At 67.9% G+C, this 115,343-nt stretch carries 101 protein-coding genes (1 of these 101 cut by a window edge); 57 read left to right on the forward strand and 44 right to left on the reverse strand.

Annotated features, from left to right (window positions below):
- The 7 genes from AB0269_RS01000 to AB0269_RS01030 form a co-directional block, all read left to right on the forward strand.
- Nucleotides 1-268 (forward strand): hypothetical protein (locus AB0269_RS01000; RefSeq protein WP_366209319.1); only part of this gene is annotated, 268 nt, incomplete at its 5' end.
- Nucleotides 269-311: 43 nt separating this feature from the next.
- On the forward strand, nucleotides 312-1,436 hold the full coding sequence (locus tag AB0269_RS01005) for a glycosyltransferase (RefSeq protein WP_366209320.1): 1,125 nt from the start codon (nucleotides 312-314) through the stop codon (nucleotides 1,434-1,436).
- Nucleotides 1,433-2,536 (forward strand): glycosyltransferase family 4 protein, encoded by a 1,104-nt coding sequence (locus AB0269_RS01010; protein ID WP_366209321.1) that lies wholly within the window; start codon nucleotides 1,433-1,435, stop codon nucleotides 2,534-2,536. Before AB0269_RS01005 ends, AB0269_RS01010 begins: the two co-directional genes overlap by 4 nt.
- A gap of 34 nt (nucleotides 2,537-2,570) precedes the next feature.
- A complete protein-coding gene (locus AB0269_RS01015) occupies nucleotides 2,571-3,254 on the forward strand; it encodes a hypothetical protein (RefSeq protein WP_366209322.1) in 684 nt (227 codons plus the stop codon).
- 1 nt (nucleotide 3,255) lies between these two features.
- Nucleotides 3,256-4,131, forward strand: coding sequence for a hypothetical protein (locus AB0269_RS01020; RefSeq protein WP_366209323.1), 876 nt, complete (start codon nucleotides 3,256-3,258; stop codon nucleotides 4,129-4,131).
- Nucleotides 4,128-5,558 carry an O-antigen ligase family protein gene (locus AB0269_RS01025; RefSeq protein WP_366209324.1) on the forward strand — a complete coding sequence of 477 codons (1,431 nt, stop codon included), beginning with the start codon at nucleotides 4,128-4,130 and terminating at the stop codon, nucleotides 5,556-5,558. The genes AB0269_RS01020 and AB0269_RS01025 overlap by 4 nt, the downstream gene beginning before the upstream one ends.
- Before the next feature lie 275 nt (nucleotides 5,559-5,833).
- Nucleotides 5,834-6,719, forward strand: a protein-coding gene (locus tag AB0269_RS01030) for an IS5 family transposase (RefSeq protein WP_366209325.1) whose coding sequence is annotated in 2 segments (ribosomal slippage) — nucleotides 5,834-6,178 and nucleotides 6,180-6,719 — 885 coding nt in all. Because the reading frame shifts where the segments join, the coding sequence is not laid out codon by codon here.
- On the opposite strand, the gene AB0269_RS01035 is transcribed toward AB0269_RS01030, so the two are convergent.
- The 8 genes from AB0269_RS01035 to AB0269_RS01070 all read right to left on the reverse strand — a co-directional run bounded on the left by AB0269_RS01035 (nucleotide 6,700) and on the right by AB0269_RS01070 (nucleotide 13,044).
- Nucleotides 6,700-7,029, reverse strand: coding sequence for a hypothetical protein (locus AB0269_RS01035; RefSeq protein WP_026095586.1), 330 nt, complete (start codon nucleotides 7,027-7,029; stop codon nucleotides 6,700-6,702). The genes AB0269_RS01030 and AB0269_RS01035 overlap by 20 nt on opposite strands.
- Before the next feature lie 63 nt (nucleotides 7,030-7,092).
- The gene (locus tag AB0269_RS01040) at nucleotides 7,093-7,425 is read right to left on the reverse strand and encodes a GIY-YIG nuclease family protein (protein WP_366209326.1); all 333 of its coding nucleotides are present in this window, start codon (nucleotides 7,423-7,425) and stop codon (nucleotides 7,093-7,095) included.
- A gap of 291 nt (nucleotides 7,426-7,716) precedes the next feature.
- Entirely contained in the window at nucleotides 7,717-8,577 is an 861-nt protein-coding gene (locus tag AB0269_RS01045) for a glycosyltransferase (protein WP_366209327.1), read from the reverse strand.
- On the reverse strand, nucleotides 8,574-9,338 hold the full coding sequence (locus tag AB0269_RS01050; protein ID WP_366209328.1) for a hypothetical protein: 765 nt from the start codon (nucleotides 9,336-9,338) through the stop codon (nucleotides 8,574-8,576). Before AB0269_RS01050 ends, AB0269_RS01045 begins: the two co-directional genes overlap by 4 nt.
- Complete coding sequence (locus AB0269_RS01055; RefSeq protein ID WP_366209329.1) at nucleotides 9,335-10,525, reverse strand: hypothetical protein; 1,191 nt, start codon at nucleotides 10,523-10,525, stop codon at nucleotides 9,335-9,337. The genes AB0269_RS01050 and AB0269_RS01055 overlap by 4 nt, the downstream gene beginning before the upstream one ends.
- Nucleotides 10,522-11,217: a polysaccharide deacetylase family protein gene (locus AB0269_RS01060; protein ID WP_247962591.1), complete on the reverse strand. Its 696-nt coding sequence runs from the start codon at nucleotides 11,215-11,217 to the stop codon at nucleotides 10,522-10,524. The genes AB0269_RS01055 and AB0269_RS01060 overlap by 4 nt, the downstream gene beginning before the upstream one ends.
- Nucleotides 11,214-12,200, reverse strand: a complete 987-nt coding sequence (locus tag AB0269_RS01065; protein ID WP_366210471.1) for a glycosyltransferase family 2 protein — start codon at nucleotides 12,198-12,200, stop codon at nucleotides 11,214-11,216. The genes AB0269_RS01060 and AB0269_RS01065 overlap by 4 nt, the downstream gene beginning before the upstream one ends.
- The gene (locus AB0269_RS01070) at nucleotides 12,181-13,044 is read right to left on the reverse strand and encodes a glycosyltransferase (RefSeq protein ID WP_366209330.1); all 864 of its coding nucleotides are present in this window, start codon (nucleotides 13,042-13,044) and stop codon (nucleotides 12,181-12,183) included. The genes AB0269_RS01065 and AB0269_RS01070 overlap by 20 nt, the downstream gene beginning before the upstream one ends.
- Nucleotides 13,045-13,053: 9 nt before the next feature.
- On the opposite strand from AB0269_RS01070, the gene AB0269_RS01075 reads away from it, so the two are divergent.
- A complete protein-coding gene (locus AB0269_RS01075) occupies nucleotides 13,054-13,485 on the forward strand; it encodes a VanZ family protein (RefSeq protein ID WP_366209331.1) in 432 nt (143 codons plus the stop codon).
- On the opposite strand, the gene AB0269_RS01080 is transcribed toward AB0269_RS01075, so the two are convergent.
- From AB0269_RS01080 to AB0269_RS01095, 4 genes are all read right to left on the reverse strand, one after another.
- Nucleotides 13,464-14,315: a WecB/TagA/CpsF family glycosyltransferase gene (locus AB0269_RS01080; protein ID WP_366209332.1), complete on the reverse strand. Its 852-nt coding sequence runs from the start codon at nucleotides 14,313-14,315 to the stop codon at nucleotides 13,464-13,466. The two genes, AB0269_RS01075 and AB0269_RS01080, sit on opposite strands and share 22 nt — an antisense overlap.
- The gene (locus AB0269_RS01085) at nucleotides 14,315-15,841 is read right to left on the reverse strand and encodes a sugar transferase (RefSeq protein ID WP_366209333.1); all 1,527 of its coding nucleotides are present in this window, start codon (nucleotides 15,839-15,841) and stop codon (nucleotides 14,315-14,317) included. Before AB0269_RS01085 ends, AB0269_RS01080 begins: the two co-directional genes overlap by 1 nt.
- 340 nt (nucleotides 15,842-16,181) lie before the next feature.
- Nucleotides 16,182-17,633 (reverse strand): hypothetical protein, encoded by a 1,452-nt coding sequence (locus AB0269_RS01090; protein WP_366209334.1) that lies wholly within the window; start codon nucleotides 17,631-17,633, stop codon nucleotides 16,182-16,184.
- Nucleotides 17,634-17,636: 3 nt separating this feature from the next.
- Nucleotides 17,637-18,419 carry a glycosyltransferase family 2 protein gene (locus tag AB0269_RS01095; protein ID WP_366209335.1) on the reverse strand — a complete coding sequence of 261 codons (783 nt, stop codon included), beginning with the start codon at nucleotides 18,417-18,419 and terminating at the stop codon, nucleotides 17,637-17,639.
- A 61-nt stretch (nucleotides 18,420-18,480) separates the two neighbouring features.
- On the opposite strand from AB0269_RS01095, the gene AB0269_RS01100 reads away from it, so the two are divergent.
- Complete coding sequence (locus AB0269_RS01100; protein ID WP_366209336.1) at nucleotides 18,481-18,927, forward strand: GtrA family protein; 447 nt, start codon at nucleotides 18,481-18,483, stop codon at nucleotides 18,925-18,927.
- A 139-nt stretch (nucleotides 18,928-19,066) separates the two neighbouring features.
- On the opposite strand, the gene AB0269_RS01105 is transcribed toward AB0269_RS01100, so the two are convergent.
- Together AB0269_RS01105 and AB0269_RS01110 are read right to left on the reverse strand one after the other, a co-directional pair.
- Nucleotides 19,067-20,518 carry a polysaccharide biosynthesis tyrosine autokinase gene (locus tag AB0269_RS01105; protein WP_366209337.1) on the reverse strand — a complete coding sequence of 484 codons (1,452 nt, stop codon included), beginning with the start codon at nucleotides 20,516-20,518 and terminating at the stop codon, nucleotides 19,067-19,069.
- A 104-nt stretch (nucleotides 20,519-20,622) separates the two neighbouring features.
- Entirely contained in the window at nucleotides 20,623-21,993 is a 1,371-nt protein-coding gene (locus AB0269_RS01110) for a polysaccharide biosynthesis tyrosine autokinase (protein WP_366209338.1), read from the reverse strand.
- Nucleotides 21,994-22,099: 106 nt separating this feature from the next.
- Between AB0269_RS01110 and AB0269_RS01115 the strand changes: the two genes are divergently transcribed.
- The 8 genes from AB0269_RS01115 to AB0269_RS01150 all read left to right on the forward strand — a co-directional run bounded on the left by AB0269_RS01115 (nucleotide 22,100) and on the right by AB0269_RS01150 (nucleotide 31,253).
- The gene (locus tag AB0269_RS01115; protein WP_366209339.1) at nucleotides 22,100-23,173 is read left to right on the forward strand and encodes a hypothetical protein; all 1,074 of its coding nucleotides are present in this window, start codon (nucleotides 22,100-22,102) and stop codon (nucleotides 23,171-23,173) included.
- Nucleotides 23,174-23,426: 253 nt separating this feature from the next.
- Nucleotides 23,427-25,244, forward strand: a complete 1,818-nt coding sequence (locus AB0269_RS01120; RefSeq protein ID WP_366209340.1) for a nucleoside-diphosphate sugar epimerase/dehydratase — start codon at nucleotides 23,427-23,429, stop codon at nucleotides 25,242-25,244.
- Complete coding sequence (locus AB0269_RS01125; RefSeq protein WP_366209341.1) at nucleotides 25,154-26,374, forward strand: aminotransferase class I/II-fold pyridoxal phosphate-dependent enzyme; 1,221 nt, start codon at nucleotides 25,154-25,156, stop codon at nucleotides 26,372-26,374. Before AB0269_RS01120 ends, AB0269_RS01125 begins: the two co-directional genes overlap by 91 nt.
- 1 nt (nucleotide 26,375) lies before the next feature.
- Nucleotides 26,376-26,999, forward strand: coding sequence for a sugar transferase (locus AB0269_RS01130; protein WP_366209342.1), 624 nt, complete (start codon nucleotides 26,376-26,378; stop codon nucleotides 26,997-26,999).
- Complete coding sequence (locus AB0269_RS01135) at nucleotides 26,992-27,630, forward strand: acetyltransferase (RefSeq protein ID WP_366209343.1); 639 nt, start codon at nucleotides 26,992-26,994, stop codon at nucleotides 27,628-27,630. Before AB0269_RS01130 ends, AB0269_RS01135 begins: the two co-directional genes overlap by 8 nt.
- A complete protein-coding gene (locus tag AB0269_RS01140) occupies nucleotides 27,627-28,760 on the forward strand; it encodes a glycosyltransferase family 4 protein (RefSeq protein WP_366209344.1) in 1,134 nt (377 codons plus the stop codon). The genes AB0269_RS01135 and AB0269_RS01140 overlap by 4 nt, the downstream gene beginning before the upstream one ends.
- Before the next feature lie 208 nt (nucleotides 28,761-28,968).
- The gene (locus tag AB0269_RS01145) at nucleotides 28,969-30,156 is read left to right on the forward strand and encodes a hypothetical protein (protein WP_366209345.1); all 1,188 of its coding nucleotides are present in this window, start codon (nucleotides 28,969-28,971) and stop codon (nucleotides 30,154-30,156) included.
- Nucleotides 30,153-31,253, forward strand: coding sequence for a glycosyltransferase family 4 protein (locus AB0269_RS01150; protein WP_366209346.1), 1,101 nt, complete (start codon nucleotides 30,153-30,155; stop codon nucleotides 31,251-31,253). The genes AB0269_RS01145 and AB0269_RS01150 overlap by 4 nt, the downstream gene beginning before the upstream one ends.
- Before the next feature lie 596 nt (nucleotides 31,254-31,849).
- Here AB0269_RS01150 and AB0269_RS01155 read toward each other — a convergent pair.
- Entirely contained in the window at nucleotides 31,850-33,031 is a 1,182-nt protein-coding gene (locus AB0269_RS01155) for a hypothetical protein (RefSeq protein ID WP_366209347.1), read from the reverse strand.
- Between the two features lie 239 nt (nucleotides 33,032-33,270).
- On the opposite strand from AB0269_RS01155, the gene AB0269_RS01160 reads away from it, so the two are divergent.
- Together AB0269_RS01160 and galE are read left to right on the forward strand one after the other, a co-directional pair.
- Nucleotides 33,271-34,434: a polysaccharide pyruvyl transferase family protein gene (locus AB0269_RS01160; protein ID WP_366210472.1), complete on the forward strand. Its 1,164-nt coding sequence runs from the start codon at nucleotides 33,271-33,273 to the stop codon at nucleotides 34,432-34,434.
- Nucleotides 34,431-35,447: a UDP-glucose 4-epimerase GalE gene (galE, locus tag AB0269_RS01165; protein WP_366209348.1), complete on the forward strand. Its 1,017-nt coding sequence runs from the start codon at nucleotides 34,431-34,433 to the stop codon at nucleotides 35,445-35,447. The genes AB0269_RS01160 and galE overlap by 4 nt, the downstream gene beginning before the upstream one ends.
- A 55-nt stretch (nucleotides 35,448-35,502) precedes the next feature.
- On the opposite strand, the gene AB0269_RS01170 is transcribed toward galE, so the two are convergent.
- On the reverse strand, nucleotides 35,503-37,032 hold the full coding sequence (locus tag AB0269_RS01170; RefSeq protein WP_366209349.1) for a DUF4012 domain-containing protein: 1,530 nt from the start codon (nucleotides 37,030-37,032) through the stop codon (nucleotides 35,503-35,505).
- Between the two features lie 19 nt (nucleotides 37,033-37,051).
- On the opposite strand from AB0269_RS01170, the gene AB0269_RS01175 reads away from it, so the two are divergent.
- Nucleotides 37,052-37,216, forward strand: a complete 165-nt coding sequence (locus AB0269_RS01175; protein WP_366209350.1) for a hypothetical protein — start codon at nucleotides 37,052-37,054, stop codon at nucleotides 37,214-37,216.
- Nucleotides 37,217-37,408: 192 nt separating this feature from the next.
- Here AB0269_RS01175 and AB0269_RS01180 read toward each other — a convergent pair whose 3' ends face one another.
- The 7 genes from AB0269_RS01180 to AB0269_RS01210 all read right to left on the reverse strand — a co-directional run bounded on the left by AB0269_RS01180 (nucleotide 37,409) and on the right by AB0269_RS01210 (nucleotide 44,382).
- A complete protein-coding gene (locus tag AB0269_RS01180; RefSeq protein WP_366209351.1) occupies nucleotides 37,409-38,188 on the reverse strand; it encodes a low molecular weight phosphatase family protein in 780 nt (259 codons plus the stop codon).
- Between the two features lie 105 nt (nucleotides 38,189-38,293).
- On the reverse strand, nucleotides 38,294-39,520 hold the full coding sequence (locus AB0269_RS01185; protein WP_366209352.1) for a HipA domain-containing protein: 1,227 nt from the start codon (nucleotides 39,518-39,520) through the stop codon (nucleotides 38,294-38,296).
- The gene (locus AB0269_RS01190; RefSeq protein ID WP_366209353.1) at nucleotides 39,517-39,756 is read right to left on the reverse strand and encodes a helix-turn-helix domain-containing protein; all 240 of its coding nucleotides are present in this window, start codon (nucleotides 39,754-39,756) and stop codon (nucleotides 39,517-39,519) included. Before AB0269_RS01190 ends, AB0269_RS01185 begins: the two co-directional genes overlap by 4 nt.
- Before the next feature lie 72 nt (nucleotides 39,757-39,828).
- Nucleotides 39,829-40,329, reverse strand: coding sequence for a VanZ family protein (locus AB0269_RS01195; protein WP_366209354.1), 501 nt, complete (start codon nucleotides 40,327-40,329; stop codon nucleotides 39,829-39,831).
- 89 nt (nucleotides 40,330-40,418) lie between these two features.
- Entirely contained in the window at nucleotides 40,419-41,729 is a 1,311-nt protein-coding gene (locus AB0269_RS01200; protein WP_366209355.1) for a UDP-glucose/GDP-mannose dehydrogenase family protein, read from the reverse strand.
- Nucleotides 41,730-41,956: 227 nt separating this feature from the next.
- Complete coding sequence (locus AB0269_RS01205) at nucleotides 41,957-42,337, reverse strand: helix-turn-helix transcriptional regulator (RefSeq protein WP_366209356.1); 381 nt, start codon at nucleotides 42,335-42,337, stop codon at nucleotides 41,957-41,959.
- Nucleotides 42,334-44,382: a hypothetical protein gene (locus tag AB0269_RS01210; protein WP_366209357.1), complete on the reverse strand. Its 2,049-nt coding sequence runs from the start codon at nucleotides 44,380-44,382 to the stop codon at nucleotides 42,334-42,336. Before AB0269_RS01210 ends, AB0269_RS01205 begins: the two co-directional genes overlap by 4 nt.
- 316 nt (nucleotides 44,383-44,698) lie before the next feature.
- Between AB0269_RS01210 and AB0269_RS01215 the strand changes: the two genes are divergently transcribed.
- Nucleotides 44,699-49,834, forward strand: coding sequence for an isopeptide-forming domain-containing fimbrial protein (locus tag AB0269_RS01215; protein WP_366209358.1), 5,136 nt, complete (start codon nucleotides 44,699-44,701; stop codon nucleotides 49,832-49,834).
- A gap of 279 nt (nucleotides 49,835-50,113) precedes the next feature.
- On the opposite strand, the gene AB0269_RS01220 is transcribed toward AB0269_RS01215, so the two are convergent.
- Complete coding sequence (locus AB0269_RS01220) at nucleotides 50,114-51,964, reverse strand: DUF4012 domain-containing protein (protein WP_366209359.1); 1,851 nt, start codon at nucleotides 51,962-51,964, stop codon at nucleotides 50,114-50,116.
- A gap of 383 nt (nucleotides 51,965-52,347) precedes the next feature.
- Here AB0269_RS01220 and AB0269_RS01225 point away from each other — a divergent pair, with 383 nt between their 5' ends.
- The 4 genes from AB0269_RS01225 to AB0269_RS01240 all read left to right on the forward strand — a co-directional run bounded on the left by AB0269_RS01225 (nucleotide 52,348) and on the right by AB0269_RS01240 (nucleotide 57,019).
- The gene (locus AB0269_RS01225; protein ID WP_366209360.1) at nucleotides 52,348-53,898 is read left to right on the forward strand and encodes an HNH endonuclease signature motif containing protein; all 1,551 of its coding nucleotides are present in this window, start codon (nucleotides 52,348-52,350) and stop codon (nucleotides 53,896-53,898) included.
- A gap of 50 nt (nucleotides 53,899-53,948) precedes the next feature.
- The gene (locus AB0269_RS01230) at nucleotides 53,949-54,548 is read left to right on the forward strand and encodes a hypothetical protein (RefSeq protein WP_247962401.1); all 600 of its coding nucleotides are present in this window, start codon (nucleotides 53,949-53,951) and stop codon (nucleotides 54,546-54,548) included.
- Nucleotides 54,549-54,682: 134 nt separating this feature from the next.
- On the forward strand, nucleotides 54,683-55,414 hold the full coding sequence (locus tag AB0269_RS01235; protein ID WP_366209361.1) for a fructose 1,6-bisphosphatase: 732 nt from the start codon (nucleotides 54,683-54,685) through the stop codon (nucleotides 55,412-55,414).
- Nucleotides 55,415-55,486: 72 nt separating this feature from the next.
- On the forward strand, nucleotides 55,487-57,019 hold the full coding sequence (locus AB0269_RS01240) for a glycosyltransferase family 2 protein (RefSeq protein WP_366209362.1): 1,533 nt from the start codon (nucleotides 55,487-55,489) through the stop codon (nucleotides 57,017-57,019).
- Between the two features lie 109 nt (nucleotides 57,020-57,128).
- On the opposite strand, the gene AB0269_RS01245 is transcribed toward AB0269_RS01240, so the two are convergent.
- The 7 genes from AB0269_RS01245 to AB0269_RS01275 form a co-directional block, all read right to left on the reverse strand.
- Complete coding sequence (locus tag AB0269_RS01245) at nucleotides 57,129-58,166, reverse strand: response regulator transcription factor (RefSeq protein ID WP_366209363.1); 1,038 nt, start codon at nucleotides 58,164-58,166, stop codon at nucleotides 57,129-57,131.
- A 92-nt stretch (nucleotides 58,167-58,258) separates the two neighbouring features.
- On the reverse strand, nucleotides 58,259-59,272 hold the full coding sequence (locus AB0269_RS01250) for a glycoside hydrolase family 6 protein (protein WP_366209364.1): 1,014 nt from the start codon (nucleotides 59,270-59,272) through the stop codon (nucleotides 58,259-58,261).
- On the reverse strand, nucleotides 59,256-60,377 hold the full coding sequence (locus AB0269_RS01255; protein WP_366209365.1) for a GGDEF domain-containing protein: 1,122 nt from the start codon (nucleotides 60,375-60,377) through the stop codon (nucleotides 59,256-59,258). Before AB0269_RS01255 ends, AB0269_RS01250 begins: the two co-directional genes overlap by 17 nt.
- Nucleotides 60,374-62,065, reverse strand: coding sequence for a HAMP domain-containing sensor histidine kinase (locus tag AB0269_RS01260; RefSeq protein ID WP_366209366.1), 1,692 nt, complete (start codon nucleotides 62,063-62,065; stop codon nucleotides 60,374-60,376). The genes AB0269_RS01255 and AB0269_RS01260 overlap by 4 nt, the downstream gene beginning before the upstream one ends.
- A 7-nt stretch (nucleotides 62,066-62,072) precedes the next feature.
- Entirely contained in the window at nucleotides 62,073-62,762 is a 690-nt protein-coding gene (locus AB0269_RS01265; protein ID WP_366209367.1) for an aquaporin, read from the reverse strand.
- Complete coding sequence (locus tag AB0269_RS01270) at nucleotides 62,759-63,157, reverse strand: arsenate reductase ArsC (RefSeq protein WP_366209368.1); 399 nt, start codon at nucleotides 63,155-63,157, stop codon at nucleotides 62,759-62,761. Before AB0269_RS01270 ends, AB0269_RS01265 begins: the two co-directional genes overlap by 4 nt.
- Before the next feature lie 21 nt (nucleotides 63,158-63,178).
- Nucleotides 63,179-64,072, reverse strand: coding sequence for a metalloregulator ArsR/SmtB family transcription factor (locus AB0269_RS01275; protein WP_366209369.1), 894 nt, complete (start codon nucleotides 64,070-64,072; stop codon nucleotides 63,179-63,181).
- Between the two features lie 92 nt (nucleotides 64,073-64,164).
- Here AB0269_RS01275 and AB0269_RS01280 point away from each other — a divergent pair, with 92 nt between their 5' ends.
- A complete protein-coding gene (locus AB0269_RS01280) occupies nucleotides 64,165-66,273 on the forward strand; it encodes a heavy metal translocating P-type ATPase (protein WP_366209370.1) in 2,109 nt (702 codons plus the stop codon).
- 123 nt (nucleotides 66,274-66,396) lie between these two features.
- Here the strand turns inward: AB0269_RS01280 and AB0269_RS01285 are convergent, their stop codons facing one another.
- On the reverse strand, nucleotides 66,397-67,338 hold the full coding sequence (locus AB0269_RS01285) for a Ppx/GppA phosphatase family protein (RefSeq protein ID WP_366209371.1): 942 nt from the start codon (nucleotides 67,336-67,338) through the stop codon (nucleotides 66,397-66,399).
- A gap of 35 nt (nucleotides 67,339-67,373) precedes the next feature.
- On the opposite strand from AB0269_RS01285, the gene coaA reads away from it, so the two are divergent.
- The 7 genes from coaA to tsaE all read left to right on the forward strand — a co-directional run bounded on the left by coaA (nucleotide 67,374) and on the right by tsaE (nucleotide 73,476).
- Nucleotides 67,374-68,327, forward strand: a complete 954-nt coding sequence (gene coaA, locus AB0269_RS01290; protein ID WP_366209372.1) for a type I pantothenate kinase — start codon at nucleotides 67,374-67,376, stop codon at nucleotides 68,325-68,327.
- 251 nt (nucleotides 68,328-68,578) lie between these two features.
- The gene (glmS, locus tag AB0269_RS01295; RefSeq protein WP_366209373.1) at nucleotides 68,579-70,420 is read left to right on the forward strand and encodes a glutamine--fructose-6-phosphate transaminase (isomerizing); all 1,842 of its coding nucleotides are present in this window, start codon (nucleotides 68,579-68,581) and stop codon (nucleotides 70,418-70,420) included.
- A 171-nt stretch (nucleotides 70,421-70,591) separates the two neighbouring features.
- Complete coding sequence (locus AB0269_RS01300) at nucleotides 70,592-71,002, forward strand: metalloregulator ArsR/SmtB family transcription factor (RefSeq protein ID WP_366209374.1); 411 nt, start codon at nucleotides 70,592-70,594, stop codon at nucleotides 71,000-71,002.
- Nucleotides 70,999-71,490, forward strand: coding sequence for an SRPBCC family protein (locus tag AB0269_RS01305; protein WP_366209375.1), 492 nt, complete (start codon nucleotides 70,999-71,001; stop codon nucleotides 71,488-71,490). Before AB0269_RS01300 ends, AB0269_RS01305 begins: the two co-directional genes overlap by 4 nt.
- A gap of 44 nt (nucleotides 71,491-71,534) precedes the next feature.
- Nucleotides 71,535-71,900, forward strand: a complete 366-nt coding sequence (locus AB0269_RS01310; RefSeq protein ID WP_366209376.1) for a holo-ACP synthase — start codon at nucleotides 71,535-71,537, stop codon at nucleotides 71,898-71,900.
- Complete coding sequence (alr, locus tag AB0269_RS01315) at nucleotides 71,897-72,997, forward strand: alanine racemase (RefSeq protein ID WP_366209377.1); 1,101 nt, start codon at nucleotides 71,897-71,899, stop codon at nucleotides 72,995-72,997. The genes AB0269_RS01310 and alr overlap by 4 nt, the downstream gene beginning before the upstream one ends.
- Nucleotides 72,994-73,476, forward strand: coding sequence for a tRNA (adenosine(37)-N6)-threonylcarbamoyltransferase complex ATPase subunit type 1 TsaE (tsaE, locus tag AB0269_RS01320; RefSeq protein WP_366209378.1), 483 nt, complete (start codon nucleotides 72,994-72,996; stop codon nucleotides 73,474-73,476). The genes alr and tsaE overlap by 4 nt, the downstream gene beginning before the upstream one ends.
- Before the next feature lie 160 nt (nucleotides 73,477-73,636).
- Here tsaE and AB0269_RS01325 read toward each other — a convergent pair whose 3' ends face one another.
- Nucleotides 73,637-74,599, reverse strand: a complete 963-nt coding sequence (locus AB0269_RS01325) for a bile acid:sodium symporter (RefSeq protein ID WP_366209379.1) — start codon at nucleotides 74,597-74,599, stop codon at nucleotides 73,637-73,639.
- A gap of 47 nt (nucleotides 74,600-74,646) precedes the next feature.
- Between AB0269_RS01325 and tsaB the strand changes: the two genes are divergently transcribed.
- Genes tsaB through AB0269_RS01350 form a run of 5 tightly spaced genes read left to right on the forward strand, consistent with a single transcriptional unit; the run spans nucleotide 74,647 to nucleotide 78,601 of the window.
- Complete coding sequence (gene tsaB, locus AB0269_RS01330) at nucleotides 74,647-75,261, forward strand: tRNA (adenosine(37)-N6)-threonylcarbamoyltransferase complex dimerization subunit type 1 TsaB (protein ID WP_366209380.1); 615 nt, start codon at nucleotides 74,647-74,649, stop codon at nucleotides 75,259-75,261.
- Nucleotides 75,261-75,704, forward strand: a complete 444-nt coding sequence (gene rimI, locus AB0269_RS01335; protein WP_366209381.1) for a ribosomal protein S18-alanine N-acetyltransferase — start codon at nucleotides 75,261-75,263, stop codon at nucleotides 75,702-75,704. Before tsaB ends, rimI begins: the two co-directional genes overlap by 1 nt.
- Nucleotides 75,701-76,795 (forward strand): tRNA (adenosine(37)-N6)-threonylcarbamoyltransferase complex transferase subunit TsaD, encoded by a 1,095-nt coding sequence (gene tsaD / locus AB0269_RS01340; RefSeq protein ID WP_366209382.1) that lies wholly within the window; start codon nucleotides 75,701-75,703, stop codon nucleotides 76,793-76,795. Before rimI ends, tsaD begins: the two co-directional genes overlap by 4 nt.
- Nucleotides 76,792-77,337, forward strand: coding sequence for a hypothetical protein (locus AB0269_RS01345; protein ID WP_366209383.1), 546 nt, complete (start codon nucleotides 76,792-76,794; stop codon nucleotides 77,335-77,337). The genes tsaD and AB0269_RS01345 overlap by 4 nt, the downstream gene beginning before the upstream one ends.
- Before the next feature lie 4 nt (nucleotides 77,338-77,341).
- Nucleotides 77,342-78,601 (forward strand): hypothetical protein, encoded by a 1,260-nt coding sequence (locus tag AB0269_RS01350; protein ID WP_366209384.1) that lies wholly within the window; start codon nucleotides 77,342-77,344, stop codon nucleotides 78,599-78,601.
- A gap of 3 nt (nucleotides 78,602-78,604) precedes the next feature.
- On the opposite strand, the gene AB0269_RS01355 is transcribed toward AB0269_RS01350, so the two are convergent.
- Entirely contained in the window at nucleotides 78,605-79,864 is a 1,260-nt protein-coding gene (locus AB0269_RS01355) for an SAM-dependent methyltransferase (protein ID WP_366209385.1), read from the reverse strand.
- A 130-nt stretch (nucleotides 79,865-79,994) separates the two neighbouring features.
- Here AB0269_RS01355 and groES point away from each other — a divergent pair, with 130 nt between their 5' ends.
- The 5 genes from groES to AB0269_RS01380 all read left to right on the forward strand — a co-directional run bounded on the left by groES (nucleotide 79,995) and on the right by AB0269_RS01380 (nucleotide 85,467).
- A complete protein-coding gene (gene groES, locus AB0269_RS01360) occupies nucleotides 79,995-80,291 on the forward strand; it encodes a co-chaperone GroES (protein ID WP_017203655.1) in 297 nt (98 codons plus the stop codon).
- A 222-nt stretch (nucleotides 80,292-80,513) separates the two neighbouring features.
- Entirely contained in the window at nucleotides 80,514-81,554 is a 1,041-nt protein-coding gene (locus AB0269_RS01365) for a hypothetical protein (protein WP_366209386.1), read from the forward strand.
- A gap of 88 nt (nucleotides 81,555-81,642) precedes the next feature.
- A complete protein-coding gene (locus tag AB0269_RS01370; protein ID WP_366209387.1) occupies nucleotides 81,643-81,885 on the forward strand; it encodes a hypothetical protein in 243 nt (80 codons plus the stop codon).
- A 64-nt stretch (nucleotides 81,886-81,949) separates the two neighbouring features.
- The gene (locus AB0269_RS01375) at nucleotides 81,950-83,833 is read left to right on the forward strand and encodes a dynamin family protein (RefSeq protein ID WP_366209388.1); all 1,884 of its coding nucleotides are present in this window, start codon (nucleotides 81,950-81,952) and stop codon (nucleotides 83,831-83,833) included.
- Nucleotides 83,830-85,467 carry a dynamin family protein gene (locus AB0269_RS01380; protein WP_366209389.1) on the forward strand — a complete coding sequence of 546 codons (1,638 nt, stop codon included), beginning with the start codon at nucleotides 83,830-83,832 and terminating at the stop codon, nucleotides 85,465-85,467. The genes AB0269_RS01375 and AB0269_RS01380 overlap by 4 nt, the downstream gene beginning before the upstream one ends.
- Before the next feature lie 421 nt (nucleotides 85,468-85,888).
- Here AB0269_RS01380 and AB0269_RS01385 read toward each other — a convergent pair whose 3' ends face one another.
- From AB0269_RS01385 to AB0269_RS01395, 3 genes are all read right to left on the reverse strand, one after another.
- Nucleotides 85,889-86,629, reverse strand: coding sequence for an IniB N-terminal domain-containing protein (locus AB0269_RS01385; protein ID WP_366209390.1), 741 nt, complete (start codon nucleotides 86,627-86,629; stop codon nucleotides 85,889-85,891).
- Nucleotides 86,630-86,760: 131 nt separating this feature from the next.
- The gene (locus AB0269_RS01390; RefSeq protein ID WP_366209391.1) at nucleotides 86,761-89,226 is read right to left on the reverse strand and encodes a LuxR C-terminal-related transcriptional regulator; all 2,466 of its coding nucleotides are present in this window, start codon (nucleotides 89,224-89,226) and stop codon (nucleotides 86,761-86,763) included.
- Nucleotides 89,227-89,237: 11 nt separating this feature from the next.
- Nucleotides 89,238-91,208 (reverse strand): Hsp70 family protein, encoded by a 1,971-nt coding sequence (locus AB0269_RS01395; RefSeq protein ID WP_366209392.1) that lies wholly within the window; start codon nucleotides 91,206-91,208, stop codon nucleotides 89,238-89,240.
- A gap of 107 nt (nucleotides 91,209-91,315) precedes the next feature.
- Here AB0269_RS01395 and rarD point away from each other — a divergent pair, with 107 nt between their 5' ends.
- Nucleotides 91,316-92,245, forward strand: coding sequence for an EamA family transporter RarD (rarD, locus tag AB0269_RS01400; RefSeq protein WP_366209393.1), 930 nt, complete (start codon nucleotides 91,316-91,318; stop codon nucleotides 92,243-92,245).
- A gap of 50 nt (nucleotides 92,246-92,295) precedes the next feature.
- Entirely contained in the window at nucleotides 92,296-93,552 is a 1,257-nt protein-coding gene (locus AB0269_RS01405; protein WP_366209394.1) for an ABC transporter substrate-binding protein, read from the forward strand.
- Nucleotides 93,553-93,653: 101 nt separating this feature from the next.
- Here the strand turns inward: AB0269_RS01405 and AB0269_RS01410 are convergent, their stop codons facing one another.
- Genes AB0269_RS01410 through AB0269_RS01430 form a run of 5 tightly spaced genes read right to left on the reverse strand, consistent with a single transcriptional unit; the run spans nucleotide 93,654 to nucleotide 98,698 of the window.
- Nucleotides 93,654-94,640, reverse strand: a complete 987-nt coding sequence (locus tag AB0269_RS01410; RefSeq protein ID WP_366209395.1) for an NAD-dependent epimerase/dehydratase family protein — start codon at nucleotides 94,638-94,640, stop codon at nucleotides 93,654-93,656.
- 30 nt (nucleotides 94,641-94,670) lie between these two features.
- A complete protein-coding gene (locus AB0269_RS01415; RefSeq protein WP_366210473.1) occupies nucleotides 94,671-95,381 on the reverse strand; it encodes an ABC transporter ATP-binding protein in 711 nt (236 codons plus the stop codon).
- Between the two features lie 26 nt (nucleotides 95,382-95,407).
- Nucleotides 95,408-96,361: an ABC transporter ATP-binding protein gene (locus tag AB0269_RS01420; protein ID WP_366210474.1), complete on the reverse strand. Its 954-nt coding sequence runs from the start codon at nucleotides 96,359-96,361 to the stop codon at nucleotides 95,408-95,410.
- A 43-nt stretch (nucleotides 96,362-96,404) separates the two neighbouring features.
- Complete coding sequence (locus tag AB0269_RS01425) at nucleotides 96,405-97,382, reverse strand: branched-chain amino acid ABC transporter permease (RefSeq protein ID WP_366209396.1); 978 nt, start codon at nucleotides 97,380-97,382, stop codon at nucleotides 96,405-96,407.
- A gap of 2 nt (nucleotides 97,383-97,384) precedes the next feature.
- Nucleotides 97,385-98,698 carry a branched-chain amino acid ABC transporter permease gene (locus AB0269_RS01430; RefSeq protein WP_366209397.1) on the reverse strand — a complete coding sequence of 438 codons (1,314 nt, stop codon included), beginning with the start codon at nucleotides 98,696-98,698 and terminating at the stop codon, nucleotides 97,385-97,387.
- 172 nt (nucleotides 98,699-98,870) lie between these two features.
- Here AB0269_RS01430 and guaB point away from each other — a divergent pair, with 172 nt between their 5' ends.
- From guaB to AB0269_RS01475, 9 genes are all read left to right on the forward strand, one after another.
- Nucleotides 98,871-100,373: an IMP dehydrogenase gene (gene guaB / locus AB0269_RS01435; RefSeq protein ID WP_366209398.1), complete on the forward strand. Its 1,503-nt coding sequence runs from the start codon at nucleotides 98,871-98,873 to the stop codon at nucleotides 100,371-100,373.
- Between the two features lie 229 nt (nucleotides 100,374-100,602).
- On the forward strand, nucleotides 100,603-100,917 hold the full coding sequence (locus AB0269_RS01440; RefSeq protein ID WP_366209399.1) for a DUF2277 domain-containing protein: 315 nt from the start codon (nucleotides 100,603-100,605) through the stop codon (nucleotides 100,915-100,917).
- A gap of 115 nt (nucleotides 100,918-101,032) precedes the next feature.
- Nucleotides 101,033-102,148, forward strand: a complete 1,116-nt coding sequence (locus AB0269_RS01445) for a GuaB3 family IMP dehydrogenase-related protein (protein ID WP_366210475.1) — start codon at nucleotides 101,033-101,035, stop codon at nucleotides 102,146-102,148.
- A 73-nt stretch (nucleotides 102,149-102,221) separates the two neighbouring features.
- Entirely contained in the window at nucleotides 102,222-102,977 is a 756-nt protein-coding gene (locus AB0269_RS01450; protein WP_366210476.1) for an SURF1 family protein, read from the forward strand.
- 247 nt (nucleotides 102,978-103,224) lie between these two features.
- Nucleotides 103,225-107,847, forward strand: coding sequence for an ExeM/NucH family extracellular endonuclease (locus tag AB0269_RS01455; protein WP_366209400.1), 4,623 nt, complete (start codon nucleotides 103,225-103,227; stop codon nucleotides 107,845-107,847).
- 82 nt (nucleotides 107,848-107,929) lie between these two features.
- Complete coding sequence (locus tag AB0269_RS01460; protein ID WP_366209401.1) at nucleotides 107,930-108,454, forward strand: DUF3817 domain-containing protein; 525 nt, start codon at nucleotides 107,930-107,932, stop codon at nucleotides 108,452-108,454.
- Complete coding sequence (gene guaA / locus AB0269_RS01465; protein WP_175985710.1) at nucleotides 108,451-110,028, forward strand: glutamine-hydrolyzing GMP synthase; 1,578 nt, start codon at nucleotides 108,451-108,453, stop codon at nucleotides 110,026-110,028. Before AB0269_RS01460 ends, guaA begins: the two co-directional genes overlap by 4 nt.
- Before the next feature lie 110 nt (nucleotides 110,029-110,138).
- Nucleotides 110,139-110,567: a YciI family protein gene (locus AB0269_RS01470; RefSeq protein ID WP_366209402.1), complete on the forward strand. Its 429-nt coding sequence runs from the start codon at nucleotides 110,139-110,141 to the stop codon at nucleotides 110,565-110,567.
- 12 nt (nucleotides 110,568-110,579) lie between these two features.
- Nucleotides 110,580-111,860: an RNA polymerase sigma factor gene (locus AB0269_RS01475; RefSeq protein WP_366209403.1), complete on the forward strand. Its 1,281-nt coding sequence runs from the start codon at nucleotides 110,580-110,582 to the stop codon at nucleotides 111,858-111,860.
- Between the two features lie 7 nt (nucleotides 111,861-111,867).
- Here AB0269_RS01475 and AB0269_RS01480 read toward each other — a convergent pair whose 3' ends face one another.
- Both AB0269_RS01480 and AB0269_RS01485 read right to left on the reverse strand, forming a co-directional pair.
- The gene (locus AB0269_RS01480; RefSeq protein WP_366209404.1) at nucleotides 111,868-112,134 is read right to left on the reverse strand and encodes a GlsB/YeaQ/YmgE family stress response membrane protein; all 267 of its coding nucleotides are present in this window, start codon (nucleotides 112,132-112,134) and stop codon (nucleotides 111,868-111,870) included.
- Between the two features lie 134 nt (nucleotides 112,135-112,268).
- Nucleotides 112,269-113,198: a Bax inhibitor-1/YccA family protein gene (locus tag AB0269_RS01485; RefSeq protein WP_366209405.1), complete on the reverse strand. Its 930-nt coding sequence runs from the start codon at nucleotides 113,196-113,198 to the stop codon at nucleotides 112,269-112,271.
- An 88-nt stretch (nucleotides 113,199-113,286) separates the two neighbouring features.
- On the opposite strand from AB0269_RS01485, the gene AB0269_RS01490 reads away from it, so the two are divergent.
- The 3 genes in view from AB0269_RS01490 to AB0269_RS01500 are tightly spaced (at most 20 nt apart) and all read left to right on the forward strand, a layout consistent with a single transcriptional unit that may run on beyond the window.
- The gene (locus AB0269_RS01490) at nucleotides 113,287-114,273 is read left to right on the forward strand and encodes a glycerophosphodiester phosphodiesterase family protein (RefSeq protein ID WP_366209406.1); all 987 of its coding nucleotides are present in this window, start codon (nucleotides 113,287-113,289) and stop codon (nucleotides 114,271-114,273) included.
- 20 nt (nucleotides 114,274-114,293) lie between these two features.
- Entirely contained in the window at nucleotides 114,294-115,226 is a 933-nt protein-coding gene (locus AB0269_RS01495) for an ABC transporter ATP-binding protein (protein ID WP_366209407.1), read from the forward strand.
- Nucleotides 115,223-115,343, forward strand: partial view of an ABC transporter permease gene (locus tag AB0269_RS01500; protein WP_366209408.1) — the 5' portion only. The gene runs 905 nt beyond the window's last position; 121 of the gene's 1,026 nt are visible here — the first part of the coding sequence; it begins with the start codon at nucleotides 115,223-115,225; the stop codon falls past the right edge of the window. The genes AB0269_RS01495 and AB0269_RS01500 overlap by 4 nt, the downstream gene beginning before the upstream one ends.

A 115,343-nucleotide genomic window follows, 5' to 3' on the forward strand; every position in this document is an offset into this window, starting at 1 on the left:
GTGGCTGCTGTTGTCGTGGTCGTCGTCGCAGATCATCGACAGGGTGGTGCTATACGACCGGCCGAACGAGTCCGATCACATCACAGGCGGTGTTCTAACGCTCTCGGACGGCTCGACGGTTGAGGTTCCGGCGCTGAACAACGACGGGTCGGCGACGGTAGTGGCGTTCCCGGCGCGGGCGACGACGTCGTTGTTGTTCACAGTGACCGCGGTATCGGACAGCACCCGCAACGTCGGACTCGCCGAGATCGAGACATCCAACGGCTGAACCCGCTCGCGCTGACCGGAACTGGGGAGGAACGGTGGCACACGTGCTGAACAACAGAGACGACGTCGTGGTGATCACCGCGTCGAACAGCTGGTCCGACAAGCGAATGGCGGACCACCAGCTTGCGGCGGCCCTCTCCACGCGCGTGCGGGTCGTCTTCGTCGATCCATCCGGATTCAGGCGCCCGACCATCGACGAAGATGATGTGCAGGTGATCGTGATCCGCCCGATCCGGCTTCCGTTCGTCCGGCTGGCGTTGATGACACTCCTGAGTCGCCGTCTCATCGCCTGGCAGATCCGACGCGTGCTGCGCCGCTTGGAAGCCACTCGAGTCGTGCTGCTCGAGGGGAACGTGCTGTACCCGGTCTCCGGTCTCATCGGTGAGGACGCGACGGTCTACTGGGCTCAGGACGACTGGCAGGGGCTCGCTCCGATGATGGGTCTCGACCCTGCCGTCCTCGCACGGAACGAACAGATGCTACTGGGACGCAGCCGTTCGGTTGTCGCGGCGAACCCTCTGGTCGCAGAGCGACTGAAGGACCGACACGACAAGGTCAGCCTGATTCCGTTCGGTGCCAGCACCGAGCTGTTCGCCGGCGCAGTCGGGGAGGCTCCCGGCGACGATCACCCGGTCGTTCTGATGGGAACGCTCAACTCGCGGATCGACTACGGCATCCTGGATAGCATCGTCCGGTCCGGGGTGCCGTTGCTCATCGCCGGGCAGATCGACACCGCCGAAGCGCGCGACGCGCTGACCGCCCTGCAGGATGCCGGTCGAGTCGAGTATCTGGGAGCCGTCGACTTCGACCAGCTCCCGCCAGTGCTCGCACGATGCTCCGCAGGGATCGTGCCCTACACCCACTCGCAGTTCAACCGGGGAAGCTTCCCCCTCAAGACGGTCGAGTATCTGGCGGCCGGCCTGCCGGTAGTCGCGACGGATCTGCCGGCGATTCGGTGGCTCGACTGCGACGACGTCCGCATCGAAGACGATCCGGCGGCGTTCGCCGACGTGACGCGCGACCTATGGCAGCAGGGTCGACCTGCGGCCGCGGACAGGATGCGCCGCACAGGATTCGCCCGCGATCACGACTGGAGCGAACGGGCCGCGCAGTTCTTCGATGTGCTCGACGAGGCCGGGCTCGCGAGCCGGGAACGGGCGCTGCGATGACCGGCCAGGCTCAGGATGCGCCGCGCGTGCTCTACGTCCGCACCGAGGGGAACTCGTCCCTGCCGCGCGTGATGCGAAGAGAACGTGAGCTCGAAGGGGCAGCCCCACGCCGTGTGCTCATCGAGGAAGCATTCGGATTCGACCTGCTCGGGGAATCGGACATCGCCGGCATCCCCGGATTGCGCGGTGCGATCCTGCGCCGGCTGCCGACGTTCATCGCCCTCGCCCTTGAGGTCATGCGGCGCCGACGCGACTACGAGATCGTCGTTTCATGGGCCGAGAAGTACAGTGTCGCGATCGCCGGGATCCTGCTCCTGTGCCGGCGCCGCCCGCTGCACGTCGCAATCATGGACTGGATCTCGAAGCCGATCGTACGGGTGCCCTTGCGTGTCGTGAGGGGCGGCATCGATCGGATACTGACCTGGAGCTCCGTGCAGGGCGAGTTCGCCATCGCTCGTATCGGTTTTTCTCCCGAGCAAGTCCGCTTCATCGAGCATCCCGTCGACGACGAGTTCTTCGCCCCGATGACGGCGGACCGCACGATCCTGTTCTCGGCCGGCGAGACCCAGCGCGACTTCGAGACGCTGATCGACGGGGTGGACGGCCTCGCGATCCCGACGGTGATCGCGGCATCGCGGATCGGCGTGTTCAACGGATTCCGCACGCGGCTCGCAGACGCACAGGAGCTGTCGCTGCCGCAGGGCGTGACGGTGGAATCGTTGGATCCGACTGACCTTCGACGCGCCTACGCGAGGGCGGCGGTGGTCGTGGTTCCGCTGACCCCTGCAGAGAACAACGCCGGCATCAGCGTGCTGCTCGAGGCGATGTCGATGGCTCGTCCCGTCATCGTCACGCGGACCGAAGGGCAGGTCGACGTGGTACGGGACGGCGAGAACGGGCTGTACGTGCCCGCGCAGGACTCCCGTGCGCTGAGGGATGCCGTCGAACGACTGCTCGCCGATCCGGAGTACGCGGAAAGGCTCGGGCGTGCAGGGCGCGATGACGTCGTCGCGAAGCATCGGGCCGATGATTTCGCCGCCACGGTCAGGGAAGCCGTGCACGCGATGGTGCGTCAAGGGGGTGAGATCTCCGTCGAGTAGTCCGCGAAGACCGATCAGACCTGGGGAGGAATCAATGATCATTCGCGACCTGTTGCAGATGTTGCGCAGGGGATGGGCGATCGTCATCGTCATGCTCGTCGCCACCGTGACGGCGGCGGTGTTCCTCCTGTCCACCTCCGGGGTGTACACGACTCGGACGTTGATCGCCTTCACACTGCCGGACGGGACGGATCTCACCGACGACGGCTCATCGGAACCCGGGATCATCACGTTCGCGGCGACGGTCGCCGGTGAGGTCGCAGGAAACGTCGAACGTCCGCAGTACTCCGACGCCGATGCGCGGGCATACGGAATCGGCGTGCGGCAGGGGGTCTTCGTCGGGGTGCCCGACGTCGGCGGTCAATGGAACGTCGTGTACCGGCGGGCGGAGGTCACCGTCGAGGTGGTCGGACCGACGTACGAATGGGTGGAGAAAACGCGGGACTCCACGGTTGCGCGCGTGTTCGACGCCGCTGACGCGCAGCAGGAGGCCATCGGCATCCCGGAAGCGTCGCATCTGGTCTACACGGTCGAGCCCCTGTCGGAGCAGATCGAGCACATCGTCCCCAGCCGGTCATCTCAGATCATCGCTCTCGCGGCGCTAGCCGTCGCGGGGGCCATGGTGGCGGTGTTCGCAGCCGCGTGGTGGGACAGAAGACATAGGAGACATCGATTCACGGCGGCGCGATCTCATCGTTCCGCGGAGGAGGTTGTGTGACATGAACGTCGCGGACATGATGGGGGCCCTCGGGCGACGATGGTACGTGCTGGTGGCGGGACTCGTCATCGCCGGGCTGGCAGCGTTTGGCGCGTGGACCCTGGTGAAGGTCGAGTACGTGCGTACTGCGACACAGCTGATGCTTCCGGGATCGGGCACGATCCCCGAGGACGCCAATCCGTTCCTGTATGTCGGCGGCCTCTCTCAGGCAGCGGATGTGCTGGTGCGCAAGATGGGTTCACCGGATGTGCTCGCCGCTGTGCAGGACGACTACCCGGACATGGAGATCGTGATCACGCGCGACCCTTACAGCTCCGGCCCGGTCCTGCTGATCTCGGTCACCTCGTCGAACGATGCCGACGCCGCGGACGTCGTCGAGGATCTGCTCAGGCTGACGGAGGAGACTCTGCTCGACGTGCAGCGCACCGAGAACATCGCGGCGGCTGATCGGATCACATTGGTGACGCTGACGACCGACGACAAGGGGGCCGTCGAGCAGAAGAGCCGTCTGATCGCAGCGGGAGCCGCCGGCGCGGGGACGGTTGCGCTCACCCTGCTGGCGATCGCCCTCATCGACGGTCTCGCACGCTCGCGCGCGCAACGCCGTGGACGATCGACATCGGCCGCGGAGCGCAGGAGCGCGAGCGGCACGACAGAGGACGCTGAGTTCGATGACATCACGCTCGACGCCGACGCGCTCGACGGCGAGGACGAGCTTCATGGGGATGCCGTGTCAGACACCGCTGCGCTCGACGAGGACGTTGACGCGACCACCGACACAGATGTGGACGCAGATGACGATGCGGAGGGAGCGGAGCTCGAGTCGGGCACGAAGAAGGGGCGTCCTCGCAGGGCTCCCGCCGCGAGCAGATCATGAGCGTGAACGTGGCGGTGCCGTCGCCGATCCCCGCAGTCGCGCATCGCGGGATGCGTCAGAGCGGGGTCTCTGCGGTCACGATGCTCACGATCTACCTCGTCCTGCTCGTCGGATTCCCCTCCAATATGGCGATCAGCGCGCTCGGCGCGTACGGCCGGCCGCAATTCCTCTGGGGGATCGTGCTCTTCATCTGGTGGGTCTTCTCACAGTTGCAGGTTCAGCGCCGGACGGTCGAGATGATCGGTCAGCCCGTGCGTATCGCACTGGGTGTCTTCCTCATGATCGCCCTGGTGGGTTTCGCGGTCGCACTGCTGCGGGGGCAACCGAGTGACCAGGTCAGCCCGGCGATCTCCGCCATCCTGAGATTCGTGTCATGGACCGGGGTGATGCTCGTCGCGATCGACGGGATCCGGTCGATGACGGAACTGCTCACGATCGTCCGTCGCATCGTGATCGCCTGCGCGTTGCTCGCGATGCTCGGCATCGTGCAGTTCATCTCCGGGCAGAGCTTCCTCGAGGTGTTCAGCGGCATCCCGGGGCTCTCCGAATCCGCGGGCGGTATCGACACTCGGGGCATGTTCCTGCGCTCATCCGGCACGGCGACCCACCCGCTCGAGTACGGAACGGCGCTGTCCATCGCCGTTCCTCTGGCGCTGGCGGTGGCGATCCTGCGGATGGGGCATAGGCACGAGTCGCGGCGGTTGCGCTGGTGGATCTTCCTCGCGGCCTTGGCGATGGCGTCCTTCCTGGCGGTGTCACGATCGACGCTGATCGGATTCGCCGTCGCGGTGGTCCTGATGATTCCCGCACTGCCTCGCCGGTATCGTGCGCTCATCATCGTCGGGGGCGCGGTTCTAGCCGTCGTCGTCGTGATCGCGACTCCGGGACTGTATGGCACGATCCTCGGCATGTTCCTCGGAGTGGGGAAGGACTCGAGCACTCAGTCGAGGCAGGCAGGAATGGCTCTTGCTCCTGTTTTCCTCAGCGCCTCGCCGTTCGTCGGAGTGGGTGTGGGGACGCTCCTGCCCCGCTACTTCATCTTCGACAATCAGTGGCTCGGCATCCTGATCGAGACGGGGATTCTGGGAACGCTCGTATTCGCGGCGATCTTCGTCACGGCGATCTGGAGCGCGGCGGCGGCTGCTCATCGCTCGCAGCGTGAGGACATCCGGCTCATGGGGCGGGCACTCGCCGCATCAACGGCGGTCGCAGGGCTCCTGCTGGCCTTCTTCGACGGCCTGGCATTCCCGATCGCGGCGGGCCTCATGTTCCTCGTGTTCGGCCTGTGCGGTGCGATCCGCACGGTGAGCTGGGCCGAATCGCGGGGTGCGATGATCGCTCCGTCGACCCTGCAATGGGCAGGTTCCGGTGACGGACGTACCGCGGCGTTCGCCGGCCCGAAGCGGGCGAGCAGCGCCGTGCGATGAGTCCGGCGCGCGTCGTGCGACCCTTCGGCGGGCTCAGGGATCGAGCACGCGGCTAGGGATCGCGTGGGCGTGGGCGACCCTTCGACGGGCTCAGGGATCGAACAGGCGGCTAGGGCTCGCGTGGATGTGGGCGACCCTTCGACAGGCTCAGGGATCGAACGCGCGGCTAGGGCTCGCGTGGATGTGGGCGACCCTTCGACAGGCTCAGGGATCGAACGCGCGGCTAGGGCGTGTTGATCAAGAGGTTCCGCTCCTCGGTGGGTGAGTCTTGAACGGTGACGCGACAGGAGATCTCTGACGAGGTGTGGGCCGTGATGGAGCCGTTGATGCCGACGGTGACCGGTCGGTCGCGGCCGTGGACGGATCACCGGCTCGCTATCGAGGGGATGGCGTGGAAGTACCGGACCGGTGCGCCGTGGCGTGACGTTCCGGAACGGTTCGGGAAGTGGAACTCGATCTACAAGCGGTTCAACCTGTGGGCCGGGGACGGCACCTGGCAGAAGCTGCTCACCGAGGTGCAGAAGCAGGCCGACGCCGCTGGGGAAATCGACTGGGTCGTCTCGATCGACTCCACGATCGCGCGCGTGCATCAGCACGGCGCGACCCTCGCCCGGGACACAGGGGGCTGTGCCGAATCACAAGAATCCGTGGTCCGAGCCGCCTGATCACGGGATCGGACGCTCCCGCGGCGGGCTGACGACCAAACTGCACCTGGTCTGCGACGGCCGCGGCCGGCCGCTGAGCATGATGATCACCGCCGGGAACATCAACGACACCACGATGATGAGCGCGGTGCTGGAGAACATCCGCGTTCCCCGCGACGGGAAGGGCCGCCCCCGCACCCGCCCCGACCGGGTGCTCGCCGACAAGGGGTACCCCTCAAGGGCGAACCGCGCCTGGCTCCGCGACCGGAGGATCGCGGCGACCATCCCCGAGCGGGACGACCAGATCGCGCACCGCCGCAAGAAGCCGGGCCGGCCGATCGCTTTCGGCGACAAGCAGAAGGAACGCTACAAGGGACGCAACGTCGTAGAACGCTGCTTCAACCGTCTCAAGCAGTGGCGCGGCATCGCGATGCGCTCGGACAAACTCGCCCGCAACTACCGAGCCGCCGTCAGCCTCGCCGCGGCGCTGATCTGGATCAAGACCGATCTCCGCTGAGCGCTTCGCGCTCCTGCAGCGTGCGCTCAAGCTGTCCCACCGTCGGCGCACCCGCAAAGCCGCGCTCGGTCAGATAGACCCTGCACGCCAAGTCGGCAGTGTTCCCCTGGGACGGGAACAAGTCCTGACCGTCCAGAAGAATCGTGGGCGAGCCCGCGAAACCAGAGCTCACCGCCTCAGCCTCGGTGCGGATCAACACGAACTCCACCGGAACATCGCCCCGTCCGATCGAGTCGAGCACCAGCCGTACTCGATCGCCCGCCTCCTGCCAATTCGGGCAATCCTCGATATGCAGCACCTGGATCTTCACACGCCCATTCTCCCGCGCAACTCGCGGCGGCTGGCCACCCCGCACCTTCTTGATCAACACGCCCTAGGGATCGCGTGGGCGTGGGCCGGTCGCTGAGCCTGTCGAAGCGCCCGGCGGGGCCGATCGATTCTTGGACAGACGCGGAAGGTCTTCACCGCGCAGGGCGATCAGAGCCTCCTTCTTCTGACGCGACCAGCCCTGGACCTGCTTCTCGCGGAAGTACGCCTCATCGACGCGATCGAACTCTTCGGCGTAGACGAGGACCACCGGCCGACGCTTTCGCGTGTACGCGGCAGCCTTCTCGTCGACGTGGTTGTGTTCCCAGACGCGGGCTACGACATCGGGACCCGTGCTGCCGGTGTAGTACGAACCGTCAGCGCATTTCAGTACGTACATCCATGGCATGCGAGCAGTCTGGCGGGATCGGACATGCACTGGGGCGGCGGATGCAGGATCTGTGGAGTGTTGCGACCCTTCGACAGGCTCAGGGATCGCGTTATTGGCGGGGGTCTTTCGTGCCGGTCGTTGAGCCTGTCGAAGCGCCCGGCGGGGCGTCGGCGACCCTTCGACGGGCTCAGGGATCGAACACGCGGCTCAGGGATCGAACAGGCGGCTCAGGGATCGAACAGGCGGCTCAGGGATCGAGCACGCGGCTCAGGGATCGAGCACGCGGCTCAGGGGCGGGCGCTAGGCGTGGAGGCGGCGCGCTGTGGTCTTCACGCGATCGAGTGAGTCCTTGCCGCCGACGCGCAGGATCACATTTTTGACCAGGCTCCTGCCGTGGTCTCGCGCCCCGCGCAGGGGCCGCTTCACCGCGCGGTCGAGCCAGACGCCCGCGGCGGATGCGGCCGGCACAGCATCCAATTGCCCGGGGAACGCGTCTCGATGTGCACCGGGGTCGACCCGGTCCCCGCGCACGCGGTTGCTGACGTTCTGGCCGTGGATGACCTGCAACCAGGCGGGCGGCCCGTCCAGGCTCGCCACGGGCAGGTGCTCGCGCAGCAGGATGTGCCAATCGCGCCAGGCCGTGATCGGGGCATCCCATGTCTCGCTGATGCTGCAGAACGCATTGTCCGGATCGTCGCGCACGTACAGCGCATCGCCCTGCAGGATGAGGCCCTTGCGGAGATAGATCGCATGATCGGGATGCCGTCGCGCGGCATCCTGCAGACGGTCGACGAAGTCGGCAGCCACGGCGTCATCGTTGTCGAGATTCGTCGTCAGCAGCAGGTCGCCGCGGTCCGCGAAGATCGAGCGGGCATCGCCGACGACGTCCTCCCAGCCGACTTGCTCGCGGTAGATCGGCACGAACAGTCCCTCCGCGACGAAGGGGGCGAGCCGGTCGATGAGCCATCTCGGGCTCTCCGGGTCGAAGTAGATGACCCAGGTGAAATCCCGGCAGGTCTGCGCGCGCATGGTGGCGACCGTGTGCCGCTCGAACAGCCCCACACGATTCTGCAGCCAGCCGTCCTGTGCCCGCACGAGACTCTCGGGTCCTGGCGTCGGAAGATTGAACCGTGTCAGGATCAGATGGTCGACGCTGGTCATGACTGCCCCCTTAGCGAGTTCTCGATCTGCCGCACCTTCGGGGCGGCCCACGTCCGCAGCGACTCGAATCCACGGGTCGATCGCCCCAGAGGGCCCTGATCGAAGCGCGCCACGTCGATGCCGAATGCGGTCGCACGCATGCGCCCGGCGAGCATCGATGAGACGACCGCGTCGCTGCGCTGCCGGTTGTCTCCACGAGGAGGCGACGGCACCCGGAGTGCGAGGGGGTACAACTGCCGGGTGCCGTGCCAGTCCAGGGCGACGGTCGCGGGCAGTCCGAGCTGCTCCGCCTGTGCAAGGGCCCACGTGTTCGGGCGCACTCCGTCGTACTTGCGATTCCACGCTTCCATGCCGGTGAGGTAGGGCGCCCACGCCGGGTCGAACCGGCGCCACGCCTCTCGCCGCTGCGGGTGGGCGAAGATCGCCGCTGCGCCGTCCTCACGCGCTCGCCGCACCACGTCGTCGATGATGGGGGAGCGACCGTAGAAGGGCGCCCGACCGAATACCGGCAGGTGCACGATGTGGTCGGGATCCTGATACTCGATCCCTGGCACGAGCAGGAAGCCGGTGTCATCGCCCAGCCGATCGCACTCGTGCTGGATCCGCGCCCAGGTGCCGGCATCCATCGTCCTGTCGTGATCGCACACCAGGGCGCCGTCGAATCCCGCCCGTCGCAGCGCCCGGATCAATCTGGGCAGCTCCCAGTCCGAGTCGTCCGAGAACGAGGAATGGATGTGCGGTGCGAGACGCAGCTCCCTCATCGTTTCACCCTTCTTCCCGCGACGAGTTCGGCCAGTGTTCCGATGGTGTCGCTGACGAGAACGGACGGGCGGTGCGCGTTCCAGTTGTACAGGCGGTCGCCCGGCGATACGCGCAGCAGGTCTCTGACCGTTGCCCATGTGCCGGGCCAGCCGGCGACCGCCTGCGATTGCGGCCCCCGAAGGACGAAGAGCAGATGCGCGATCTCGCGTCCCAGATGACGTGCCGTCACGGATGCGGGGGCGGCAGGCGCCGGTGGCTCCTGCGGGAGTCCCATCGCAAACTGCGCCGCCCAGGCCGGGTACTCGAACCCGCGGCGTCGCGCCAGCGCAAGGCTGCCCCACGCTCGCCCGTTGAGCTCCATGAACCACGCGGTGCCGACTTCGTCGCGCAGCAGCTCGACCATGAACAGCCCGCGCCAGTCGAGGTCCGAGATCAGGCGCCGCACCGCCCGCTCGATCTCCGGCGCGACGTCTATCGAGGTGCACGCCGAGGATGCGGAACCGTGCGGGTTCACCATGCGCACCCGCCGGTGGGCGCTGATCGCCGCCACGCCATCGTCATCGACGTACCCGAACACGCCCTCGCCGGTCCCGTGCAGGTACGGCTGCACGAGCAGCGGCCCGTCGCTCAGTCCCGATCGCGCTTCGTCCAGCTCCGCCCGGTCGGCCGCGATGGTTCCGCGCGGCCTGACCAGATGGTCCCCATCCGCACGCACGGCCTCGGCGGGCTTGACGACCACCGGCCAGGTCAAGTCGTCCGTCAGGTCTGCTGCCGAGCGGACGAGGCGCGTCGGCGGCACCAGCAGCCCCGCAGCCTGTGCGGCCGTGATCTGAGCGTTCTTGTCCAGAGCGACCGCCGCGCTGTCCGGCGACGGGCCGATGACGACGGCTCGGTCGAACACCATGCAGGAGGTGAGCCAGAGCGCTGCGTCGTCGAGCGGCAACACAGCATCCGGATCGACCCGCTCCACCAGCATCCGCAGGTCCGCGAGGCATTGCTCGACGCTCTCTTCGGGCGGCGTGACCTCGTGGATGTGCACATCCCGTACCCGGCGCAGAGCACTGCGGGTGCCGCGCCGCGCGAATGCAATCACCTGCATCCCTGCCTCTTGCAGGGACCAGGCTGCCTCGATCGCAGCGAACGCCTGCGCGAAGCCCACCAGGACCGTGGGCCGATGCGGTGTCATCGCCATCTCTTCACCGCCTGTCTGGCGGGACGCACGGGCCATCGTCCGGCGGTGAGGTTGGGGGAGTCCAGCAGGGCGCGGATGCTGTCCGGTGTGTCGGACTCGATCACGGAGTACCGCGTCCGCAGCCACGACTTCGAGCGCGCCCAGCCCTCATCCACCGAATAGACGTGCAGGAACCCGTGTCTGCGCAGCTCGGCGAGCACGGCCCGGCCGTACAGCCCCTGCGGGAACGCCGCATGCCGGGTCGGGCGGCCTGAGAGGTCCTGCAGGATCCGCGATGACGCGACGAGCTCGCCGTGCAGTTCTCCGTTTCGGGCGAGCTCCGGCCATGGCCGATGGCTGGCGCCGTGGGTGCCGAACCCCATGCCGGACTGAGACATCTCGGTGATCTGCGTCGCGTTCAGCGATCCCCGGGAGCCGATCCGGTCGGTGATGACGAAGAACCGCGCCTGCACGCGGCGCTGCTGCAGCGCCGGCAGTCCGATCGCGTAGTCGGACTCATTGGCGTCGTCGAACGTGAACTCGACGTGACGCCGGTGCGCGATGGCGACGTCGAGGATGCCGTGGAAGTCGTCCTCGGTGATCCAGAAGCGCTCCTCGCCGGGCTCGAGCTCCCGGTTCGGCGCGCCGATGCCGTGGAAGTTCAGCGTGATCACGCGCGGAGCGGATACGGATTTCGCGGCGGTCATGATTCTCCGTGGATGCTGGCAGAGGCAGAGGCGGAGTGGACGCTCAACGTCGTGGGCTCCGGGTCGCCGGCCGGGAGGGTGCCCCAGCGCGCGCGATTCAGCACGATCGGCAGCGAGTGACGGTGGCGCGGATCGTGCGGCCGGAGCAGGTGCTGCACGGCGACGGCGCCGCGGAACAGCGCAGTGCGGGTCGGCCCGTGCAGGCGCTCGAAGTAGCGGATCCGGTTCACCGAGATGAGTGCGACCAGCGGCGCCGGCTGCCCGGAGCCGGAGCCTTCGTGGCGCGCGATCGCCTCGGGCACGTAGCGGACCGAGTACCCGGCGTCGCGGGCGCGCCGCGCGTAGTCGGTCTCCTCGGAGTACAGGAAGTAGGTCGCCGAGTCCCATTCGCCGACCCGGCGGTCGCAGCCGGCCGAGATCAGCAGCGCCGCCCCTCCGGCCCAGGCGACGTCGTGCGATCGGCCGTAGTCGCGGTCGGCTCGCAGCGTCTCGGCGAGCCACGATGGGCGCTCTCGCCAGCGGTTGCCGAAGATCGAGTCGCCCAGCGCCCTGGTCACCGACGGCTCGCGACGCAGGCTGTCGAAGCGCTCGTCGTGGTCGAGCCCGCGCAACTGCGGCACCGCGATCCCGACTGCCGGATCCGCGTCGATGGCCTGCAGGAGCCGCTCGAGCGCTCCCGGCTCGACCGTCAGATCGGGATTGAGGATCGCGATGTGCTCGCCGTCCCGCACGTAGCGCCGGCCGACGTTGATGCCGCCGGAGTAGCCCAGGTTCGCCCCGGTGGCGATGGTCAGAGCGCGCGGCTCGCGTGCCGCGACAGCGAGGGTCTCATCGGCTGAGCCGTTGTCGACGATGATCGCGCGGACGGGCGCTGTCGCGGCATCCAGCGATGCCAGCAGACCCGGCAGCGTCGGCGCGCTGTTGTAGGTGACGATGATGGCTGCGACGCGCGAGGACGTGTCGTCATGCGCGAGAAGTGTCATCACGCTCCCACCGTCGGCTGTGGCGTCCGAGCCGGCTCGAGAGGGCGATGGCAATGTAGACCATCGCGTCGAAGGCTGTCAGCGGAGAGCGGATCGTGCCGAGCAGTTCCCGCAGCACGCCCGCCGGATCATGCTGATCGACTGCCGCCTGCCCCGACGCGGAGGTCGCGTCCGGGCCGACCGAGGGGCCGGCCTCGCGAGCGCCGCTGACGTTGCGGCGGCTGATCGCGACGAGCGCCGAGATCGTGCGCGGCACGCGGACGGCGACGGGTTCCGCCGCGATCACGGTCTTCTCGTCGGGCGCGAACAACCGGTCGACCCACAGATCGTCACCGATGACGTCCGGAAAGCGCCCGAGCCGCCGATGCCCTTCCTCGGAGAGTCCGTACACGCCGGCGCCCCACATGGCGCGGCCGAGCGATGACATGCGGGACCGGGCCCGGTAGTAGGCCCGGACCATCGGGCCGGTGCCCGTCATGACGAACTCCGACCGGGGTCGCGCGGCGAGCCATCTCCGTGTCGACAGCGCGATCGCCGTGGCGGTGATGCTCTGCTCCGACACGACGATGTCGGCGTCGAGGTAGATGCGCGGCCAGGAGGTTGCGGTCTCGTCTCCGAGGTTGAGCGCATGCGTCTTCGACGGGATGCCGGATTCGAGCACCGAGACGCCGGGAAACGCTCCGGCGATCTCGGCGGTGCGGTCGGCGCAGGCGTTGCACACGACGATCACCTCGAGCGCACCGCGGGCTGCGGCGTCCGCCAGCGGTTCGAGCGTGCGGGCGATCACCGCCTCTTCGTTGTGCGCCGGGATGATGACGGAAGCCGTGACCGCTGCGTGTGCCACACTCGTTGCATGTCCTCGCCGAGCCGCCGTGGCCGATGGGCCGGCTGGGCTCTCGGCATATACGCGCTGGGCGCTGTGGTGCTGCTGCTCTCGCCGGTCGGCCCCGGCAGGATCCTGGGTGCCGTCGTCGGCTGGATCCGAGAGGACCTCGGCTGGAGCGGTTTCCACCAGGGCTGGCTGGAGGCCCCCGCGAACGTGGTGCTGTTCGTTCCGCTCGGATTCCTGCTGGTGCTGCTGCTGCGCAGGGCGTGGATCGGCGTGCTGGTGTCCGTGCTGCTGTCGGTCTCGGCGGAGCTGGTGCAGATCCTGCTGCCGGATCGGCTGCCGAGCCTGCGCGATGTGATCGCCAATAGCGCCGGCGCCGCGATCGGAGCACTGCTCGCGTGGCTGTTCACGCGGCATCGTCGTGATGCTCATGATCAGCGCGATTCGTCGGGGTGAAGCGTGAGCGAGCCGATCGAGCGCCGCACCGCGAGGTAGGCGGGCGGCCCTTCGATCAGGTACCGGCGTGCGAGTCGCTTCGGCTCGAGCATGAGCCGCCAGGCCCATTCCATGCCGGCATCCGAGATCCACGATGGTGCGCGCGAGACGCGCCCGGCGAGGAAGTCGACGACGGCGCCGAAGGCGAGCAGAGCACCGGCTCCGGTGGCCTGTCCGTATTGAGCGATCCACTTCTCCTGCCTCGGTTTGCCCAGGCAGACGAGCAGGATGTCGACCCCGGCGGCCTTCATCTCTGCCGCGATCCGGCTCGCGTCAGCAGGCGACGCAAGCGCTTCGCGGCTGGGAGTCCAGTGCCCCGCGAACCGCACCCGCGGCCAGTCCGCTGCGAATCGTGCACGCAGAGCAGCCGTGACATCGGGCATCCCGCCGATCACGCCGACGGACAGGCCCTGTTCCTGGGCGTCGTCGAGCACCGGGCCGATGAGATCGCTGCCGGACAGCTTCGGGCAGGGGATGCCGCTGACTCGCCGCACGTGCGCCGCGATGGGTGCGCCGTCGATGACGTTCAGCCACTCCAGGTCATCGCAGACCGGGTCGGGTTCGACATGCCGTGCTGTCAGCTGCGAGGCGCCGAAATGGTGCACGTGATCGAGGTTGATCGAGACGACGGCGAGCGGCTTGGTGCTGACGTGCTCGGATGCGTCCGAGATGATGCCGCGAGCGTCTTCGCCGTCGATGAGGTGAACCGGGGTCCCGTCGATGTCGACAGACGGGATGCCGGCGACCAGAGACCCCGAAACGGATCCGCTGACGCGATCGATGAGAGTCATCAGTACGCTCCCTTCGGAGCGAAGATCACTTTGGCCGTGCGCCACATGATCTGCAGATCGGTGATCACCGACCAGTTCTCGACGTAGCGCAGGTCGAGACGGATGCTCTCGTCCCAGTTCAGGTCGCTGCGGCCGGATACCTGCCAGAGTCCGGTGATGCCGGGCTTGATGTACAGCCGTCGTGACACGGTTCCGTCGTAGTCGCTGACCTCGCTGGGCAGCGGCGGCCGCGGGCCGACGACGCTCATCTCGCCGGCGAGCACGTTCCAGAACTGCGGCAGTTCGTCGAAGGACAGCTTGCGCAGGATGCGGCCGACGCGTGTGATGCGGGGGTCGTTCTTCATCTTGAAGAGCAGTCCGGAGCCTTCGTTGGCATCTTTCAGGGCGGCGAGACGCTGCTCGGCATCCGCGTGCATGGAGCGGAACTTCACGATCTGGAACGGTTTCCCATCCCGGCCCACGCGTTCCTGGAAGAAGAACACGGGGCCGGGAGAATCCAGCTTGATCAGCAGCGCCAGAAGCGGCGTCATCACGATGATCGGGATGAGTGCGAACGCCGAGACGACGATGTCGAGTGCGCGCTTGAGCATGTGCTTCGCGCCTTCGTAGGTCGGGATCTGCATCTTGATCATCGGCAGACCGTCGACCGGTGCGAAGCTCAGTCGGGGCCCCGCGACATCGGCGAGCCGGTCGCAGAGGATGAGTTCCGCTGCCGTGCCCTCGAGCTGCCAGCCCAGGCGCTTGATGAAGTCCGGGTCGCGCTCGGGGCGGCCCGCCACGATGATCGTGTCGGCCATCAGATCGCCCGCGGCTTGTGCGACGGTGTTGAGGTTGCCGAGCACCGGCACGGTGGCTCGGCCCAGGTCCAGTTCGCTGGCGTTTCCGTCGAGCAGAGTGGCGCCGACGATCTGGTAGCCCGCGGTGCCGATCGGCTCCAGGGCGCGCACCACGTACTCGACCTCATCTCGGTTCCCTACGACGAGGGTCCGCGACGTGAAACGGCCATGGCGGCGCTGGATGCTCAACCAGCGCCGCCACGACCACCGACTCATCAGAAGGCCGAGCAGGCCCGTGGGGAGGGTGATGAGCACGGTGAGCCGCATCGAGTCCCAGTCGAGTAGAACGGCCAGAACCGCCATCAGTCCGATGGCGAGGCCGGAGGCATGCGCAATGCCTCGGTACTCGGCGGTGCTCGAGCCGAACAGAGCCGTGAGGCTCGTGCGCATGGCGAGCAGCGTGGAGAACCACACTCCCGCCAACAGCGCAGCGCGCGTCACGACATCCGCGGGCGGTTCACCTAGATGAAGCTGGATTCCGGATGCGATGCCTGTGGCGATCGCGATCACGGCAGCATCCGTCAGGCCGAGGCGGACGCGGTGCGCCCGTTCCCAGTGCAGACGGTGCTCCAGCGTCGCCGAGACGCGCGGCATTGCTGCCGTGGTCGTCTCGACCCGGACGCGCGGAACGGCTGCCGAAACGGCCAGTTCCTCGCGTGTAAGGCTCAGAGCGTTCTCTACGGACGTCATGTCCGAACACGCTGAGCAGTGCATGCACGCATACCCCAGTGCGACATTGCTTCCCCAGTTTCATCCCCAGTAACCGTGATCCCACATCACGGTGCATCCGAGCGTCACAACCCCTTGCGACGGTTGCAAGACACGTGATCCCACATCACGGTTGTTCGCATCGATCCCACTCGATGCTCACTGTCTTGCAGTTCGGATGCCGATCACACTAGCCCAACCCGGCGTGGGATGCATAGACATTCAGCGGTTTATTCTGAAGATGACGTCGCGAAGGGTGTATGCCCCATCCGATCTCCTCCGGATACGGGGATGATCCCGTGTCCACACGGTCGCCCGAACGTCACTCCGCGGCGCAGATCCGGTATGGTCCGCTGTCGGCGAGAACCTCGGTCGTGCATTCCCCTCCGGTCAGCCGCGGGATGCCGTCCATCTCGGGGGCGTCGAACAGCCCGACGTGCGCCCCCGACAGGACGATCGCCGAGACCGCGGCGCCCCACGGCTGCGCGGCCAGCCACGCCGCGTCGTTCTCGTCGACCCACGCGGCGAGCGGCTCGACGGCAGCGCGCTGGGCGGCGAGCGTCTCCCAGCGCTCGGCGGTGGTCGACGTGACGGCGTGAAGCGCCGCACCCGTGCCGATTCCGACGACGAGGGCGGATGCCGCGACGACAGCGAGCACGCGCGTCGTCCGCCCCTGCAGCAGCACTCCGCAAGCCCATGCAGTCGCGGCCGCGAGGATCGGGAAGAACGCGAACACGCCGGGAGCCGGATGCCGCACCCACAGTGGCAGGTGCGAGGCGGTGGCCCACCATCCGACGAACGCGAGTGCGCCGACAGCCGCGGGCCACAGGTACAGTCCGACGGTGTGTGCCGAGGGATCACCTCGAGTCGTCAACAGCGCCCCGGCGATCAGAATCACCGAGATCACCGCGAGCACGACGGCCGCCCATTCCGGCAGCGACCATGAGCCGGCGAGGGTCGCCAGCTTCTGCGCGACCGTCGTGGGTTCGACGTTCTGACCGCCGCTGCGCACGAACCACGCGAGCTCGCGGAGATGCCCGATGTATCCGTCCAACCCGAGCGAGACCAGCGCGAACACCTCGACCAGGAACGTCGGCAGAGCGACGAACAGCAGCGGCACCCACGATCGCTTCAGGGTCGCCACGAACCGCTCTCGCACAGACGCGCCCGGCGCACTGATCCACAGCGCGACGGCGAACGCCGGCATTGCGAGCAGGGCGATGAGTTTCGCCTGCACGGCGAGACCGACGAGGAGCCCGGCGAGCCACGCGCGCCGTGGCAGCACGATCAGCGCCCACACGAGCAGAGCGGCCGCGGGGATCTCGCCCAGCAGATCCGCCGGCCCTTGGATGGGGGAGTTCCCGGCGCCGGTGGTGAAGGCGAGCGGGACGGCAACGGCGGCGAGAGCCGCCCACCGTCCGCCGATGCGGCGGCCGAGCACCGCCAGCCCCACGAGCAGCAGCGCCCAGTACGCCAGCGGAATGAGGCGTGCACCGATCACCGGGTCGATGCCTGTTGAGAGCACGGCCGCGACCGGGAGCAGGACCGCGGCGCCGGTGGAGATGCGCGGGTCGAACGGCGTGAGCGTCGAGCCGGAGAGCGTGCCGTCGCTCGTGTAGCCGAGCCCGGCGATCAGATTCTGCGGGACGGTGAGGTTGAACGCCTCGTCCTCCCAGAAGCGCCAGACGACCAGGCTGTTCCATGCGATCACGAGGTGCCCGGCGAACAGAGCCGCAGCCAGCACCCAGAAGAGGATCGAGCGCGCCGTTTTCATCGCTCAGTCCACAGGAGCCGGTCGTCGAACAGCGCGGAGCGGTGCGGACGGGCGCAGCGACAGCATCCACGCTTCGCGCAGCGCAGCGACAGCGAACTGGCGCAGGCGTTTGGGGGGCAGGCGCAGCCCGGCGGCCCGGCCCCACATCGTGCCGGTCTGCGATTGTCCGCGGCGCGGGATGCTGGCGACGCGCACGTAACGGACCTCGAAGCCGCCGCGGGCTTCGGCGAGCGAGAAGTGCACGTGGGGTACGGAGGCGTCGGCGGGGACGGCATCCACGAGGGCCCGGAGGGCGGCGGGACGATATGCGCGCAGGGGAGTGTTGACGTCGGGGATGCGACGGCCGGATGCCGCGGCGACGAGCAGCCCGACGCACGCCGTGAGAGCCCGCCGGTACCAGGGGTCGGTGCGCCCACGGCGGACCCCGTGCACGACGTCAGCCGATGTCGTCTCGATCGCGCGGATCACGCGGACGAAGTCCTCGCCCCGGAACTGGCCGTCGCCGTCGACGTGCACGATGAGATCGGGGTCGGATGCCAGTCCGAGGCTGTAGGCGGCAAGGGCGGTGGGCCCGTGGCCGCGGTTGGTCGGCTGCGTCTGCAGTTCGATGCCGGCGACGCCGTCGAAGACGCGAGCCGTGTCATCGGTCGAGCGGTCATCGGCGATGAAGAACGAGACGCGCTCTGCGAGCGGGGCGACGTGCTCGCGGATCTCGTCGATGAACCCTCGGATGCCCTCGGCCTCGTTGTAGGCGGGCATGACGATGGCGAGTTGAGTGGCGGTCACGGAGTCCTCAGGCGCTGGTCGGTGCGCCGACCTCGACGCATGCACCTAGTACTCTAATGGAGTGAAGATCCCTGCCCGTCTGCGACGTCTGGCGGGCGTGGGAAGCCGGTTCCTCATCGTCGGTGCGATCAGCACCGTGATCGAGATCGCGGCGTTCAACCTCTTCGTCTTCGTTTTCGACTGGGATCCTGTCGTGTCGAAGATCGTCGCTTCGCTGGTCGCTCTCGTGAACGCGTACATCGGCAATCGCGAGTGGGCTTTCCGTCATCGCGATCGCCGTGGTCGTGTGTCTGAGCTGGTGCTGTTCCTCGCGACGAACGGCGTGTGCACGCTGCTGGGCGCAGGTCTGGTCTGGCTCGGGGTCAAGGCGCTCGAGCTCATCGTCGGTCACGCGACGGGCGCGTTCGCGCTGAACGTCGTCAACCTGATCAGCATCGTGATCGTGGTGGTGTTCCGTTTCGTGCTGTACCACAAGGTCGTCTTCCGCGCCGCCCCCAAGCAGCCGTGAGGCTTGGTCCTTCAGACGGGTCGTTGAGCGAAGGGCCTCAGGGAGTTCCCCGCGGGTCGTTGAGCGAAGGCGGCGCAGCCGCCGAAGACGAAACGGGTTGAGCGAGCGAAGCGAGTCGAAACCTCGCCCAACGGCCCGCTTACGCCCCGACCCGCGCCTTCGCGCGCGCCCGCCGCTTCGGCTTCGCCTGCGCAGGGCTCAGCTCGGCCGGTGCCTGCTCGAGCGTGTGCGTCGAGCCATAGGTGTACGAGCCGTATCCGTAACTGTCCGGTCCCTTGGTCGGCAGCATCGTCACGACGACACCGAGCAGGTTGACGCCGGCGGTCTCGAGCGTGCGGATCGCACCCGACAGCTCGGGCTTCTTCGTCTTGCCGGATGCCGCGGCGAGGATGATGCCGCGGGTCTTCTTGCCGACCACGGCGGCGTCGGTGACGAGCAGCAGCGGGGGAGCGTCGATGAGGATGTAGTCGAAGTACTCCTCGAGCGGCTTGAGCACACGGTCCATGGCGGCCGAGCCGAGCAGCTCGCTCGGGTTCGGCGGGATCGGCCCGCTCGGCAGCACGTAGAGCTCGTTCTTGCCCCACTTCTGCAGGGCGTCGGCGACGTCGAGCTGGCCGATGAGCACGTTGGTGAGGCCGACGCCGCCCTCGATCGCCATGTAGTCGGCGATGCGCGGCAGGCGCAGGTCGCCGTCGATCAGCGCGACGCGGGCGCCGGTCTCGGCGAGGGCGATGGCGAGGTTCGCGGTGGTTGTCGACTTGCCCTCGCCCGGTCCGGCGCTCGAGATGACGAACGTGCGCGACGGCGAGTCGACCTCGAGGAACTGCAGGTTCGTGCGCAGCGTGCGGAACGACTCGGCGCGCGGGCTGCGCGGGTCGGCATGCACGATGAGCGGGCGGCTCTTGGCTTCGGGGTCGTACGCGATGCCGCCGAGCATGGGCCGGTCGGTGATCGTCTCGAGGTCGTGGAGCGTGTGGATGCGGGTGTCGAGCACGCTGCGCAGCACGGCGAACGCGATGCCGGCGGCGAGGCCCAGCAGGCCGCCGAGCACGATGAGCAGCGGGACGTTCGGGCTCGACGGCTTGGTGGGCTCGGCGGCCGGGTCGGTGATCGTGATCTGCACCGGGCTCGCACCGCCCTCGGTGTCGGGGCGCTCGAGTTCGGTCTGCACGACGTTCGCGAAGCTGGCCGCGGTGGCGTCGGCGATCGCGGCCGCCTGCTTCGGGTCGATGTCGGTGACCGTGATGTTGATGAGCACGGTGTTCAGAGCCGTGGTCGCTGAGATGCGCGACGAGAGGGCGGACGCCGTGGTGTCGAGGCCGAGCTCCTCGACGACGGGGTCGAGCACGAGCGCGGTGCCGATGACGTCGACGTAGCTGGTGACGATCTGGCGCGCGAAGGTCGTGCCCTGCACGAGGTCGCCGGTGGCGGCGCCCTCGGTGCGCACCGACACGTAGAGCTGGGTCGAGGCGACGTACTTCGGCGCCTGCATCGCGGCGTAGCCGGCGCCGCCGGCGAGGCCGACGATGAGAAGCACGAGGATGACGATCCAGTTCTTGTGCAGGATGCGGATGTAGTCGCGAAGCTCCACGCTGTCGTTTCCCTCGGTTGTGCGATGCCGCCGCGTTGCGGCGTCGTGATGATCTCTAAGGTTACTAGTCGGTCAGGTCGGCGCTGATGTCAGTCGCGCCGATGTTAGCGGGATGCCGCCTCGTACGAGCCGTACACACCGTAGGCCGTCTTGTCGACGCCCTTGGTGGGCAGCATGGTGACCACGGTGCCGAGCACCTTGGCGCCGATGCCCTCGATGCTGTCGACGGCGTCGGCGAGACGCGGTGCCCGTGTCTTGCCCGAGGCGGCCACCATGATCGCCCCCTCGGCCTTCTTGGCGAGCACGGCGGCGTCGGTGACGAGGCCCACGGGTGGGGCATCGATGATGATGATGTCGAAGGCGTGCTTGAGTTCGTGGATGAGGTTCGTCATCGCGCCCGAGCCGAGCAGCTCCGCCGGGTTCGGGGGCACCGAGCCCGAGGGCAGGACGAACAGGGCTCCGCGGCCCCAGCGCTGCATCGCATCGCTGGCGTTGACGCGGCCGATGAGCACTTCGGTGAGGCCGACGCCGCCTTCGATCGCGAAGTACTCGGCGACGCGGGGCAGGCGCAGGTCGGCGTCGACGAGAGCGACGCGGGCGCCTGCTTCGGCGAAGGCGATGGCGAGATTCGCCGAGGTGGTCGACTTGCCTTCGCCCGGGCCCGCGCTGGTGATGACGAAGGCGGCCGGGTCGCCGCCGGGCACGAGGAACCGGACATTCGTGCGGAGAGCGCGGAAGGCCTCGGCGCGACGGTCGCGTGGGTCCGAGGCGATAGCGAGCGGACGCTCGCGAGCCTGCGGATCGAGGGCGATGCCGCCGAGGACGGGAACGCTGATGGCCCGCTCGACGTCTTCGATCGTGCGGATGCGGTTGTCGAGTACGGAGCGCAGCACGGCCACGCCGATTCCTGCGCCGAGCCCGAGCAATGCGCCGAGGATCACGATGAGGCGCACGTTGGGCGCGGCAGGAGACGTCGGCACCTGAGCCGCCTCGAGCGTGTCGATCCGCACGATGCTCGGTCGGGAATCGACCGGTCGTTCGAGCTGCTCGGCGACGACGGCGGTGAAGCTCTCGCCGATCGCGTTGGCGATGCGGGCGGCCTGGCCGGGGTTCTCGTCGGTGACGGCGACCGTGATCGCGGTGCTGAGATTCGCTGCGCTCGCGGTGACGGCGGCAGCCAGTGCGCCGACCGTGGTGTCGAGCCCGAGATCGTCGATCACCGGCTGCAGCACGAGCGAGCTCGAGATGATCTCGACGTAGCTGGTCGCCGCCTGCTGCGCGTAGGTTCGGGCCAGGTTGAGCTCGGCGGGTGTGCCCGTGCTGGCCTGCGCCGAGATGAACAACTCGGTCGACGCGCTGTAGCGGGTGGGCGTCGTGAGAGCGACGACCGTGCCGATCGAGAGGCCGATGACGGTGAGGGAGAGGATGAGGACGAGATTGCGCCTGACGATGCGCAGGTAGTCCTGGATGGTCATCGCTCTCCCGGTGTTCGACGTGTGTTCGGCGACGGCCGAGTATCCTCAGAAGACATTAGCCTTTCATCGCGCTCATCGTGGCGCGCCCGCACGGAGAGTGGTACCCATGTCCCCGACAACAGAGAAGCTCGAGGCGCTTGTCGGGCCTCGGCGTCAGGCTGACGCGCCTCTCGGTGCCGGGCGGGATGCCGTGCGGCTGGCGGCGATGGTCGAGTCGGCCGCCGTGAACAGCTCGCCGGCGCTGGTGTCGCCCGGGTTCCTCAAGAGCGCGAAGCAGAAGAAGGTGCGCGGTCACCGCCGCATCGACTGGCTGAACGTCGGTGCTGCGGCCGTCGCGATCGTCGTCGCGGTGGGAGCGGCGACGTTCACGGGCGTGCAGATGGCGAGTGCGAGCCCGACGGCGGGCGCCGTGCAGATCCTCAAGTCCGACGAGTCGACACTCGCGGGTGCCGAGCAGGCCGCGGGTGCGGCGAAGACGCGTCTCGAAGAGACGATCTCGACGGAATTGGCGGATGCTGCGGCGCTGCGCACCGCGCTGGGCGGGCTTGCCGAGACCGAGGAACAGCCTGCTGCGGCTGATCCTGCGGCGCTGTCGACGGTGACGCAGGCGGTGGATGCGTATACGACAGCGCTGGGCGAGATCGCTGTGCCCGAACTCCCGGCCGCGTACGAGCGCGGCAAGGTCGACACGGATTCGCTGCAGAGCGTCGGCGATGCGATCGATCGCGTGCAGGAGTCGTCCGACACCGTGGATGCCGCTGCCGAGCAGCTGCGCACGGCTCGCGCCCGGGTCGACGAGCTGACAGCCGGCTTCACGCAGCAGCTGGCGGCGTTCGCCGGGTCGTTCGCCGGTCATGCCGAGGCGGAGGTCGAGGAGTACCCGGTGGCCGAGCAGGAGTTCCGCGACGCGGTGGCGGCAGCGGCGGCTACCATCGCGGCGACGCCGCTCAACACTCCGGAGGGCGCGAAGACACTCACCGCGTACCGTGATGCGTTGATCGCGCTGCACGATGACGATTATCGGGCTCGCGTCGCTGAGGAAGAGGCGCGCAATAACCAGCAGAACAACAACTGGACCCCGCCCGCGACCCAGGAGCCGACCGACCCCGGCACAACGGATCCGCCCGCCGAGCAGCCCCCGGCCGAAGAGGAGCCCATCATCGAGGATCCGCTGCCCTGACCCGTCGCTCGCACGCGTCCGATCACTGAGCCTGTCGAAGTGTCGGATACCACCTCGTAACGCTCCGCTGCGCTCGTATTGACCGCCCGCATCGTCACGAATCGCCCATGTCCCGGTCCTGGCCCCACCGCACGCACAGGTTGTGCAAACATAGATCTGCGCGGACCATCTCGATGCCCGCGCATAGAAGTTGAAATGGCTGCTGGGGGGATGCAGGGTGGAACCGAGTGCGAGCACCGGGTCGATATCTATAGTGTCGGTCGCTCAGCGGCGACGCCGCTTCGCGGCCGCAGTCGTCGACAGCCTCGCCTGGGTCGTCGGAATCTTCGCGGCTCTTGCGTTGCGATTCGAGTACGTGCCGCCGCCGGGTGCCTGGCTCGCCACATTGGCGCTCGCGCTGATCGCCGCCGGACTGCAGGTTGTCGTCGGCTACTACTTCGCGTTCTATCGAGGCCGGTACACCTACGGCTCCTTCGAAGAGGTGCGCATGCTGGGGCTCGCTGTGCTCCTGCAGGCAGCTGTCCTCACCGTGCTCAACATGGCGTTCGGACCGTTCTTCGGAGTGCCGCGCGGCACTGTGATCCTCGCTTTCCCGTTCGTGCTGCTGATCATGTTCGGCGTTCGCTACCTGGCGCGACTGATGCTTGAGCGCGCCCGCAAGCCCGGTGAAGAAGCCAAGCCTGCACTGATCGTGGGGGCCGGGTATCTCGGGGGCATGCTCGTCCACACTCTGAACACCGACCCGACGTCGCCGTTCCGCCCCGTCGGCATCCTCGACGACGACCCTGCCAAGAAGAATCTTCGACTTCGGGGTGTTCCTGTCATCGGACGCACCAAGAAGATCGCTGAGGCTGCCGAGCAGACAGGAGCCGAGGCGATCATTATCGCAATCGGGCAGGCAGACAGCACGCTGCTGCGCCGACTCGCGGACGATGCAGAGAAGGCGGGCCTCACCGTGTCCGTCACCCCAGCGCTGTCGAGTCTGCTCAGCGGCGAGAAGTCCGTCGGCGACCTGCGCGACATCAGCATCGAAGACCTCATCGGCCGTCACCCGGTCGACACGAACGTCGAACTCATCGCGGGATACGTCACGGGAAAACGCGTTCTGGTGACAGGAGCTGGCGGGTCCATCGGATCCGAACTCTGCCGCCAGCTCGCGAAGTTCGGGCCGAGCGAACTGATCATGCTCGATCGCGACGAGACCGGACTGCAGCTCGCTCAGCTGGGAACGTCAGGTCATGGCCTTCTCGACTCGAATGACGTCGTCCTCGCCGATATCCGCGAGCAATCGACGCTCGACGAGATCTTCGCCGCTCGCAAGCCCGAAGTGGTCTTCCATGCTGCGGCACTCAAGCATCTTCCGATGCTTGAGCAGTACCCCGACGAGGCATGGAAGACGAACGTGCTCGGCACGCTCAACGTGCTCAACGCCGCGCGCAAGGTCGGCGTGGCGACGTTCGTCAACATCTCCACAGACAAGGCCGCGAACCCAACGAGCGTGCTCGGCCACTCGAAGCGTGTCGCCGAGAAGCTGACGGCTTGGGCTGCGGAAGAGTCCGGCATGCGCTACCTGTCTGTGCGGTTCGGCAATGTGATCGGCAGCCGCGGATCCATGCTTCCGACGTTCCAGGCGCTCATCGAAGCAGGCGGCCCGGTGACGGTCACCCATCCTGATGTGACGCGTTACTTCATGACCATTCCCGAGGCGTGCCAGCTGGTCATCCAGGCTGGTGGCATAGGCCGCCCTGGCGAGATCCTCATCCTCGACATGGGCGAACCGGTCTCGATTCTCGAGGTCGCCAAGCGCATGATCGCGATGTCTGGCAAGAACATCGAGATCGTGTTCACGGGCCTGCGTCACGGAGAGAAGCTGCACGAAGTGCTCGTCGGTACCCGCGAGGATCTGGAGCGACCGTTCCACCCCAAGGTGTCGCACACCAGAGCCGATGTCATCACTCCGGAGCGTCTCGACAAGCAGGGTTGGATGGACCGGATGTTCGCCACCCCACGCAACAACGAGACGGCCATCCTCGAACGCATCAATGTGAACAACGTGGAGGACACGAAGTGAGCGAACGCATCTTCATGTCGTCTCCGGACGTCGGCCAACTCGAAGAAGACGCCGTCGTCGCCGCGATGCGCTCGGGGTGGATCGCACCCCTCGGCCCCGATGTGGACGCGTTCGAACGCGAGCTTGCTGAGCGTGTCGGCGTTGCGCACGGAGTGGCGCTCAGCTCAGGCACCGCCGCGCTGCATCTCGGACTGCTTACTCTGGACGTGAAGCCCGGTGATGTCGTGGTGACGTCGACGATGACCTTCGCGGCGACGACGAACGCGATCGTCTACACCGGAGCCGAGCCCTACTTCATCGACGCCGAGCCATCGACAGGCAACATGGACCCGGCGTTGCTTCGCCGAGCGATGGTCGAGCTGCGCGCAAACGGCGAGAGCGTCGCCGCGATCGTGCCTGTAGACCTCCTGGGCAAGGCCGTGAACTACACCGAGATCTTGGCGATCGCGGACGAGTTCGGGGTTCCGGTCCTCGCGGACGCGGCTGAGTCTCTCGGAGCGACGCACGCCGGCAAGGCCGCCGGAAGCTTCGGAGCTGCATCGATCGTCTCGTTCAACGGCAACAAGATCATGACGACGTCCGGTGGGGGGATGCTGCTCACCGATGACGAAGCGTTCGCGAAGCACGTGCGCTATCTCGCCACGCAGGCCCGCCAACCGGTCGTCCATTACGAGCACACCGACATCGGTTACAACTACCGGATGAGCAACCTGTTGGCTGCGCTCGGTCGTGCCCAGCTGTCGCGCCTCGACGACATGATCGCGAAGCGACGTGAGATGCGTGAGCTATACAAGCAACTCTTCGCTACTGTCGGGGGCGTTGATGTGTTCGGAACTGCGGGTGACGACGCCGACAACGTTTGGCTGACTTCGATCGTTGTCGATCAGGCAGTGACCGGCTGGGCCCCGGCGGAACTGGCTGCGGTCCTTGCGGAGCACAACATCGAGAGTCGCCCGCTTTGGAAGCCGATGCATCTCCAGCCCGTCTTTGACGGATCGCGCGGGCAGATCAACGGTGCATCCGAGCAGCTCTTCGAGCGAGGACTGACGTTGCCGAGCGGATCCGCTCTGTCCGACGATCAACGTGAGCGCACGCGCACGGCGATCGACGCGTTCCTGACCGGTCGTTGACATGAAGCCGCCTGCTTCTCGACCGTACGACGCGGTCAAACGTGGACTCGACGCGGCGGCGGCGGCGGTGGTGCTCGTCGTGCTCAGCCCGGTGATCCTCATTACCGCCCTCGTAGTCTGGCTGAACCTGGGCGGTCCTGTGCTGTTCACCCAGCTCCGTCCGGGTCGTGGCGAGCGAGTTTTCCGACTGTACAAATTCCGCTCCATGCGCAGCGTTGACGAGGCACGTGGATTGGTGACCGACGAGCAACGTCTGACGAAGTTCGGTCGGATTCTCCGCGCCACCAGTCTTGATGAATTGCCGTCCCTGTGGAATGTGCTTAACGGGGACATGAGTATCGTGGGCCCCAGGCCGTTGCTCGTCGAGTATCTGCCCTTGTACTCGCCGACCCAGGCGCGCCGACACGAGGTGCGACCCGGCATCACTGGACTCGCGCAGGTCAGTGGCCGGAACGCCGTTGCCTGGGAGCAACGATTCGCCTTGGATGTGAAGTACGTCGACGAACGCAGCATTGCTCTCGATGCGCGAATTCTCGCGGCAACGGTCCGATCGGTGCTCGTCCGTGAAGGAATCAGTGCTGAGGGACATGTGACCATGCGGAAGTTCGGTGAATCGGGTGGTTGAGCAGATTGTCGTAGTCGGTGCCGGTGGGTTCGGTCGGGAGACACTTGATGTGATCGAGGCGATCAATGGGGCATCTCCTGGGTCCGTCTGGGACGTCGTCGGAGTTATCGATGACTCAGGGGGAGGCGCGCATCTCAATAGGCTTGCGGCTCGCTCGTATCGCCATTTGGGCTCGATTGCGCAAAATCAAGCTCTACTGGCGAGGACGCCACGGGTGGTTGCCATCGGAGATCCGCACCTACGTGCGCGAATTGATTCGCGGATACTTGGTCCACTGGCGCCGGCGCTTGTTCATCCGAGCTCAGTGATCGGATCAGCCAGCAGCCTTGCAGATGGCGCGGTGGTGTGTGCGGGAGCATTGGTTTCAACGAATGTGACGATCCTGAGGAGCGTCCATGTAAATCCCGGAGCGATTATCGGACACGACGCCACGCTGGGCGAGTACGTATCAGTCAATCCGGGAGCCGTTATCTCAGGGGAAGTGACAGTGTCGCGCGAGACTTTGATCGGCGCGGGATCAACCGTGCTCCAGGGGCTCAGCATCGGGACTGGGAGCATCATTGGTGCGGCCGCGTGCGTTACGAGAGACGTGGATTCTGGCGCGATCGTCAAGGGCGTGCCAGCCCGATGACCAAGCGACTCTGCCTGCTCGTTACAAGTTCTGTGACCGCAACTACTTTCCTCAAGGGATATCTGGAGTTCCTCCAGGACGACGGCTGGGAAGTCACCCTCGTGTGTAGCGATGGGCCTGGCCTGGATGAGCTTGTCTCCCAGGCCGGGGTCAAGTTCGAACCAATTGCATTGCGACGCGAACCATCCCTTCTGCATGACTTGAGCGCTGTCGTCGCCGCGGTGCAACTCTTCCGTCGGATTCGACCCGACAGCGTTGTCTACGCGACACCCAAGGCATCACTCATTGGGGCGTTGGCGAGTCGTATCGTAGGCGTTCCGCGCAGGATATACGAGCTCTGGGGCCTCAGACTGGAGACTGCTCAAGGCCTCAGCCGCGTGGTGTTCAGCTTCCTCGAATGGCTCACCGCAAGGCTTTCCACGGCTGTGATTGCCAACAGCAAGAGCCTTGCCTCCCGAGCTCAGGAGCTTGGCGTGAACGGAGGCAAGGAGGTGATTGTCCTTGGTGCCGGTTCTTCACACGGTGTCGATGCAGAGCGATTCTCGCGAACTGCGCAGATCCCCCAACTCGATGACGCGCTACGCCGGCAGATTGAAGCCAAAGGCCTTCCAGTAATCGGGTTCGTCGGACGGTTGAACCCGGACAAGGGTATCGATGTCCTTGCGAAGGCAGTGAAGAAGTGCGCCGACGAGGGTGTGCGGCTGCAGCTCCTCATCGTGGGTGAGGCCGAAGGCGTCGACATCGAAAGTCTCCTCGGCGGCCTTGATGATCGTGTCTCGGTCCACGTCGTGGGATTTGTTCTCGACACGCGACCACTTCTTGCTGTCATGGATCTCCTCGTTCTTCCCAGCCGGCGAGAGGGTTTTCCAAACGTCGTTCTCGAGGCGGCAAGCATGCAAGTCCCCTCGGTAGTGTCGGATGCGACCGGATGTGTGGACTCGGTCGTTCACGGCGAAACAGGGGTCATCGTGCCAACCGACGACGCGCGGGCGCTCGCTGCGGCGCTGACCGCGCTCGTGGAGGACCCGGTGGAGAGCGATCGGATGGGTCGTGCTGCCCGCCAGCGGGTACTGGAGGAGTTCGCCCCAGAGACGGTTTGGGCGGCACACTCCGCGAGGTGGAAGCAGTGACTTTGAGTGCCGAGTGTGCCCGGCGCATTTCGAACGACTTCCCCTTGGGACGGTCAGGGCGGTACCGGCCAACGAGAACGCGGCGAGGTCATTGTTGGGGTCGCGAATGACTAGCCATCTTGAGGGAGTCACCACGTTTACGGGAGCGGTAACGCTCCTCCTCTTGTGTGCAGTCGGACTGATTACCGTTGGAGTGAGTGCGCGCACGGTGAAGTCCGCGAAAGTGGGACGGATCGCATTTCTGGCGACGCTCATGGATGTCGCGCTATTGCTCATCCTGATAGCTACGAGTGGAGAACTGGTCGGAGACGAAAACACCTGGCACACCCTCGCAGTTCAAGCGGCGCAGTTTCTGAACGGAGAGTCGAGCGATGCCGTAGTTTACGTCGCCGGCAAGGAGGGATACATCTGGATAGTCGGTGCTTTGTACGCCGTGTCGGGGCCAGCGCCGCTCGTTGCCATCGCGTTGGGGATAATCTGTCATGCGTTGCTAGTTGTGGTCGTTGCAAAGACGACCGAACTCATCGCGGACTCTGCGGACGCCGAGTTTGCACGGATCAGCGTCGCGGTGCGCCGTTCCGCTTACCTCACGGCTCTAGCTCCGTCGCTGGTTTGGTGGTCACCCCACATCCTTCGCGAGTCGATAACGTACTTGCTGGTCGCAGTAGCGGTCTGCTGGGTCGTCCACGCCTTTGTGAAGCGACGCGCCGCGGGACTCATAGCTGCTGCTCTGGCGCTGGCGATCTTGACCTGGATTCGCGGAACACTCGGGCTCACGGTATCGATCGCTATCGCTTTCGCCCTGATCTACATCGTCCTGGGTCAAAGCCGATTCAGGCTGCTTTTGAGGGGATCGTTGTTCCTGGGTTTGCTCTTATTGCTGCAACCGATTCAATCAACGCTGTCCGAGCTCCTAGGCGTCTCCGAAGAGAGGGTCGTGGGAACTACGACTGAACTTTCGTCGATCGCCGAAAGCGGGTTCCCCGGTCTAGGCGGGCAAGCGTCGCTCGTTGATGTGCTCACCGTCACCGCCCCGCGAGTCCTCGTGGGGCCTTTCCCCTGGGAATTCAGTCCGACAGCCGTGATGCTACTAGCATTCGTCGAGCTAGCGTGCTGGGTCTTGGTTGCGGTCCTCGCGCTTAGATCGCTGTCAACATTCCGCCCAGGTGGCGCATTGCACGACTCTCGAGGGCTTACGTCTTTGATCCTCGTTGTCGTCGTTGTGATTCTGATCGGCCTTGCTCTCACGGTGGGGAACTACGGGATCCTAGCCCGATTCCGGCCCATGGCTATGGTGGCGCTTCTCCCGCTCGCCGCGATTGGGCTGACGCGTTGGGGCCCTCCGCAGGGTGCGTCAAACGCACGTGCTACCCAGGACGTCGGAGGAACTGTATGAGATTCTTGCTGCTGCATCTAGGCACTCGGGGCGGCGGCCCACAGGTTCAGGTAGAGATCGCGAACGCGATCAATCGCTCAGCCGCCGATGAGGCGCTGGTTGCTTTTGATTCGTCAAGCGAGATGCGCTCGGCGCTACTCGCGGTCGCTCCGACGTGTCTCGAGGTGGGCGGGGAACGGTCTGCGGGATGGTTCGGTGCAGTGCGTCGGGTTTCGAGCCTGATGAAGGATACTCGACGCATCGTGCAGTTTTGTCGAAAAAGTGGCATTGACATCGTGTTCGAGCCAATGGGCCATCCGCTACAGGCCTACGTTCGCTGGCGATTGCGGCGTCAGCGCATTCCGGTGATCACCAGCATTCACGACGCCGTTCGTCACGCTGGCGAGGAAAGCACGATTCTGAGTCTGATCGCCGGTCGTGACCTGACTGACACTGACGGGGTAATGACCTACTCAAGCGCCGTCGCCGAGCAGTTGCGTGCTCAGCACGTGCCCGTGTTTGAGACCGTTCACGGCGCTTTCGGCGCGAACGATTCTCAACGAGCGCGGAGGTATCCCGAGCGAAGGGTTGTCGTTGGTTTCTTCGGGAGAATCGAGAAGTACAAAGGAATCTCGCGCCTGATCAGTGCTGCGGAGATCCTGCGGGAGCGAGGTGTTCCGATCGAGCTCTGCATCGTAGGCCGAGGGGCTCTCTCGGATCGCGACCGCGAACGGCTGAACGAATTGGAGGCGCAGGTCGACAACCGATGGATTGCTGAGTCCGAGATCGGCGCGACGATACGTTCATTCGATGTCTTGGCACTGCCATATGACGAGGCAAGTCAATCAGGTGTCGTGGGTTTCGCGTGGAATGAGGGAGTCCCGATAGTCGCTACCCCCGTTGGCGGTTTGGCCGAACAGGTCCAGGCCGGGGGTGGCATCGTCGCAGAGGAGTTGAGCGATGTTGCCTTCGCCGACGCCGTGGCTCAGCTTGTTTCAGACCCTGCGTTGTATGCAGAGGTGTCCAGAACGCAGCTGGATGCGGCCAGGTCGGCCTTCTCATGGGACAGGGTGGCACGCGACATCGCCAGTGCCGGACGCGAAGTCCTTGCCAGGTGACCTAGTACGACCGCGACTCTTGCACGAGAAGTTGCAGGCCATCGGCTTTACTTCTTGGTCGTGGACCGGACACCGACCTGCTTTGCCGGGATTCCTGCGTGTGTTTCGCCTGCAGGGACGTCACGAACCACGACTGCGTTCGCACCGATAACTGCTCCGCGGCGATGATGAGTGGTCCTAGGACGCAAGCGCCGACGCCGACGTACACGCCGTCCTCGAGCGTCGGTGCACGTTTCACTCTTCCGACGCCAAGCGTACATTTCGCTTGAAGAACAACATTTGAACCGATTCTTGAGTCCGGGTGGACGATCACGCCGCGTCCTCCGTGCGCCAGAAGCAGCCCCGGTCCCACGGGCACAGTGCGGGGGATCTCGCACCCGAAGATTATCCGCAGGGACAGGTCAGGAACGACTCCGATCGGACCGAGTGCGCGAGACAGGCGGAGAAGCGTCACAGCACACTTTCCGAATGCATCCGTTTGGCGGGTGAAGTCGGCACGCCAGTCGGAGAAGTGTCCCATGGGTCGACCTTACCAGCGAGGTATCGGTCGCGAAGCGACTGCGTCGTCGTCCCTGGGGCTGGATTCATCCATCAGATCATGTTGGCCGTCGTGCGTCGGGTCGCTTCGCGGCGAAGACGATGATCGGCAGAACCACGGCGTGCACGGCGTTGGCGAAGACAACGCCCCACACCGCGCCCGGCAGACCCCAGAGCGCGAAACCAGCGATGGGCCCTACACCGATGCCAATGAGTTGCTCCACTCGGGCGACCATCAACTCGCGTCCACTGAGGTGAGTCCTAGCGACGAAGTAATAGAAGGTTGCGGCCCCATTGGCCGCAATGAAGATGCCCACAGCCACCGCAAAGTCAGCGCCGAGCACCGCAAGTGTTGTTCCAGGGTCAAGCAGAGTTTCGCTCACCACCCACATGCCGAAGGCGGTTATCGCGCCGATCCCAACAGAGGTGCCGAAGACAGTAGCGGCCGTTCTGGGAGCGGCAAAGAACGTTAGCGGTCTGTTGCCGATGGCTGGTCGTAGCGGGGTAAGAAGTAGTCTGACGGGCATCGCGGTGCTGAAAAGTGCGCGATATACACCGAAGCTGGCCAGGCCCATGATCGGTGCAAGCACGAGTGGCATCAACACCGTGCTCAAGTCTTGGAGGAGCGAGTCGCTGAAGAGGACGCGGATTCGCCGCGAGTGATTTTTCCACCACCTCGGAACTGCTCGAACGTCGATTGATCCAGGCGTTAGCGACGTTGTGGCTGCGACTGCGCTGGCAGCGAGCCAGGCGACCGCCACCGCGAGTACCGGCGAGATAATGACGCTGAGCCCAAGCCATAACGTGATCATCGCCACTGTGCCAAGTGCGTCCGGTAGCCACACCTTCAAATGCTTACCGTCTACTGCCGCGCGGAACCTTGCTGCCGCACGGTATACCGCTAGCGCGGTTGCGAGCGACATCACCAAGCCGGTGACGATGTCGTCCACGAACATCGACATGGCCGCGACTGGCAGGGCTGACGCGAGCGACAAGACGATCGCTACCGACGCGTAATCGCGCCACGGTCCTGGAGTACCCAGCTCGTGTCGCGCGCGTGCCCACGGCTCTGACAGAACCGAATACGAGATCGAGAGGAACCAGGCGTAGCCGATGAACAGGAAAGAGAACATTCCATAGTCAGATGGCGAGAGTGAGAGTATCGCGATCGCCTGCAGCGTGATCGTGTTAGCCGCATTGGCGATAGTCTGGATGAGGAGTTGGGATCGGGTCGTGCCCACAACACTCCTTGCTCCCGACGAGACTTCACATGCTGGCTTACCGCACCTCAACAGCTTACGTCCTCGACGGGTGCAAGACGTCACACGTGCAACTGAAACGAGCATCTAGGGAGTTTGGGGACATGGCGACGCTTTCCCAGCGATTGACTGATCGCGCCCGATGGGTACGCGGCAACCTCGACCTCGGAGTGACGAAAGTCGCGAACTCGAGTCTGGTTGATCGGGTAGCTCCCGCGTTGATGACGAGGAGAATCGCGCCTCCGCGCAACGCGCTCGCAAACGTCCTCATCCCGGCGGCCCATGGGTCTCTCGGTGACGGTGCATTAGCAGCCGGTGTTGATGCGGGCGCTGCTGCGCTAGGGCGAGCCCTTACGGTGTGGGTCCCCGGTGGCGCCGAGGGATGGACAGGTATTCGCGGGGGTGCGCAATCGATCGACCCACTCCGCCTCGGAAACACTACGTTTCTGAAGGGAGGGGCACATCGTGTGTTCGGCTCTGGGCCTGTCGCGGTCATTGGCGCTGACACTATCGGCGGGGACTATCTGCACGGTTATCTCGGGTACCGGGTAGCGGCGCTTCGGCAGGCAACGAGTAATGGAATGCCAGCGATGATGGTCAATTTCAGCCTCAGTAGCTCGCCTACAACTGAGGCAGTGCGCTTGCTCCGCCGCATTCCCGGGGAGGCGCAGATGTACGCTCGTGACTCTCTGTCTCGCGAACGGGCAAGAACCCTTCTTGATCGCGAGGTCGAGATGGCCCCAGATATCGGAGCACTCGCGCGGCCAGTGGCATCCTCCGAGTCGACGAGCTTAGTAAAGCGACTCGGGACTGGCGAGTATCTTGTGCTATCACCGAATGCGCACATGCACACAAAGGGGTGGCTGACGGAGCAGGAGAACCACGATACGTGGTTCGGCCTCATCGGCCGGATCGAGCGTGATCGACCGATCGTCGTCATGCCGCACGACCTAAGAGCCCGACCCGGGGATGTAGCGATGTCAGGAACGCTGGTAGAGGTGGCTCGGAGAGCGCACCCCGAACGGCAGATTGAACTCTTCGTACCGACATCGGTCGGCGAGGCAAAGCATGTTCTAGCCAGCAGTTGGGCCTTAGTATCCGGGCGCATGCACGCATGCGTTGGTGCACTGTCGTCGGGCGTGCCGGCAGTGGGCATCGAGTATCTCGGCAAGTTCAGTGGCCAGTTCGAGTGGTATGGCGACCTGGGCGAGGTGGTTTCGTACGATGAAGCGCTGGACGCATCAGAGCTGTCACATCGCTTGGAACTGGCCGCAGATCGACGGCCAACGCAACCGCAGCCAGGGATTCAGGTGGGAGAATTCCCTTGGCTCAGAACGCTCGTAGGCCTGGATGAGGCGCGAGAGCACGCGGCGGTGAACCCGTGAGGGTGCTCCTGACCGGAGGGTTGGGGTATATCGGCTCGCACACTGCGATCGCGTTATCCGCCGCCGGACACCACGTGCTAATTGTTGATGATCTCTCCAATTCGCATCGAGAGGTCATCGATCGCATCGAGGCACTCAGCGGTTGCACGATGCCACTGCTGGTCGCAGATGTGCGCGACGAAGTTGCCCTTCTTGGTTTCCTTCATGATCACGGCGAAGTTGATGTGGCGATCCACTTCGCAGGCCTGAAGGCGGTTGCGGAGTCAGTGGCCAACCCGGAGCGCTACTACGACGTCAACATCGGGACAACTCTCGCGCTACTGCGCGCGATGGAGGCACACGGTATCGCCGATCTCGTCTTCTCCAGTTCGGCGACTGTATACGGGTCGAGTAAATCGGTGCCACATACTGAAGCAAGTTCTGTCGGGACGGGCATTGCCAATCCGTACGGCAAGACGAAGCACATGATCGAAGAGATCCTGCGTGACGCATGCGCGGCGAATCCCGATCTGAGGACTACTGCGCTTCGCTATTTCAACCCCGTCGGCGCGCACCCCTCGGGAATGATTGGAGAAAACCCGCGAGGGTTTCCCAACAATCTAATGCCGATCGTGGCCGGGGTTGCAACAGGCGAGCGAGACGAGGTCACAGTTTTTGGGCATGACTACTCAACGCCAGACGGGAGCGGCGTGCGGGATTACATTCATGTTCAAGACCTCGCCCGTGGGCACGTGCTCGCAGCTGAGTACAAGAGCAAAGGGTTCGAGGCCATCAACCTCGGGTCGGGGGTTCCGTCGAGCGTCTTGGACCTCATTCGGGCATACCAGGAGGTTTCAGGAAGGAACATCCCTTACAGCCTCGCCAGCCGCCGCCCGGGGGATGTCGCTGTGTCGTATGCCGACGTGGTGAAGGCAGAGCGCGTGCTTGGGTGGAAGGCCGAGCACACATTGCTGGAGGCGTGCCGCGATGACTGGGCGTGGCAACAGGCAACTGCCAGAAAGCCACTGCCGTAGTTCCCCTCTGTTCCCTCTAAGCGGGAGTGCGTTGACGGCGCTCGAGGCGTGCTAGTTAATCGCAACCCTCAGCGGACACTTCCTGGTTCACGGGACGCACCATCGGTGTGTGCTGGATGTCGAACTCGCCGTACTCTCCGGCGACCCCGGTGAACTCGGCCGTGACCGTGTGCGTCTGGCCCGGGAGGTTCTTGACGGCGATCTTCACTGCTCCGCGCCCGAGGTGCTGTACTCCCTTTGCATCGATGGACTTACCGTCGACTGCTGCACCTGCGAAGGTCGATCCGACCGGCCCATAGAAGACCAGATACGTCGCCACGGTGCCACGCTCGAAGAACCGGGCAGGAGCGATGTGGTACGGCAAGTTGGGCGCTTGCTCGGGCGTGACGGTGTTCTCGAGCGTGGCCGTGGTCGTGAATAGCGGTTTCTCGGGGTTCGAGCACTGTGTGGACGTCGCAGCGACGTCGAGTTGCATATAATAGTCGAGCTTGCTTGAGGTGAAGTCGTTAGCGTAGACACCGACGAGCGTGCGATCGTCATTGGTGCTCGGGAGACGACCGGAAAGCTTCGACTCCCCGACGAGCGCGGCTTCGTCTTCATCTGCGGAATCATAAAGAAGTCGGTTCTCCTCAACGGCGCGCACGAGACTGTCGACGATCCCTGTAGGGTTCGGGGTGCCCGAGATCAGCGCGTCGAATACGGACTTCGCGGCGGCGGCGAAGAACGCGTCCTGAAGCTGGCCATCGGGGAACTTCCAGTACGCCTGGTTGAGCAGCAAAGGCACCGCGTTCTCAGCATTCAGCGTGATCGGTGCATCGAAGATCTGGACTGGGACTCCGTTTATCTCGACAGGCTCGTTCGAGATCGTGGCGGGTCCGGTAGCCTTCAGCAGGTAGCTCAGAGCGACGGGGTCAAACGAGACCACGGCATCAACAGGTGTTCCGAAAGATTCAGCCCAGTACGCGCGAAGAATCTCTGCGGATTCGCTGAAGTCCGGGCTCATGGTTGCATCCGAGATCCAACGGCCAACCTTGTCTCCATACAACGCTTCTAACTCTGGATCGAGCGGAATGATCGGTTCCGGGCGATCATTCTTGAAGTTCGCGCTCGACGCCTGCTGCGTGATGCTGATCTTGCCCTTGTCAGCCGTGATCATGACGATCGCGGCGGGGTTGCCGCCGGTCCCGCGAGACTCGGCGTTGTTCTGGAAGATCGTCAGATAGTTCCGCGGGCCGTCGGCGCCGAGAGCCGCGGGGAGAACGCCGAGGATGTCTCGCGCGGGCCCGACCATCGGCTGCAGCTCGTCCACCGCACCTGTGAGCTGCGCCACGGCCTCTTCGACCTGCGGGATCAGCGAACCCTCATCGATCGCGTCGAGGTCGCTCGACGCCTTGTCGATCGTGTCTGCGGCCTGCGTCACCGTGCCCTGCATGGCGGTGATCGCGTCGAGATTGATCGCCCCGTCGACCGGAGTCAGAGCCTTCAGGCTCAAGCTGGTGGCGGGGGCGACAGCGCCCGTGACCAGGTCATCCGTGACGGCGGCCGCAGTGCGAACGGCGTGCAGGTTCGGACCGACGAACGGCACCCACTCGAGGCTCTTCCACATGCCGTCGTCGGTCTGCGCCCGCGCATCCCCGGTCAGCGCCGAGAGCTTCTCAGCCGTCGCGGCCGCGCCCTCGCTGTCGCCGGCGAGGATCTGGTCCTTCGCCTGCGTCGCCAGCGGCATCGCCTGCACGAGCGACGCCCGCGCCGACATGGCACGGTCGTAGATGGGCTTGCCGACGAGCAGTCCTGCCACAGCGAGAACGATCAGCAGCAGAAGGATTCCGACCGGAATCCAGAAGCGGAAACTGCGCAGCAGGGGTCGGCGCGGCTTCTTCTCAGCACGCAGCTCGGCTCTTGTCGACATGATCTCCATCGTAGGAGGTCGAGGTAGGGGAGAAGCCGTGAGGGCTTGGGGGTCAGGCGAGCGCGGCCCGCACGATCCTCTCGACGTCGTCGATCCCCGGGGCGAGCTGCGATGCCGAGAGCTCGTACGTCTCGCGCGAGCGGCGATACGGGTCGATGATGTCGTCCTGCTCGGGATCGGCCTGGGCGAGACCGCGCTGACCCGTCACCGCGAGTGCGGCGGCACGCAGCCGGGCACGCGGGTCCGTGCCGGCGGCATCCGCGGCGGCACGAGCATCCTCGGTGCTGAGCGTCTGCGCGAGCCGAGCGAACTCGCGCAGCGTGAACGTGCGCTTCAGCGCTCCCGGCGACAACTGCACCGCGTGCGAACGATGCTCGCGCGCCATCGTGAGGACCAGGTCCGCGTCGCGCAGCATCGGCTCGACGAGATAGCGGGCGTGATGAGCACCCGCCGCGCCGGCGTCAGCACCGAGCTCGACCGCGATCTCCTGCGCCGGCTCCGTCATCTCGTGATCGACGAGCGCATGCGTTCCCGCGCTGTGCACGCGGACCCCGAGCTGCTCGAGGCGCGCCCGCAGAAGCACCTCGGCCATCGGCGAGCGGCAGATGTTCCCCGTGCACACGGTGATGATCGTCGGGCGATCGTCATCGGCATCCACCGGCTGCGCCTGCGCCGTCGGCGCGAACGACGGACGCGGCGCCAGCGGGGCAGGTGCGGGAGCAGACGGCGCCGGGTCGGCGGACACCTCGGCAGGCGTCGCGGGCTTGTTGCGTCGCCGCCACTCGCGGCGGCTCATGCCTTCGGGTGCGCGATCGGAGGAGCGGAAGATCATGACTCCAGAGTACGGGGCGGTGCTGTCCTCACCCTTCGACAGGCTCAGGGATCGGAAGGCGGCTCAGGGATCGGTCTGGCGGCCCCGGGCAGCCATTCTCATTCGTCATTCAGCGCCGGCTGCTCGCCCGCCGATGAGGTTGCGTGTGAAGCGCAGTATGTCTGCCCGCAGGCTCGGGTGCGCACCATTGAGGGGCTCTTCCTGGTCGACCGCCGCCTCCAACTGCGCAAGCGTCGTCTCGACGATGTGGTCTGGCCGGCGCACGCCCCACGTCTTGATCTCGGCGACCAGGTCGGCACGCGTGATCTCCGCGTGGCGATACTTCTTGTTGACCGCCAGAGCCATCCTGCCGTCCGTGTCGCCGCGGTGCATCATCGGGACGACATCGTAGGCGGGAGCAAGCGCGACATCGCCGGAGGCCCGATGGAGCAGGCCGAGGTTCTTGGTGTGCATGTCGAGATTGCCGATCGCGGTCGCCAGCGTCAGCATCCGGGCCAGCGCCGTCAGATCATCGTTCGACGTGTAGCGATAGAGAGAGTCTGCGACGCGGCGCAGACTCGCGATGCCGCCGATCTCCTGATACTTCTGGTTCCCTGAAGCACCGAGAGCCTGATTGAAGTCCTCCTGATGGACGCGTTCGCCGTTGTCGCGATCGAAGCGCTCGATTACGAGGGCGGAAAGCCCATCGAATTCCTCGACGTGCGAATCGAAGTCGGCGAGACCCAGACTCCGCGCGAGCCTGGCACCGTACTCCTCGTCGAAGATCACCGTCGGGTTCGTCTCGAGTTGTGGTTTGAGGATGTGTGTCGTCGGGAAACCTCCGACAGCCTGATTCCACACGTCGTCCTCCCATGCGAGAACGATCTTGGGTTGAACGCCGCCGAGTGAGGACTTACCGGCCGCGGGCGCGTTCGCCAGCGGCGACCCGAGCGGATCCTGCAGCAGCTCGCGAACGCGTGATGTGTTCACCGGGATCAGACCAGGCGTCCGTGGCTCCGCCGGGTCGTCAGCATCCCAGATCTGCAATGCACCCGCGACGTCACGACCGAAGCGGGCGAGGAACGAAGGAACATCGCCACGACGGATGCCGCCCTGCGCGAGCATATGGTCCAGTTGGTCGCCCTCGGGGAGCAGTTCTGCGAACCAATTCCTTCGACGCCCTGCGTGCTGCCTCGGTGTGACCGGCGTGAGCGGCATCAGCACCGACAGCACGCGACTGTTCATCCCGAAGTCTGCGGCCGCGTCATCGCTGACGACGAAGTCGAACGAGCGGGCATCTGCGCCTTCGATATGTCCGACGATCACACCGTAGAGCTCGACCGCGAGCCTCATTCGGATCGTCCGTCATCCCAGGTCGCGGTGAGCTCCACGCCCGTTGCGCGGAGCAGGTCGAACACCTTGCGCATGTAGATCGTGGGCTTGCCGGACTCGATCTCGCTCACCGAGCGCTGTGAGATCCCGAGTCGATCGGCCAGCGCCACCTGGGAGAAGCCTTGCGCGAGACGTGCCTGCTGAATGGCCAGCCCGATGTCGCCCGGAGAGCGGAGCGTTGCGTCGTGAGTACCCATCATCCACCTCATTACGTTTTCCGGTTAACTGCACTCTACTACGTTTTCCGGATAACGGGATGCTATGACGATTCACGCATACGGCGCCTGGCTCGCCTCGCGCTGCGTCCACGGTGCTCTCTTGGCGTCGTCTCGGCTGCGAGCGCGAGGGGCTCGCTGGACGAAGACACGGACCATCAGGCATCCGATCGCCGTACCCAGCGTGTTCGCGATCACGTCCGACAGCGTCGGGTAGCGGCTGGGTAGCAGCGTCTGCACGAGTTCTATCGTTGCGCTCGCCGAGTATCCGATCAGCAGCACGACCCAGGCGTTCGAGCGCGGCCACGCGGCGACGAGCAGCAGCCCCAGCGGAACGAACAGCGCGATGTTCGCCAGGAACTCGAAGACCGTGTAACTCGTGCTCAGCGCGATGCCGAAGTGCTCGCTCACGTAACGGGCGAGGCGGAACGCGATGCTCGTGACCTTCGAGGCCATCGTTGCCGGCAGCCAGACGATCAGCGCGACCGTGATGAGATACGGCACCAGCAGCACACGCGCGACGATCGCGAACGGGGGAGTGCGGGGGTCGGGCATAAGCGGAGTGTAGGGCGGAGCACCTTGGGAACGGCTCAAGGGGTGACAGCGCCGGGGGCAACTGCGATGCAGAGGACGGGCCCGGCTGTCTAGGGCCGCCCCATTCCGTAGTAACTCCATCCGGCGGCGCGCCACGCCGCAGCATCCAGTCCGTTGCGTCCGTCGACGACGACGCGTCCGTGCGTCAAGGTGCTGACGTGCTCCGGTGCCATCTCGCGCCGGTACTCATCCCATTCGGTCACCAGCACGACGGCGTCCGCATCGCGCAGCGTCTCATCACGGTCGGCGACATACGTCAGCTGCGGGTGGAGTCGCCGGGCGTTGTCGATCGCCTGCGGGTCGGTGACCACAACGTTCGCGCCCAACCCGTTCAGGCGCACGGCGACGTCCAGCGCAGGGGAGTCGCGGACGTCATCGCTGTGCGGTTTGAACGCCGCACCGAGGACGGCGACCTTCTTGCCGAACACGCTGCCGCCCAACCCGTTGACTACCAGCTCGACCGCGCGATCGCGGCGGCGCATGTTGATGGCGTCCATCTCATGCAAGAACTTGATCGATTCTCCGCGTCCGAGCTCCTCGGCCCGCGCCGCGAACGCGCGGATGTCCTTGGGCAGGCATCCGCCGCCGAATCCGATGCCCGAGCCGAGGAACTTGCGGCCGATGCGGGCGTCGTATCCGATCGCGTCGGCGAGTTCGGTGACGTCGGCTCCAGTCGCTTCGGCGATCTCAGCCATCGCGTTGATGAACGAGATCTTCGTCGCCAGGAACGCGTTCGCCGACACCTTCACGAGCTCGGCGGTGGCGTAATCGGTGACGATGAACGGCGTGCCCTTCGCGACCGCCGGCGCGTACACCTCGCGCAGGATGTCGGCGGCGCGCTCGCCGTCGGGTCCCTCGGGAACGCCGGCGACGAGACGGTCAGGATCGATCGTGTCCTGCACTGCCCAGCCCTCGCGCAGAAATTCCGGATTCCACACCAGCGTCGCTCCTGTCTCGGAAACGCGAGTGGCGAGCTCGGCAGCGGTGCCAACCGGAACCGTTGACTTGCCTGCGACGATGTCGCCCTCGCGCAGGTGGGGGAGCAGCGAATCGATGGCTGCATTCACATACGTAAGGTCTGCTGCGTACCCGCCCGCCTGCTGAGGAGTGCCGACCCCGATGAAGTGAACCGCGGCACCGGCGGCCGCGCTGATATCTGTCGTGAACGAGAGGCGACCGGACTGCGTCCCCTCGGTCAGGATCTCCGGAAGTCCCGGTTCGAAGAACGGTGCCTCACCCTTCGAGAGAGCGTCGATCTTCCGCTGATCGACGTCGATGCCGACGACCTCATGCCCAATCGATGCCATTGCGGCCGCATGCACTGCGCCGAGATATCCACAACCGATGACAGAGACTCGCATCTAGAGTTCCTTCCCCCGAAAAGACACTCTCTCCATCATGGCGCATCGTCGAGCGGTCGATCGACCTCCATCATGGCGCATCGTCGAGCGGTCGATCGACGCGGCGACGGCGTGCGGGTGACTGGAGCTTGAGCAGTTTCGGCGGCGCGACGTCGTTCTCACTCGCATCCCTCGCTCGTCAGTTCCACACCCACCGGCCGTTGGCGATGACTCCCGGGCGGGGCGAATCAATCCAGTTGCTCGAACAGCCCGCGTGCAGCGGCGCGAGTGAGGGCAGCGTCCCGTGATGAGACGTCGAGCTTGCGATAGATGCTGCGCAATTGGGTCTTGACCGTATTGCGTGACATGAACAGACGTTCGGCGATCTCTTCGAGTGCGCCTGTATCGACGAGAACCTCGAGCACGGCCTGTTCGCGCGGGGTGAGCAACACAGGCGCCGCTGACCCTGGGGCCAACACCTCCGCTCCGACGATCTCCAGGTCGGATTCCGGGAGCCCGGCTCTGCCGAGCGCGGCACGCAGCGCGGCGCGGTCCTCGGCAGGAACTATGCGCAGAGGCGCGTGCAATTGCGTCGTGCGGACGAGCTCTGCGATGCGTTCCGCGATCACGTCCGCATCCTCAACGTGTCCCACGCGCACCGCGCTGCACGCCAGCACCAGCTCGGCGTCGATCCGCGTCCGCGGGGCCAGCGCCTTCGTGAGCAGCTGCCGAGCGTGAACCGCCGCGGCCGCGGGACGCTGAAGTGCCAGCTCGGCCCGGGCGAGGACGACGCGTGCGGTAGCGCTGTGCTTCGCTGCGGAAGCGGCGACGCGCCGGGCGGCCCCGGCGTCTCCGAGCACAGGCGCAGCTCGGCCTCCGCTGCATCCAGAAGACCTCGCGCCGACGGGGTGACCGCTTCGGACTTGCGCCTCTCGCGCAAGCGTCCTAACTGAACAAGCCCCGCCTCCGCCTCCCCGGCGAGCCGGGCGCGCCGCGCATCGACGAAGCCGAACAGCGTCCAGTGCTCGGTCAGGTCGGGGTTCGGACCCCGGGCTGCGAGGTGGCGGCGCGCCGCCTCTGGATCGCCGTCCTCGACGGCGAGAACAGCCAGGCCGAGGTTGAAGAAGTCAGCAGGGGTGGAGTCGCGCCACCCTGGCGGCCAGACCGCGGCGTCCGCCTCGGCCAGGAGCCGGCGTGCCAGGCCGATCTCGCCGGTCAGCGCGGCGAGACCGGCGCGCACCGAGAGGGGATCGACCAGATCCGCCCTACCGGCCTCGACGTGCCGCGCATAGGCGATATCGAAGCACTCTCGAGCGAGTTCGAGGTCGTCGAGATACATGGCCGAGATGCCGAGATGCACCTGCAGCATCGGGCCAAGCCTGCCCAGTGCCAGAGCATCCTCGTCGTTCAAGGCCGAGAAGTCCCCCACGGCTCGCCGGATCAGCGGGAGCGCTTGTCGCGACAACGGCGTCATCCTCAGTGCGGCCGCTTCGAAGGCGCGGTATAGCACGCGCTCGCGGTGAGACCCGCGCTTCGGCTGCATCCTGTGGAAGAGCGATTCGGTGGCGAACAGCTGCAGTGCGCGAGGCCGCGTGTCCATGTTCAGGTTCGACAGCAGAACGAGCATCATCGTCAGCACCGGATACCCGCGGAACCGTGGTGTCGGAACGCCTGTGAACACTTCGTAGGTCGCGTCGCGGGTCTCGAGCAACTCGACCATGTTCGACAGGATCACCTCAGTCGCAAGGGCCGGGTCATCCATATCGAACGCTTCGCGCAGAGCCTGCAGCGGGTCGCGATGGATGAGGGATGAACGCACAGCTGTCTCGATCAGTCGGCGGCGCTCCTCGCCGGGAACGCGCTGGACGGCATCCTCGGCGAGGACGCCGCGGATGTATGGATGCATGCTGAGCCACTCGCCGTCCCAGGCCGCGAATCCACCGGCATCCAGTTCGTCGATGAGACGCACCGGCAGGTTCCAGCTCTCGAGAATCGTGTGATCGACCCGGGGGAGGAGCGCCATGCGCACGGCGGCCTCGTACCTTCCTTCGTACTCGCCGAACTCGACGTGCAGCCGGCGCCGAAGCCGGGCGCGTGCGCCGGACGTCCGCTGCTGCGCTTCGTCGCTCTTGGCGCGGACGGCGACCGCCAGTCCCTCAGAGCGACGAAGCACATCGCGCCGGGCATCGTCATTATCGAGTACCTCGGCGTCGCGCAGCTCATCCATGGTGAAAAGCAGATCGTCCGAGGTGATGACGTCGACCGCCGCCTCGCAACTGGCGGCGATCTCCAGCACCGTGCGGGCACTGCGCGTCGCGACGACGACGCGCAGTGATGGGGACCGGTCGATCACACGGCCGAGCAGCTCGAACTGATCGCCATCGATCCGCTCACCTCCGTCGATCGCCAGAGCTTCGCCTCCGGTGGAGAGGAACTGCTCGATGGCCGAGAACGGCAGCACTCCGTCGTCGGGCTCGCACCAGAGGACGCCCGGACGCAGGCTTCTGGCCCATAGGGCCAGCAGCGTGGTCTTGCCTGAGCCGATCGGACCCTGCACGACGGACACGTCGGTCCACGCCGTGAGGCGTTCCAGTAGCTTCGGTCGGGCGATCGTCCGCGCAGGAACGCGCGGTGCTGCGCGCACGCTCTGACCGCACTCTCGTGTCTGCTCCATGTGGCTCGCCGGACGGCCGCGCGGCTCCCCCGAGCCGTCAGCGGAACACGCCGACATCCCCTCCCCGGTCATCACTGTATCCATACGTAGCGCTCATGGGGAACTGTTGCTGGCCGCAGGGTGAAGTCCAGGGTGAAAAACCTTCGCCAGACGTCAGCAAAGCCTTAGCCATTGGTCTAGGCTGACTGAGGCCGCAGGCTGGCCGCGGCATCCGCGACCCGATTCGGGATGCCGCTCATATCGACTTGCCTGCGTGCCGGGGGTACTGCCGGCGTGCACATCCGCCGTCGGCCAGCAGAGCGAGGGGAAGACCGACGTGAGTATTCGTGAGGTCCGGGCGCGTTTGCGCCGGGGCGTGAAGAAGGCCGTGGGCACGGCCGCGACCGTGGCGGTCGTCGCCTCATCGCTCGTGGTGGCCAGTGCGGTAACGGCGGCGCCGGCTGCGGCTGCCGATCCGTTTCAGTGCACGCCCGGTTCGGTGTATGTGCAGAGCGAAAGCCAGGTGCGCGAGTTCGCCGTCAAGCTCAGCGGCGGTACATCGACGAACGGTGGCAGCCTCGTCGACGGCGCTATCGGACAGAATCCGTCGACCAACGCCGTCGGGATCTCATCGGGCGGTCGCTACTCCTACACGGTGACGAACGCCGCGGGCACCAAGACGCTCGCCAAACACGACCGCACGACCAACACGACGTCGACGTCGACGTTCACCCTCAACGAGTCGGTCCTGCGCGGCGCCGTGCACCCCATCACAGGCACGTACTACTTTGCGACCGGAACAAGCGGCGGGAACATCAAGCTCTTCGCGTGGAACGAGACCGCGAAGAGCGCGGTGCAGGTCGGCACACTCACACCTGCAGCCGGAAGCAAGTCGTTCGGCGCCAACGGCGACATGGCGTTCAGCGCCTCGGGTCAGCTGCTGCTCGTCGCCGACAACGTGATCTACTCCGCCGACGTCCCTGAGGGCACCTCGCCGAGCACAGGAACCATCAGCGCCAAGGAAGTGTTCGCCATGGACTCTTCCGTGCTCAGCAACGGCATCGCCTTCGGCAATCTCGGGCACGTCTTCGTCTCGGCAGCAGGGAGCGGCGGCACCCCTAATCGCATCATCGAGGTCGACCTCGCGCGCGGCACCATCATCAGCACCACGAGCCTCGGCAGCTTCTCGCCGACCGACATGGCCAGCTGCACGTTCCCGAACACGCTCACGCTGAAGAAGGACCTTCCCGAGGGGCGCCAGGCCGCCACTGACCAGTTCGGTCTGCGCATCGACGCCCCCGCCGGGTACTCGGTCGCCCAGGCCACGGCGACGACCACGGGGAATGCCTCGGGTCTGCAGGCCGACTACGCCGGCCCGATCTTCACCAACCAGGGCGATGAGTTCACGCTCTCCGAGTCGGCAGCGGGAACCACCGATCTCACCCGGTACGCAGCCTCGCTGCAGTGCGAGCAGGTCGGCACGTCGGCTCCGGTCGGCGTCGACGGCAACACGGTGACCCAGCCTGCCGGCGACCTCGGCACCGACGTCATCTGCACATACACGAACGCCAAGGTCACGCCCGGACTCGAACTGCGCAAGACGGCGGACCCGGCACCCGGCAGCCCCGTCGTCGCCGGTCAGACGATCAGCTACACGGTCGAGGCCGAGAACACCGGCAACACGGTCCTCGACCCCGTCGAGATCGCCGATGACCTTTCCGACGTCTTCGCGCACGCCGAGTACCAGGACGACATCACCACCGAGATCGACGGCACGGAGCTCACCTCCGGTGCTGCATCCATCACGGACGAGCATCTCGGCTGGACCGGTGCCCTCGAGCCCGGGCAGATCGTCACCGTCACCTACTCGGTCATCGTCGACGACGATGTCGCGGGCGAGACCATCGCCAACCGCGTGACCGCCTCGGGTACCCCTCCCGGGCCGCTGGAGCCGATCGTGCCGCCCGCTGTCACGACTGAGCACCCCGTCGCCGGCTTCGAGATCACCAAGACAGCCGACCCGTCATCCGGAACCGTCGTCGCACCCGGCGACACCATCACCTACACGGTCATCGGCGAGAACACCGGCGCGACCGCCCTCGACCCGGCTGACATCGCCGACGACCTCTCCGAAGTCCTCGCGCACGCCGACTACAACGACGACATCGTCACCCGCATCGACGGCTCGGAGGTCGCTTCGGGCGCAGCATCCATCATTGACGACCAGCTCGGCTGGACCGGCGCCCTGCAGGCCGGTCAGACCGTCACGATCACCTACTCGGTGACCGTCGGGGACGAGACGTCGGGCGAGATCCTCCGCAACACCGTCACCGCTTCGGGCACGCCGACGACGCCCGACCCCGCGAATCCGGACGGGCCGGAGATCCCGGGCACGCCTATCGTTCCGCCCGCGATTTCGACCGAGCACCCCGTCATCGGATCCGGCTTCACCATCAGCAAGTCGGCGAACCCGGCATCCGGCACCGCCATCGAGGCCGGAGACACCGTCGAGTACACGATCGTCGGCACCAACACCGGCGACACCGTGCTCGACCGCGCCGAGATTGAAGACGACCTGTCGGCCGTCTTCGACAGCGCCTCGTACAACGACGACCTCGACGCCAGCCGTGGCGACGCCGACATCGACGGCGACACGCTCAGCTGGATCGGGTCGCTCGCGAAGGGCGAGTCCGTCACCATCACCTACAGCGTCACCGTGAACATGGGCGTCACCACTGCCCTGCTGCACAACATCGCCACAGGTGAGGGCACGCCGCAGATCCCGAACGATCCGAGCGACCCCGACAGTCCGACCACGCCCGGCACGCCGATCACGCCGCCGCCGGCCGAGACCATGCATCCTGTGGTCGACAACGGCTTCGAGGTCACGAAGTCGGCGGACCCGGCATCCGGCACGGCCGTGCAGGCCGGCGACACGATCGAGTACACCGTCACCGGCACGAACACCGGCAACACGGTTCTCGACCCCGCGTCGATCACTGACGACCTGTCGGTGGTGCTGAGCAGTGCTCAGTACAACAGCGACGTCTCGTCGACCGTCGGCGCGGCCCAGGTGGTGGGGAACACCCTGAGCTGGACCGGCGCTCTCAACCCGGGCGACGATGTCGTGATCACCTACTCGGTGACCGTGGACGAGGATGCCACCGGCGTGCTGCTGCGCAACCTCGTCGAGGGCGAGGCGACCCCGCTGATCCCCGAAGATCCGACCGATCCCGAGAGCCCGACCACGCCGGGCGAGCCCGTGACCCCGCCGACGGCGGAGACCGAGCACCCCGTGGTCAACCCCGGCTTCGAGGTCGCCAAGACAGCGAACCCGGTGACGGGTACCGCCGTGGACCCCGGCAGCGTCATCGAGTACACCGTGACCGGCACGAACACCGGCGACACCGTGCTCGACCCGGCGTCGATCACCGACGACCTGGCGGGCGTCCTCGCCCACGCCTCGTACAACGGCGACGTGGTGGCCACGACCGGCACGGCGGAGTTCTCGGGCGAGACGCTCACCTGGACCGGCTCGCTCGATGCGGGCGAGGTCGTCGAGATCACCTACACGGTGACCGTCGACGGGGATGCCGGTGGCGAGACTGTCAGCAACACGGCGAACGGCTCTGCCACGCCGCAGCTGCCGGAGGACCCGAGCGACCCGGACAGCCCGACCACGCCCGGAACGCCGATCGTGCCGCCCGCGGTGACGACCGAGCACCCGGTCAACGAGCCCGGGTTCGCGTTCAGCAAGAGCGTCGATCCCGTCTCTGGCACGGCCGTCGACCCCGGCGCTGTGCTCACGTACACGCTGACCGGCGTCAACACGGGTCAGACCGCGCTCGAGAGCGTGGACATCGCCGATGACCTGTCGGGCTTGCTGGAGTTCGCTGAGTACAACGGCGACGCCGCCGCAGCGATCAACGGCCAGGCTGCTGCCGCGCCGACGGTCGCGGGCGACTCGCTCTCGTGGAGCGGGGCGCTCGAGGTCGGGCAGACGGTCACGGTCACCTACTCGGTGACGGTCGGTCCGGAAGCCGTGGGAGAGGTGCTCGAGAACTCGGCGACCGGCGAGGCGACCCCTCCCGGCGGCGAGACCATCACGCCTCCGCCCGGCACCACGGAGAACCCGGTCAACGTGCCCGGCTTCTCGGTATCGAAGTCGGCCTCGCCGGCTGCTGGCACCGCCGTCGACCCGGGCAGCGTCATCACCTACACGGTGACTGGCGTGAACACGGGCAAGACCGCTCTGAACCCGGTCGACATCGTCGATGACCTCTCGGGCGTGCTCGAGCACGCCGAGTACAACGGCGATGCGGTCGCGACGATCAACGGGCAGGATGCCGCGGCGCCGGCCGTCTCGGACGAGGCGCTGTCGTGGACCGGCCAGCTGGCTGTGGGCAAGACCGTCACGATCACCTACTCGGTGACCGTGAACGGCGATGCCGGCGGGAACCTGCTGCGCAACTCGGTCACGGGAACCGCGACGCCTCCCGGCGGCGTGCCCCCGATCGAGACGCCGCCCTCCGTCACCGAGCACCCGGTCAACGAGCCTGGCTTCGAGATCGCCAAGACGGCGGATCCGGCATCCGGCAGCCGTGTCGACCCGGGCAGCGTCATCACCTACACGGTGACCGGCGTCAACACCGGCGAGACCGCGCTGAACACGGTGTCGATCATCGACGACCTCTCGGGCGTGCTCGAGCACGCCGTCTACAACGACGACGTCGCAGCGACGCTGGGCGACAGCCCGACCGTCGCGGATGACTCGCTGTCGTGGACCGGTGCACTCGCTGTCGGCGAGCGGGTCACGATCACCTACTCGGTGACCGTGAACGGCGACGCCGGCGGAGCGCTGCTCGAGAACACCGTCAACGGCGTGGCCGTGCCTCCGGGCGGGGACGAGCTCACGCCGCCGCCGGCTGAGACCGAGCATCCTGTCGGCAAGCCCGGGTTCACGTTCGAGAAGACCTCGGACCCGGCATCCGGCACGAAGGTCGCCACCGGCAGCGTGATCACCTACACGCTCACCGGGGTCAACACCGGGGAAACCGCGCTGGACTCGGTGACGATCACGGACGACCTCGGCGACGTGCTGCGTCACGCCGAGCTCAACGGCGCGGCCGTGGTGAAGATCGGCGATCGTGAGGCCGGGCACGCTGCGATCAAGGGCGCCGAACTGACCTGGACAGGCAGCCTCACCGAGGGCGAGACCGTCACGATCACGTACGCGGTCACCGTGAACGCAGATGCCGCCGGCGAGACGCTCGCGAACGTGGCCGCTGCGTCGGCGACGCCTCCCGGCGGCGAGACGATCACGACTCCGCCGAGCTCGACCGAGCACCCCGTGCTCACCCCGCTGGCCATCACCGGCGGACAGCTCGCTCCGTGGATACTGGCGCTGAGCGTTCTCCTGCTGATCTGCGGAGGCATGCTGCTGATACTGCGCCGCCGCGCCGAGACCGCGTAGTCCCCTCCTGCGCGGGAGACGGGCGTCACATCCGAGAGGATGAGGCGCCCGTCTCCGTCGGTCGGCGAAGCCAGGAATCACTGCATCGTCGACCGAGCCGCTTAAACCGAGCCGTTAAGGTGGGCAGTGGTCCGGCGCCGTACCCCAAACGGTGCGTGTCTTCTCCCCAGTGGACGCGCTCGCCGGCCGTATCGGGAGGCCTCCTCGAGCTCCTTCCCCGGACCGCGGTCGGGGAGGCCTCTCTTAACGCTGTGGTCGGGTGCGCCGGCGATGCGCTGCTTATTCGCACCCCTCAGCCGTCAACTGCACGCCGACGGGGCGCACCATCGGCGTGTGCCGCAGATCGAATGCTCCATACGGGCCCTCCGCACCAGTGAACGTCGCGGTGACCGTGTGGGTCTGGGTCGGGACGTTCCGAACGGCGACCTTCACCGCACCGCGTCCGAGGTGGTCGGCGACGGTTCCGTGGACCCGCTTCCCGTCGACGGTCGCGCCTGTGAACGTCGATCCCGCCGGCCCGTAGAAGACGAGGTAGGTGGCGACATCGCCGCGCTGGAAGAACCGAGGCGGATCCACGGACATCGACAGCCCCGGCACCTGGTCGCGGGTGATCGTGTTCGTGAGGGTCGCTGTCGTCGTGAAGGTCGGGCTGTCAGGAGCCGTGCACTGCGTGGAGACCGCAGTGATGTCGAGCTGCATGAAGTAGTCCATCTTCGCCGCGGTGTAATCGTTCACGTACACCCCCACGAGCGTGCGGTCCTCGTTCGTCTCCGGCAGGCCTCCGGAGAGCTTCGAGTCGCCGATGAGCCTCGCCTCTTCTTCGCTGGCGGGCGAATACATCAACCGGTTCTCGTCGATCGCGCGGGTGAGGCGCTCGAATATCGCCTGCGGGGACGCTCCGCCCGACATCAGGGCGTCGAAGACCGCTCTCGCGGTCGCGGCGAAGAACGCATCCTGCTGCTCCTGATCGAACCAGTTGTATGCATCGTGCAGCAGCACCTGCACCGCGTTGTCGCTCGATATCGTCACGACGCCGCCTCCGGCCGGGACGTCGACCGGTCCGGTCGCCTCCAGCAGGTAGCTCAACGCGACCGGATCGAACGAGACCACGGCATCCACCGTCGTGCCGAACGACTCGGCCCAGTACGCGCGCAGGATGTCGACCGACTCGCTGAAGTCCGGGCTCATCGTGGCATCCATGATCCACCGACCGACCTTGTCGCCGAACAGGGCCTCCAAGCCGGGATCGAGGTCGATGATCGGCGTCGACCGCTCATTGTAGAAGTCTGCGCTCGACGCCTGTTGCGCGACGCTGAGCCGGCCTCCGTCAGCGGTGACGAGTGCGAACGCCGCCGGGATGCCGCCCGTGCTGCGGGACTCGGCGTTGTTCTGGAACACCAGCAGATAGTTTCGCGGAGCATCCGCGCCGAGCGCAGCCGGCAGTACACCGATGATCTCGTTCGCCCCGCCCAGTAGGGGACGCACCGCCGTCACGGCATCCGCCAGCTGGGTGAGCGCGCCGTCGACCTGAGGAATGAGATCCGACCGATCGATGGCGGCGAGATCGGATGCTGCAGCGTCGAGAGCGGCCGACGCCTCGGCCACCATCGACTCCATGCCGGACACTGCGGCGATGTCCACGGAACCATCGACGGGACGGAGCGCGCCGAGGTTCAGGCCGGTCACCGGAGCGACCACCGCCGCGGCGAGATCGTCGGTCACCTCCGACGCCACGCGGATCGCATGCAGGTCGTCGCCGATCACGGGCAGCCATTCGAGGCCCCTCCACATGTGGTCGTCGGTCTGCGCTCGGGCGTCTGCCGTCAACGCCGTGAGCCGCGCCATGGTCGTGCTCACCGCATCCGTGTCTCCCGACAGGATCTGGTCGCGCACGGTGGATGCGAGCGGCATGACCTGTTCGAGCGACGTCTTGGCGTCCATCGCCTGTGCGTACACGCGGTTGCCCACGATCGCCCCGCCTGCGACGGCGACCCCGAGGCCGAGCAGAAAGCCGAGGCCGACCCAGAGCGCGATGCGCCGTCGGTGCTGTCTCTTGTTCGGGCGCGTTCGATCGCGCGAATCCGATGCGATCGCATATGAATGATGCTCGCGAACGGACAGCTCAGACATCGGTCAACCCCTCCCCAGTGGTCGACGACCGGCACCTCCCCAGGTGATCGGTCGACAGGCGCGACGTTCCCAGAACGCCGGATGCTCCGCCAGGCGGAGCAACGAGTCTCAACCCCAGTCTCGACTCACGTTTGCCTGATCCTGAGACGTTACCAAGTCGCCGGCGATTGCGGTAGGGCTCGCGCGGCGGGGCGCGTTCATGGGCTCGGGCGGAGAGCTCGATCGGCGGGGTCGCCGGTTGCGGCATCCGACCATCGATGTCGGCGGGGAGCACGGGCGTCCATCGCGCGGAGCCGTTGCGGTGCGGCGCCGGCGGTCGAGAAAGTTGTCCACAGATCGTCGAATCTATTCCTGAATGTCTGAGGCCTCTGGGACTATGAAGTATGGCAACTTTCACCGACATCGCGACGCTGATCCCCACTCTGTGCGGGCAGCTCGTCGACGGCGACGGGGCAGAGGTCGCTCAGGCGCGGATGCTGGCGATGTCGGACGCCGAGGTCGTGAGAGTTCTGCAGGAATCGGCGGCTCTGGCAGGGCAGGTCGAGCAGATCCAGGTCGCCGCAGCGGGCGTGATCGCCCTGCGGTCTTCGCGGGAGCGGGGCCATTCGGGCCTGTCGGCCTCGCTCGGGCACCGGTCGGCGGCAGCGCTGATCCAAGACGTGACGGGGTCGACGAAGGCCGAGGCGAATCGTTCGGCGCGGGTCGGAGAGGCCCTGCTCGATGGTGGCGATGCCCGGCATGGCGCTTCCGGCGTCGGGGTTCCGGATGCCGGTTCCGACCAGCTGTTCGGTGCCGACGGGGTCGCGGGGGCTGACGGTGAGCCGAAGGCAGAGAGCCCTCGTGCGCTGCCGTGGTTCCAGCCGCTGAAAGATGCGCTGCGCGACAGCCGGCTGACATCTGCGCAGTTCGACGCGATCAAGCGCGGGCTCGGCGAACCGCCCGAGGTCGGCGTGGGCGCCGACGATGATTCGACCGATGGCGCGCAGGAACCTGCTTGTGCCGCATGGTCGCAGGCAGCGGAGCATCTGATCGATGAAGCCGGCGCACGGACGGTGGAGGAGCTCTGGCAGGCAGCACGATCGGTGCGGGATCTGCTGGATCCGGAGGGGGCGGAGGCGCGGTTCCTCGAACGGTTCGAGGGGCGCTCCTTCCGAACGTACCGGGGGCAGGACGGGCGCAAGCGGGCGAGCATCGCCTTCGACGATGAAGGCGACCTCTTCATCGAGAGCATGATCGCCGCAGCACTTCGTCCTCGACGAGGCGGGCCGCGTTTCGTGGACCCCGATGAGAAGGCCGCGGCCGCCTCACTGGCAGACGACGCGCGCACGAATGAGCAGCTCGCGTACGACCTGCTCATGGATGTGATCCGTGCGGGCGCCATGGCGGATGCCGAGTCGGTGTTCGGGGCGCGTCAACCGGGAGTGCGTCTCGTGCAAGTGATGGATGCTGCCGGCACCCGCGCTCCGATCGTGCACAGCGAAGACCACCTCGTCGCAATGCCCGGAGCCGTCGCCGACCAGCACATCTGCGACACCGGGGTCATACCCGTCACCGTCGATGCATGCGCAAATCCCCTGGATGTGGGCCGCGAGCAGCGGCTGTTCACGCCGAAGCAGAGGGTCGCGCTCGCGATCCGCGACGGCGGATGCCGCTGGCACGGCTGCGACCGCCCGGCATCGTACGGCGAAGCGCATCACATCGATGAGTGGACGCGCGATCGAGGCCGCACGGATATCGATCGAGGCATCCTGCTCTGCAGGTACCATCACATGACCTTGCATCACGGCGGATGGCGGATCACCCGAGACGGGAAAGACGACTTCATCCTGCACCATCCGTCGGGGGAGAGGTTCGCGATGCGATCGCGGGCGGTACTGAGGTACGCGCTCGGCGACATCGACCCGCCACCACGACGATTCCGGCCCGTGGCGTGAACCACGGCCGAGCGCTGTGCGCCGCACCCTGTACCCATAGACTTGCGCGTATGCGGAGAAGAGTCGGTCAGCGCGCGGTCATCGCAGGCGCACTGGTATCGGCATCCGTCCTCTTCGCCGGCTGCGGACCGGCACCGTGGACCGCCGACCAGCCCGACCCGACGCCGAGCGCGAGCGTCTCGGTCGCGCCCCCTGTGCCCAACGACCTCTCCAGCGGCAGCACAGAACGAGAACTCACCGCCGGCGCAGTCAGCGCACAGGTCGACTACTGGTCCACCCTCTCGATGGATCGCTGGAGCGCCGGGGCCATCAAACCCATCAGCATCTCGCTCGTCACCACGGTCACCCCTGATGACGGACAGAAGGTGTACTTGCAGAAAGCATCCATGATCGTCACCCCGGCCAACGCCGACGAGACGTTCGCTCCGATCGAGGCACAGGTCGACGCGTCCAGCGTCGCCCCCGGGTACCTCGTGCTCAAGCCCTACAGCTACTCGCAGACGTTCAACGTCGGACCCGTCGACGAAACCGCCACCTACGTCACCGTGCAATTCAGCTACGACTTCCTCGTCCAGACGACGCCGACGTCGAAGGAATACGCCAAGCAGACGGCCACCGACACGCTCACCGTCGCGATCGCGCAGCAGTAGAAGTCGTCCGGCCCTTCGACAGGCTCAGGGATCCGACTGGCGGTCCGCATCCGAACCGCAAGATCAGCACAAGATCAGCGCAAGGCCCCGGGAACGCGACGCTAACCGCCGAAATCAGCGGTTAGCGTCGATGCGTGCCACCACTGACCCGTCGCCCGCGCCGCGCTGCCCGCGCCACCGCCGCCATCGCCATCATCGCCGCCCTTTCGGCCACGACCGGCTGTGCACAGATCTTCGACGTGTTCAACGGCGTCCAGTCGACCGAGATCGTCACACCCACGGCGCAGCCCGATGCGAAAACGCCGCCCGAGGACCTCGCCTTCGACTCGCAGTTCACCCGCGACGGCTCCGTCTCGCTGTCGAGCGACGTGGCCGAAGACCTCGAGGTGCGCCTGGACTTCTGGGCCGCCGACCCCAAGCGCACCATGGAGTGGACGCCCCAGGGGGAGAAGACCTTCGGATTCGCCGTCAACGTCTACGACCACCGCGTCGACGAGAAGGCCGTGCTCACCGACAAGCGCCGCGTCTACATCTCGCAGATCTCGATCACATCGCAGACCTCGCAGACCTCGAACCAGTCGTCCAGCCCGTTCCAGTTCAGCGCCGACCCGCGAACGCTCGTGCCAACCGATACGCTGCGCTCCGACCGCGGCCTGCTGCTGAACAGCTTCCAGGGCGGGCTCCTCGTGCCCGAGACGACGATCCACCAGCTGCCCGACGACACGTACGGCATCACGCTGCAGTTCGCGATCACGGTGTCGGTCGAGGGCAACGCCAACGACGACACCTCCTTCCAGCAGCAAATGGTCTACCAGGTGCTTCCGATCGCCATCTACCCGGCATCCGCCGACGACGCGGCAGAATAACCCTTCGCATTTCTTGCGCAACCGTGCAGGTGCTCTGATGCTCGCCTTGCACTCGGTGGCCGAAGATCGGTGATGCGGGGCGCTGACCCGGGCGCCCCGCACTTCCACAGTCCAGCATCCGAAGAGGACACCGCCATGGCCAATCACTTCACCGGAGTGAACGAGTCACCGCAGACGAACCAGCACGACCTGCACACCGAGATCGAGCAGATCACCGGCTTCGCCGACGACTTCGCGACCGTTCTCGAGAACACGTCTGTGCACCGCTCGACCATCGGCTGCATCATCCCCGCGTACAACGAGGAAGCATCCATCGCCGGCGTCATCGAGTCGCTGCTGAGCCAGACGCGCGTGCCCGACGTCATCCACGTCGTGGTCAACAACACCAGCGACAACACCGTGAGGATCGCCTCGCAGTACGCAGGACCCCACGAAGTGACGACCGACCTGGGCGAACAGTTCACCGAGGTATTCGTGCACGACATCGGCAAGAACCCCGACAAGAAGGTCGGCGCGCTCAACTACGGCTACTCGCTCGTCGAAGGCTACGACTACCTGCTCGGCGTCGACGGCGACACGATCGGCGACAAGCGCGCCGTCGAATACCTCGAGACCGAAGCCGTCTCCGACTCCCGCATCGGCGGCATCTCGGCCATCTACTCCATCGACACCGAGCCGATCAAGGGCACGATCGCGAAGTTCCTCATCGCCGGGCAGCGCACGCAGTTCGCCGCGTTCAACCTGCAGAACCTGCTGCGCGGGCGCAACATGGCAGTCCTCGGCGGACAGTTCTCGATCTTCGCCACCGAAGCACTGCGCGCCGTCATGAAGGCCAACCGGCAGCGCACCCCGTGGGTCAAGGACAGCGAGGTGGAGGACTCGCTGCTGTCGCTGCAGATCAAGAGCGCCGGTTACCTCACCAAGATCAGCCCGTACGCGCGCGCCGACGTCGGCGGCATGGAGACCCTGCGCGCCTACGACGCGCAGCAGGTCAAATGGACCTACGGCGCCATCGAGCTCATGTGGCCCGGCCAGCGCGGCGACACGAAGGGGCAGCCCCTGCACCCGAACCTGCGCCTGCGCTGGTTCGAGAACTTCGGGATGCTGACGAACCTGTTCGTCCGCATCGCCTTCCTCACGCTGCTCGCCGGCTCTCTGTCGATCAACGCGTTCGTGTTCTCAGCCTGGTGGCTAGTGCCGTCGGCCGTCGCCGTGCTCCTGAACGTGCGCATCGCGATGTCCATGAAGGACCGCAAGACCAGTGACGTGCTGTTCGCAGCCCTGGTGTTCCCGGCGGAGATCTTCATGTGGATCAGGCTCAGCCACTTCCTGCGGTCGTGGTTCCGGTTCCTGTCGCGCAAGAAAGTCGACAACTGGGCCATGCAGGCCAAAGCCGAGAAGGGCAGCGGCAGCGGGCACTGGACGCCGCTCATCCTGCTCATCATCGTCGTCGCCGGTCTCGCCGTCGCGTGGTCTCTGCTCGGACCCGTCGCGCAGTCGGCGATCCTCTGGATCGGATGGCCCGTCGTCGGCGTGGTCACCGTCGTGCAGACCGTGCTGATGCTCTTCAAGCTGGTGCGCCGGCACCAGGGATACAAGGTCTAGGAACGTCTGGGGGCGCCGGAGCGTCCCGTCTCGCTGTGGCCGCCCGAACGGCCAGGGGGCAGCGAGGCGGGACGAGCGGGGTACTGGGACGGTTCGGTCGGCTCGCGCGTCAGGCGGCGAGCTCGGACGTGAGGCGGTATCCGACCCCGCGCACCGTCTCGATGTACCGCGGCTGCGCTGCGGAGTCGCCGAGCTTGCGGCGCAGATTCGTCATGTGCGCCTCGATCGCGCGCTTGTCGGCCTCTCCGACGAAGTAGCTCGTCACATACGACTCGCCGCGCAGCACCAGCGTGAGGTCGGCCTTGCTGCGGACCCGGCGCTTGGACTCCATCAGCGCGCACAGCAGATCGAACTCGGTTCGGGTGAGCTCGACCTCCTTGCCCTGCGCGAGAACGATGCGGGTCTCGGGGTTCAGCTGCAGATCGCGGTGCTGGACCCACACGCCCTCGTTCGGGTCGACCAGAGCGGTCGTCGGCGGCGCAGGCGACGCGGGGATGACGTCGGTGCCGGCATCCTGCTCGACGATCACCGGGCGCGGGTTCATCGCCCACAGGTTCGCCGGCGCCGGGGCGTTCTCGGGCGCGGCGGACGGCTGCGCGTACGCCGCGGCCGCTGCGCCGGAATGCGGCGCCGGCGGAGCCGCCGGGTACTCGGCGATCTGCTGGACCGGAGCCACGCCGAACGGCGAGCTCGGCCGGGCGGCGGGGAACGACGGGCCGGACTGCTCCTGAACCCGCGTCGAGGACGACGCCCCGGGCGAAGCGCCCAGGCGCGGTCGGCGCAGCAGCGCGTCGATCCGGGCCCGCAGCTCACGCGGACGGAACGGCTTGTTCAGGTACTCGTCCGCACCGGCGGTCAGCCCCAGGACGACATCGGCCTCTTCGTCGAGCGCCGTCAGCATGATGATGTACGTGTCGCTCTGCGCCCGGATGCGCCGGGCGGCCTCGAACCCGTCGATGCCGGGCATGTTCACATCGAGCGTGGTGATCAGCGGCTGGTAGTTGATGACGGCGCGGACCCCGTCGATGCCGTTGCCGACGGAGACCGTCGAGAAACCCGCAGCTTCCAGGACCTCGGCGAGAAGGTGGCGCACATCCGGATCATCTTCGACGACGACCGCTGTCTTCGGCGGCTGGCCATCGAGCATATGAGTTCTTTCCGTCAGTGGTTGCTATCGGAACCTCCTCGCCATGCTACAAGCGCACACCAAAGTCATCCCTCATCTGAATACTAGGGCTGTTATGGACTTTTGGCTAGTGCTATAGCGCCTTCTGGCCAAAATGTCCCCGCGGCCGGTCCGCCATTGCACGGTCCATCGCTCTCGCCGGGTGGTTTGATCCACAGGTTCGTGTCGACCACGTCGTCGCCGTACGTGCCGCCGGGTTCACCGACGCGCTGGCCGGGCGGATTGCACCACTCGTCGCCCGCGGTGGCGGCGCCGTTGCGCGATGTATCGACGATGGCATGCAGCCCGCCGAGCTCCTCCGACACGGCGCGGGCGTAGTCGAACTCGTCGAACGTCGAGCGGTAGTTCGACACGTTCGTCGCGAACCCGCGGATGCGGTCGTTCGCGCCGACGGCACCGATCAGCCGCGCCATCTCCTCCGCCGGCAGCCAGCCGCTGTGCCCGCCGTCGAGGTAGATCCAGGTGCCGGGGCCGTCGAGCGACTCGACGGCCCCACGCAGCTGTCCGGTACGCTCGTCGAGGTTTCCGCACTCCGGGGCCAGCGCAAGACTGTCGGGCTCGAGGATCACGATCTTCTGGAGATCCGGGGCGGTCGCCAGCGCCGCGGCTATCTCATCGACCCAGCCGCGATAAGAGTCCGGCTCGAGCCCGCCGGCGGAGTGGTTGCCGCAGTCGCGGCCAGGCAGGCCGTACACGACGAGCGCGAGCGCGACATCCTGATCGCGCGCCTGTGCGAGCAGGTGCGCCGTGGTCTCTCCGGCGGTCCCCGGCGGATCCTGCTCCGGCGTCAGCCAGTACGCCGTCGGCTGGGCGGCCAGGTACTCCGTCGCGGCTGTGGCCGCGGCATCCAACGTCGTCCCCAGCGCCAGGCTGGCCTTCGACTCCGCCGGTGCAAGCACGACGGTGCCCACGCCGGGCGGCTGCGCCGTCACGGTGTGGAACCATCTCTGGGCCGACGCGACGGCGAACACGAGCCCGATGACGATCGCGAGCACGGCCGCGCCGGCGACGACCAGCCACGAGGCGCGGCGCGGTGGGCCGGTGCGGCGCCTACTCGTTCTCGCCACGCACGCGCTCCCATCGGTCGCCGCCGTCGGCGTGCGCCGTGACAGCTGCGTCCGATGCGGCCTGGACGAGCAGGTCGAAGTTGTACCCCGCTGCCGTCACCGACGCCCATCCCGCACTCGCCGACAGGCGCAGCGGAAACGGCTGGCCGGGCTCGGATGCGGACACGCGTTCGAGCAACTCGGTCAGCAGATCTCGTACCGCGCCCGTCGGACGCGGTACGAGGATCAGGAAGCAGTCCGGCTTGACCCGCTCGATGTCGGCGTCGGCAGGGAAGACGCTGTCGATATCGCGCGAGAGCTTCGCCACGACCGCGTTGAATGCCGCCGTGCTCGACGCCCGGCGGATGTCGTCGGGGTCGTCCAGGCGGATGTCGAGCAGCGACCACCAGGGGTCCGCGGATGCCTGCGCGCGCTCCAGGCGCGTGCGAGCCGTCTGCTCGAACATCCGGTAGGGCGAACGGTTGTGCTCGTCGTCCCGGACGGTCAGCAGCAGCGTGGTGATGAGGGCGCACACGATGAACACCGTCATCCCGATCATGTTCAGGGTGCGCAGGAAGTCCAGGCTGTCAGACGGGGGGAGGGCGCCGGCCGCCGTGAGGATGCCGTTGATCACCGTGATGACGGCGAACACGGTGAAGATCGCCGTGACGCCCATCAGAGGCAGAGCCTCGTCACGCAATTGCGGTCCGAGCTTCGCCAGTTCGACGAAGAGCAGTACGGCGAACACCGCCGCGGCGCAGAACACGATCCGGAAGGCGATGCCGTAGTACCCCTGCATGATGCCCAGGAGGAGGAAGAGCGGCGTTGCGACGAGCGCCGCGATCGCGATCGGGACGAACGTGCGGCGTCCGCGATAGGCGCGCGCGCCCGACCACAGCAGCGGCATGGGGGCGATCGAGAGGGCGGATCCGATCGCGCGCATCTGCTCGGGAAACACGAAATCCTGTGCCAGCCACACGTAGGAGCCGACCATCGAGATCGCGAACGCCGCCGACCAGCATGCGCTCGCGACGGACGGACGTGGCAGGAAGCCGAGACCGATGTAGACGATGGTCGCCACAGTCGCGATCGCGATCACCGGCATCACCAGTGTTGATGTGATCATGCAGGTGCCCCTTCATGGGAGAGTTGCTGGGCCGCCGGCAGGACGACGGTGACGGTGGTGCCCTGTCCGATCTGGCTCTGCACCTCGAGACGGCCGCTCTGTTCGACGACGATGTCGCGCGAGATGCTCAGGCCCAGTCCGGTGCCGGGGATGCCGCTGTCACGGGCGGCCTGGGTGCGGAAATCGCGCTCGAAGATGCGGGGAATGTCCTCTTCGGCGATGCCGATCCCCGTGTCGGAGATTCTGAGGCCGACTTCGCCGGTGCCCGGCCGGAAGCCCTCGACGGACACACGTCCGCCGCGCTGAGCGTACTTGATCGCGTTGCCGACGATGTTGTCGACCACCTGGCGAAGCCGGAACGCGTCGCCGCACACGCACAGCTTCTCGTCGAGCGCTGCCTCGAGGACGACCCCGGCCGAGTCCGCCGCGGGGGAGAAGCCCTCGAGCGATGAGCGGGCGAGATCGGCGAGATCGAAGTCGACGGCGGCGTCGGGCGTGTTCTCGGGGACCGTGAGAGCGTTGTTGATGAGCTGCTGCATGCGCTCGCCGGCCCGCTCGACGACCTCGAGCTGCTCGCGGACCGCGTCGTCGATGTCGGGGCGCTCGATGATCAGGTCGATGTGCCCGAGAACAGCGGTGAGGGGATTGCGGAGCTCATGCGAGATCATGCGCCGCGTGGCTTCTCGGCCCGCCTGTGGGTCGATCGTGGCCGTGACGTCTTCGACGACCAGCAGCAGCCCATCACCGGTGATGAGCCCGTGGCCGATCGCCTTCGTCGTCGTCTTCACCGCTCGCCATTGGCCATCGAGCCCGAACAGCCAGACGACCTCGTCCGCGAACAGCTCTCCACGCGAGGCGCGTGCGATGGCGGTCTGTCCGGCGGGTACGGGCTCGCCACGGCGGCTGCGGTACTCGACCGCGCGGGTCGGGTGGAACTGCGCGGCGGCGTCGAGGGCGAAGATCGTGTGGAAGGCGTCGTTGGACACCTCGATCAGACCGCCGGCGCCGACGCGGGCGATGCCGATGTCGAGGGAGTCGAGCAGCCGCCGGTTGCGGGCCTTCTGCTCGTTCACGCGACCCAGGGCATGCGCGAGACGCTCGGACTGCGCTCGGAGCAGGCGGCGCGAGGAGTGGTTGCGCTCGCTGCCCACAGCCATGATCACGCCGACGAACCCGAGCGTGATGAGCAGGATCACCACGTTGATCGTGGTCTCGACCGTGATCCCCAGCACGAAGAGGTTGATCAGCCGGAGCAGTCCGATCAGCGCGAGCGTGCCGATCAGCACGGTCACGGAGTAGTACGACGCTACCCAGGCGAGGGGGAAGACCCACAGGAACGCGGATGCCGCGACGCCGCCCTGCGCCATCAGCGAGATCGCCAGCGTGTCGAGAAGGGGCAGCAGCAGAACGCTGTTCTGGCCGAGCCGGTGCCACGGGACGGCCAACGAGATCACGGAGATCGCGATGACGGCGAGGGAGCCGACGCTGAATCGCCAGTCGGCGAATCGTGCGGGTGTCAGCAGCGCGACCCCGACGCTGATCGCCACGACCGTGAACGCCAGAACGAGCTGCCACTGCCAGATCGATCGGCATCGGCTGTCGCCGAAGTAGGGCATGCCGTGCGGGGCATCCGTGCGCGGGCCGGACGTCATCCGCGACATTGCGCCCGAGACAGAGCCGTTGTTCACAGATCAATCATTGCGCATCGCGCGCCGGGAACAGCACCATCGTGAGACCGACCGCGATCGCCCCGCCGAGCAGCTGCGCGAGCAGCCAGGGCAGGACGGATGCCGGGGCGATGCCCGCCGGCGTCTCGGTGAGCGTGCGCGCGATCGTCACGGCCGGGTTCGCGAACGAGGTCGAACTCGTGAACCAGTAGGCGGCGCCGATGTAGCATCCGACCGCCGTCGCGATCACCGTCGCGGGGCGTCCTGCGCGGCTGAGGCCGGCGATCACGAGCACGAGCCCGGCCGTCGCCACGACTTCGGCGAGGAACGTCGCAGGCGTCGCCCGATCGGTCGTCGACAGTGACGTCAGAACCGCGAACATGGCGTTCGCGAGCAGCGCGCCGCCGATGCCTCCGGCGATCTGAGCCGATGCGTAGGCGACCAGCTCGCGCTTCAGCATCCCGGCCGGCGAGCGCCCCTCGAGCGCCGTCAGTGCAAGCGTGACGACGGGGTTCAGATGCGCGCCCGACACCGGCGCGAGCAGCACGATGAGCACGCCGAGCCCCATCGCCGTCGCAACGGCCGAGGCCAGCAGCTGCACGCCGGGGTCGGGGGACAGCCGCCCCGCCGCGATGGCCGAGCCGACCGCCACGGCGACGAGCAGACCCGTGCCGAGGAACTCGGCGAGCACGCGGCGCCCGAGCGGATGCGTGCTCACGCGGTGAGTTCGCCGATGAGCGTCTCGACACGAGCGCGGATGTCGTCGCGGATGCGCCGCACGGTCGCGGCATCCTGCCCCGCCGGGTCGTCGAGCTGCCAGTCCTCGTAGCGCTTGCCGGGGAAGATCGGGCAGGCGTCGCCGCAGCCCATGGTGATGACCACGTCGGACTCCCGCACGGCCTCGACGGTCAGCAGCTTCGGGGTGCCCGACGCGATGTCGATGCCCTCCTCGGCCATGACCTGGACGGCTGTGGGGTTGATCTGATCCTTCGGCTCGGAGCCGGCCGAGAGCACCTCGATGCGGTCTCCGGCGAGCGCCTGGAGGAAGCCGGCCGCCATCTGCGAGCGCCCCGCGTTGTGGACGCAGACGAAGAGGACGGTGGGTGCGGTCATGCCGCAAGCATAGATGGTGATCTATAGAACGTTCAACAGCGCGCGGACGCGGCCATCGATCTCGTCGCGGATCGCGCGCACCGCGGCCATCGGCTGCCCCGACGGATCGGCGATCTCCCAGTCCTCGTAGCGCGTGCCGGGATAGATCGGGCACGCGTCGCCGCAGCCCATCGTCACCACGACATCGGCCGCCCGGACCGCTTCATCGGTGAGCGGCTTCGGGAACTCGCCGCCCAGCGTCACGCCGATCTCGTCGAGCGCCGTCACGACTGCGGTGCGGACCTCGGATGCCGGAGCGGACCCCGCCGTGCGGACGGTCACCCGATCGCCGGCGAGCTGGCGCAGGATGCCGGCCGCCAGCTGCGACCTGCCGGCGTTCTGAACGCAGACGAAGAGGACCGTGGGCCTGCTCTTCGGAGCTGCATCTGGGGCGCCGGCGCTGGCGACGTCGTCGAGGCGGGATGCCGCGAACGCGGCGGTTCGCGAGGTGAGAAGGCTCGATCCGCTGCTCGCACGCATCAGGTCGGCGCTGTCGGCGACGCAGCGAGCGACGGTTTCTCGACTGAATCGGCCGCGGTAGCGCTCGGCCAGATCATCGATCACGCGGTCGAAGTCGGGCTCGACAGTCTGCGGGGCAGTGCCGAGCACGGCCGCGATGCGATCGGACTCATCGGGGTTGACCGAGTACCAGACCCTGCGGCCCTCGCGCTCGCGGACGACGACGCCCTCGGCGTGCAGCACGCCCATGTGGTGACTGATCGTGGGCTGCCGAAGATGCAGCGCGTCGGCCAGCCGTCCGACGAGAGCACGGCCGCCGTCGGCATCCTGGATGAGCCGGACGATCCGCGCGCGGGTCGGATCGGCGAGGGCGGTGAGCGCCCCGGCATCCGTCGCCGAACCCGTTGCAGAACTCATAGACCGGAGTCTATCTTGCGGGCGGGGAATGCCGACGGGCGGTGGCGTCTTATACCCCCTATGGGTATCCTGAACGGGAATCGAGGAGTCCGATGAATCAGCACGAGCACACGATGCACGAGCACGGCGAGCACGATCACGCGGCCGTGGCGCACGCCGAGCACGACCACTCCGATGCCGGTCACGCCGAGCATGGGCACGCCGGTCACGGAGGGCATGCTCACGCCGGCCACGGAGGCCACGGGGATCACGTCGGGCAGTTCCGGCGGCTCTTCTGGATCATGCTCGTCGTCGCGATTCCGGTGATCGCCTTCTCGGGCATGTTCGCGATGGTGCTCGGCTACACGCTGCCGGATGCCGCATGGGTGCGCTGGATCTCGCCCGTGCTCGGCACCGTCATGTACGTCTGGGGCGGCGCGCCGTTCCTCGTCGGCGCCGCGCGGGAACTGCGAGCACGCGCGCCCGGCATGATGCTGCTGATCGGTCTCGCGATCACGGTCGCGTTCCTCGCGTCCTGGGGTGCGAGTCTGGGGATGCTGCACCACGAGCTCGAGTTCTGGTGGGAGCTCGCGCTGCTCATCGTCATCATGCTGCTCGGCCATTGGATCGAGATGCGCTCCCTCGCGCAGACCACCTCGGCGCTGGACTCGCTCGCCGCACTCCTGCCCGATGAGGCCGAGCGCGTCGAGGGCGACACCACCGTCACCGTCGCGCCTGCCGACCTGCGGGTCGGCGACGTCGTCGTGATCAGGCCGGGCGGGCGCGTCCCCGCGGACGGCACCGTCGTACAGGGCTCTGCGAGCATGGACGAGTCGATGATCACGGGCGAGTCCCGCCCGGTCCGCCGCGCCGAGGGCGACCAGGTCGTCGCAGGCACGGTCGCCACGGATTCGGGGGTTCGGGTCGAGGTCGCGGCGATCGGCGAGGACACGGCGCTCGCCGGCATCCGGAAGCTCGTCACCGAGGCGCAGAACTCCAGTTCTCGCGCGCAGCGCATCGCCGACCGCGCCGCCGCGCTGCTGTTCTGGTTCGCCCTGATCGCCGCCGTCGTCACCGCCGTCGCGTGGAGCGCGCTCGGGATGCCGGACGAGGCCGTCGTGCGCACCATCACCGTCCTCGTGATCGCGTGCCCGCACGCCCTGGGCCTCGCGATCCCGCTCGTCGTCTCGATCGCGACCGAGCGCGCGGCGCGCGGCGGCGTGCTCGTGAAGGACCGGCTCGCACTCGAGAGCATGCGCACGGTCGACACGGTGCTGTTCGACAAGACCGGAACCCTGACCAAGGGCGCGCCGGCGGTCACCGCCGTCCGCCCGGCGGGCGACCTCGACGAGGACCGGCTGCTCGCGCTCGCCGCCGCGGCGGAGGCCGATTCGGAGCATCCGCTCGCCCGCGCCATCGTCGGCGCCGCCGAGCACCTCGCCGTGCCTGCGGCATCCGGGTTCTCGTCATCGCCCGCGGTCGGCGTCCGCGCCGACGTCGACGGGCACGTCGTGCAGGTCGGCGGGCCGTACCTGCTCGAGCAGGAGGGCGTCTCGGAGCTTCCGATCGCCGACGACTGGCGAGCGGATGGCGCGATCATCCTGCACGTGCTCGTCGACGGACAGGTGGCGGGTGCACTGAAGCTCGCCGACGAAGTGCGCCCCGAATCGCGCGCGGCCGTCGAGGCGCTGCATGCGCGCGGCGTGCAGGTCGTCATGATCACAGGCGACGCGGAGGCCGTCGCATCCGCCGTGGCCGCCGATCTGGGCATCGACCGGTTCTTCGCCGGCGTCCGCCCGGAGGACAAGGCCGCCACCGTCAAGCAACTGCAGGACGAGGGGCGCCGCGTCGCCATGGTCGGCGACGGCGTCAACGATGCGCCCGCGCTCGCGCAGGCCGACGTCGGCATCGCGATCGGCGCGGGCACCGACGTCGCGATCGCGTCCGCCGGGGTGATCCTCGCAAGCGACGATCCGCGCGCCGTGCTGTCGATCATGGAGCTGTCGCGGGCGAGCTACCGCAAGATGACGCAGAACCTGTGGTGGGCCGCCGGTTACAACCTGCTGTCCGTGCCGCTGGCCGCAGGCGTGCTCGCACCGATCGGCTTCGTGCTGCCGATGTCGGTCGGCGCCGTGCTCATGTCGCTGTCGACGATCGTCGTCGCGTTGAACGCGCAGTGGCTGCGGCGGCTCGACATCCGCCCTGACAGACTCGCTGCGTGAGGTCGCAGTGGCGCAGCGCACGGCACTTCGCCGGGAGGGGTCGCGTTGCGCTGCTTCGCGCGCGTTGAGGCGACCATTTGCGTCACCTCGGGCGGCGGGCATCCGGTGGCGAGCCGCGCACGGTCAGATCCCGGAGCCGCCCCAGGTCATCGACTCGGTGTAGCGGAGCATGACGCCTTCGCGCAGCGCCCACGGCGACACCTCGATCTCGTCGATGTCGAGCATCTTCATCGCCGTGTGCAGCACGACGGCGGCCGCGACGATCTGGAACGTGCGGTCGGGTGTGATGCCCGGAAGCTCCTGACGAGCCGATGCCGGAATCCGCGCGAGCCGCGGAATCCACGACTTCAGCGAGGCCCGCGACATCACTGTCCGGTCGAAGCCGAGCCCCGACACCTCCCGCCCCGCGAGGTTCGCGAGCGACCGGATCGCCTTCGACGACCCCACCATGTGATCCGGCGACGGCAACGCGTTCAGCCGCGCCGCCACCGGCGCCAGTACCGCCCGGGCGTGCGCGCGCAGCAGCTCCACGGCATTCTCGCCGGGCGGGTCGTCCGGCAGGAACTGCACCGTCATGCGCCCGGCGCCAAGGGGAACGGATGCTGCGACCTCCGGCAGCTCGTCACCGCCCGCTGCGAACTCGAACGAGCCGCCGCCGATGTCGAGCAGCAGGATGCGGCCGGCATCCCACCCGAACCATCGCCGCACGGCGAGGAATGTCAGCTCCGCCTCCTGCTCGCCGGTGAGCACCTGCAGCGGCTGACCGAGCGCTCGTTCGATGCGGGCGATGACCTCGTCGCCGTTTACGGCTTCGCGGACCGCGCTGGTCGCAGTGGCGAGTAGCGTCTCGACGCGCTCGGTCTCGGCGATCCCGCGGGCGCGGGTGACGGCATCCTCGAGGGCTCGAACGCCCTCTTCGCTGATCGCACCCTCCGGAGTGAGGAAGCGCATCAGACGGACGACGCTGCGGTCACTCGTCGTCGCGAGCGGTCTTCCGCCGGGGCGTGCATCCGCCGCGAGCAGGTGGACGGTGTTCGACCCGATGTCGAGGATTCCCAAGCGCACGGGAAGACACTACTGCGTGCGACGCGGTCGATACGATGGATGCCGTGACCGCCGATGACCCCACCAAGCCCCTGTCTCCGTACCGTGAGATCGGACGAGCCGAGTGGGCACGATTGGCCGCGGGCCTGGACCAGCCGCTCAGCGAGACCGAGGTCGTCGAGCTGCGTGGGATCGGCGACCGGCTCGACCTGACGGAGGTGGCGGAGGTCTACCTTCCGCTCAGCCGCCTGCTCAGCCTGTACGCCTCGGCGACCAAGCAGCTGGGTGCTGCGACGAGCACGTTCCTCGACGAGGAGGATGTCACGACGCCGTTCGTGGTCGGCGTCGCCGGTTCCGTCGCCGTGGGCAAGTCGACGATCGCGCGACTGCTGCGCGAACTGATGAGCCGGTGGCCCGGCACGCCGCGCGTCGAGCTGGTGACCACGGACGGATTCCTGTACCCGAACGCCGAGCTCGAACGGCGCGGGCTGATGGACCGCAAGGGCTTCCCCGAGTCGTACGACCGCCGGGCGCTGCTGGAGTTCCTCACCGAGGTGAAGTCGGGGGCGGCCGAGGTGCGCGCCCCGTTCTACTCGCACATGCGGTATGACATCGTGCCCGACGCCCGGGTCGTCGTGCGCCGGCCCGACGTCGTCATCGTCGAGGGCCTGAACGTGCTGCAGCCGCCGCCCGCCCCGAACGACGTCGCCGTCAGCGACCTGTTCGACTTCTCCGTCTACGTCGACGCCGACCCGGCGCACATCGAGAAGTGGTACGTCGACCGGTTCCTCGCGCTGCGACAGGGGGCGTTCGCCAATCCGTCGTCGTACTTCAACGTCTTCGCGCATCTGACCGACGACGAGGCCGTGGCCACGGCACTCGGCTACTGGCGTGACATCAACATGCCCAACCTGCTCGAGAACGTGATGCCCACCAAGCACCGGGCGACGCTCGTTCTGAACAAGGGTGCCGATCACAACGTCGAGAGCGTGCTGCTGCGCAAGCTCTGACGCGTCGCGCTCTCCGGATGCGGCATCCCCCTCGTCGGGAGGTGGCGCATCTGGTCGCTTGGGTGCGGGTTCGGCGACCGTTTGAGACCCCCGCCGAGGTGGCGGGCAGGCGCGCGAGGGCGGAGGGGCGTAAATGGTCGCCTCGGCGCGGCTCAGGCGACCATATGCGACCCCGGGCGTGCAGTGCGGCATCCACAGCATCCTGATATTGTTCGGCATCCGCGCAAAATGCGCCGCTTATTCTTGATGTCATGTGTGGAATCGTCGGATACGTGGGCCCGCGCCCCAGCCAGGACATCCTTATCGCCGGCCTCGCCCGGCTCGAGTACCGCGGCTATGATTCCGCCGGAATCGCCGTCATCGATCGCGACGGCAACCTCGGGATGCGCAAGAAGGCCGGCAAGCTAGCCGTGCTGCGCGACTCCCTCGTCGACGCTCCGCTCGGCGACGGCACCACGGGCATCGGCCACACGCGCTGGGCGACCCACGGTGGGCCGACCGACCTCAACGCGCACCCGCACCTCGCCGATGACGGCAAGCTCGCCGTCATCCACAACGGCATCATCGAGAATTTCGCCCCGCTCCGGGACGAGCTCGCAGCCTCGGGCGTCGAGTTCCTCAGCGAGACCGACACCGAGGTCGCCGCTGCCCTCCTCGGCCGCGAGTACGGCAAGAACCCCGACCTGCAGGCTGCTTTCCAGGCTGTCGTGAACCGCCTCGAGGGCGCGTTCACCCTCCTCGCCACCCACCAGGACCACCCCGGTCTCGTCGTCGGCGCCCGCCGCAACTCGCCGCTGGTGATCGGGCTCGGCGAGGGCGAGAACTTCCTCGGATCCGACGTCGCCGCCTTCGTCGAGCACACCCGCAAGGCGCTCGCGATCGGCCAGGACCAGATCGTCGCGATCACGCCGGATGCCGTCACCGTGACCGACTTCGCCGGCGCACCGGTCGAAGCCGAGCCGTTCGACGTGTCGTGGGATGCCGCCGCCGCCGAGAAGGGCGGATGGTCGTCGTTCATGGCCAAGGAGGTCGCCGAGCAGCCCGAGGCCGTGGCGAACACGATCCGCGGCCGTGTGCAGGACGGCGAGGTCGTCATCCCCGAGCTCGATGGGCTGGACGACCTCTTCGTCGGCATCAACCGCGTGATCATCACGGCCTGCGGCACGGCATCCTACGCAGCCCTCGTCGGCAAGTACGCGATCGAGCAGTGGGCCCGCGTCGCGACCGACGTCGAGCTCGCGCACGAGTTCCGCTACCGCGACCCGGTGATCGGTGACGACACGCTCGTCATCTCGATCAGCCAGTCCGGCGAGACCATGGACACCCTCATGGCCGTCAAGTACGCCCGCGAGCGCGGCGCCCGCACGCTGTCGATCTGCAACACGCAGGGCGCGACGATCCCGCGCGAATCGGATGCCGTCGTCTACACCCACGCCGGGCCCGAGGTCGCCGTGGCATCCACCAAGGCGTTCTCGGCGCAGATCACCGCGCTCCTGCTGCTCGGCCTGCACATGGGGCGCGTGCGCTCGGTGCTCACCGACACGGCGGCTGTTGCCGAGCTCGCCTCTCTGCCGGAGAAGATCGCCAGCGTGCTCGAGAAGGAGAACGACCACGTCACCCAGCTCGCGAGCTGGATGGCGGACACCCGCTCGGTGCTCTTCCTCGGCCGGCACGTCGGTTACCCGATCGCCCTCGAGGGTGCGCTCAAGCTCAAGGAGATCTCGTACATCCACGCGGAGGGCTTCGCCGCCGGCGAGCTCAAGCACGGCCCGATCGCGCTCATCGAGCCCGGTCAGCCGGTCTTCGTGATCGTGCCGTCGCCGCGTCACTCGGCGCTCATCCACTCCAAGGTCGTCTCGAATATCCAGGAGATCCGCGCTCGTGGTGCCCGCGTGATCGTCGTGGCTGAAGAGGGGGATGTCGCCGTCCTGCCGTTCGCGGACGAGGTCATCCGCATCCCGCTCGCCGGTGCCATGTTCGAACCCGTGCTCGCGGTCGTGCCGCTGCAGATCTTCGCGATGGCCCTCGCGACCGCGAAGGGCCTGGACGTCGACCAGCCCCGCAACCTCGCGAAGTCCGTCACTGTCGAGTAGGCCGAGCTTCCGCGTCTCGTCGGGGCCGCCGCCGCCACGCGTTCCCACAGACCCCGTCCCGCCTACGAGACCCCGTCCTGCCGACGTCAGCAGGACGGGGTCTCGTAGGCCAGACGGGGTCTCATGTGGATGGGTGTTGATCGTATAAGGCAAGACTTATATGATCGAGCTGTGCATGAGTTCGAGGTCCTGGCGGATGCCGTGCGGCGCCGGCTGCTCGCCGTGCTCGCGCTGGGGGAGCAGTCCGCCGGCATGCTGACGGACATCGCCCGCGCCGAGTTCGGCATCTCTCAGCCCGCGGTGTCGCAGCACCTGAAGGTCCTGCGCGAGAACGGCTTCGCGACCGTGCGGCCCGATGGTCCGCGCCGCATCTACGCCCTCGACCCTGCGGGGCCGGATGCCGCGGCACGAGCTCTCGCGGCGCTGCGCGCGCCGCTGGCGCAGCGCCTCGACGCGCTGCACACCGAGGTCGCCCGCGGTCAGCGCGAAGCGAAGCGGGCCGCCGGAGCAGCGCAGCGGGCGGAGCATCCGTATCGGGAGCATCCGGACCGGCAGCATCCAGAGGACAGGAGTGCATCATGACGATCCACAGCCCCACCATCGAACGGCACGGCGACGGCTTCCGACTCGTCTACGACGAGGTCTACGCGACGGGCATCGACGACCTCTGGCAGGCGATCACCACCCGTGAACGTCTCGCGCGCTGGATGGTCGACTACACCGGCGACCTGCGCGAGGGCGGCACGTGGGCCGTCGCGACCGAGGGCGACGAGGAGCCGTGGGCGACGGGAACGATCGCATCGTGCGATGCGCCGCGGTCGTTCACGACGACCTGGCACGCGACCGGCGAGGAGCCCACCGAGCTCACCGTGACGCTCGAGGAGGCAGACGGCGGCACGCGCACGCGGCTCGTGCACACCGGCATCCGCTCGATCTTCTACGGAGCCGGATGGCAGACCTACCTCGAACGGCTCGACGCCGAGGTCGCGGGCACGCCGATCCCGCAGGACTGGGACGCCCGCTTCGCCGAACTGTCGCCCGAGTACGAGAAGCGGTTCGGCGAACTCTGACGCGGCCATCCGAGCCGCCGTCCGCACGCCGGTAGGCTGGGACGGTGATCATCGGGACCGGCATCGACCTCGTCGACATCCCGCGGTTCGAGCGCACCATGTCCCGCACACCGCGGTTGATGGAGCGCCTGTTCGCGCCGACCGAACGAGAGCTGCGTCTGCCGTCGCTCGCCGCGCGCTACGCCGCCAAGGAGGCCCTCATCAAGGCGCTCGGCGGTTCGGACGGCGTGCACTGGACCGAGATCGAGATCGGCTCCGAGGAATCGGGCAAGCCGTACTTCCGCCTCACCGGCACGACCGCCGACGTCATCGAGCAGCGCGGCATCACGGCCCTGCACCTGACCATGTCGCACGACGCCGGCCTCGCCACGGCCATGGTGATCGCCGAGCGGATCGAGGGCACCGCATGAGCGCTCCGTTCCGCGAGGCGACGATCGAGATGGATGCGATCACCGACAACACCCGGCACATCCGCAAGCTCACCGGCGCCCAGGTCATCGCCGTCGTCAAGGCGAACGCCTACGGGCACGGGGCCACGGCATCCGCCGTCGCGGCGCTCGCGGGCGGGGCGACCAGGCTCGGCGTCGCCGAGATCGCCGAGGGGCTCGAGCTGCGTCGCGCCGGCATCACCGCCCCCGTGATCGCCTGGCTGCACGAGCCCGGGCAGAGCTTCGACCTCGCCGCCGCGAACCGCATCGAACTCGGGATCTCATCGTTCGACCAGCTCGAGGCGGCCGGTGCCGTCGCGGGGGGCGATGTCGCCGTGCACCTGAAGCTCGAGACGGGGCTGTCGCGCAACGGCATCGCACCGAGCGACTGGGGTCGGGTCTTCGCGGAGGCCGCGCGGCTCGAGCGCATCGGACACATCCGCGTCGTCGGCCTGTTCAGCCACCTCTCCAACACCTCGCCCGCCGACGATCGCGCCGCGCTCGCCCGGTTCGAGGAGGGCACGGCGGCCGCGGCATCCGCCGGCATCCGTCCCGAGATCCGCCACATCGCCGCCACGGCCGCCGCGATCGACCTGCCCGAGACCCGACTGGATGCCGTGCGCATCGGCATCGGGCTGTACGGGCTCTCACCGTTCGACGACCGCTCGTCCGCCGAGCTCGGCCTACGCCCGGCCATGACACTCCGCGGCGCCGTCGCCGCCGTCCGTCGCGTTCCCGCGGGGACGGGCGTCTCATACGGCTACGACCACCGCACGAACCGCGACACGACACTCGCCCTCGTGCCGCTCGGGTACGCCGACGGCATCCCCCGGCAGGCATCCGGACGCGGCCCTGTCGTCATCGGCGGCCGTCGGCACACGGTCGCCGGCCGCATCGCCATGGACCAGTTCGTCGTCGATGTCGGCGACTCCGCGGTGTCGGTGGGCGACGAGGTCGTGCTGTTCGGCGACCCGACGCTGGGCGCTCCCGCGGCGACTGAGTGGGCGAACGCGGCGAGCACGATCAACTACGAGATCGTCAGCCGGATCGGCAACCGCGTTCCGCGGAGGAGCGCATGAGCGTCGACCCCGCCTTCCTCGGCCGGCGCGAGATCGCCACGTCCGATGAGATGGAGCGCCTCGGGTTCGTGATCGGCGAGCAGCTGACCGCGGGCGACCTGCTCGTGCTGACCGGGCCGCTGGGAGCGGGGAAGACGACGTTCACCCGCGGGCTCGCCGAGGGCCTCGGCGTGCGCGGCCCTGTGCAGAGCCCGACGTTCGTGATCGCACGCACGCATCCGTCGCTCATCGGCCGGGCGCCGCTCGTGCACGTCGACGCGTACCGTCTGGGATCGGCCGCCGAGCTCGACGACCTCGACGTCGACTTCGCCCACTCGGTCGTGGTGATCGAGTGGGGGCGCGAGATGGCGCCGGCGATCGCGGACGCCTGGTGGGACATCGAGATCGAGCGACCCGTCGGCGGCGCCGAGGACATCGCCGACGAGGACCTGGATGCCGACGCCGCCCGCATCGTCACGATCGAGCGCGTCGAGCAGTAGGACCACCGGGCGGGGTGCGGAGCGGCGGTAGCGACCCTGGCCAGGAGGTGACGCGTGTGGTCGGCATTCGTGCTGTGTGGCGACCATGTGCGACCCTGCGGGCGGCACGGGAAGGGGACTTCACTCGTCGCATGGGCGACACCGGCCATCCCCGCGCGCGTCAGCGGCGCCGCAGGAGCGCCGGCACGAGACGGACGAGGACGACCATCGCGACGAGCTCCACGAGGGTCTGCGTCACCACCGCCAGCGGCGCGAGGTCGAACGCCGCGGGGAGCGCGAGCACGAGGGGCAGCACCACGAGCGAGTTGCGGGTGACGCCGCTGAAGACGACCGCTGTGCGCGCCGGCACGTCGAGCCTCGCGATGCGCCCGGCAAGAGCCCCGATGGGCACCATGAGGACGGCGAAGAGGACGTAGACGAGGACGGCCAGGGCCATGGACCCGATGCGCGCACCGACGGCGGCGAGCTGCGAGGCGACGACGAGCGCGAGGGTCAGCATCATCAGCGGCACCATGGCGCCCGAGACGACCGATTCCGTCGCCGATCCCCAGTGGGTGCGCGCTGCGGCGAGCTGGGTGAGGCCGGCTGCGGCCAACGGCACGACGATGAGCAGCACGAACGCCTCGGCGAACGGGGCGAGATCGATGCGCTGCACGAACTCCGGTCCGACGAACAGCCACAGCTGCAGCGGAAGCAGCAGCATCTGCGCGACCATGAGCAGCGGTGCGGCCGCGAGCAGCCGGTCCTTCGCGCCGCCGGCGATGCCCGTGAACGCGATCACGTAGTCGATGCACGGCGTCAGCAGCACGAAGAGCACGCCGACCAGCAGCACCCGGTCGTGCGCGACGATCCGGGAGAGCGCCCAGACGACGACCGGGACGACGGCGAAGTTCAGGACCAGGACGGTCGCGAGGAAACGCCCGTCGCGCAGCGCCTGCCCGACGCGCGCGAACGGCACGCCGAGGAACGTCGCGTACAGCAGCACGCCGAGCACCGGAGTGATGGCGAGTTCCGCAGGATGCGCGACGGCGGGCGCGAGAAGGCCGGCGCCGGCGCCCACCGCGAGCGCTGCGACGTACAGCAGCACCTGATGCCGCTCCATCCACTCGACGCTCGTCCGCACAGAACCATCCTCGCAGCGGGGGCGCGAACCGCGACTACCCTGGAGAGGTGATCCTCGCCGTCGACACCTCCCTGGGTTCGGCCGTCGCCCTGATCGATTCCGACGGCTCGCTGCGCGCCCGTGCCGCCAGCCCCGATCCGCTCGGCCATGCCGAGGTCGTCGGCGGGCTCCTCGAGCAGGTCCTCGCGGATGCCGAGGAGATCACGGCGGTCGTCGCCGGGATGGGGCCCGGGCCCTTCACGGGGCTGCGGATCGGCATCGCCACCGCCCGCGCGTTCGCCCTCGGACGCGGCATCCCGGTGATTGCGGTGCCCAGCCATCTCGGGGCCGCCCTGTCGGTCCTCGAGGGCGACGCACCCGATTCGCCGTTCGCGATCGTGACCGACGCGCGCCGCCGCGAGGTCGCGATCTCCGTCTTCGACGGGCTGGATGCCGACGGCATCCCGAACCTCGTCGAGCCCACCGTGCTCGTTCCCGCGGCCGACGCCGAGGCGCGGCTGGGCGGCATCCGATCGCTCGAGGTGGCGGAGCTCGACGCCGCGGACCTCGCCCGCGTCGGACTCCGCGCCGCTGCCGCCGGACGCGAGCTCACCGGTCCCGAGCCCCTGTACCTCCGCCAGCCGGACGTCACTGTGCCCGGCGCTCCGAAGCGGGTGAGCTGATGACCATGCGCGCCGCGACCCCGGCCGACCTCGACGCGATCATGGCGATCGAGAATGCCTCCTTCCCCTCCGACGCGTGGAGCAGCGAGTCCATGGCGGCCGAGCTCGCGACCCCGTACAGCCACTACCTCGTCGACGAGGAGGACGGCGCCGTCATCGGGTACGCGGGGCTCCGGTCGATCCGCGGGAACGCGGATGCCGACATCCAGACCATCGCGCTCGCCGAGGCGCGCAGGGGACAGGGGCGCGGCCGCGCGCTGCTGCGTGCGCTTCTCGCCGAGGCATCCGCCCACGGCGCGCGCGAGGTCTTCCTCGAGGTGCGGGCCGACAACCCGTCCGCGGAGGGGCTGTACCGCTCGGAGGGGTTCGAGGAGATCGGCCGCCGCCCGCGCTACTACCAGCCCGACGACGTCGACGCGATCGTGATGAAGGTGAAGCTGTGACCGCCAACGAACCTCTCGTGCTCGGGATCGAGACGAGCTGCGACGAGACCGGCATCGGGATCGTCCGTGGCCGCACCCTGCTGTCGAACACGATCGCCTCGAGCATGGACGAGCACGCCCGCTACGGTGGTGTGGTGCCCGAGGTCGCCGCGCGCGCCCATCTCGAGGCTCTGCAGCCGGCGATCGAGGCGGCCCTCGCCGAGGCGCAGGTCTCGCTCGCCGACCTCGACGCGATCGCCGTCACCAGCGGTCCCGGCCTCGCAGGGGCCCTCATGGTGGGCGTCGGCGCGGCCAAGGGGCTCGCGGTGTCGCTGAACAAGCCCCTCTACGCCGTCAACCATCTCGTCGGCCACATCGCCGCCGACATCGTGACGCCGGAGTCCGACCCGCTGGAGTACCCGACCATCGCCCTGCTCGTCTCGGGAGGGCACACCTCCCTGCTGCACGTGCGCGACCTCACGACCGACGTCGAACTGCTCGGCGAGACGATCGACGACGCGGCGGGTGAGGCGTTCGACAAGGTCGCCCGGCTCCTGTCGCTCCCGTACCCCGGCGGCCCTGAGATCGATCGTGCAGCCGTCGGCGGCGACCCGACGGCGATCCGCTTCCCGCGCGGACTGTCCAAGGGCACCGACATGGCGAAGCACCGCTACGACTTCTCGTTCTCGGGCCTGAAGACCGCGGTCGCCCGCTGGGTGGAGCGCGCCGAGGCCGAGGGGGTGCCCGTGCCGGTCGCCGACGTCGCCGCGAGCTTCCGGGAGGCCGTCGTCGACGTGCTCGTCACGAAGGCGCTGGCGGCCTGCGCCGATCGGGGGGTTCCCCGGCTGCTGCTGGGCGGAGGCGTCATCGCCAACAGGCGCCTGCGCGAAGTCGCTCTCGAGCGGGCCGCCGCCGCGGGGGTCACCGTGCGCATCCCGCCGCTCTCGCTCTGCACCGACAACGGTGCCATGGTCGCAGCCCTCGCCGCCGACCTCATCGAGTCCGGACGCCGGCCGTCGACCCTCGCTTTCGGTGCCGACTCGACGCTGCCGGTCACCGAGATCCAGGTCGCCGAGCGCACCGAGGATGTCACCAGGGGCAACGCCGCATGAGCGATCCGACGCAGCCCGATCCGCCGCCCTCCGCTGCCGGCCTCCCGCCCTCCGCTGCCGGCCTCCCGCCCTCCGCTGCCGACCTCGCGCCTTCCGCTGCCGACGCTCGTGTCGAGGCGCCGAGCCCCGACGTCGAGCAGCCCGCCGATCGCACGAGCGTTCCGGGGGCGCGGCGCAGCGAGTACACCCGCATGCCGACCGGTCCTGTGGGCATCGAGCCCGTCGTCGCGAGCGGACCGGCCGACACCGCCGGCATGCCCGCGGTGCAGTGGGCGCCGGCGGATGAGCCGGTCGTCGAGGACAACAGCCGCCTCGCGCCCTGGGCACTCGTCGCGGCGATCGTGGCCCTCGTCGCCTCGTGGTTCGTCGGCTGGGGCATCCCGCTCGCAGTGATCGCCGTGATAGCGGCGATCATGTCGCTGCGCCGGCCCGTCGAGAGCAGGGCGATCGCGACGTGGGCGCTCGTGCTCGGGCTCGCCGCGACCATCTTCAGTCTCGGCTGGCTCATCTGGGCGGCCATGCAGTTCGAGCAGATCGGGTAGCACGATGACCGACTCCTCCGCAGAGCTGCGGATGCTGCGCGCCAAGGCCTACGGGCCGGGCGGAGAGCTGTCGGACGCCGAACTCGCGCGGTTGCAGGAGCTGGAGGAGCGGGCACGGGATGCTGCCGGGGAGGACGAGCGGCTTCGGCTCCCTGCGGTCGCTCAGCCCGTGGTTCCTGAGCCCGTCGAAGGGTCGTCTTCGCGGCCTCCGGCCGCTTCGCTCAACGACCCGCAAGACGGGGCTGCCGCAGTGGACGAATCGCGGGGACGCGACGCGGGGGATGAATTCAGCGGGTCGTTGAGCGAGCGAAGCGAGACGACCCTTCGACAGGCTCAGGGACCGACTGAGCAAGCGGAGCGCGCCGAAGCCTCCGACGATGCGGAAGCCTCGTCTGTAACCGAAGCACCCCCGCAACGCCGCCGCTGGCCCCTGATCGCGGCATCCGTCGTCGCGACCCTGGGGATCGGGTTCGGCATCGGCTGGGCGATCTGGGGGTGGGACGCGCAGTCCTTCATGCTCACCGCGGCGCACGGCGACGAGCGGGCCGAGCTCGAGGAGCAGTTCGACCCCGGCACGGTCGTCGCCGTCGCCGAGCAGGATGGCGTCGTCGTATGGCGGGCCGAGGCCTCGCAGGGCGAACAGCGCTGCGTCATCATCACCGCGCCGGGGCAGACATCGAGCGGGTGCATGTCGCTCGACGAGATCGACGAATACGGCTGGCCCAATGCATCCATCACGATCCCTGAAGGACAGGAGCGGGCAGGCGAGTCCCTCTCGGCCGCGATCCTGCGAGCTCAGACGGGGGACCTGGTGCCGTACATTCAGGTCTGGGGACCCGAGACCTACGACTGGGAATCGCAGTACACCGAGGCCGAGCTGGCGCAGCTGCGGCAGATCGAGGCGGAGGGCTACGCGCCGCAGAACCTCAGCGTCATCGGCAGCGACGGCGACACCTCCGTCTTCTACGAGTGGGCCGGACAAGGACTGTGCGTCGTCGCTGTCCTGGACGGCGACGTCGTCGAGGCCTGCACCGAAGACGTCGCGAGCGACCTGACGCTCAGCGCGACCGTCGGCGGCATCCCCACGGAGTACATCGTCACCCAGAGCGCGACCCGTGGACCGCAGCTCACGATCGTGCGGCATCCGGTGACGGTGACGGTCGACCCCGAGACCGGTGAGGTCATCGAGCCCTCGCCCGACGATCCGATGTTCGACGACTTCTTCACCGAGGAGCCGTCGATCGACGACAAGACCGGATCCTGACGGTCAGACCCGGTCGGCGATGACGGCCAGGCGCCGCGAACCGACGCGGGTCAGGATCAGCGTCGCCGTTCGGTCGCCGCGCAGCGCGAGCTTCTTCCGGAACGCGGCGGGGTCGATGTCCATCCCGCGTTTCTTGATCTCGAGCGTCCCGATATCGTGCGCCTTCAGCACCTGGCTGATCGCCTTCGGGTTCGCCGCGGTCACCTCGCGCACGCGGAACGATTGCACGAAGGGGCTCGTGACGGCGGCATCCCCGGTGAGATAGGCGATCTTCGGGTCGAGCATCCCGGCATCCAGGCTCCGCGCGACGTCGCCGATCAGACGCGCGCGGATGACGGCGCCGTCGGGCTCGTGCAGGAACGCGCCGAGCTCGCGGACCTCGGCGTCCTCGGCATCCGCGCCGGCGATCATCTCGTGCGACTCGTCGCCGCGGATCACCAGCGCCGAGCGCCGCACGCCCTCGCGGGCGAGGATGCCGGACCACACCACGAGCTCGACCACGCTCCCGTCCGCAGACACCCACTGCGCCTCGGCATCCGCAGGGAGAGCGTCCCGGTCGTGGGCGGGGCCGAGCTTGATGCCGACGGGCATGCGCTGCGCCAGATCGAAGGCCCAGTCGAGCGAGGGGGAGTAGTCGGATGCCGCGACCCGCCTGGTCTCGCCGTGTCCCGCCGTGCGGCGGGCCGGATCGAGCCACACGGCCGTGCGCTTCCCTCGGAGAATCGCAGCATCTTCGGAGGGAGCGGCCGGTTCGCTCCTGAGTTCGTGCAATTCTCCGAAGTTCGCGCTCACGTAGTCCTCGGCCGTGCCGTGCTGGACCTCGGCGTCGGAGCCGAACGGGGCGAGGTTGTAGGCGGCGATGGCCGCGGTGACCTCGTCGGCGTCCACGGCCTGCACGCGCAGCCCCGCACCCGCGAACGCGAGGGAGTCTCCGCCGATGCCGCAGCCCAGATCGGCGACGTTCTCGATCCCGGCGCGGCGCATGCGGCCGGCGTGGCGGGCGGCGACCCCCAGACGGGTCGCCTGCTCGAGGCCGGCCCTCGTGAACAGCATCCGCTCCGCGAAACCGCCGAACTTCACGGTGCCCTTGGCACGCAGATGCGCCTGGCCGACGACGGCGGACACGAGATCGGGGGAGTGGCCCGCCTGCCGCAGTCGCGATACGGTCTGCGCGACCTCGACGGTCGTGCTGATGGCCCCGACCTCGTCGAGGAGGCGAAGCCCCTCGGGGGTGAGCAGGGCGGTCAGCTCGGACATCTCCACCCGCCCAGCGTACGGGGTTGGCACTCGCATTGCATGAGTGCCAGCCGAGCGCCTACACTGTGATTAGCACTCTCGGGTTGAGAGTGCGAACGAGTCTTTCGTGTCAGCGTCAAGAAAGAAGAGGTAGACCGTGTCGGTTTCCATCAAGCCGCTCGAGGACCGCATCGTCATCAAGCAGGTCGAGGCCGAGCAGACCACCGCGAGTGGCCTGGTCATCCCCGACACCGCCAAGGAGAAGCCCCAGGAGGGCGAGGTCGTGGCGGTCGGCCCCGGCCGCATCGATGACAACGGCAACCGCGTTCCGCTCGACGTCGCCGTCGGCGACCGCGTGCTCTACAGCAAGTACGGCGGCACAGAGGTGAAGTTCGGCGCAGACGAGTTCCTCGTCCTGTCGGCCCGCGACGTCCTCGCCGTCGTCGTACGCTGACGCTTCTCCAAGCTCAGCGACCGCGCAGTTCGTCAGAAGGTCCGGATGCTTCGGCATCCGGACCTTCTGCGTTCCCGTCCCCTACTGACCCCCGCACCGTCCCCGATCATCCCCCGACGATTCCCCGATAAGCCTCGGGATGCCTCCCGATGCCGCCCGCCGGGCCCCGTTCCAGACTCGTCACAAGCGCCAATCGGCACTGTGACTGATAAGGGGTTCATCATGGCTGTGCAGGACAACGTCAATCTGCTCGGCGCTCAGTGGAATCTGGGTGTCGAGGACGTCGGCAACGGCAACACCGACAACTCGGACAACTCGGCGGACGACAACTCCGACAACTCGGACAACTCGGTCGACAACTCGAACAACTCGGACAACTCCGACAACTCGGACAACTCCGACAACTCGGACAACTCCGACAACTCGGACAACAGCGACAACTCGGACAACAGCGACAACTCGGACAACAGCGACAATTCCGACAACTCGGACAACTCGATCAGCGACTCGTTCCAGGTGAACGACTCGTTCCAGGACAACTCGACGACCGACAACTCCGACAACTCCGACAACAGCGACAACTCGGACAACAGCGACAACTCGGACAACTCGATCAACGACTCGTTCCAGGACAACTCGACGACCACGACGCTGAACGACCACTCGATCAGTGTCGGAATGCGTCAGTACAACTCCGGGTTCAACGACCTGAATCTGACGGGCGCGGCGGGTCTCGCCGGCGCGACGGGCGGCAGCATCACGATCGATGCGCGCACGAACCTGGCAGATCATTCCGTGAACCAGAACATCGCAACCGGTGGTGGCGACGTCGCTCAGACGTTCAGCAGCGGCAGCGTCACGGCGGCCGGCGACGGCTCCGTCGCAGCCGGCGGGGACGCGTCGTGGACGAACATCGACACCGACATCACGGTGGGGGACGTCTCGATCGGCAACACGTGGAACACGGACTCGTTCAACGTCGACAACTCGATCAACGACTCGTTCCAGGACAACTCCGCAACCGACAACTCCGACAACTCGATGAACGACTTCTCGGACAACTGGTCGGTCAACGACTCGTTCCAGGACAACTCGATGACCGACAACTCCGACAACTCGATGACCGATTTCTCGGACAACTGGACGGTCGACGACTCGTTCCAGGACAACTCGACGACCGACGGCTCGCTGGACGTCGACGTGACCGTCGACGACATCAACGTCGGCAGCCCCACAGGCGATTTCAACGACGTCGCCTTCTGAGATACCAGCCTGCTCCACTCGGCTGCCTCTGGAAGGCGGCCGGGTGGAGCAGTACACTGCAGGCAATCCGATCCGAAGGTCGTGAGACATGTCTGGTGACGTGCACAGCGAATCGGCAGAGCAGCCGATGGGCGACGACGTCTTCGACCAGTCCTTCTGGACGGATGCCGCATCCGATGTCGACCCGACGGGGACGAACATCTTCACAGCAGAGATCGAGAACGTGAACTCCACCGACTGGGAGGTGGATCCGGACGTCATCTGGGGAGATGGCCCGGATGCCGCCTCCGATGTCAGTGGAGGTTCGATGGGACCGGACCTTCTGGCCTAGTCCCGGCACTGGGGGAGCAGGGGTGGTGCACCACCCCTGACAACTGAAGGTATTGGGGGGACACGTGCAGCGACGCGCTGGGGAATCGGTCGCGGACACCGTTCGCGAGGTGGGAGGCCTCGCGGCATCAGCCGGGCGAGCGGATCTCGCCGAGCGTCTGGAGCAGACGCATCGGCGGCTGCTCGATCCCGGCATCCGGGTGATCGTCGTCGGCGAGTTCAAGCAGGGCAAGAGCAAGCTCATCAACGCGCTCGTGAATGCGCCGGCCTGTCCCGTCGACGACGACATCGCCACGAGCGTCCCGACCGTGGTCGGCTACGCGCCGGAGCCATCGGCGTGGATCGTCGAGCGGGCGAAACCGAGTGGCGCCGATCCGCTCCACCAGCCGCTGCGGCGCAGGCAGATCCCCCTCGACGATCTCGCGGAGTACGTCTCGGAGCGGGGGAACCCGGCCAATGAGCGCGGCATCGTCTCGGCAGAGGTGCTCCTGCCGCGCGAGATCCTCAAGGGCGGGCTCCAGCTCGTCGACTCCCCGGGCGTCGGCGGGCTCGAATCCACCAACGCACTGACCACGCTCGCGGCGCTCTCGTCGGCGCACGCGGTGCTCATGGTCTCGGATGCCTCGCAGGAGTACACCGAGCCCGAGGTGCAGTTCCTGCGGCACGCGATGCGCATCTCGCCGAACGTCGCCGCGGTCCTCGCGAAGACCGACCTGTACCCGGAGTGGCGAGAGGTCGAGGAGATCGATCGGCGGCACCTGCTCGAGACCGGCGACGTGCCGATCTTCGCGGTGTCGAGCGATCTGCGCCTGCTCGCGGCCGAGCTGCAGGATCGGAGCCTCAACGACGACTCCGGCTTCCCCGCGCTGGTCGCGCACCTGCGCCGCGAGGTGCTCGGCCGCGCGGAGGTGATCCACGAGCGCGGCGCCGTGCACGACCTGCTCTCGGTGATCGACCAGCTCACGATGTCCATGCGCACCGAGCTGCACGCGCTGCAGAATCCCGAGGACACCCCGCGCATGATCGCCGAGCTCGAGGCGGCCAAGGCGAGCGCCGACGAGTTCCGCGGTCGGTCGGCGCGCTGGCAGGTGACGCTCACGGACGGCATCGCCGACCTCGTCGCCGACATGGAGCACGACGTCCGCGATCGGCTGCGGCGGGTGATGCGCGAGGCCGAGAAGTCGATCGACGAGGGCGACCCCGGCCCGATCTGGGATCAGATCACCGAGTGGCTCGACCAGCGCGTGGCGGCGGCCGTCGCCGAGACCTTCGTGTGGACGGACGAGAGATCGACGTGGCTGGCGGAAGAGGTCGCCGATCTGTTCAGCAAGGGCGAGACGGAGCTCCCCGCGATCGACGTGCACGACACGCGAGGCGTGCTCGACCCTGTCGACGAGATCTCCGGCCTCGACGCCGGACAGCTCAGCGCCGGCGAGAAGATATACATCGGTGTGCGCGGCTCCTACGGAGGCGTGCTCATGGTGGGACTCGTGACCGGTCTGATCGGACTCAGCCTGATCAACCCCCTCTCACTGCTCGCCGGCGTCCTCGTCGGGCGGCGCGCGTACCGCGAGGACATGCACGCCCGGTTGGCTCGCCGTCAGCAGGAGGCGAAGCTCATCGTGCGCCGCCACATCGACGAGGTGACCTTCCAAGTGGGCAAGCAGCTCAAGGACCGACTGCGCCTGGTCCAGCGGACCGCCCGCGACCATTTCGGATCCATGGCCGAGGAGCTGCACCGGTCCCTTTCCGAGGCGCTCACCACGGCCAAGCAGGCGGCGACCACGTTCACCGCCCAGCGCGATGCCCGAGTGTCGACGCTGAACAAGCGTGTGGCGCAGCTCGAGGAGCTGCGGTCGCACATCCCCGTGCTCGAGCCGGGAGTCATGGCCGCGTTGCCCGCCGCTGACGCCCTGCCCGCCGCGGACGCCGAACGAGTGACGTCATGACGGCATCCATCGCCCGGCTGGCGGAAGACCTCCTGCAGACCGCCCTCGAGGTCTACGCCGATGACGAGCAGGCGACGTCGATCATCGACCAGCTCGCCGAGCGCCTGGGCGAACCGTTGCGGCTGGCGCTGGCGGGCATGGTCAAGGCCGGGAAGTCGACGCTGCTCAACGCCATGCTCGGCGAGCGGATCGCCCCCACCGACACGGGGGAGTGCACGCGCGTCGTCACCTGGTACCGCTACTCGCCGACCCCGACCATCACGATGCATCCCCGCACCGGGCCGCCGCGCCGGATGCCGATCCGCCGCGAGCACGGCCTGCTCGTGATCGACCTCGGGGGCCTCCCCGCCGAGGAGGTCGAGTGGATGGACGTCGGATGGCCGCTGCCCGCCCTGAAGGACGTCATCCTCATCGACACCCCCGGCATCGCCTCGCTGTCGGCCGACGCGTCCACGCGCGCCGTCCGCTTCCTCACCCCCGAGGATGCGCCGTCCGCCGCGGATGCCGTCGTCTACCTGCTGCGTCACCTGCACGGCTCGGACGTGAAGTTCCTCGAGGCGTTCCACGACAACGCGGCGGGGGCCGCCCAGACCGTGTGCGCCGTGAGCGTGCTCTCCCGGGCCGACGAGGTCGGCTCCGGCCGGATCGACTCGCTGCTGTCTGCGCGCAAGGTCGCCCATCGCTATCAGCGCGATCCCGAGCTCGCCTCGCTGACCCTCGGCGTCATCCCCGTGACCGGGCTCGTCGCCGAGGGGGCGCGGACGCTGCGCGAGAGCGAGTACATCGCGTTCCGCGAGCTCGCGGGTCTGGACCGCGACGTGCGCGAGAAGCTGCTCGTGTCGGCCGACCGGTTCCTGCGCGAGACGGACGCGACCGGCCTCAGCGTCACGGTCCGCCACGACCTGCTCGCACGTTTCGGGATCTTCGGGGTGCGGATGGCGACGGCGATCATCCGCGGCGGCGCGTCGAGCTCCTCCGAGCTCTCCGAGGAGCTCGTCCAGCAGAGCGGCCTGCTCGAGATCCAGGACTTCATCTCCCGGCAGTTCCAGCCGAGGGCCGAGACGCTGAAGGCCCGCGGTATCGCGATGCAGCTCGACAGGCTGGTGCGCGAGCGTCCGCGGGAGGGGACGGATGCCGTCCTCGCCGGCATCGACCGCTTCGCCCTGGCCGCGCACACGCTGCGCGAGCTCTCGCTCCTGGCGGATGCCCGGTCGACCGGTCTGCCGTTCGCCGAGGACGACGCGACCGAGGCCGAGCGGATCATCGGGTCCGGCGGCACGGATGCGCGCACGCGACTGGGCCTGTCTCCGCAGGCGACGGACGCCGAGGTCGCAGCGACCGCTTGCGAGAGGATCGCGCACTGGCGTCGCGTGGACGCCTCCCCGCTCGCCGACCGGTCGGTCGCCGCCGCCTGCCGGATCATCATCCGGAGCCTGGAGCGGATCGTCGCGGAGTCAGATGTCGGGATGCTGCGGCGCGATCCCGCCGCGACGGACATCGACCCGGCGGGCCGTCCACTTCATGGCGCGGGGCAGGATGCTGCACAGCAGCGCGAGCACGACGAGCCCCGCCTCCGCCGCGATCATCGCCCGGAACTGCGCGCCGTGGGAGCCCAGAGCCACCCACTCCGGTGACAGCACCACGAGCAGCGCCAGCAGCGCCAGGGTCGCCAGCTGCCACCATCGCACGTTCGGGCGCCGACTGTTGAACGACACCAGCAGCGTGATCTGCGCGAGGAGGACCGCGACGAGGGTGCCGAACACGATCCAGAACAGGATGTCGGCCGCCGCGGTGTAGGTCTCATCGCTGCGTCCGTCCGCGACACCGCGCGCGACATCCTCGATGAGTGGCAGGAGCTCCTCCCTGACGACGAACAGGAACACGACGGCGAACGCTCCGACCGCGAAACTGACGATCCAGAAGAACTGGCTCAGGCGCACCTCGAAGGGAGGCGTGGCCTTGACCAGCACCGGGGCGCTGTCGCCGCCCGTCGTCGACGGCCGGACGGGCGCACCCCGAGCCGGTTCCGATTCCTGACCCGTCACCGCGCTGATCTCAGTCCTCCTCGATCGGCTCGTCGGCCAGCGGTTCGTCGGCGACGGCGGCGCTCGCCGCATCGGCGTCGTATCCGTCGTCGGCCGCGGCCGCCATGTCGGTGTCGAGGACGTCCGCAGGTTCGGGCACGGCGGCGGGCGCGGAATCCACCGGAGCCGCGACGGGCGCAGGCTCGGCAACCGGTTCTGCGACCGGGTCGGTGACCGCATCCGATGCCGCCTCGTCGCTGCCGACGGTCGCCCCGTTGAAGCTGCCGTCGTTGGTCTCGTTGCCGATCGACACGTCGCCGACCGTGATGTCGGTGTCGCCGTTGGCGATCTGACCGTCCTCGCCGGCCGCGACGGACCCGTCGCCCGAGGCGACGATCGCCTCCTGGTCGAACACCTGGGTGACATCCCCGCCCTCGGTCCAGATGTTCTGGTTCACCGACTGGTCGATCGTCGTCGATCGGGCATCGATCGTCGTGAACTGCTGCACGATCCGCATGATCTCGTTCGTGACCTCGGTCGGCGTGCTCGGCGGCGGAGGCGGGTCGGTCTGCGTGCGGGTGACCACATCGGGTCGGTCGACGATGACCGGACGGACGGCGGCGACGTCGGCCATGCAGGCGCCGCGCAGGTTGTTCGCCTCGAGCGCCGTATCGGGATCCGCCGCGAACCCGGCAGCCGCCTCCGGGTCGCGGAGCAGGCTCAGTATGAAGGCGATCAGCGCGTCTGCGATCGTCTCGATCGGTGACGTCATGAAGAGGTCCCCCCTTTGGATGTCGATCGGAGCTCATCCCGCTCCGGCGGACGCCCGCTGCCGCGTGAGCCCGCAGTTCCCCAGATCCTGATGAGGATCGTATTCGTGCCGGTCTGCTCGGGCATCGGGGATCACCCCGATACCCGTGCTGCGCGGGAGGGGGATTCGTCCTCGGCGGACGCCCGGACCGGATGCAGAGCCGCCACGGTGTGGTCGTCCCCGATCAGCTGGCGCAGTTTCGCGAGCACCTCCGAGCGCGATGTCGCGCCCAGACGGTTGCGGATGTGCGCGATGTGATGCTCGGCGGTGCGGGGCGAGATGAAGATCGCCTCGCCGATCTCGGCGTACGTCTTGCCCTGCAGCACGAGCCGGGCGACCTCGATCTCCCGGACGCTGAGCAGCTCCTCGGGCGCCGTGCGCCCCGGATCCGCATCCGCGGCGTCTCCGGCGTCCGCCGCCCTGCGCGCCGCATCCGTCGGGTGCAGCTCGCGGGCGCAGGCGAGCAGGCGGGCCGCGACCTTGCGATCGTCGGTGCGCGCCGCCCCGTGCCCGGCGAGCCGCGCGCCGTCCCACTTCAGACCGATCGATGCCAGGCCCTCGGCGGCCGCCTCCACCGCTGCCGGGTCGACCGTGCCGCCGAGGACGGCGGTCCACACGCGGCCCGCGCGCGCCATGACGGCGGCGACGCGGCTGTTCGCGGATGCCGCGACGAGCGCCTTGGCGTGCGGCGTCAGATGCGCGGGGTTTCCCAGCAGGATGCCCTGCTGGATGCCGGCCCACCGCAGGTGGGCGATCCACAGCGGCGGATCCCCCAGGGCCGCCGTGATCTCCAGAGCCCGCTCGAGGTGCGGGGCGATCCGTGCGGCCTCGCCCGCCCTCGTCGCCGCGCTGATGAGATCGGCGAGCGGATGCAGCAGGTACAGGTCGACCTCGGTGCGCAGGATGACGCCGCGCGTTCGACGCCATGCCTCCTCCGCACCCGCCGCATCCTCGTACCGTCGGGCGATCGCGACCTGCACGGCACCGGCGAGCAGTTCGTCGCGAGCAGGCAGCGTCGGCGCGATCTCACGGGCACGCGCGAGATCGTCGCGGGCTTCGACGGGGCGTGCGCGCTGCACGGAGACCCATGCCCGCCACAGCAGCAGGCGGGTGCGCGCCCACGATCCGCCGTGGCCTCCGCTCAGCGCATCGTCGATGACGGCGGCCGCCGTCGGCACCTCGCCGACGCTCAGCGCAGCGATCGCTGCGATGACCGCGGGCAGCTCAGGGACAGCGCCGGCGCCGTGCGAGCTCGTGTACATCTCGGCGGCCCGGACGAAGTCGGTGAGCACGGTCTCGGAGCACTCCCCGTCGATGGTCCGCCGCAGGCCCCTGCGCAGCAGCGCCATCGAGACGCCGATCGTCGAGGGGGCCGCATCGCCCGGCGCATCCGACGCATCTCCTGTGTCCTCGGGCTCCTTCTCGCCGGAACCCAGCGCCGCGATCAGCGCCAGCGAGCGGGAGCGGATGCCGACCGGCGCTGAGGCGCGGTAGACGGCGTGCGCCTGCGACATCATTCCGCGGGCGGCCCACACGCCGGCCGATACGTCCGCGAGGGCATCGCCGTCGGCCGCCCGCGCCGCATCCGATGCGCTCTCGGCCAGATCGATCGCCCCGTCGGTGTCTCCCTGCATCCAGGCGCCACGCGCGCGGCGGACGATGAGCGTGGTGGCGTCGGCGGAGTCCTGATCCTCGAGTCCGCCAGCGATCCGTGCCAGCCGGTGCAGGGGCATCGACGCGCGCACGGCCGACCTCACGAGGGGAACGGCGCCGCCGTTGCGCAGCAGCAGGCCAGCCGCATGGCCGCAGGCCACGGCCTCGTCGTCATACGTCTCCGCAGCCGCGTCCGAGCCGAGCGCTGCGCACAGGGATTCGATCGCAGGGTGGAGCGCCCGGTCGACGGTGTCCAGGCGGTGCAGCACGGTGCCCTGGAGCGCCCTGTGCAGTTCGGCGTGACCGGCATCGTCGGCGCAGTCGAGCTCATCGTGCCGGGAGACGGCCTCGGCGACCAGCCAGGTGACCCCGCCGGTGGCCTCGAGGATGTGCTGGGCACACGACCTGCTCATGGACGGGCCGTGCGCCTCGAGATAGGGGAGCAGATCGGACGGACCGACGTGGCCCAGGACGATCGGCGGCAGCGTCCGCTCCACCGCGCGCGCGATGTCGTCCAGGCTCTCCACGGTCGGCCACGGCCGGGCTGCCACGATGAGCGAGGCATCCGGGTCCTCCGCCCGCCGGCTCAGCGCGGCGAGCTGCTCGTCGCCGAGCAGGTGCGCGTCGTCGACGATGAGCACGGTGTCCGCCGGGAGGCCGTCGATGATCGCCGCATCGGGCTCGCCGGTCGCGAACGCGGTGCCGGGCGCGGCGCTGCCCACAACCGTGCGCAGGCGCCGGAGGGATGCGGACTTGCCTGACCCTGCGTTGCCCACGAGCATCGCGCGGGGCGGAGCGCCGGGCATCCGGGTGATGGCCTCGATGGTCGGAAGCAGTTGCCGGGCCCACAGCAGCGCGGGTGCGGTGTGCGCCGGGGTGTCCGGCCTCATGGAAAGAACGGTCATGATGATCTGCGTCAGCTCTCTGTCGTCGGTTCTGCCGAGGAGGAGGGCGGTGGTGTGTCATCTGTCGGGGGAGGCGGATCGGATGGGGGCGGGGACTGCTGCGGAGGCTCGGGGTCTCCGGGGGGATCACTCGCCGCCGGCTGCGGGGGGTCGGTCGGCGGCGAGCTGGTCTCGGTGGGCGTCGGATCGATGGTCGGATCGGTCGTCGGCGCGGTGGTCGGTGCCGAGGAGGGCGTCGGGTTCGTCGTCGGCCCGGTGGTGGGCGCCGGATGCACAGGCCCCGGACTCTGCGAGGGCTTCGGGGTCGAGGACGGCCTGGCGCTCGGACGCGGCGTCGGGTCGGCCTGTTCGACCTTCGGTCCGCCCCGCGCGCGATCTCCCGGTGCCCGATCGCGCTGCGCCCGATCGCTCCGGGCATCGGATGCCGGCGATCTCGAGGTCGACAGCGGCGTGCGCACGAGGTTGCGCGGCGCGGGCGCAGGATCCGTGCCGAGCTCTTCGTCCTCGGGAAGCGCCGGGCTCGGGAGCGCCGGAGTCGCGACCACCGCCTGCTGCAGCCGACCGTCGCCGGAGAACATCTCCACGAACGGGTCGGTCGCAGCCGCGAGGACCGCGGAGCCGCCGGTATCCTCCGCGCTCGCCGACGGATCGTCGGGGACGCCCTGCAGGATGGCGGCACCCGCGGTTCCGGTCGTGATGCCGGCGGCTGCGATCACGGCGGCGACCGTGATGATCGCCGGAGACGCTGAACGGATCGACGCCCCGGCGAAGACAGGGCGCAACCGCCGGCGCCGGCGGACCGGCTCAGGCGCATCCGGCACGACCGGCATGGCCGCACCCGTCGTGCTCTCGATGCTGCTCGCCTGCGCATGCCCGGGCGTGCTGAGCACGCCGAGACGTCGGGCGGCGCGGGCGGCGCCCAGGGCCGAGGCGGCATCCTGGGCCGAGACGATCGGACGGTCGAATCGCTCGGACAGGCGCTGGGCGACCAGCGGGATGCGGGCGGATCCGCCGAGCAGGAGCACGTGCTCGAGGTGCTCCGCACGCACGGATGCGGTGTCGAGGGCCTCCTCCAGCGCGTCCATCGTGCGCTCGAGGTGCGGATCGATCATCGCCTCGAACTCGGAGCGGGTGATCCGCACGCTGCCGCTGCATCCGGGCAGGGTGACCGGGATCGTTGCATCCGCATCGAACGACAGGGTCTCCTTGGCGTCGATGCAGGCTCGCCGCAGACGGGCGAACGCGACCCGCTCCGCCGCGGTCGGCGCGGACGGCACGGATGCTCCGGAGGTCTCGACGGCGTGCGCGAGGACGAGATCGTCGAAAAGCGCGCCGGCGGCCCCGGGCGCGGCGACGGGGGAGCCGAGTACCGAGAATCCGCCGTCGGGGTCCTTGCGGAGGATCGTCGCCTCGAAGAGATCGCCGCCGAGATCGTAGACGGCCACGGCGTCGCCCTCGGCCAGCGGCTCGAGGCCGGCCGCACGGTGCATCGCGTCGTGCTGGATCACCGCGGCCGCCGCGGTGCTGATGACCTGCGCGTCTGCGATGCCCGCTGTCGCGAGCGCGGCCAGCAGGGAGTCCGTGCGATGAGCGGTCCACGACGAGGGGTGGGCGATGACGATCGCCGGCCGGGCGCCCGGGGGCGGCGACGCGTGCTCGGCAGCCCATACGGCCAGACGCGCTGTCATCTCGGCCGCCGTCATCGAACGGGGCCCGAGCACGATCGGCGTCTCGTCGCCGATGTCGGCGACGAAGCCGCGGACGAGGTTCTCCGGACGCTCGAAGCCTCGTTGCTCGGCGGCGTCGCCGAACAGGATCCCGCCGTCGTCATCCACGAAGGCGAGCGCGGCGATGCCCCCGCCCCTGTGCCCGAGCACGAAAGGGTGGGTGCCGATCTCTTCACGCTGCGCGAGACCCGCCGTCGCCGCTGTTATGCGACTCATCCCCAAGTCCAGCGCGAGTGCGTCTTCGAACTCGCCCATGTTCTGCCGCGTACCATTCCCCCAGGTTCTGGTTCCGGACACGCTCACTATAGGTCGTTTGTCCGCTCGGCGGTAGGGGCGTCTGCGGCGGACACTACTGTGGGTCTGTGAACCCCGAAGCATCCACTCGCGCCGCCGGCGCCGCCTACGCGACGGGCGCCTATCTGCTGTGGGGTCTGCTTCCGCTGTACTTCCTGCTGCTCGTGCCGACCGGTCCGTGGGAGATCGTCGCGGCGCGCGTGCTGTTCTCCTTCGTCTTCTGCATCCTGCTGCTGACGGTCATGCGGGGCTGGCGGCGCATCATGGCGATCATCCGGCAGCCGCGCCTGCTCGGTTGGACGGCGCTGGCGGGGCTGCTCATCTACGTCAACTGGCAGGTGTTCCTCATCGGCACGCTCAGCGACCGCGTCGTCGAGACGGCGCTGGGCTACTTCATCAACCCCATCACCACAGTGCTGCTCGGCGTGTTCGTGCTGCACGAGCGGATCCGCCGGCTGCAGTGGGTCGCGATCGGCATCGCCGCGCTCGCGGTGGTCGTCATCATCGTCGCGTACCGCTCGTTCCCGTGGATCGCGCTGTCGCTGACGGCATCCTTCGGCGTCTACGGTCTGATCAAGAAGAAGATCGGGCCGACGGTGGATGCCGTGAGCGGCCTGACCCTCGAGTCGCTCTGGCTCATCCCGATCGCCGTCGTGCAGCTCGTCATCGTCGCGCAGACGGACGGCATCGTCTTCGGCTCCGTGAGCGGCTGGCACACCGCGCTCATGCTGTTCGCCGGCATCGCCACAGCCGTGCCGCTGCTGCTGTTCGCCGCGGGCGCCCGGCGCGTCAACCTCACCGTCATCGGCATGATCCAGTTCATCACCCCGATCATGCAGTTCCTCACCGGCGTGCTCATCCTGCACGAGCCGATGCCGCTCGAGCGCTGGGTCGGATTCATCATCGTCTGGGTGGCCGTCGCGGTCTTCCTCGTCGACCTCCTGCTCGCGACCAGATCGTTAGCGCACCGAGACCCACCGGAACCGCCCGCGCCATAAGGTGGGATCACCCGAGAGCAGCTCGCTGCTCATCGTCGCAAAGGAGCACTATGAACCGCACGCAATCGCGTACGAAGTGGCTGGCAGGATTCGCGCTTGTCAGCGCCTCGGCGCTTGTGATCACGGGCTGCAGCAGCAGCACGCCCGAACCCGAATCCTCCGAAGGATCGACCTCGGAGCGTCCGTCCGACATCGACCTCACTCTCGAGCTGGGATCCCTGCTCCCCTCGACCGGATCGCTCGCCTTCCTCGGCGCACCGATGGAGTCCGGCGTGCAGCTCGCGGTCAAGCAGATCAACGACGCCGACGCCGGCATCCAGGTCAACCTGACGCCCGCTGACGAGGGCGACCTCGACAACAAGGCGTACGAGACCTCGATCACGAACCTGCAGAGCGCGGGCATCACGGCCATGGTCGGTGCGGCCTCGTCCAGCGTCACCAAGCTGATTCTCGACGGCAACGCCGGCTCGGGCATCCTCACGGTCTCGCCGTCGAACACGTCGCCGGACTTCACGGGCATCAACCCGCTGTATTTCCGCACGGCGCCGAGCGACAACCTCCAGGGCGAGGTGCTGGGCAACCAGATCGCCGAGGATAGTCACAAGACCCTCGGCATCATCTACCAGAACGACCCGTACGGCACGGGCCTGTTCGAGGCGATCAAGTCGACCTTCGAGGGCACCGGCGGCGAGGTCGTCGCCGACGCCTCGTACAACCAGGGCGACGGCCAGTTCAACGCTCAGGTGCAGACGATCGCCGCAGCCAACCCCGACGCCGTCGCGATCGTGTCGTACGACCAGTTCGCGACCATCGCGCCGCTGCTGGGCAACGCGGGCGTCGACACCGGTGCGCTGTACCTCGTCGACGGAAACCTCAAGGACTGGCCCGACCTCGGTGTGAGCCTCGAGGGCTCGAAGGGCACGCGCGCAGGCGCGGAGCTGCCCGACGACTTCATCGACCAGCTCAACGAGGTCTGGACCGCGCAGGGCAACGAGCCCATCGACGCCGTGACCTACTCCGCCGAGGCGTACGACGCGACGATCCTCATCGCACTGGCTGCCCTCAAGGGCATCTCGGTCGAGGGCGAGGACATCGCTGCCAACATGCAGGAGGTCTCGGGCGGTTCGGGCGAGGGCGAGAAGTGCACCACGTTCGCCGAGTGCGCCGACATCATCAACGGCGGGGGCATCGCCGACTACGACGGCCTCTCCGGCGAAGTCACGTTCAATGACGACAACGACCCGCAGGGCGCCGCGATCGGCGTCTACGAGTTCGATGCCGACAACATGACGAGCCGCATCAAGTAACACCAGCACGCCAGAAGGCGCTCCGGATCACGCATCCGGGGCGCCTTCTGCATGCGCGGTCGCCGACCGGCCGCTGCCGCTGCCGGCCGGAGCCGATGCTCCTACCGGGCGGAGCGGGCGTACGCGACGAGGCGGTCGAACTGCGCGTCGAGATCGGCGTCGACGATCTGCGCCTCCGGGTGCGTGTCGTAGTACGCCAGGATCCGCCTGGCGCCCTCGTCGAACGCGACGGTGGTCGCGAACTCCGGCACGAGCGCCTGCACCTTCGACGTGTCGAACACGCTGGAGTGCGCCTTGTCGCCGACCAGTGTCGGGCCGAGATCCGGAACGATGGCGCCGATGGCCTCGGATGCCACGTGCACCAGTTCCGGAGCCTCGATGCCCGCGGCGTCGGCGAGCCAGCCGTAGATCTGGTTCCAGGTCGGCGCGTGCAAGCCGGTGATCGTGAAGTCCTCGCCGATCGCGTCCGGGTGGGCGATGAGGCCGGTGAACGCGGTCGCGAAGTCATCGGCGTGCGTGATCGTCCACAGGCTCGTGCCGTCGCCGTGGACGACGACCGGCCGGCCCGCGCGCATGCGCGCGATGTCGTTCCAGCGGCCGAGCGTCGGGATCATCTTCTCGTCGTAGGTGTGCGAGGGGCGGACGATCGTGAAGGGGATGCCGCGGTCCGCGGACGCGGAGCGGAGCAGCTCCTCGCAGGCGATCTTGTCCCTCGAGTACTGCCAGAACGGGTTGTCCAGCGGGGTCTTCTCCGTGACCGGGAGGTGCGCCGCCGGTTTCTGATACGCGGATGCCGAGCTGATGAGCACGTACTGCCCCGTCTCGCCGAAGACCTCGAGATTCGCGGCGACGTCAGCGGGGGAGAAGGAGAGGAAGTCGGCGACGGCATCGAACCGGCGCCCGCCGAGCGCCGCCGTCATGGCGGCGGAATCGCGGACGTCCGCCGTCACGACCGTTACCTCGTCGGGGATCCCGCGCCGGCCGCTGCCGCGGTTGATCACCGTCACCTCGTGTCCGCGCTCGACGGAGCGGCGCACGCACGCCGCGCTGATCGTCCCGGTGCCGCCGAGATACAGGATGCTCGTCATGGAACGAGCCTATGGGAGGCGCGCGCTGCGTTACGCCGCGTCCGTGCCGAGCGTTCCCAGGTACAGTCCGATCACCTTCGGGTCGTTCAGGAGTTCCCTGCCCGTCCCCTCGTAGGCGTCCCGGCCCTGATCGAGCACGTAGCCGCGGTCGCAGATCTGCAGGCAGCGGCGGGCGTTCTGCTCGACCATGATCGTCGTGACACCGGCCTTGTTGATGTCGGAGACGCGGATGAACGCGTCGTCCTGACGCACCGGCGAGAGCCCCGCGGACGGCTCGTCGAGCAGCAGCACCGACGGATCCATCATGAGGGCCCGCGACATCGCGACCATCTGCCGTTCGCCGCCCGACAGCGAACCTGCGCGCTGCTTGAGGCGCTTGCCGAGTTCGGCGAAGATGCCGCTGACGAAATCGAGGCGCTCGGCGTAGATCTTCGGGTTCTGGTAGAGCCCCATCTGGAGGTTCTCCTCGATCGTGAGCGAGGGGAAGACGTTGTTCGTCTGCGGCACGAACGCGACGCCGCGCTTGACCAGCTTGTCGGCCTTCAGACCCACGATGCTCTTGCCGCCCACGGTGATGTCGCCCTCCCGGACCTGCACCATGCCGAAGATCGACTTCAGCAGCGTCGACTTGCCGGCGCCGTTCGGGCCGATGATGCCGATGAGCTCTCCCTTGCGCGCGACGAGGTTGGCGCCGTTGAGGATGTTCACGCCCGGAAGATAGCCCGCGTGGACGCCGGTCATCTCGACGATCACGTCATTATTGTCGGTCACGACTTCTCCTCGTCGGTGCTGTCGGCTTCGAGCTCGGCCTCGGCCTCCGCCTCGATCTGCTCGCGCAGTTCGGTGGCGTCGGCATCCGTGATGACGGGCAGACGGCCGGTGACCGCTCCCAGGTCGACGTCCTGGTGCGCGCCCAGGTAGGCGTCCACGACGGCTGGGTCCTCCATCACCGTGTCCGGCGGACCCTCGGCGACCACGCGCCCCTCGGCCATCACGACCACCCAGTCGGCGATGTGGCGCACCATGTGCATGTCGTGCTCGACGAACAGCACGGTCATGCCGAGTTCCTTGAGATCGAGGATGTGGTCGAGCAGCGACTGGGTGAGCGCCGGGTTCACGCCGGCCATCGGCTCGTCGAGCATCACCAGGGTCGGGTCGCTCATCAGTGCGCGCGCCATCTCGAGGAGTTTGCGCTGCCCGCCCGAGAGGGAGGCTGCGAAGTCCTTCTCCTTGGCATCGAGCTTGAACCGTGTGAGCAGCTCGCGTGCGCGCTGCTCGATCTCGGCATCCTGCGCGCGCCAGAGGAACGGGAACAGGCTCGCCCAGAAGCCCTCGCCGCGCTGGCCGGTGGCGCCGAGCTTCATGTTCTCGAGCACCGTGAGCAGCGACAGCGACTTGGTGAGCTGGAACGTGCGCACCTGGCCCATGCGGGCGACCTTGAACGACGGGATGCCGGAGAGGTTCTTGCCGTCGAACGCCCACGTGCCGGTGTTCGGCTTGTCGAAGCCGCACAGCAGGTTGAACAGGGTGGTCTTGCCCGCCCCGTTCGGGCCGATGAGAGCGGTGATGGCGCCTCGGGGGATCTCGAGGTGGTCGACGTCGACGGCGGTGAGGCCGCCGAAGCGGCGGGTCACGGCGTCCACCACGAGGATCGGGTCGACCTTGGCGACGCCCGGCGCCGCCGGCCCCTTCGCGAGGCCGGTCGTCTTGGGCCTGCGGATGCTGCCCGTCTGCGACCCTTCGACAGGCTCAGGGACCGAGATGTTATTTGACAAAGGTCATCTCCCTCTTGTTGCCGAGGATGCCCTGCGGACGGAAGATCACGATCAGCATGAGCACGATGCCGATCACGATGTAGCGGACGACGTCGGCCTGGTTGGTCGTCATGGGAAGCCAGCCGACGCGCGCCATCTCGGGCAGGAGCCCGCCGAGGAACGCGAACACGACCCAGAACAGCACGGCTCCCAGCGTCGGACCGAACACGGTCGCGGCACCTCCCAGGAGCAGGATCGTCCAGAGGAAGAAGGTCAGCGAGGTCGAGTAGCTGCCGGGGATCACGGCCGACGGCAGCACGAACACGACGCCGCCCAGCGCTCCGATGATACCGCCGACGACGAGCGCCTGCATCTTGTACGCGAAGACGTTCTTGCCGAGCGAGCGCACCGCATCCTCGTCCTCGCGGATGCCCTTGATGACGCGCCCCCACGGGCTGCGCATGAGAGCCCACACGACCAGGACCGACAGGGCGAGCACGATCAGGCCGAACAGCCGCACCCACAGATCGTTGGCGTTGTACGTCCACGGGCCGAAGCCGTACGTCCCCTCGGGGAACGGATTCATGTCGCGGAAGCTCTGGTGGTAGCCGGAGAGGCCGCCGGCGGAGTTCGTCCACTCGCGGAACAGCTCGGTCAGGAACAGCAGACGCACGACCTCGGCCGCCGCGATCGTCGCGATGGCGAGGTAGTCGGCGCGCAGCCGCAGGGTCGGTATGCCGAGCAGCAGGGCGAACAGGGCGCCGGCGAGCACGCCGACTGCGACACCGCCCCACCAGGGGAACCCGAAGCTGAGGATCGAGATCGCGTAGCCGTAGCCGCCGACGGCCATGAATGCCGCCATGCCGAAGTTGAGCAGACCCGCGTACCCGAAGTGGACGGCGAGGCCGGTCGCGGCCAGCGCATACGCGATCGTGGTGGGGCTGAACAGGTACGAGGCGGTGTTGCCGAAGATGTTGCCGAAGTCCATGATCAGCCCAGCCTTTCCTTGCGCCCGAGCAGGCCCTGGGGCCTGACGAGGAGGATCACGATCAGTGCCACCAGCGCGGTGGCGTACTTCAGGTCGGACGGGACTCCGAGCAGCGTCGAAACCTCGACGGCGAGGCCGACGATGATCGAGCCGATGAGGGCGCCGATCGCGGATCCCAGACCGCCGAGCGTGATGGCGCAGAAGATCAGCAGCAGCATCTGCATGCCCATGTCCCATTTCACGCCGGGCCGGAAGTACGCCCACAGGATGCCGGAGACCGCGGCGAGGACTCCGGAGAGGATCCACACGATGCGCACGACCTTGTCGACGTCGATGCCGGATGCCGCGGCCAGCTGCGGGTTGTCCGAGATGGCCCTGGTCGCCTTGCCGATGCGGGTGCGGGTGAGGAAGTACGCCACGCCGAGGATAACGACGATGCTCGTGCCCATGCCGATCATGTCGATGTACGACAGCGAGATCGGGCCGAGCTTGATCGGCGTGGGGCTCGCACCCTGCAGCTGGTACGTGGCGCCGCCGATCATGTACTGCAGGAAGTACCGCAGGGCCAGCGACAGGCCGATGCTGACGATCATGAGCTGCACGATGCCCAGGCCCCGGTGCCGCAGCGGACGCCAGAGCCCGGCATCCATCGCGAGCCCGAGCAGACCACCCGCGATGATCGCGGCGATGATGCCGAGCCACATCGGCAGGTGCCAGAACGACGTGCACAGCAGGGCGATCACGGCGCCCCACGTGACCATCTCGCCGTGCGCGAAGTTCGACAGGCGCGTGGTGCCGTAGATGAGCGCGGCTCCCATGGCCGCGAGTCCCAGCAGCAGGCCGAAGTTCAGGCCGCCCACGATGCGGGAGAGCAGCTGGTCGAGGAACGACGTCGTCTCGCGCACGCCCTCGCCGAGGAACAAGTTGACGATCTTCGTGTTCGTGAGGGCGAACTCCACCTCCTGCGACGCGGAGTCGCCCTCGACGATCACGCCCTCCGGGAGCGTTTCCTCGTCGACGGTGAGGGTGTAGGTCGCCTTCTCCGGAACGTACAGACGCCACTTGCCCTCGGCATCCGTCTCGGTCTGGGCGTCGAAGCCGTTGCCCTCGATCGTGACGGTGACGTCCGGAACCGGCTCGTCGTCGAACGTGATGACGCCGGCGAAGTAGAAGTCGGTGACCTCCTGCCCGTCGTCCGTCTCGGCGTGGGCTGAAGCCGGGGGTTGGAAAACCAGGAACGAGAGCGCCATCAGAACGCCGAGCACTGCGACCACCCATGGTCGGGCTCGACGGATGGCAACGGACGTGGGTCTCACGCATCCTCCACATTGAGTTCGCCGGCGGCTTCGGGTCGGCCGTGGCGTGGGATCGAGCGTAGTGGGCGGACCAGCCATTCACTAGTCACGCGCCCGAACCGAGGAATTTTCGTTACGTCGCCGCCGTTTAGACTGGAACAACGCGCCGCTCTCGCCTGCAGGAGGATCTTCCATGGACCAGCACGATCCCTTCGGTTTCGTCGGACTCACCTACGACGACGTCCTTCTTCTCCCCGGGCATACCGATGTGATCCCCAGTGAGGCCGACACCTCCTCGCGCATCACGCGCCGCATCTCGGTCGCCACTCCGCTGCTGTCCAGCGCCATGGACACGGTCACCGAATCGCGCATGGCCATCGCCATGGCGCGCGAGGGCGGCATCGGCATCCTGCACCGCAATCTCTCCATCGCCGACCAGGCCGCGCACGTCGACCGCGTCAAGCGCAGCGAGTCGGGCATGATCACCGACCCGATCACCACGACCCCCGACACGACCGTCGAAGAGGTCGACGCGCTGTGCGCGAAGTACCGCATCTCGGGGCTCCCCGTCGTCGACGACGCCGGGCACCTCGTGGGCATCATCACCAACCGCGACATGCGGTTCGTGTCGGGCTTCGAGCGGCCCACCACGTTCGTCAAGGACGTCATGACGTCGACCGACCTCGTCACGGCGCCGGTCGGCGTCGCGGCGGGCGAGGTCATCGCACTGTTCGCCAAGCACCGCGTCGAGAAGCTGCCCCTCATCGACGAGGACGGCAAGCTCGCCGGACTCATCACGATCAAGGACTTCGACAAGAGCGAGAAGTACCCGCTCGCCACGAAGGACGAGCACGGGCGTCTGCGCGTCGGCGCCGCGATCGGCTTCTTCGGCGACGCCTGGGAGCGCGCGGAGGCACTGCGCGACGCCGGTGTCGACGTTCTCGTCGTCGACACCGCCAACGGCCAGTCGCAGGGCGTGATCGACCTCGTGAAGCGTCTGAAGGCGGACGAGTCGTTCGCGCACATCGACGTGATCGGCGGAAACGTCGCGACCCGCGAGGGCGCGCAGGCGCTCGTGGACGCGGGCGTGGATGCCGTCAAGGTCGGGGTGGGTCCCGGGTCCATCTGCACCACGCGCGTCGTCGCCGGCGTCGGCGTGCCCCAGGTGACCGCGGTCTACGAGGCATCGCTGGCGGCCCGGCCGGCCGGCGTTCCGGTCATCGCCGACGGCGGCCTGCAGTACTCGGGCGACATCGCCAAGGCGCTCGTCGCCGGTGCGGATGCCGTCATGCTCGGCTCCCTGCTCGCCGGCACCGACGAGTCTCCGGGTGAGATCGTCTTCCAGTCGGGCAAGCAGTTCAAGCAGTACCGCGGCATGGGTTCGCTCGGTGCGATGCAGACCCGGGGCAAGCAGACCTCGTACTCGAAGGACCGCTACTTCCAGGCCGACGTCCCCAGCGACGACAAGCTCATCCCCGAGGGCATCGAGGGTCAGGTCCCGTACCGCGGCCCGGTGTCGGCCGTGGCGTATCAGCTCGTCGGCGGCCTGCGTCAGTCGATGTTCTACGTCGGCGCCCGCACGATCGAGGAGCTCAAGACCCGCGGCAAGTTCGTGCGCATCACGGCGGCCGGACTCAAGGAGTCGCACCCGCACGACGTGCAGATCGTCGTCGAGGCGCCCAACTACAAGAAGTAGGCCCGGTGGTTCCGCCATCTGCGCCCCTGCGGAGGGGTCGCAGATGGCTGCCTCGCGCGCGGTTCGGCGACTAAACGCGACCCCTCACTCCGCCGAGGACGAGTCGCGCCGGGCCCGGGGCCGCATATGGCTGCCACGTATGCGGTTCGGCGACTAAACGCGACCCCTCGCCGCGCGAGGCGCGCGGCCCGGGTTCCGGATGCCGCGTGCCCGGCGTAGCGTGGCGGGCATGTGCCGCAACATCGTTCCGCTGAACAATCTCGAGCCGGCCGCGACCGACCAGGAGTGCCAGGACGCAGCCTTGCAGTTCGTGCGCAAGATCTCCGGCTCCAACGCGCCGTCGCGCGCCAATCAGGCCGTGTTCGACCGCGCTATCGCTGAGATCGCGGCATCCACCCGCCGTCTGCTCGATGACCTCGTGACCTCGGCGCCGCCGAAGAACCGCGCGCAGGAGGCAGCGAAGCGCCAGGCTCGCTCGGCCGACCGCTACGAGGCGATCCGAGTGTTCCAGGAGCAGAAGCGCGCCGCCCGCGCTACGGGCTGACGAGAAACCACGTTCTGCGCGAGAAAACGCCTCACGCGTAGTTTCTGGTGCAGGAAGTGGTTTCTCGCGGGCGCGGGAGGTGCAGCGGGCGGCCGGGTAGGCTGGACGCGTGAGCATGGACATCGAACTCGGCCGAGGCAAGCGCGCGCGCCGCGCATACACGTTCGACGACATCGCCGTGGTGCCGTCCCGGCGCACGCGCAACCCCGAGGACGTCTCGACCGCGTGGACGATCGACGCGTTCTCCTTCGACACCCCGGTCATCGGCGCGCCGATGGACTCGGTCGTGAGCCCGCAGACGGCGATCATGCTCGGCAAGCTCGGCGGGCTCGGCGTCCTCGACCTCGAGGGCCTGTGGACCCGCTACGACGACCCGGAGCCCCTGCTCGCCGAGATCGCCGCGCTCCCCGCAGACAAGGCGACCGTGGGGATGCAGCAGCTGTACTCCGAGCCGATCAAGCCCGAACTCATCACCCAGCGTCTCGCCGAGATCCGCGAGGGCGGAGTGACGGTCGCCGGCTCCCTGACCCCGCAGCGGACGCAGGAGCTCTACGACACCGTCGCAGCCGCCGGCGTCGACCTGTTCGTGATCCGCGGCACGACCGTGTCGGCCGAGCACGTCTCCAGCGTCGACGAGCCCTTGAACCTCAAGAAGTTCATCTACGACCTCGACGTCCCCGTGATCGTCGGCGGGGCCGCGACCTACACCGCGGCCCTCCACCTCATGCGCACGGGCGCCGCAGGCGTCCTCGTCGGATTCGGCGGGGGAGCGGCGTCCACCACCCGCGCGACCCTCGGCATCCACGCCCCCATGGCCACCGCCGTGTCGGACGTCGCCGCTGCCCGCCGCGACTACCTCGACGAGTCCGGCGGACGCTACGTGCACGTGATCGCCGACGGCGGCGTCGGCACCTCCGGCGACATCGTCAAGGCTCTCGCCATGGGCGCGGATGCCGTCATGCTCGGCGTCGCGCTCGCGCGCGCCACGGATGCGCCCGGCCGCGGCTTCCACTGGGGGCCGGAAGCGCAACACCCCCAGCTGCCCCGCGGCCGCCGGGTCGAGACGCCCGGCATCGCCACACTCGAAGAGGTCCTCTACGGGCCCGCGCCGGTCGCTGACGGCACCGCGAACCTCATCGGTGCGCTGCGCAAGTCGATGGCCACCACCGGGTACTCCGACCTGAAGGAGTTCCAGCGCGTCGAGGTCGTGCTCGCCCCCTACGAGTCGTGATCGGCGCTCGTCGCCCGTGACCTCATCGCCCGCTCCCGCTGCGCAGGAGTTCCCGCCGACCCTTCGGGAGGTGATGCTGCGCGGCCGCTGGATCGCCGTGCTGTGCGCCTGCCTCGTGGTGGCCGGGGTGTTCGCCTTCCTCGGTCAGTGGCAGCTCGAGCGCGCGATCGACACCGACCCGCCGCCCGCCGGGATCACGGAGGAGGTGCGGCCGCTCGCCGAGGTCCTCGAACCGGGGGAGTACCTGCCGGAGCCGCTCGTCGGTCAGCGCGTCGAGACGTCCGGCACATGGGTGCCCGGCGACTTCCTCGTCGTCTCGTCGCGCTTCAACGACGGCGCGGAGGGATTCTGGGTGACCGGACAATTGCGCGTCGCCGACCGCACCTCGATCGCCGTCGCCCTGGGATGGGCACCGGATCGGGAGAGCGCGGATGCCGCGGTGGCCGCCCTCGAGCGGGATGCCGCAGGAGCGGATGCCGACATCACCGGCCGCATCATCTCGGACGAGGGGTCGTCGCTCCCGACCAGGGACGATCCGTTCGGGATGAGCCGGATGTCGCCGGCGATGCTGCTCGGTCAGTGGCACGACACGGAGCAGCTCTCGGTGTATCGCCCGTACCTGGCCTCGGTGGATGCTCCGGACGGCCTCGTCGACATCGTCTCTCCCGCGCCGCACGAGCTCTCCAGCGTCAATTGGCTGAACATCTTCTACGCGATCGAGTGGGCGGTCTTCGCCGGCTTCGCGTTCTACATCTGGTATCGGCTCGCCAAGGACCGCTGGCAGCTCGAGGTCGAGGAGTTCGAGGAGCGCTCGACCGCGGCATCCTGACCCGGATCCACCCTCGCGTCCACCTTTCGTCCAGGTCCATCCGCATCGGCATGCGCCGAAAGTCGTAGGCCGTATCGGCGCGGACGAACTTCCGGTTAGCGATCTGTGAACTCTCTCGGGAAAGTCCCAGCCCGCTCATAAGCTCACGAACGAGCCGCGTCGCATCCACCCTGTGCAGCGCCAGCGCTCTCTCGTGCGCCCCATGACGGCGCTCGGGGTCTCATCCGTCGACGAGGAGAACAAACCCATGATGTCCACACCCGATGGTGCAGCGCAGCGCGCTGGGTCGTCCATCGCACGCAGACGGGGGCGCATCGTCGCCGTCGCGCTGACCACAGCCTGCACGATGGGCTTCGGATCGCTCGTCGCCGCCCCGGCCTTCGCGGCCGCCGACGGCACGGGCGTCGTCATCAACGAGGCGTATCTCTCCGGCGGCAGCGCCGGCGCCGCCTTCAAGAACAAGTTCGTCGAGCTGTACAACCCGACCGGCTCCGACATCACCCTCGACGGCATGTCGGTCCAGTACCGCTCGGCGACGGGCACCGGCAACTCGAACGGCGTCGTCGCCCTCTCCGGCACCATTCCCGCGGGCGGCCACTACCTGGTCCAGGGCGGATCCAACGGCGCGAACGGTGCAGATCTGCCCGAGGCGGATGCCGCGGGCAACCTGAACCCGAGCGGCACCACGGGCACGCTCGCGCTCGTCGAGGGCACCTCCGCGATCACGCTCGGCACCGGCTCGGTCGTCGGCGCCGAAGGCGTCGTCGATCTGCTCGGTTACGGCACGTCCAACACGTTCGAGGGCACCCTCGCGACCGCGCCGGCGAACAACCAGGACGTGAAGTCGCTGAACCGTACCGATGGCGTCGACACCGACGACAACTCCGCCGACTTCTCGCTCTCGGCCACGATCACGCCCGAGGGCACCGGCGACACCGAGCCCGAGGAGCCCGAAGAGCCCGAGGAGCCCACCACGGCGACCATCGCCGAGGTACAGGGCACCGGTGACGTCTCACCGCTCAGCGGCCAGACGGTCACGGTCTCCGGCGTCGTCACGGCGGACTACCGCACCGGCGGCTACAACGGCATCGTCATCCAGACCCAGGGCTCCGGCGGAGAGAACGACGCGACCCCCGGCGCCTCCGACGGCCTGTTCGTCTTCCTGAACGGCAAGACGGTCCCGGGCTCCATCGGCGACCTCGTCTCGGTCACGGGCTCCGTCTCGGAGTACTTCGGCCAGACCCAGATCACGCCCGCCGCGGCCGGCGACGTCACCGTCGTCACCGCCGGCGTCGGCGTTCCCGCGGTCACCCCGCTCCCCGGCGACGTCGTCGGAGCAGACCGCGAGGCGTACGAGAACATGCTCGTCGCCCCCACCGGCGACTACCTCGTGGCATCCAGCCACCAGCTCTACAACTTCGGCACCCTGTGGCTGAACCCGGGCGAGCTCAACGTCAAGAGCACCGAGACGACCCGCCCCGGTGCAGACGCGAACGCGATCGCGGCATCCAACCGCGCCCACCGCATCCTGCTCGACGACGGCTACAACGTCCAGATCTCGAACAGCGCGCACCCCGGCGACCAGCCCTACTTCACGAAGGACGTGACCGTGCGCAACGGCGACGTCGTCGACTTCGCGGATGCCGGTTACGTGCTGCAGTACGGCTTCGACGACTGGCGACTGCAGCCGGTGACGCCGATCAACAGCGACACGGCGGCCGCCGACAAGGCGGGCTTCACCACCGCGAACGCGCGCCCCGAGTCGGCTCCCGAGGTCGGCGGCGACGTGCAGGTCGCAGCGTTCAACGTCTTCAACTACTTCACGACGATGAGCGAGGACGACCCCGACGCGCGCGGCGCGAAGAACCAGGCGTTCTTCGACATCCAGCGCTCGAAGATCATCACGGCCATCAATGGTCTCGACGCTGACGTCGTCGCGCTGATGGAGATCGAGAACTCGGTCCACTTCGGCGACGGCACCCCCGACGTCGCACTCCAGAACCTCGTCAACGGCCTGAACGCCGACGCGGGCACGGACGTGTGGGACTACATCGAGACCCCGGACTCGCTGTTGAACACCACCACCGACGTCATCACGAACGCGATCATCTACAAGAAGGCCGAGGTCACCCCGGTGGGCGACGCGATGGCCAAGATCGACGAGTCGGTGTGGGGCAACGCCCGCGAGCCGATCGCGCAGACCTTCGACATGGACGGACGCACGGTCTCGGTCGTCGCCAACCACTTCAAGTCGAAGTCGGGCGACGGCGCGGAGCCCGCTGACGGCCAGGGCCACTTCAACGCAGACCGCACCGCACAGGCGCAGTCGCTGCTGGAGTTCACCGGCGAGATCGCTGACGCCTCGGGCAGCGAGGACGTCCTGCTGCTGGGCGACTTCAACGCCTACGCGAAGGAGGACCCGATCAACGTGTTCTCCGAGGCCGGCTGGGCCGACCTCGTTCCCACGAAGGCCGAGGGCCAGTACACCTACACCTTCGACGGCGAGCTCGGCTCGCTCGACCACGCCATCGCGTCTCCGTCGCTCGCGGCATCGGTGACGGGAACCGGCGTGTGGGAGATCAACTCGTCCGAGTGGAGCGACCGCGGCTACGCGTTCGGCGCCACCGAAGCGGGCACCCCGTACCGCTCCAGCGACCACGACCCGGTGATCGTCGGCATCTCCAGTGAGATCCCGCCGGTGGACATCGACATCGTCACGGTCAACGACTTCCACGGCCGGATCGAGGCCGACGGCGCAGCCGCCGGTGCCGCTGTGCTCGCAGGCGCCGTGAAGTCGGTGCGCGACGCGAACCCGAACACGGTGTTCGCGGCCGCGGGCGACCTCATCGGAGCATCCACGTTCACGTCGTTCATCAATGACGACAACCCGACGATCGACGCGCTCAATGCGGCCGGTCTCGAGGTGAGCGCTGCGGGCAACCACGAGTTCGACCAGGGCTGGGAGGATCTGCGCGACCGCGTGCAGGACCGCGCGGACTGGGAGTACATCTCCTCGAACGTGTTCCTCACCGAGACCGGTGAGACCGCTCTTGCGCCTGCGTGGGTCAAGGAGATGGACGGCGTGCGCGTCGGCTTCATCGGCGCCGTGACCGAGGAGCTCGACTCGCTCGTCTCGCCCGAAGGCATCGCCGACCTCGAGGTGCGCAGCATCGTCGACTCGGTCAACGGCGTCGCCGAGGACCTGACCGACGGTGACACCGCCAACGGAGAGGCCGACGTTCTGATCCTGCTCGTGCACGAGGGCGCGACGTCGACCGATGTCGCCAGCATCACGCCGGAGTCCGCGCTCGGTCAGATCGTCGACGGCGTCGACGGCAGCGTGAGCGCGATCGTCTCGGCGCACACCCACCTCGCGTACAACCACGTCATCGACGGCCGCCCGGTCGTCTCGGCGGGGCAGTACGGTGAGAACTTCGGTCTCATGAACCTGCAGGTCGACCCCGAGTCGAAGGAGCTGCTCTCGATCACCAACGAGATCAAGCCTCTGACCGAGAACGGTGCGCCGCTCTACGAGCCCGTCGCCGAGGTGCAGTCGATCGTCGACACGGCCAAGGCCGAGGCCGATGTGCTGGGCGCCGAGAAGGTCGGCGAGATCACCGGCGACTTCAACCGCGCGCGTCAGACCAACGGGTCCGAGAACCGCGGTGGCGAGTCCACGATCGGCAACTTCGTCGCCGACGTCCACCAGTGGGCGACCGGCGCCGACCTCGCCATCATGAACCCGGGCGGCATCCGCGCGAACCTCACGTACGCGTCGGCGAACGCGAACGACCCCGACGGCAACGTGACCTTCCGCGAGGCGGCGACGGTGCAGCCGTTCGCCAACACGCTGGTCACGCTGAACCTCACCGGTGCGCAGATCAAGGGCGTGCTCGAGGAGCAGTGGCAGCCGGAGGGCTCGAGCCGTCCGTTCCTCAAGCTCGGCGTCTCGGAGGGTCTGCTGTACACCTACGACCCGACGGCGGCAGCAGGGGAGCGGATCACCTCGATCACACTGAACGGCGAGCCGATCGACCCCGAGGCGTCCTACGTCGTCGCGGCCAACTCGTTCCTCGCGGCCGGTGGAGACAACTTCTTCACCTTCGCCGAGGGCACGAACAAGGCCGACACCGGCAAGATCGACCTGCAGTCCATGGTCGACTGGTTCGACGCCAACGGCACCGCGACGCCCGACCTCGCGCAGCGCGCGGTCGGTGTTACGCTCAGCCCCGCGGATGCCGACGGCTACAGCGCCGGCGACGAGGTCACGATCGACCTCTCCTCGCTCGCGTTCAGCGCCGGGGAAGCCGCACCGAGCGAGGTCACCGTGTCTCTCGGCGACCAGGTGCTCGCCACAGGCGCCGTCGACCCGGCGATCGTCGACACCACCGATGAGGTGGGCCGCGCGAGCCTCGCGTTCACCGTCCCCGAGGGGGCGAGCGGCGAGCAGCAGCTCACGGTCGTCGCAGGCGAGACGACCGTGCAGGTTCCGATCACGTTCGCGGATGCCGGCGAGGAGGAGTTCGCGGGAACCATCGAGGTCCAGGGCAACACCGTCAGCGCCGGGAAGAAGCTCGCCGTCACGGGCGAGGACTTCACGCCGGGCGAGACGGTGACCGTCACCCTCGAGTCGAAGAAGGGCAAGCTCGTCGAGCTCGGAACGGTCGTGGTCGATGAGGACGGATCGTTCTCGGCATCGCTCACGGTTCCGAAGAACACGGATGCCGGCCGCTACACGGTCATCGTCGCCCAGGCCGACGGGGACCAGGCGACCGACCAGGTCACCGTCAACAAGGGCGGCGGGAACGGCGGCGGCGTCGTCAAGGCGATCGTCGACTGGCTGATCGACCTGATCCGCGGCTGGTTCTGAATCATCGGGTAGTCACGCGAGGGCCGTCGGGAGCGATCCCGGCGGCCTTCGCCGTCCCGTCCGCGCTAGTAGACTGGACGCCATGCCCGAACCGAAAGCCGCCTCGTTCCCGAAGATCCGCGGGGCGTTGAGGTTCTATCAGATCGCCTCGGTCATCACCGGTGTCATGCTCCTCCTGCTGCTGGCCGAGATGATCCTCAAGTACAGCCCCACGCACATCGAGCTGTTCGCGGGTGGCGACGGCGGATTCCTCTGGTTCGCGCCGGTCATCGTCGGCGACGGATGCCAGTGGTACTCCCTGTTCGTCCCGGGCGGCATGGGATGCGATCTGGAATCGACCGGGCAGACCGCGGGCGGCGCGAACATCTCGCTGCTGATCCTCGTCGCGCACGGCTGGTTCTACGTCGTGTACCTGTTCGCGATCTTCCGCCTGTGGAGCCTGATGCGCTGGCCGTTCGGTCGGTTCATCATGCTCGCGCTCGGCGGCGTCATCCCGGCCCTCTCGTTCATCATGGAGGTCCGGGTCTCCCGCGAGGTCAAGGCGTACCTCGCATCCCGTGAGGCGGCACTCGCCGCAGAACCCCAGACCCAGGAGGCAGCGCGATGAGCGCCGACACCGCACAGCGCCCCGTTCTCGTCGTCGATTTCGGCGCCCAGTACGCGCAGCTCATCGCCCGCCGTGTCCGCGAGGCCGGCGTCTACAGCGAGATCGTGCCGCACACCGTCAGTGCTGCCGAGATCGCCGAGCGCAATCCGGTCGCCCTCGTCCTCTCGGGTGGCCCGTCGTCGGTCTACGAGGAGGGCGCGCCGTCGCTGGATGCCGCGATCTTCGACCTCGGCGTCCCGACCCTCGGCATCTGCTACGGCTTCCAGGTCATGGCCCGCGCTCTCGGCGGCGAGGTCGCCAACACGGGGCTGCGCGAGTACGGCGCGACCGACGCAGTCGTCGCGAACGACGGCGGCGTGCTGCTGGGCGGCCAGCCCGCCACGCAGAACGTCTGGATGAGCCACGGCGACCAGGTCTCGCGCGCGCCCGAGGGCTTCGAGGTCCTGGCATCCACCGCCGACACCCCTGTGGCAGCATTCGGCAGCGACGAGAAGTGCTTCTACGGCGTGCAGTGGCACCCCGAGGTCAAGCACTCCGACCACGGCCAGGAGGTCCTCGAGAACTTCCTGCACAAGGCGGCGGGCCTCGCCGCAGACTGGAACAGCGGCAACGTCATCGAGGAGCAGGTCGCGCGCATCCGCGAGCAGGTCGGCTCGGCCCGCGTCATCTCGGCCCTCTCCGGCGGCGTCGACTCGGCTGTCTCGACCGCGCTCGTCCACAAGGCCATCGGCGACCAGCTCACGGCCGTCTTCGTCGACCACGGGCTCCTCCGCAAGGGCGAGCGCGAGCAGGTCGAGCAGGACTACGTCGCCTCCACGGGCGTGCGCCTGATCACCGTGGATGCCGCGGACACGTTCCTCGGGCACCTGCAGGGCGTCAGCGACCCCGAGGAGAAGCGCAAGATCATCGGCCGCGAGTTCATCCGCGCGTTCGAGAAGGTGCAGCGCGAGCTCGTCGACGAGGCGAAGGCCGAAGGCGAGCCCATCAAGTTCCTCGTGCAGGGAACCCTGTACCCCGACGTCGTCGAGTCCGGCGGCGGCACGGGGACGGCGAACATCAAGTCGCACCACAACGTCGGCGGCCTCCCCGACGACCTCGACTTCGAGCTCATCGAGCCGCTGCGCACCCTCTTCAAGGACGAGGTCCGCGCGATCGGTCGCGAGCTGGGACTGCCCGAGGCGATCGTCGGCCGGCAGCCGTTTCCGGGGCCCGGCCTCGGAATCCGCATCGTGGGCGAGGTCACCGCTGACCGTCTCGAGATTCTGCGCGAGGCAGACGCCATCGCCCGCGAGGAGCTGACCAAGGCCGGCCTCGACAGTGAGATCTGGCAGTGCCCCGTCGTTCTGCTGGCCGATGTCCGCTCGGTGGGCGTTCAGGGCGACGGCCGCACGTACGGCCACCCGATCGTGCTGCGCCCCGTCTCGAGCGAGGACGCCATGACCGCCGACTGGACGCGTCTGCCCTACGACGTGCTCTCGAAGATCTCGAACCGCATCACCAACGGCGTCCGCGACGTCAACCGCGTGGTGCTGGATGTGACCTCGAAGCCCCCGGGGACCATCGAGTGGGAGTGAAGTTCGGCATCGTCTGAGACTTTTTCTCGGACGATGTCGATCTGACGTCTTCTCGTTCGACGTCTTCAGTGAGAGGGTCGAAACCGACCCCGCAACTGAAGGAGAACATCATGAAGTTCATGCTGATCATGCGCGCGACCGACGAGGCCGTCGAGGCGTACAACGAGATTCCGTTCAAGCAGGTCATCGAAGCCATGGGCAAGTACAACGAGTCCATGATCAAGGCCGGTGTCCTGACGGCGGGCGAGGGCCTCAGCGACGCCTCGGAGGGGTTCGTGGTCGACTTCAGCGCCGAGAAGCCGCTCATCACCGACGGCCCCTACGGTGAGACGAAGGAGCTCTTCAACGGCTTCTGGATCATCGAGGTGTCGTCGCGCGAAGAGGCGGCGGAGTGGGCGAGCCGTGCACCGCTCGGGCCGGGGTCGTTCCTCGAGGTGCGCCGGGTGCAGGAGATGGACGACTTCCCGGCCGACAACGAGTGGATCCAGAAGGAGCAGGGCTGGCGCGACGAGGCCGAGCAGCGCGCGCAGCAGCAGTGAGACAGCGGCACCATGAGCCCTGCTGACAGCGGCGAGACGGCGCGTTCCACGACCGATGTGGAGCGCGCCGTCGCCGCCGTGTGGCGCATCGAGTCCGCCAAGATCGTCGCCACCCTGACACGCATGGTCGGCGACTTCGGCCTTGCGGAGGATCTCGCGCAGGACGCGCTCCTCGAAGCGCTGCGGCAGTGGCCGCAGGACGGCGTGCCGCGCAACCCCGCCGCCTGGCTGACGGCGGTCGCCAAGCGGCGGGCGATCGACGGCTGGCGCCGCCAGGAGCGCTACGACGCGCGGATCGCGGCGATCGCGCACGATCTCGACCAGGAGCAGGCAGACGCGATGGATGCCGACCCGTGGGACCCGGATGCGATCGACGACGACGTGCTTCGCCTGATCTTCATCTCCTGCCACCCCGTGCTCTCGCGCGAGGCGAGCGTGGCTCTGACGCTGCGGGTCGTCGGCGGCCTCTCGAGCGAGGAGATCGCGCGGGCGTTCATGGTTCCCGCCGCCACCGTGCAGCAGCGCATCGTGCGGGCCAAGAAGACGCTGGGAGCCGCGAAGGTGCCGTTCGAGGTGCCGTCCCGTGAGGACTACGCGGAGCGGCTGAGCGCCGTGCTCGGCGTCCTCTATCTGATCTTCAACGAGGGGCATGCGGCGAGCAGCGGCGGCGACTGGATGCGACCCGAGCTCAGCATGGAGGCGATCAGGCTGGCCCGTGTGCTCGCGGCGCTGGTGCCTCGTGAGCGCGACGTGAACAGCCTGCTCGCCCTGATGGAACTCACCGCCGCACGCTTTCCCGCTCGCGTCGACGCGAAGGGCGATCCGGTCCTGCTCGCCGACCAGGACCGCAGCCGCTGGGACCGCGGGCGCATCTCACGCGGTCGCGCGGCCCTGGAACGAGCGGATGCCGTCGGCACGGGCCGCGGCGCATACGGGCTCCAGGCTGCGATCGCGGAGTGCCATGCTGTCGCGGCATCCGTTGACGAGACCGACTGGGAGCGCATCGTGCTCCTGTACGAGGCGCTCGGCAGGATCGCGCCGTCTCCCGTGGTGGAGCTGAATCGGGCCGCCGCCGTCGCAATGGCGACGGGGCCGGCATCCGCTCTGCGGATCATCGACCAGATCGCGGCCTCGGGCGCGCTCGCGGGCTATCACTTGCTGCCGGCGACGCGCGGGGAACTGCTGCTCCGGCTGGGCAGAGACGACGAGGCCCGCTCCGCGTTCGCGGCCGCCGCGAGTCTCGCGGGGAACGAACGGGAGCGGGCCCTACTCGAGGCCAAGGCCTCGCAGTGAGTGGTCGTCAGCTCCTGGCCTTGTTACGGCCCGTGATGAGGCCGTAGATCAGCAGCACGATGATCGAGCCGCCGATGGCGCAGATCCATGTGCCGATGCTGAAGAAGGTCGTGATGTCGAGACCGAACAGGCTCCCGATCCATCCGCCGAGGATTGCGCCTACGACGCCCAGGATCAGCGTGACGAACCATCCGCCACCCTGCTTGCCAGGGAGGATCAGTTTGGCGATCGCGCCGGCGATCAGTCCGAGAAGAAGAAATGCAAGGAAACCCATGATGTAATCCCCTTTCTGTTAGCGGTGATCTCACTATGCCCGTACTTGTGCGCAACACGCCAGATCCTCGCGGCGTGCCGAAAACTGGAGGAAGCCCCATCTCAGGCGAGACGGGGCTTCCTCCAGGCGGTGGATCAGTTGTTGCCGCGGGCGATCGCGATGATGCGCAGGATCTCGACGTACAGCCAGACGACCGTGACCATGATGCCGAAGGCGCCCATCCAGCCGTACTTGCGGGGAGCGCCGTTGCGCACGCCCTGCTGGATCTGGTCGAAGTCGAGCACCAGCGAGTACGCGGCCATGATGACGACGAGGACGCCGATGATCAGGCCCAGCGGAATGCCCGCGATCTCGGTGCTGAACAGGCCGAAGGCGTTCTGGTTGATGCCGGTCCACATGAGGACGAGGTTCAGGAGCGAGAAGACCAGGTAGCCGACCATCGCGATCATGAAGATCTTGGTGGCCTTCTTGGACGCGCGGATCTTGCCGCTCGCGAAGAGCGCGAGGGTGACGCCGACGACGGCGACCGTCGCGAGCGTCGCCTGGGTCACGATGCCGGGGTAGATCACCTCGAAGAACGCCGAGATGCCGCCGACGAACAGGCCCTCGAACACCGCGTACGCGAAGATCAGCGCGGGGCGCACCTTCTTGCGGGCGGTGAAGGTGATGACCATCGCCAGGACGAAGCCGCCGAGTGCGCCGACGATCCACGGCAGCATGTTCGGCGAGAAGTCGGAGTACGGGTTGTACTCGGGTGCGGCGAGCCCACCGAGCGTCCACACCCAGCCGATCGCCGCGGTGACGAGGAGGATGCCGAAGAGCCCTGCGGTCTTCCACACGGTGTCCTCGACCGACATGCGGTCGGTCTCGATGGCACCGGCGGAGGGAGAGGCGTACATGCCCTCGAGCTGCGCATTGGCCGCGGCATCCATGCTCGCGTGCTGGAAGGACGCGGTCTGCGCGCCCTGCATGCCGGGCTGAGCGCCCGGAGCACCCGGATACGTTGCCACGTTGCGCGGATCCTGCTTCTGGAACGCCGGGTTGTTGAAGGCGAAATTGCTCATGGTGGGCCTCACTCCGAAAGTGGTTGAAGGTCGCTTTCCTCCACGATACCGGCGGATTCCTATGCATGGGGTGTTCTACCCTGAATCCATGCCCAGGAAGTCGCCCCTCGTGATCGGACACCGGGGCGCACCCGGATACCGACCGGAGCACAGCCGGTCGTCGTACGAGCTCGCGCTCGCGATGGGGGTGGATGCCGTCGAACCGGACGTCGTGGCCAGCAAGGACGGCGTGCTCGTCATCCGGCACGAGAACGAGATCTCCGGAACCACGGATGTCGCCGACCGGCCGGAGTTCGCCGGACGCAGGACGACCAAGCGGATCGATGGGCAGCCGCTGACCGGCTGGTTCACCGAGGACTTCACCTGGCAGGAGCTCTCCACGCTCCGTGTGCGCGAACGCCTGCCGGAGGTCCGAGCGACGAGCGCCTCTTTCGACGATGCCCAGCCGATCCTGCGTCTGACCGACCTGCTCGATCTCGTGCGTGCGGGCTCCGCCGAGCACGGGCGGGAGATCGGGGTCGTGCTCGAGATCAAGCACGCCACCTACTTCGCGGGCATCGGTCTCGACCTCGCACCGCTCATCGCACGGGATCTGCGTGCGGCGGGGTGGGCGGACGGCGAACTGCCCCTCGTGATCGAGGCGTTCGAGTCCACGGTGCTCGGGCAGCTGCGAGCCGAGGGGATCGCGGCGTCGTACATCTACCTGATCGAGGCATCCGGCCGGCCCTACGACCAGGTCGCGGCCCTCGGCGCGCACGCGAAATCGTACAAGTCGGTCGTGGGGCCCAAGGGGCTGGACGCTCTCGTCGGATCCGTGGACGGCATCAGCGTCAACAAGCGGATGCTGCTCGCGCCGGGCAACACGATCGTCGCCGACGCGCACGCGCGCGGCCTGCAGGTCTTCACCTGGACGGCGCGACCGGAGAACGCCTTCCTCGCGGCCGAGTTCCGGGGCGACGGCCCCCGCAGCGCGTTCGGGGACTACGAGGGCGAATGGTCCGTGATCGCCGGCACCGGAGTCGACGGCGTGTTCGTGGACCACCCGGATCTCGGCGTGGCGTTCTTCCGGAGCTGATTCCCTGCCAGACTGACCGCATGACCGGAATCGTCGCCGAGGGCGTCAGCAGATCGTTCGGGACGGTTCATGCCGTCCGTGGTGCGAGTTTCCGCGCCGAACCGGGTCGTGTGACGGGTCTGGTGGGCCCGAACGGTGCGGGCAAGACGACGCTGCTGCTCATGCTCGCCTCGCTCCTCGCGCCCGACGCCGGCTCGATCCGCGTCGGCGAGGTCGACCCGATGGACGATCCGCGCAGCGCCCGGCGGCTCCTCGGCTGGATGCCGGACGCCCTGGGCGCGTGGCCCTCGCTCACCGCCCGCGAGACGATCGTCACGACCGCGCGGCTCTACGACATCGACCGCGACGCCGCGCAGCAGCGGGCCGGCGAGCTGCTCGCCCTGGTCGGACTCGACGACCTGGCGGATGCGCCGGCGAAGGTGCTCTCGCGCGGGCAGAAGCAGAAGCTCGGGCTCGCCAGGGCCCTCGTGCACGACCCGCAGGTGCTGCTGCTCGACGAGCCGGCATCCGGCCTGGATCCGGCCGCGCGCGTCCAGCTGCGCGTCCTGCTGCGCCGGCTCGCCGCCGAAGGGCGCACGATCCTCATCTCCAGTCACATCCTCTCCGAGCTCGAAGAGGTCATCGACGACGCGGTGTTCCTCGTCGCGGGAACCGTCGTCGACGCGGCGCCGGCGCTGGCGACGACCCGCGGGTGGCGCATCCGTCTCGCCGGAGCGGACCCGGCGCAAGCCGGTGCCGACGCGCAGCGGATCGCCGGTGCCCTGGGCATCGAGCTCGGGGCGCTCGGACTCGACCGGGGCGCCGCGATCGCGGGCTTCGAGACCGAGGATGCCGCGGCCGCAGGGCTGCGGCGGATCGTCGAGGCCGGTCTCGCCGTCGCCGAGTTCTCTCCGGCGCAGAGCGCGCTCGAACACGCCTTCCTCAACCTGCCGGGATCGGAGCCGAACGCATGAACCTCACGCACATCGGCATCATCGCCCGGCTCGAGCTGACCCAGCGGCTGCGCAGCGTCGGCTGGTACATCCTGCTCGGGGTCTACGCTCTGATCCTGCTCGGCGTCACCGGGCTGT

The organism is Microbacterium sp. NPDC077644 (assembly GCF_040702785.1).
In the GTDB taxonomy this organism is placed as follows: domain Bacteria; phylum Actinomycetota; class Actinomycetes; order Actinomycetales; family Microbacteriaceae; genus Microbacterium.

What these genes read in the sequence shown, in the direction of transcription:
- AB0269_RS01010 (WP_366209321.1), top strand. Translation starts at nt 1,433, where the DNA reads ATGACCGGCCAGGCTCAGGATGCGCCGCGCGTGCTCTACGTCCGCACC.
- AB0269_RS01015 (WP_366209322.1), top strand. Translation starts at nt 2,571, where the DNA reads ATGATCATTCGCGACCTGTTGCAGATGTTGCGCAGGGGATGGGCGATC.
- AB0269_RS01020 (WP_366209323.1), top strand. Translation starts at nt 3,256, where the DNA reads ATGAACGTCGCGGACATGATGGGGGCCCTCGGGCGACGATGGTACGTG.
- AB0269_RS01025 (WP_366209324.1), top strand. Translation starts at nt 4,128, where the DNA reads ATGAGCGTGAACGTGGCGGTGCCGTCGCCGATCCCCGCAGTCGCGCAT.
- AB0269_RS01040 (WP_366209326.1), bottom strand. Translation starts at nt 7,425, where the DNA reads ATGTACGTACTGAAATGCGCTGACGGTTCGTACTACACCGGCAGCACG.
- AB0269_RS01045 (WP_366209327.1), bottom strand. Translation starts at nt 8,577, where the DNA reads ATGACCAGCGTCGACCATCTGATCCTGACACGGTTCAATCTTCCGACG.
- AB0269_RS01050 (WP_366209328.1), bottom strand. Translation starts at nt 9,338, where the DNA reads ATGAGGGAGCTGCGTCTCGCACCGCACATCCATTCCTCGTTCTCGGAC.
- AB0269_RS01055 (WP_366209329.1), bottom strand. Translation starts at nt 10,525, where the DNA reads ATGACACCGCATCGGCCCACGGTCCTGGTGGGCTTCGCGCAGGCGTTC.
- AB0269_RS01060 (WP_247962591.1), bottom strand. Translation starts at nt 11,217, where the DNA reads ATGACCGCCGCGAAATCCGTATCCGCTCCGCGCGTGATCACGCTGAAC.
- AB0269_RS01065 (WP_366210471.1), bottom strand. Translation starts at nt 12,200, where the DNA reads ATGACACTTCTCGCGCATGACGACACGTCCTCGCGCGTCGCAGCCATC.
- AB0269_RS01075 (WP_366209331.1), top strand. Translation starts at nt 13,054, where the DNA reads ATGTCCTCGCCGAGCCGCCGTGGCCGATGGGCCGGCTGGGCTCTCGGC.
- AB0269_RS01080 (WP_366209332.1), bottom strand. Translation starts at nt 14,315, where the DNA reads ATGACTCTCATCGATCGCGTCAGCGGATCCGTTTCGGGGTCTCTGGTC.
- AB0269_RS01085 (WP_366209333.1), bottom strand. Translation starts at nt 15,841, where the DNA reads ATGACGTCCGTAGAGAACGCTCTGAGCCTTACACGCGAGGAACTGGCC.
- AB0269_RS01090 (WP_366209334.1), bottom strand. Translation starts at nt 17,633, where the DNA reads ATGAAAACGGCGCGCTCGATCCTCTTCTGGGTGCTGGCTGCGGCTCTG.
- AB0269_RS01110 (WP_366209338.1), bottom strand. Translation starts at nt 21,993, where the DNA reads ATGACCATCCAGGACTACCTGCGCATCGTCAGGCGCAATCTCGTCCTC.
- AB0269_RS01115 (WP_366209339.1), top strand. Translation starts at nt 22,100, where the DNA reads ATGTCCCCGACAACAGAGAAGCTCGAGGCGCTTGTCGGGCCTCGGCGT.
- AB0269_RS01130 (WP_366209342.1), top strand. Translation starts at nt 26,376, where the DNA reads ATGAAGCCGCCTGCTTCTCGACCGTACGACGCGGTCAAACGTGGACTC.
- AB0269_RS01140 (WP_366209344.1), top strand. Translation starts at nt 27,627, where the DNA reads ATGACCAAGCGACTCTGCCTGCTCGTTACAAGTTCTGTGACCGCAACT.
- AB0269_RS01150 (WP_366209346.1), top strand. Translation starts at nt 30,153, where the DNA reads ATGAGATTCTTGCTGCTGCATCTAGGCACTCGGGGCGGCGGCCCACAG.
- AB0269_RS01160 (WP_366210472.1), top strand. Translation starts at nt 33,271, where the DNA reads ATGACGAGGAGAATCGCGCCTCCGCGCAACGCGCTCGCAAACGTCCTC.
- AB0269_RS01175 (WP_366209350.1), top strand. Translation starts at nt 37,052, where the DNA reads ATGCCGTCGTCGGTCTGCGCCCGCGCATCCCCGGTCAGCGCCGAGAGC.
- AB0269_RS01180 (WP_366209351.1), bottom strand. Translation starts at nt 38,188, where the DNA reads ATGATCTTCCGCTCCTCCGATCGCGCACCCGAAGGCATGAGCCGCCGC.
- AB0269_RS01185 (WP_366209352.1), bottom strand. Translation starts at nt 39,520, where the DNA reads ATGAGGCTCGCGGTCGAGCTCTACGGTGTGATCGTCGGACATATCGAA.
- AB0269_RS01190 (WP_366209353.1), bottom strand. Translation starts at nt 39,756, where the DNA reads ATGGGTACTCACGACGCAACGCTCCGCTCTCCGGGCGACATCGGGCTG.
- AB0269_RS01195 (WP_366209354.1), bottom strand. Translation starts at nt 40,329, where the DNA reads ATGCCCGACCCCCGCACTCCCCCGTTCGCGATCGTCGCGCGTGTGCTG.
- AB0269_RS01200 (WP_366209355.1), bottom strand. Translation starts at nt 41,729, where the DNA reads ATGCGAGTCTCTGTCATCGGTTGTGGATATCTCGGCGCAGTGCATGCG.
- AB0269_RS01210 (WP_366209357.1), bottom strand. Translation starts at nt 44,382, where the DNA reads ATGGAGCAGACACGAGAGTGCGGTCAGAGCGTGCGCGCAGCACCGCGC.
- AB0269_RS01220 (WP_366209359.1), bottom strand. Translation starts at nt 51,964, where the DNA reads ATGTCTGAGCTGTCCGTTCGCGAGCATCATTCATATGCGATCGCATCG.
- AB0269_RS01225 (WP_366209360.1), top strand. Translation starts at nt 52,348, where the DNA reads ATGGCAACTTTCACCGACATCGCGACGCTGATCCCCACTCTGTGCGGG.
- AB0269_RS01230 (WP_247962401.1), top strand. Translation starts at nt 53,949, where the DNA reads ATGCGGAGAAGAGTCGGTCAGCGCGCGGTCATCGCAGGCGCACTGGTA.
- AB0269_RS01240 (WP_366209362.1), top strand. Translation starts at nt 55,487, where the DNA reads ATGCGGGGCGCTGACCCGGGCGCCCCGCACTTCCACAGTCCAGCATCC.
- AB0269_RS01245 (WP_366209363.1), bottom strand. Translation starts at nt 58,166, where the DNA reads ATGCTCGATGGCCAGCCGCCGAAGACAGCGGTCGTCGTCGAAGATGAT.
- AB0269_RS01255 (WP_366209365.1), bottom strand. Translation starts at nt 60,377, where the DNA reads ATGATCACATCAACACTGGTGATGCCGGTGATCGCGATCGCGACTGTG.
- AB0269_RS01270 (WP_366209368.1), bottom strand. Translation starts at nt 63,157, where the DNA reads ATGACCGCACCCACCGTCCTCTTCGTCTGCGTCCACAACGCGGGGCGC.
- AB0269_RS01275 (WP_366209369.1), bottom strand. Translation starts at nt 64,072, where the DNA reads ATGAGTTCTGCAACGGGTTCGGCGACGGATGCCGGGGCGCTCACCGCC.
- AB0269_RS01280 (WP_366209370.1), top strand. Translation starts at nt 64,165, where the DNA reads ATGAATCAGCACGAGCACACGATGCACGAGCACGGCGAGCACGATCAC.
- coaA (WP_366209372.1), top strand. Translation starts at nt 67,374, where the DNA reads ATGGATGCCGTGACCGCCGATGACCCCACCAAGCCCCTGTCTCCGTAC.
- glmS (WP_366209373.1), top strand. Translation starts at nt 68,579, where the DNA reads ATGTGTGGAATCGTCGGATACGTGGGCCCGCGCCCCAGCCAGGACATC.
- AB0269_RS01305 (WP_366209375.1), top strand. Translation starts at nt 70,999, where the DNA reads ATGACGATCCACAGCCCCACCATCGAACGGCACGGCGACGGCTTCCGA.
- alr (WP_366209377.1), top strand. Translation starts at nt 71,897, where the DNA reads ATGAGCGCTCCGTTCCGCGAGGCGACGATCGAGATGGATGCGATCACC.
- tsaE (WP_366209378.1), top strand. Translation starts at nt 72,994, where the DNA reads ATGAGCGTCGACCCCGCCTTCCTCGGCCGGCGCGAGATCGCCACGTCC.
- rimI (WP_366209381.1), top strand. Translation starts at nt 75,261, where the DNA reads ATGACCATGCGCGCCGCGACCCCGGCCGACCTCGACGCGATCATGGCG.
- AB0269_RS01345 (WP_366209383.1), top strand. Translation starts at nt 76,792, where the DNA reads ATGAGCGATCCGACGCAGCCCGATCCGCCGCCCTCCGCTGCCGGCCTC.
- AB0269_RS01350 (WP_366209384.1), top strand. Translation starts at nt 77,342, where the DNA reads ATGACCGACTCCTCCGCAGAGCTGCGGATGCTGCGCGCCAAGGCCTAC.
- AB0269_RS01365 (WP_366209386.1), top strand. Translation starts at nt 80,514, where the DNA reads ATGGCTGTGCAGGACAACGTCAATCTGCTCGGCGCTCAGTGGAATCTG.
- AB0269_RS01370 (WP_366209387.1), top strand. Translation starts at nt 81,643, where the DNA reads ATGTCTGGTGACGTGCACAGCGAATCGGCAGAGCAGCCGATGGGCGAC.
- AB0269_RS01380 (WP_366209389.1), top strand. Translation starts at nt 83,830, where the DNA reads ATGACGGCATCCATCGCCCGGCTGGCGGAAGACCTCCTGCAGACCGCC.
- AB0269_RS01385 (WP_366209390.1), bottom strand. Translation starts at nt 86,629, where the DNA reads ATGACGTCACCGATCGAGACGATCGCAGACGCGCTGATCGCCTTCATA.
- AB0269_RS01390 (WP_366209391.1), bottom strand. Translation starts at nt 89,226, where the DNA reads ATGACCGTTCTTTCCATGAGGCCGGACACCCCGGCGCACACCGCACCC.
- AB0269_RS01395 (WP_366209392.1), bottom strand. Translation starts at nt 91,208, where the DNA reads ATGGGCGAGTTCGAAGACGCACTCGCGCTGGACTTGGGGATGAGTCGC.
- AB0269_RS01405 (WP_366209394.1), top strand. Translation starts at nt 92,296, where the DNA reads ATGAACCGCACGCAATCGCGTACGAAGTGGCTGGCAGGATTCGCGCTT.
- AB0269_RS01410 (WP_366209395.1), bottom strand. Translation starts at nt 94,640, where the DNA reads ATGACGAGCATCCTGTATCTCGGCGGCACCGGGACGATCAGCGCGGCG.
- AB0269_RS01415 (WP_366210473.1), bottom strand. Translation starts at nt 95,381, where the DNA reads ATGACCGGCGTCCACGCGGGCTATCTTCCGGGCGTGAACATCCTCAAC.
- AB0269_RS01425 (WP_366209396.1), bottom strand. Translation starts at nt 97,382, where the DNA reads ATGGACTTCGGCAACATCTTCGGCAACACCGCCTCGTACCTGTTCAGC.
- guaB (WP_366209398.1), top strand. Translation starts at nt 98,871, where the DNA reads ATGGACCAGCACGATCCCTTCGGTTTCGTCGGACTCACCTACGACGAC.
- AB0269_RS01440 (WP_366209399.1), top strand. Translation starts at nt 100,603, where the DNA reads ATGTGCCGCAACATCGTTCCGCTGAACAATCTCGAGCCGGCCGCGACC.
- AB0269_RS01445 (WP_366210475.1), top strand. Translation starts at nt 101,033, where the DNA reads ATGGACATCGAACTCGGCCGAGGCAAGCGCGCGCGCCGCGCATACACG.
- AB0269_RS01450 (WP_366210476.1), top strand. Translation starts at nt 102,222, where the DNA reads ATGCTGCGCGGCCGCTGGATCGCCGTGCTGTGCGCCTGCCTCGTGGTG.
- AB0269_RS01455 (WP_366209400.1), top strand. Translation starts at nt 103,225, where the DNA reads ATGATGTCCACACCCGATGGTGCAGCGCAGCGCGCTGGGTCGTCCATC.
- AB0269_RS01460 (WP_366209401.1), top strand. Translation starts at nt 107,930, where the DNA reads ATGCCCGAACCGAAAGCCGCCTCGTTCCCGAAGATCCGCGGGGCGTTG.
- guaA (WP_175985710.1), top strand. Translation starts at nt 108,451, where the DNA reads ATGAGCGCCGACACCGCACAGCGCCCCGTTCTCGTCGTCGATTTCGGC.
- AB0269_RS01470 (WP_366209402.1), top strand. Translation starts at nt 110,139, where the DNA reads ATGAAGTTCATGCTGATCATGCGCGCGACCGACGAGGCCGTCGAGGCG.
- AB0269_RS01475 (WP_366209403.1), top strand. Translation starts at nt 110,580, where the DNA reads ATGAGCCCTGCTGACAGCGGCGAGACGGCGCGTTCCACGACCGATGTG.
- AB0269_RS01480 (WP_366209404.1), bottom strand. Translation starts at nt 112,134, where the DNA reads ATGGGTTTCCTTGCATTTCTTCTTCTCGGACTGATCGCCGGCGCGATC.
- AB0269_RS01485 (WP_366209405.1), bottom strand. Translation starts at nt 113,198, where the DNA reads ATGAGCAATTTCGCCTTCAACAACCCGGCGTTCCAGAAGCAGGATCCG.
- AB0269_RS01490 (WP_366209406.1), top strand. Translation starts at nt 113,287, where the DNA reads ATGCCCAGGAAGTCGCCCCTCGTGATCGGACACCGGGGCGCACCCGGA.
- AB0269_RS01495 (WP_366209407.1), top strand. Translation starts at nt 114,294, where the DNA reads ATGACCGGAATCGTCGCCGAGGGCGTCAGCAGATCGTTCGGGACGGTT.